The organism is Agromyces agglutinans (assembly GCF_009647605.1).
Classification (GTDB): Bacteria; Actinomycetota; Actinomycetes; order Actinomycetales; family Microbacteriaceae; genus Agromyces; species Agromyces agglutinans.
In genome coordinates this window covers 338284-451003 of sequence record NZ_WJIF01000003.1, presented here as the reverse complement: position 1 = coordinate 451003, position 112720 = coordinate 338284, and the positions used below count along the sequence as shown (strand labels likewise).

At 72.2% G+C, this 112720-nt stretch carries 110 protein-coding genes (2 of these 110 running past the window's edge); 63 read left to right on the top strand and 47 right to left on the bottom strand.

Annotated elements, in window-relative coordinates:
* The 4 genes in view from GE115_RS08325 to GE115_RS08310 are tightly spaced (at most 9 nt apart) and all read left to right on the top strand, a layout consistent with a single transcriptional unit that may run on beyond the window.
* Positions 1-211, top strand: partial view of a hypothetical protein gene (locus GE115_RS08325; RefSeq protein WP_153684282.1) — the 3' portion only. The gene continues 866 nt to the left of window position 1, outside the view; the window shows 211 of its 1077 coding nt (coding positions 867-1077); its start codon lies off the left edge, out of view; the stop codon is at positions 209-211.
* Positions 208-552, top strand: coding sequence for a hypothetical protein (locus GE115_RS08320; RefSeq protein WP_153684281.1), 345 nt, complete (start codon positions 208-210; stop codon positions 550-552). Before GE115_RS08325 ends, GE115_RS08320 begins: the two co-directional genes overlap by 4 nt.
* Entirely contained in the window at positions 545-1003 is a 459-nt protein-coding gene (locus GE115_RS08315) for a hypothetical protein (protein ID WP_153684280.1), read from the top strand. The genes GE115_RS08320 and GE115_RS08315 overlap by 8 nt, the downstream gene beginning before the upstream one ends.
* 9 nt (positions 1004-1012) lie before the next feature.
* Positions 1013-1309: a WXG100 family type VII secretion target gene (locus tag GE115_RS08310; protein ID WP_153684279.1), complete on the top strand. Its 297-nt coding sequence runs from the start codon at positions 1013-1015 to the stop codon at positions 1307-1309.
* A 36-nt stretch (positions 1310-1345) separates the two neighbouring features.
* Here the strand turns inward: GE115_RS08310 and pdxR are convergent, their stop codons facing one another.
* Positions 1346-2896 carry a MocR-like pyridoxine biosynthesis transcription factor PdxR gene (gene pdxR, locus GE115_RS08305; protein WP_153684278.1) on the bottom strand — a complete coding sequence of 517 codons (1551 nt, stop codon included), beginning with the start codon at positions 2894-2896 and terminating at the stop codon, positions 1346-1348.
* Positions 2897-2995: 99 nt separating this feature from the next.
* Here pdxR and GE115_RS08300 point away from each other — a divergent pair, with 99 nt between their 5' ends.
* The 5 genes from GE115_RS08300 to GE115_RS08280 all read left to right on the top strand — a co-directional run bounded on the left by GE115_RS08300 (position 2996) and on the right by GE115_RS08280 (position 8855).
* Positions 2996-3667: a pyridoxamine 5'-phosphate oxidase family protein gene (locus GE115_RS08300; RefSeq protein ID WP_153684396.1), complete on the top strand. Its 672-nt coding sequence runs from the start codon at positions 2996-2998 to the stop codon at positions 3665-3667.
* Between the two features lie 287 nt (positions 3668-3954).
* The gene (locus GE115_RS08295) at positions 3955-4158 is read left to right on the top strand and encodes a hypothetical protein (RefSeq protein ID WP_153684277.1); all 204 of its coding nucleotides are present in this window, start codon (positions 3955-3957) and stop codon (positions 4156-4158) included.
* A gap of 98 nt (positions 4159-4256) precedes the next feature.
* On the top strand, positions 4257-7328 hold the full coding sequence (locus GE115_RS08290; protein ID WP_153684276.1) for a helix-turn-helix transcriptional regulator: 3072 nt from the start codon (positions 4257-4259) through the stop codon (positions 7326-7328).
* 4 nt (positions 7329-7332) lie between these two features.
* Positions 7333-7827, top strand: a complete 495-nt coding sequence (locus GE115_RS08285; RefSeq protein WP_153684275.1) for a glutathione peroxidase — start codon at positions 7333-7335, stop codon at positions 7825-7827.
* Between the two features lie 359 nt (positions 7828-8186).
* Positions 8187-8855: a TetR/AcrR family transcriptional regulator gene (locus tag GE115_RS08280; RefSeq protein WP_153684274.1), complete on the top strand. Its 669-nt coding sequence runs from the start codon at positions 8187-8189 to the stop codon at positions 8853-8855.
* A 164-nt stretch (positions 8856-9019) separates the two neighbouring features.
* Here GE115_RS08280 and pepT read toward each other — a convergent pair whose 3' ends face one another.
* Together pepT and GE115_RS08270 are read right to left on the bottom strand one after the other, a co-directional pair.
* Complete coding sequence (pepT, locus tag GE115_RS08275; protein ID WP_153684273.1) at positions 9020-10324, bottom strand: peptidase T; 1305 nt, start codon at positions 10322-10324, stop codon at positions 9020-9022.
* Between the two features lie 128 nt (positions 10325-10452).
* Positions 10453-13320, bottom strand: a complete 2868-nt coding sequence (locus GE115_RS08270) for an immune inhibitor A domain-containing protein (RefSeq protein WP_312855023.1) — start codon at positions 13318-13320, stop codon at positions 10453-10455.
* Positions 13321-13602: 282 nt separating this feature from the next.
* Between GE115_RS08270 and GE115_RS08265 the strand changes: the two genes are divergently transcribed.
* Entirely contained in the window at positions 13603-14043 is a 441-nt protein-coding gene (locus GE115_RS08265; protein WP_153684271.1) for a hypothetical protein, read from the top strand.
* A gap of 69 nt (positions 14044-14112) precedes the next feature.
* On the opposite strand, the gene GE115_RS08260 is transcribed toward GE115_RS08265, so the two are convergent.
* From GE115_RS08260 to GE115_RS08240, 5 genes are all read right to left on the bottom strand, one after another.
* Entirely contained in the window at positions 14113-14802 is a 690-nt protein-coding gene (locus GE115_RS08260; protein WP_312855022.1) for an HAD hydrolase-like protein, read from the bottom strand.
* A 73-nt stretch (positions 14803-14875) separates the two neighbouring features.
* Positions 14876-15544: an MT-A70 family methyltransferase gene (locus GE115_RS08255; protein WP_153684270.1), complete on the bottom strand. Its 669-nt coding sequence runs from the start codon at positions 15542-15544 to the stop codon at positions 14876-14878.
* A gap of 29 nt (positions 15545-15573) precedes the next feature.
* A complete protein-coding gene (locus GE115_RS08250; RefSeq protein WP_153684269.1) occupies positions 15574-16383 on the bottom strand; it encodes a BglII/BstYI family type II restriction endonuclease in 810 nt (269 codons plus the stop codon).
* Positions 16383-17078, bottom strand: coding sequence for an endonuclease NucS (gene nucS, locus GE115_RS08245; RefSeq protein ID WP_312855021.1), 696 nt, complete (start codon positions 17076-17078; stop codon positions 16383-16385). The genes GE115_RS08250 and nucS overlap by 1 nt, the downstream gene beginning before the upstream one ends.
* A 20-nt stretch (positions 17079-17098) precedes the next feature.
* Entirely contained in the window at positions 17099-18352 is a 1254-nt protein-coding gene (locus GE115_RS08240; protein ID WP_312855020.1) for an MFS transporter, read from the bottom strand.
* A 233-nt stretch (positions 18353-18585) separates the two neighbouring features.
* On the opposite strand from GE115_RS08240, the gene GE115_RS08235 reads away from it, so the two are divergent.
* The 8 genes from GE115_RS08235 to GE115_RS08200 all read left to right on the top strand — a co-directional run bounded on the left by GE115_RS08235 (position 18586) and on the right by GE115_RS08200 (position 27991).
* Positions 18586-19986, top strand: coding sequence for a sulfatase family protein (locus GE115_RS08235; protein WP_153684267.1), 1401 nt, complete (start codon positions 18586-18588; stop codon positions 19984-19986).
* A gap of 106 nt (positions 19987-20092) precedes the next feature.
* Positions 20093-21370, top strand: coding sequence for an ABC transporter substrate-binding protein (locus GE115_RS08230; protein WP_246190625.1), 1278 nt, complete (start codon positions 20093-20095; stop codon positions 21368-21370).
* A 4-nt stretch (positions 21371-21374) separates the two neighbouring features.
* Complete coding sequence (locus GE115_RS08225) at positions 21375-22352, top strand: carbohydrate ABC transporter permease (protein WP_153684266.1); 978 nt, start codon at positions 21375-21377, stop codon at positions 22350-22352.
* A complete protein-coding gene (locus tag GE115_RS08220; RefSeq protein WP_153684265.1) occupies positions 22345-23277 on the top strand; it encodes a carbohydrate ABC transporter permease in 933 nt (310 codons plus the stop codon). Before GE115_RS08225 ends, GE115_RS08220 begins: the two co-directional genes overlap by 8 nt.
* A gap of 3 nt (positions 23278-23280) precedes the next feature.
* The gene (locus GE115_RS08215) at positions 23281-24381 is read left to right on the top strand and encodes a LacI family DNA-binding transcriptional regulator (protein ID WP_153684264.1); all 1101 of its coding nucleotides are present in this window, start codon (positions 23281-23283) and stop codon (positions 24379-24381) included.
* Positions 24382-24393: 12 nt separating this feature from the next.
* Positions 24394-25578, top strand: a complete 1185-nt coding sequence (locus GE115_RS08210; RefSeq protein WP_312855019.1) for a Gfo/Idh/MocA family protein — start codon at positions 24394-24396, stop codon at positions 25576-25578.
* 161 nt (positions 25579-25739) lie between these two features.
* Positions 25740-26783: an L-threonine 3-dehydrogenase gene (tdh, locus tag GE115_RS08205; protein ID WP_153684263.1), complete on the top strand. Its 1044-nt coding sequence runs from the start codon at positions 25740-25742 to the stop codon at positions 26781-26783.
* A 2-nt stretch (positions 26784-26785) separates the two neighbouring features.
* Positions 26786-27991 carry a glycine C-acetyltransferase gene (locus GE115_RS08200; protein WP_153684262.1) on the top strand — a complete coding sequence of 402 codons (1206 nt, stop codon included), beginning with the start codon at positions 26786-26788 and terminating at the stop codon, positions 27989-27991.
* Positions 27992-28073: 82 nt separating this feature from the next.
* Here GE115_RS08200 and GE115_RS08195 read toward each other — a convergent pair whose 3' ends face one another.
* On the bottom strand, positions 28074-28838 hold the full coding sequence (locus GE115_RS08195) for an SDR family NAD(P)-dependent oxidoreductase (protein WP_153684261.1): 765 nt from the start codon (positions 28836-28838) through the stop codon (positions 28074-28076).
* A gap of 164 nt (positions 28839-29002) precedes the next feature.
* Between GE115_RS08195 and GE115_RS08190 the strand changes: the two genes are divergently transcribed.
* On the top strand, positions 29003-30064 hold the full coding sequence (locus tag GE115_RS08190; protein ID WP_153684260.1) for a LacI family DNA-binding transcriptional regulator: 1062 nt from the start codon (positions 29003-29005) through the stop codon (positions 30062-30064).
* A 37-nt stretch (positions 30065-30101) separates the two neighbouring features.
* Here GE115_RS08190 and GE115_RS08185 read toward each other — a convergent pair whose 3' ends face one another.
* Positions 30102-31394, bottom strand: coding sequence for an MATE family efflux transporter (locus GE115_RS08185; protein ID WP_312855018.1), 1293 nt, complete (start codon positions 31392-31394; stop codon positions 30102-30104).
* A 160-nt stretch (positions 31395-31554) separates the two neighbouring features.
* On the opposite strand from GE115_RS08185, the gene GE115_RS08180 reads away from it, so the two are divergent.
* The 3 genes from GE115_RS08180 to GE115_RS08170 all read left to right on the top strand — a co-directional run bounded on the left by GE115_RS08180 (position 31555) and on the right by GE115_RS08170 (position 35684).
* Complete coding sequence (locus GE115_RS08180) at positions 31555-33534, top strand: M13 family metallopeptidase (protein WP_153684258.1); 1980 nt, start codon at positions 31555-31557, stop codon at positions 33532-33534.
* Between the two features lie 92 nt (positions 33535-33626).
* Entirely contained in the window at positions 33627-34535 is a 909-nt protein-coding gene (locus tag GE115_RS08175; protein ID WP_312855017.1) for a serine hydrolase, read from the top strand.
* 246 nt (positions 34536-34781) lie between these two features.
* The gene (locus GE115_RS08170; protein ID WP_153684257.1) at positions 34782-35684 is read left to right on the top strand and encodes a hypothetical protein; all 903 of its coding nucleotides are present in this window, start codon (positions 34782-34784) and stop codon (positions 35682-35684) included.
* 18 nt (positions 35685-35702) lie between these two features.
* Here the strand turns inward: GE115_RS08170 and GE115_RS08165 are convergent, their stop codons facing one another.
* Together GE115_RS08165 and GE115_RS08160 are read right to left on the bottom strand one after the other, a co-directional pair.
* Positions 35703-37322 carry an alpha/beta hydrolase gene (locus GE115_RS08165; RefSeq protein WP_153684256.1) on the bottom strand — a complete coding sequence of 540 codons (1620 nt, stop codon included), beginning with the start codon at positions 37320-37322 and terminating at the stop codon, positions 35703-35705.
* Positions 37323-37401: 79 nt separating this feature from the next.
* Positions 37402-37809, bottom strand: a complete 408-nt coding sequence (locus GE115_RS08160; RefSeq protein ID WP_153684255.1) for an NUDIX hydrolase — start codon at positions 37807-37809, stop codon at positions 37402-37404.
* Between the two features lie 112 nt (positions 37810-37921).
* On the opposite strand from GE115_RS08160, the gene GE115_RS08155 reads away from it, so the two are divergent.
* Positions 37922-39307, top strand: a complete 1386-nt coding sequence (locus tag GE115_RS08155) for a glycine--tRNA ligase (RefSeq protein ID WP_312855016.1) — start codon at positions 37922-37924, stop codon at positions 39305-39307.
* A 12-nt stretch (positions 39308-39319) separates the two neighbouring features.
* On the opposite strand, the gene GE115_RS08150 is transcribed toward GE115_RS08155, so the two are convergent.
* The 3 genes from GE115_RS08150 to GE115_RS08140 all read right to left on the bottom strand — a co-directional run bounded on the left by GE115_RS08150 (position 39320) and on the right by GE115_RS08140 (position 42110).
* Complete coding sequence (locus GE115_RS08150) at positions 39320-39964, bottom strand: GNAT family N-acetyltransferase (protein WP_172979778.1); 645 nt, start codon at positions 39962-39964, stop codon at positions 39320-39322.
* Positions 39954-41357 carry a glutamyl-tRNA reductase gene (locus GE115_RS08145; protein WP_312855015.1) on the bottom strand — a complete coding sequence of 468 codons (1404 nt, stop codon included), beginning with the start codon at positions 41355-41357 and terminating at the stop codon, positions 39954-39956. The genes GE115_RS08150 and GE115_RS08145 overlap by 11 nt, the downstream gene beginning before the upstream one ends.
* 81 nt (positions 41358-41438) lie before the next feature.
* Positions 41439-42110, bottom strand: coding sequence for a hypothetical protein (locus tag GE115_RS08140; RefSeq protein WP_153684253.1), 672 nt, complete (start codon positions 42108-42110; stop codon positions 41439-41441).
* Positions 42111-42419: 309 nt separating this feature from the next.
* Between GE115_RS08140 and GE115_RS08135 the strand changes: the two genes are divergently transcribed.
* Genes GE115_RS08135 through GE115_RS08125 form a run of 3 tightly spaced genes read left to right on the top strand, consistent with a single transcriptional unit; the run spans position 42420 to position 45810 of the window.
* Positions 42420-42986, top strand: coding sequence for a hypothetical protein (locus tag GE115_RS08135; RefSeq protein WP_153684252.1), 567 nt, complete (start codon positions 42420-42422; stop codon positions 42984-42986).
* 20 nt (positions 42987-43006) lie between these two features.
* Positions 43007-45028 carry an ATP-binding cassette domain-containing protein gene (locus GE115_RS08130; RefSeq protein ID WP_153684251.1) on the top strand — a complete coding sequence of 674 codons (2022 nt, stop codon included), beginning with the start codon at positions 43007-43009 and terminating at the stop codon, positions 45026-45028.
* Positions 45025-45810, top strand: coding sequence for an ECF transporter S component (locus tag GE115_RS08125; RefSeq protein ID WP_153684250.1), 786 nt, complete (start codon positions 45025-45027; stop codon positions 45808-45810). Before GE115_RS08130 ends, GE115_RS08125 begins: the two co-directional genes overlap by 4 nt.
* Before the next feature lie 63 nt (positions 45811-45873).
* Here the strand turns inward: GE115_RS08125 and metH are convergent, their stop codons facing one another.
* The 4 genes from metH to GE115_RS08105 all read right to left on the bottom strand — a co-directional run bounded on the left by metH (position 45874) and on the right by GE115_RS08105 (position 52001).
* Entirely contained in the window at positions 45874-49416 is a 3543-nt protein-coding gene (gene metH / locus GE115_RS08120; protein ID WP_376765702.1) for a methionine synthase, read from the bottom strand.
* Positions 49417-49578: 162 nt separating this feature from the next.
* Positions 49579-49971: a TA system VapC family ribonuclease toxin gene (locus GE115_RS08115; protein WP_216648790.1), complete on the bottom strand. Its 393-nt coding sequence runs from the start codon at positions 49969-49971 to the stop codon at positions 49579-49581.
* Positions 49968-50198 (bottom strand): hypothetical protein, encoded by a 231-nt coding sequence (locus tag GE115_RS08110; RefSeq protein WP_153684249.1) that lies wholly within the window; start codon positions 50196-50198, stop codon positions 49968-49970. Before GE115_RS08110 ends, GE115_RS08115 begins: the two co-directional genes overlap by 4 nt.
* A gap of 117 nt (positions 50199-50315) precedes the next feature.
* Complete coding sequence (locus tag GE115_RS08105; protein ID WP_153684248.1) at positions 50316-52001, bottom strand: Ig-like domain-containing protein; 1686 nt, start codon at positions 51999-52001, stop codon at positions 50316-50318.
* Between the two features lie 282 nt (positions 52002-52283).
* Between GE115_RS08105 and hemE the strand changes: the two genes are divergently transcribed.
* From hemE to GE115_RS08080, 5 genes are all read left to right on the top strand, one after another.
* The gene (hemE, locus tag GE115_RS08100; protein ID WP_153684247.1) at positions 52284-53432 is read left to right on the top strand and encodes a uroporphyrinogen decarboxylase; all 1149 of its coding nucleotides are present in this window, start codon (positions 52284-52286) and stop codon (positions 53430-53432) included.
* The gene (locus GE115_RS08095) at positions 53429-55033 is read left to right on the top strand and encodes a protoporphyrinogen/coproporphyrinogen oxidase (protein ID WP_312855013.1); all 1605 of its coding nucleotides are present in this window, start codon (positions 53429-53431) and stop codon (positions 55031-55033) included. The genes hemE and GE115_RS08095 overlap by 4 nt, the downstream gene beginning before the upstream one ends.
* Positions 55034-55175: 142 nt before the next feature.
* Positions 55176-55619 (top strand): YtxH domain-containing protein, encoded by a 444-nt coding sequence (locus tag GE115_RS18540; protein ID WP_216648789.1) that lies wholly within the window; start codon positions 55176-55178, stop codon positions 55617-55619.
* 21 nt (positions 55620-55640) lie between these two features.
* Positions 55641-56045 (top strand): phage holin family protein, encoded by a 405-nt coding sequence (locus GE115_RS08085; RefSeq protein WP_153684246.1) that lies wholly within the window; start codon positions 55641-55643, stop codon positions 56043-56045.
* Positions 56032-56364, top strand: coding sequence for a hypothetical protein (locus tag GE115_RS08080; protein ID WP_153684245.1), 333 nt, complete (start codon positions 56032-56034; stop codon positions 56362-56364). Before GE115_RS08085 ends, GE115_RS08080 begins: the two co-directional genes overlap by 14 nt.
* Positions 56365-56602: 238 nt before the next feature.
* Here the strand turns inward: GE115_RS08080 and GE115_RS08075 are convergent, their stop codons facing one another.
* Genes GE115_RS08075 through idi form a run of 7 tightly spaced genes read right to left on the bottom strand, consistent with a single transcriptional unit; the run spans position 56603 to position 62488 of the window.
* Positions 56603-57508 carry a prenyltransferase gene (locus GE115_RS08075; protein WP_312855012.1) on the bottom strand — a complete coding sequence of 302 codons (906 nt, stop codon included), beginning with the start codon at positions 57506-57508 and terminating at the stop codon, positions 56603-56605.
* Complete coding sequence (locus tag GE115_RS08070; RefSeq protein WP_153684244.1) at positions 57505-57897, bottom strand: lycopene cyclase domain-containing protein; 393 nt, start codon at positions 57895-57897, stop codon at positions 57505-57507. The genes GE115_RS08075 and GE115_RS08070 overlap by 4 nt, the downstream gene beginning before the upstream one ends.
* Positions 57897-58289: a lycopene cyclase domain-containing protein gene (locus tag GE115_RS08065; protein WP_312855011.1), complete on the bottom strand. Its 393-nt coding sequence runs from the start codon at positions 58287-58289 to the stop codon at positions 57897-57899. The genes GE115_RS08070 and GE115_RS08065 overlap by 1 nt, the downstream gene beginning before the upstream one ends.
* Positions 58286-59872 carry a phytoene desaturase family protein gene (gene crtI / locus GE115_RS08060; RefSeq protein ID WP_153684243.1) on the bottom strand — a complete coding sequence of 529 codons (1587 nt, stop codon included), beginning with the start codon at positions 59870-59872 and terminating at the stop codon, positions 58286-58288. The genes GE115_RS08065 and crtI overlap by 4 nt, the downstream gene beginning before the upstream one ends.
* Positions 59869-60786 carry a phytoene/squalene synthase family protein gene (locus GE115_RS08055; protein WP_153684242.1) on the bottom strand — a complete coding sequence of 306 codons (918 nt, stop codon included), beginning with the start codon at positions 60784-60786 and terminating at the stop codon, positions 59869-59871. Before GE115_RS08055 ends, crtI begins: the two co-directional genes overlap by 4 nt.
* The gene (locus GE115_RS08050; RefSeq protein WP_153684241.1) at positions 60783-61880 is read right to left on the bottom strand and encodes a polyprenyl synthetase family protein; all 1098 of its coding nucleotides are present in this window, start codon (positions 61878-61880) and stop codon (positions 60783-60785) included. The genes GE115_RS08055 and GE115_RS08050 overlap by 4 nt, the downstream gene beginning before the upstream one ends.
* Positions 61877-62488 carry an isopentenyl-diphosphate Delta-isomerase gene (idi, locus tag GE115_RS08045; protein ID WP_153684240.1) on the bottom strand — a complete coding sequence of 204 codons (612 nt, stop codon included), beginning with the start codon at positions 62486-62488 and terminating at the stop codon, positions 61877-61879. The genes GE115_RS08050 and idi overlap by 4 nt, the downstream gene beginning before the upstream one ends.
* Positions 62489-62649: 161 nt before the next feature.
* Between idi and GE115_RS08040 the strand changes: the two genes are divergently transcribed.
* A complete protein-coding gene (locus GE115_RS08040) occupies positions 62650-63156 on the top strand; it encodes a MarR family winged helix-turn-helix transcriptional regulator (protein WP_312855010.1) in 507 nt (168 codons plus the stop codon).
* Positions 63157-63165: 9 nt separating this feature from the next.
* On the opposite strand, the gene GE115_RS08035 is transcribed toward GE115_RS08040, so the two are convergent.
* Positions 63166-63612, bottom strand: a complete 447-nt coding sequence (locus GE115_RS08035) for a pyrimidine dimer DNA glycosylase/endonuclease V (protein ID WP_312855009.1) — start codon at positions 63610-63612, stop codon at positions 63166-63168.
* An 83-nt stretch (positions 63613-63695) separates the two neighbouring features.
* Here GE115_RS08035 and hemQ point away from each other — a divergent pair, with 83 nt between their 5' ends.
* The 7 genes from hemQ (at position 63696) to GE115_RS08000 (ending at position 70314) form a co-directional block, all read left to right on the top strand.
* Positions 63696-64433 carry a hydrogen peroxide-dependent heme synthase gene (gene hemQ / locus GE115_RS08030; RefSeq protein ID WP_153684237.1) on the top strand — a complete coding sequence of 246 codons (738 nt, stop codon included), beginning with the start codon at positions 63696-63698 and terminating at the stop codon, positions 64431-64433.
* Positions 64433-65710: a ferrochelatase gene (locus tag GE115_RS08025; RefSeq protein WP_153684236.1), complete on the top strand. Its 1278-nt coding sequence runs from the start codon at positions 64433-64435 to the stop codon at positions 65708-65710. Before hemQ ends, GE115_RS08025 begins: the two co-directional genes overlap by 1 nt.
* Positions 65707-66669: a hydroxymethylbilane synthase gene (gene hemC / locus GE115_RS08020; RefSeq protein ID WP_312855008.1), complete on the top strand. Its 963-nt coding sequence runs from the start codon at positions 65707-65709 to the stop codon at positions 66667-66669. The genes GE115_RS08025 and hemC overlap by 4 nt, the downstream gene beginning before the upstream one ends.
* A gap of 14 nt (positions 66670-66683) precedes the next feature.
* Complete coding sequence (locus tag GE115_RS08015; protein ID WP_153684386.1) at positions 66684-67481, top strand: uroporphyrinogen-III synthase; 798 nt, start codon at positions 66684-66686, stop codon at positions 67479-67481.
* A 58-nt stretch (positions 67482-67539) separates the two neighbouring features.
* A complete protein-coding gene (gene hemB, locus GE115_RS08010) occupies positions 67540-68538 on the top strand; it encodes a porphobilinogen synthase (protein WP_312855007.1) in 999 nt (332 codons plus the stop codon).
* Positions 68535-69857 carry a glutamate-1-semialdehyde 2,1-aminomutase gene (gene hemL / locus GE115_RS08005; protein WP_153684235.1) on the top strand — a complete coding sequence of 441 codons (1323 nt, stop codon included), beginning with the start codon at positions 68535-68537 and terminating at the stop codon, positions 69855-69857. Before hemB ends, hemL begins: the two co-directional genes overlap by 4 nt.
* Positions 69858-69933: 76 nt before the next feature.
* The gene (locus GE115_RS08000; protein WP_153684234.1) at positions 69934-70314 is read left to right on the top strand and encodes a hypothetical protein; all 381 of its coding nucleotides are present in this window, start codon (positions 69934-69936) and stop codon (positions 70312-70314) included.
* A gap of 41 nt (positions 70315-70355) precedes the next feature.
* Here the strand turns inward: GE115_RS08000 and GE115_RS07995 are convergent, their stop codons facing one another.
* The 6 genes from GE115_RS07995 to GE115_RS07970 all read right to left on the bottom strand — a co-directional run bounded on the left by GE115_RS07995 (position 70356) and on the right by GE115_RS07970 (position 76880).
* Positions 70356-71510: a winged helix DNA-binding domain-containing protein gene (locus tag GE115_RS07995; RefSeq protein WP_153684233.1), complete on the bottom strand. Its 1155-nt coding sequence runs from the start codon at positions 71508-71510 to the stop codon at positions 70356-70358.
* A gap of 102 nt (positions 71511-71612) precedes the next feature.
* Positions 71613-72437, bottom strand: coding sequence for an ABC transporter permease (locus tag GE115_RS07990; protein ID WP_153684232.1), 825 nt, complete (start codon positions 72435-72437; stop codon positions 71613-71615).
* Complete coding sequence (locus tag GE115_RS07985; protein WP_153684231.1) at positions 72434-73459, bottom strand: ATP-binding cassette domain-containing protein; 1026 nt, start codon at positions 73457-73459, stop codon at positions 72434-72436. Before GE115_RS07985 ends, GE115_RS07990 begins: the two co-directional genes overlap by 4 nt.
* Positions 73460-73556: 97 nt before the next feature.
* Positions 73557-74414 (bottom strand): isocitrate lyase/PEP mutase family protein, encoded by an 858-nt coding sequence (locus tag GE115_RS07980; RefSeq protein WP_153684230.1) that lies wholly within the window; start codon positions 74412-74414, stop codon positions 73557-73559.
* Complete coding sequence (locus GE115_RS07975; RefSeq protein ID WP_153684229.1) at positions 74411-75619, bottom strand: cysteine desulfurase-like protein; 1209 nt, start codon at positions 75617-75619, stop codon at positions 74411-74413. The genes GE115_RS07980 and GE115_RS07975 overlap by 4 nt, the downstream gene beginning before the upstream one ends.
* Positions 75620-75629: 10 nt before the next feature.
* A complete protein-coding gene (locus tag GE115_RS07970) occupies positions 75630-76880 on the bottom strand; it encodes an FAD-dependent monooxygenase (RefSeq protein ID WP_153684228.1) in 1251 nt (416 codons plus the stop codon).
* A 124-nt stretch (positions 76881-77004) separates the two neighbouring features.
* Between GE115_RS07970 and GE115_RS07965 the strand changes: the two genes are divergently transcribed.
* Genes GE115_RS07965 through GE115_RS07955 form a run of 3 tightly spaced genes read left to right on the top strand, consistent with a single transcriptional unit; the run spans position 77005 to position 79032 of the window.
* The gene (locus tag GE115_RS07965) at positions 77005-77589 is read left to right on the top strand and encodes a TetR/AcrR family transcriptional regulator (protein ID WP_153684227.1); all 585 of its coding nucleotides are present in this window, start codon (positions 77005-77007) and stop codon (positions 77587-77589) included.
* Positions 77590-77626: 37 nt separating this feature from the next.
* The gene (locus GE115_RS07960) at positions 77627-78484 is read left to right on the top strand and encodes an LssY C-terminal domain-containing protein (RefSeq protein WP_246190624.1); all 858 of its coding nucleotides are present in this window, start codon (positions 77627-77629) and stop codon (positions 78482-78484) included.
* Entirely contained in the window at positions 78481-79032 is a 552-nt protein-coding gene (locus GE115_RS07955) for a hypothetical protein (RefSeq protein WP_153684226.1), read from the top strand. The genes GE115_RS07960 and GE115_RS07955 overlap by 4 nt, the downstream gene beginning before the upstream one ends.
* A 3-nt stretch (positions 79033-79035) precedes the next feature.
* Here the strand turns inward: GE115_RS07955 and trhO are convergent, their stop codons facing one another.
* On the bottom strand, positions 79036-79932 hold the full coding sequence (gene trhO, locus GE115_RS07950; RefSeq protein ID WP_312855006.1) for an oxygen-dependent tRNA uridine(34) hydroxylase TrhO: 897 nt from the start codon (positions 79930-79932) through the stop codon (positions 79036-79038).
* A gap of 179 nt (positions 79933-80111) precedes the next feature.
* Here trhO and GE115_RS07945 point away from each other — a divergent pair, with 179 nt between their 5' ends.
* The 6 genes from GE115_RS07945 (at position 80112) to GE115_RS07920 (ending at position 83631) form a co-directional block, all read left to right on the top strand.
* Positions 80112-80405 (top strand): WXG100 family type VII secretion target, encoded by a 294-nt coding sequence (locus GE115_RS07945; protein WP_153684225.1) that lies wholly within the window; start codon positions 80112-80114, stop codon positions 80403-80405.
* Positions 80405-81061 (top strand): hypothetical protein, encoded by a 657-nt coding sequence (locus GE115_RS07940; protein ID WP_153684224.1) that lies wholly within the window; start codon positions 80405-80407, stop codon positions 81059-81061. The genes GE115_RS07945 and GE115_RS07940 overlap by 1 nt, the downstream gene beginning before the upstream one ends.
* A 41-nt stretch (positions 81062-81102) precedes the next feature.
* Positions 81103-81414 (top strand): hypothetical protein, encoded by a 312-nt coding sequence (locus GE115_RS07935; protein WP_153684223.1) that lies wholly within the window; start codon positions 81103-81105, stop codon positions 81412-81414.
* A gap of 45 nt (positions 81415-81459) precedes the next feature.
* Entirely contained in the window at positions 81460-82233 is a 774-nt protein-coding gene (locus GE115_RS07930; RefSeq protein WP_153684222.1) for a hypothetical protein, read from the top strand.
* Between the two features lie 53 nt (positions 82234-82286).
* The gene (locus tag GE115_RS07925; RefSeq protein WP_153684221.1) at positions 82287-82991 is read left to right on the top strand and encodes a hypothetical protein; all 705 of its coding nucleotides are present in this window, start codon (positions 82287-82289) and stop codon (positions 82989-82991) included.
* 103 nt (positions 82992-83094) lie between these two features.
* On the top strand, positions 83095-83631 hold the full coding sequence (locus GE115_RS07920) for a YbhB/YbcL family Raf kinase inhibitor-like protein (RefSeq protein WP_153684220.1): 537 nt from the start codon (positions 83095-83097) through the stop codon (positions 83629-83631).
* A 31-nt stretch (positions 83632-83662) separates the two neighbouring features.
* Here GE115_RS07920 and GE115_RS07915 read toward each other — a convergent pair whose 3' ends face one another.
* Both GE115_RS07915 and GE115_RS07910 read right to left on the bottom strand, forming a co-directional pair.
* The gene (locus tag GE115_RS07915; RefSeq protein ID WP_153684219.1) at positions 83663-84301 is read right to left on the bottom strand and encodes a LysE family translocator; all 639 of its coding nucleotides are present in this window, start codon (positions 84299-84301) and stop codon (positions 83663-83665) included.
* Positions 84302-84364: 63 nt separating this feature from the next.
* The gene (locus GE115_RS07910; protein WP_172979776.1) at positions 84365-84742 is read right to left on the bottom strand and encodes a VOC family protein; all 378 of its coding nucleotides are present in this window, start codon (positions 84740-84742) and stop codon (positions 84365-84367) included.
* A gap of 48 nt (positions 84743-84790) precedes the next feature.
* Between GE115_RS07910 and GE115_RS07905 the strand changes: the two genes are divergently transcribed.
* Genes GE115_RS07905 through prpB form a run of 3 tightly spaced genes read left to right on the top strand, consistent with a single transcriptional unit; the run spans position 84791 to position 88297 of the window.
* Positions 84791-85849 carry an enoyl-CoA hydratase/isomerase family protein gene (locus tag GE115_RS07905; RefSeq protein ID WP_312855005.1) on the top strand — a complete coding sequence of 353 codons (1059 nt, stop codon included), beginning with the start codon at positions 84791-84793 and terminating at the stop codon, positions 85847-85849.
* Positions 85846-87384: an MmgE/PrpD family protein gene (locus GE115_RS07900; RefSeq protein WP_312855004.1), complete on the top strand. Its 1539-nt coding sequence runs from the start codon at positions 85846-85848 to the stop codon at positions 87382-87384. The genes GE115_RS07905 and GE115_RS07900 overlap by 4 nt, the downstream gene beginning before the upstream one ends.
* A gap of 13 nt (positions 87385-87397) precedes the next feature.
* Positions 87398-88297: a methylisocitrate lyase gene (prpB, locus tag GE115_RS07895; protein WP_153684216.1), complete on the top strand. Its 900-nt coding sequence runs from the start codon at positions 87398-87400 to the stop codon at positions 88295-88297.
* Positions 88298-88360: 63 nt separating this feature from the next.
* Here prpB and GE115_RS07890 read toward each other — a convergent pair whose 3' ends face one another.
* Positions 88361-88654: a DUF3467 domain-containing protein gene (locus tag GE115_RS07890; protein WP_153684215.1), complete on the bottom strand. Its 294-nt coding sequence runs from the start codon at positions 88652-88654 to the stop codon at positions 88361-88363.
* A 97-nt stretch (positions 88655-88751) separates the two neighbouring features.
* Here GE115_RS07890 and GE115_RS07885 point away from each other — a divergent pair, with 97 nt between their 5' ends.
* Positions 88752-89891: a bifunctional 2-methylcitrate synthase/citrate synthase gene (locus GE115_RS07885; RefSeq protein ID WP_153684214.1), complete on the top strand. Its 1140-nt coding sequence runs from the start codon at positions 88752-88754 to the stop codon at positions 89889-89891.
* Between the two features lie 100 nt (positions 89892-89991).
* Entirely contained in the window at positions 89992-90555 is a 564-nt protein-coding gene (locus tag GE115_RS07880; protein ID WP_153684213.1) for an acyl-CoA thioesterase, read from the top strand.
* Between the two features lie 65 nt (positions 90556-90620).
* On the opposite strand, the gene GE115_RS07875 is transcribed toward GE115_RS07880, so the two are convergent.
* The gene (locus GE115_RS07875) at positions 90621-91214 is read right to left on the bottom strand and encodes a TetR/AcrR family transcriptional regulator (RefSeq protein WP_153684212.1); all 594 of its coding nucleotides are present in this window, start codon (positions 91212-91214) and stop codon (positions 90621-90623) included.
* A gap of 103 nt (positions 91215-91317) precedes the next feature.
* Here GE115_RS07875 and GE115_RS07870 point away from each other — a divergent pair, with 103 nt between their 5' ends.
* Positions 91318-92796, top strand: coding sequence for a DHA2 family efflux MFS transporter permease subunit (locus GE115_RS07870; RefSeq protein WP_153684211.1), 1479 nt, complete (start codon positions 91318-91320; stop codon positions 92794-92796).
* 37 nt (positions 92797-92833) lie between these two features.
* Here the strand turns inward: GE115_RS07870 and GE115_RS07865 are convergent, their stop codons facing one another.
* Together GE115_RS07865 and GE115_RS07860 are read right to left on the bottom strand one after the other, a co-directional pair.
* A complete protein-coding gene (locus tag GE115_RS07865) occupies positions 92834-93943 on the bottom strand; it encodes an AI-2E family transporter (RefSeq protein ID WP_172979774.1) in 1110 nt (369 codons plus the stop codon).
* 55 nt (positions 93944-93998) lie between these two features.
* A complete protein-coding gene (locus GE115_RS07860; RefSeq protein ID WP_153684209.1) occupies positions 93999-94511 on the bottom strand; it encodes an SRPBCC domain-containing protein in 513 nt (170 codons plus the stop codon).
* A gap of 67 nt (positions 94512-94578) precedes the next feature.
* Here GE115_RS07860 and GE115_RS07855 point away from each other — a divergent pair, with 67 nt between their 5' ends.
* The gene (locus tag GE115_RS07855) at positions 94579-94947 is read left to right on the top strand and encodes a hypothetical protein (protein ID WP_153684208.1); all 369 of its coding nucleotides are present in this window, start codon (positions 94579-94581) and stop codon (positions 94945-94947) included.
* A 23-nt stretch (positions 94948-94970) separates the two neighbouring features.
* Here the strand turns inward: GE115_RS07855 and GE115_RS07850 are convergent, their stop codons facing one another.
* Positions 94971-95381 (bottom strand): winged helix-turn-helix transcriptional regulator, encoded by a 411-nt coding sequence (locus GE115_RS07850; RefSeq protein ID WP_153684207.1) that lies wholly within the window; start codon positions 95379-95381, stop codon positions 94971-94973.
* A gap of 121 nt (positions 95382-95502) precedes the next feature.
* Here GE115_RS07850 and GE115_RS07845 point away from each other — a divergent pair, with 121 nt between their 5' ends.
* Entirely contained in the window at positions 95503-95862 is a 360-nt protein-coding gene (locus GE115_RS07845; RefSeq protein ID WP_153684206.1) for a DoxX family protein, read from the top strand.
* Positions 95863-95896: 34 nt separating this feature from the next.
* Here GE115_RS07845 and GE115_RS07840 read toward each other — a convergent pair whose 3' ends face one another.
* Entirely contained in the window at positions 95897-97651 is a 1755-nt protein-coding gene (locus GE115_RS07840) for a phytoene desaturase family protein (RefSeq protein WP_312855003.1), read from the bottom strand.
* Between the two features lie 203 nt (positions 97652-97854).
* Here GE115_RS07840 and GE115_RS07835 point away from each other — a divergent pair, with 203 nt between their 5' ends.
* Positions 97855-100347: a pectate lyase-like domain-containing protein gene (locus tag GE115_RS07835; RefSeq protein WP_216648788.1), complete on the top strand. Its 2493-nt coding sequence runs from the start codon at positions 97855-97857 to the stop codon at positions 100345-100347.
* A gap of 88 nt (positions 100348-100435) precedes the next feature.
* Here GE115_RS07835 and GE115_RS07830 read toward each other — a convergent pair whose 3' ends face one another.
* From GE115_RS07830 to GE115_RS07820, 3 genes are all read right to left on the bottom strand, one after another.
* Positions 100436-101395: a hypothetical protein gene (locus GE115_RS07830; protein ID WP_153684204.1), complete on the bottom strand. Its 960-nt coding sequence runs from the start codon at positions 101393-101395 to the stop codon at positions 100436-100438.
* Positions 101396-101591: 196 nt separating this feature from the next.
* Positions 101592-102416: an ABC transporter permease gene (locus tag GE115_RS07825; RefSeq protein ID WP_153684203.1), complete on the bottom strand. Its 825-nt coding sequence runs from the start codon at positions 102414-102416 to the stop codon at positions 101592-101594.
* Between the two features lie 38 nt (positions 102417-102454).
* The gene (locus tag GE115_RS07820; protein ID WP_153684202.1) at positions 102455-103543 is read right to left on the bottom strand and encodes an ATP-binding cassette domain-containing protein; all 1089 of its coding nucleotides are present in this window, start codon (positions 103541-103543) and stop codon (positions 102455-102457) included.
* 60 nt (positions 103544-103603) lie between these two features.
* Between GE115_RS07820 and GE115_RS07815 the strand changes: the two genes are divergently transcribed.
* The 4 genes from GE115_RS07815 (at position 103604) to GE115_RS07800 (ending at position 106487) form a co-directional block, all read left to right on the top strand.
* Positions 103604-104596 carry a helix-turn-helix transcriptional regulator gene (locus tag GE115_RS07815; RefSeq protein WP_153684201.1) on the top strand — a complete coding sequence of 331 codons (993 nt, stop codon included), beginning with the start codon at positions 103604-103606 and terminating at the stop codon, positions 104594-104596.
* A gap of 126 nt (positions 104597-104722) precedes the next feature.
* The gene (locus tag GE115_RS19220) at positions 104723-105598 is read left to right on the top strand and encodes a CPBP family intramembrane glutamic endopeptidase (protein WP_312855002.1); all 876 of its coding nucleotides are present in this window, start codon (positions 104723-104725) and stop codon (positions 105596-105598) included.
* Positions 105599-105651: 53 nt separating this feature from the next.
* Positions 105652-106107, top strand: a complete 456-nt coding sequence (locus GE115_RS07805; RefSeq protein ID WP_153684200.1) for a MarR family winged helix-turn-helix transcriptional regulator — start codon at positions 105652-105654, stop codon at positions 106105-106107.
* Positions 106104-106487: a hypothetical protein gene (locus GE115_RS07800; protein ID WP_312855001.1), complete on the top strand. Its 384-nt coding sequence runs from the start codon at positions 106104-106106 to the stop codon at positions 106485-106487. The genes GE115_RS07805 and GE115_RS07800 overlap by 4 nt, the downstream gene beginning before the upstream one ends.
* Before the next feature lie 59 nt (positions 106488-106546).
* Here GE115_RS07800 and GE115_RS07795 read toward each other — a convergent pair whose 3' ends face one another.
* Both GE115_RS07795 and GE115_RS07790 read right to left on the bottom strand, forming a co-directional pair.
* Positions 106547-107017 carry an META domain-containing protein gene (locus GE115_RS07795; RefSeq protein WP_153684199.1) on the bottom strand — a complete coding sequence of 157 codons (471 nt, stop codon included), beginning with the start codon at positions 107015-107017 and terminating at the stop codon, positions 106547-106549.
* 115 nt (positions 107018-107132) lie between these two features.
* On the bottom strand, positions 107133-108083 hold the full coding sequence (locus GE115_RS07790) for a LysR family transcriptional regulator (protein ID WP_153684380.1): 951 nt from the start codon (positions 108081-108083) through the stop codon (positions 107133-107135).
* 156 nt (positions 108084-108239) lie between these two features.
* Here GE115_RS07790 and GE115_RS07785 point away from each other — a divergent pair, with 156 nt between their 5' ends.
* Both GE115_RS07785 and GE115_RS07780 read left to right on the top strand, forming a co-directional pair.
* Positions 108240-111908: a proline dehydrogenase family protein gene (locus GE115_RS07785; protein WP_216648787.1), complete on the top strand. Its 3669-nt coding sequence runs from the start codon at positions 108240-108242 to the stop codon at positions 111906-111908.
* 288 nt (positions 111909-112196) lie between these two features.
* Positions 112197-112720, top strand: partial view of a glycoside hydrolase family 3 N-terminal domain-containing protein gene (locus tag GE115_RS07780; RefSeq protein WP_153684197.1) — the beginning only. 2251 nt of this gene lie beyond the right edge of the window; the window shows 524 of its 2775 coding nt (coding positions 1-524); its start codon is at positions 112197-112199; its stop codon lies beyond the right edge, outside the window.

Sequence of the window (112720 nt, the reverse complement as noted above, 5' to 3'; positions counted from 1 at the left end):
CGTGGTCGGCACCGTGATCGGCTACCTGGCAGGCACCGGCACGCTGGCATACCTGCTCTGGCTCGTGTCACAGGCGTATGAGGCGGTCCAGTCGGTGCTGCTCTTCTTCGACGCGCTCGGGGCTGCGGTCGGCGTGCTCTCGCAGTTCCTCGCCGGCGGTGCCGAGCTCCCGCTGCCGACTCCGTACGACAACCCGATGGTGGAAGCATGACGCAGACCCCGTTCGACCCGACGCGTCGCCCCGACGACGCACCTCCGGCGGAGGAGCCCCGCCTCCTCCCCACCATCGATGCGGCGAGCCCGGTCGGGCGGGCGCTCCGCGAATCGTTCGAGCGGCTGCGGTTCGCTCCGAACGTCGACCCGGCGATCCGCGAGGCGGCGCAGTCGGTGCTCGACGGTCGCAGCTCTCCTCGCGAGCTGCTGCGGCTGCCCCAGATGCAGCCGCTCATCGAGCGCGCGGCGTCGGCGATGCGTGCCGATGTCGAGGCGATGACGCCCGAGGAACGTGCGGCCCTGTTCACGCCGCCGGGCCGAGCGGGGCGCGATGCGTAGCACGGCCGCGAAGGCCGCCGCGGCGATGATCGCCGCGCCGATCGCCCTCTGCGGCTGCGCGTCGGAGCCTTCGTCGCAGAACATCGTCACCGTCGGATACTCCGAAGCCGGTGCGACGACGTCGGCCGTCCTCGAGGTCGACGGCATCCGTTGCGCGATGGTCGGCGACCAGGCGCTGCTCGGTTCGACCGAGCCGCACGAGGGAACGCAGGCGCAATTCACGGCGTCGTCTCGACCGGGCCCCGGAACGTTCACCACGGGAGCTTCCCTGGGTGAGGATCTCTGGTTCCTGAGCGATGCGCCCTTCGACCTGGTCGACGACGGCGCGGTCTTCGACGATATCCCCGGGACCGTCGCGCGTGGCGACTCCATCACCTCGGCGACCGAGGTCGTCGACGCCGCGGCGACCCTCTCCGCGGACATCCGGTGCACGACCGGGGAACTGGAATGAGGCGATCCGATGCGTGAGCGGCTGATATCGGTCGACGCTGCCGCGATGCAGGCGATCTGCACCGCGATCGAGGCGCAGGTCGCGGCCATCGAACGGGAACTGGACCTCCTCGAACGCCGGGGCGCGGCCCTCCGCGACGAGTGGAACGGTGAGGCCGCCCGGGCATTCGACGAGGCGCACCGTCGATGGGACCGCTCCGCGCGGGAGCTGCACGCGATCGCGACCGCGATCAGCAGCACCGCTCGCCGCGGGTTGCGGCGGCAGGTCGCCCAGGACGACGCCGCGGCGAACGTCTGGCGCCGCTGACGACGATCGAGCAGATCGCGGGGCCCGGCGCCGGCGTCAGGGTTCCCGGCACAGTCGCTCGACCCCCGCGCGGATCCGCGTGAGCGCCGCGGCGAGGGCCGTGTCGGCGGCGCCGGCGTAGCCGATCACGATGCCCGAGGGCCCGATACCGCCCTCGACCACGTAGGCCGACAGCGGAGCCACCACGATGCCCTCGCCGGCCAGCCGGGCGACGACGGCGTCGGCGATGGCGGCATCCGGCAGTTGCAGCACGGCGTGCAGGCCGCCGTCGAGGGCCGTGAGCCGAACGCCCCGCCCCGCGTCGTCGAGTGGCGCACCGTCGTCGAGCGGGCCGAGCACGTCGAGCACCAGCCGGCGCCGGTGCGCGTACTCGCGACGCGTGGCGGCGATGTGGCGACGCAGCGCGCCAGAGGCGAGCAGGTGCGCCATCGCCAGCTGCGCGATGCCCGGCACGGGCGAGTGCTCGTCGTCGCGGATCGCCGTGATCCGTTCGCGGAGCGCTCGCCCCGCCGGGCCCGACGGAAGCACGAGGTAGCCGAGCCGCAGCCATGGCGTGAGCACCTTCGAGAAGCTGCCGACGAGCACGACCCGGCCGTCGCGGTCGAGCGAGGCCAGGGCGGGCAGCGGCGCGCCCGTGTGCCGGAACTCGCTGTCGTAGTCGTCCTCGATGACCAGCGCATCGCGGGCCGCGGCCTGCTCCAGCAGGCCCAGTCGATCGGCCACGGGAAGCCGCCCGCCGAGGGGGTACTGGTGGCTCGGTGTGACCATCACGGCGTCGATGCCGCCGCTGACCCGCGCGAGGGCGTCGACGTCGATCCCGTCGGGCCCGACGGCGACCGGCGTGGTGTCGGCGCCGTGCCGCCGCAGCGTGCGCCGGGCCGATGGGTACCCCGGATCCTCGACCGCGACGCGGGGCCGGCGGCCGCCGTGACCGCCGTCACCGCCGTCGCCGAGGGCGACCGCGATGAGCGCGAGCGCCTCGCTGGTGCCCGCCGTGACGACGATGTCGTCGGCCGAGCACGCGACGCCGCGCGCGAACCGCAGATGGTCGGCGACCTGTTCGCGCAGTTCGCGAACGCCGAGCGGAGGCGGCGAGATCGCCGGCACGATGGATGCCGCGGCGGCCCGCCAGGCCGCTCGCCAGGCCCGCTCGTCGAGGCGGCCCATCGACGGGATGCCCGGCGTGAGGTCGATGGCCGGGGCGCCCGGGGCGCCTGGGAAGCCCGGTGAGTCGGGCAGCGGCACCGCGCGGGACGCGGCGGCACCGCCTCCGACGGCACGCCGAGACACTGCGAGAGGCCGGGGGGCCGGGGCATCCGTCACCGGTTCGATACCGCGCTCGAGCTCGGCGACCCGCGTCGGCGCGCCCTGCCGCGTCTCGAGGTAGCCCTCGCCGGCGAGTTGCTCGTAGGCCTGCACGACCGAGCTGCGGGCGACGCCGAGCTCCGCTGCCAGCGAGCGCGTCGACGGCATCGGGTCGCCGGCGCGCAGCCGGCCGGTGAGGATGCCACGGCGGAGCCCGTCGACGAGCTGCGCGCCGATCGGGGCCGTGTCGTGCCGGTCGATGACGAGGATGGGTCCGTCCATCGCGCCTCCTCGGCGGTCCGTCGAACTGGTCTGGTGGAATCGCTTGCGACTGGACTCCAAACCATACCAGTCTCGTTCCAGACTGGTCACGTGACCAAGATGAGCCCCGCACCCACCGTCGCCGAACCGCCCGCCCGCCGCATCCGCCGGATGCCCGAGCGCCAGGTCGTCGACCGCGACGCGCTCCACCGGCTGCTCGACGGCGAGCTCGTCGGGCACCTCGCCGTCGTGCACCACGGCGCGCCGATCGTGGTGCCGATGGCGTTCGCGCGCGTCGGCGACGAGCTGCTGCTGCACGGGTCGACCGGCGGCGGCTTCGTGCTGCGGGCCGCGGCCGAGCGCGAGACGGTCGCGTTCTCGGTGACCGCACTCGACGGCCTCATCGTCGCCCGATCGCTGTTCGACCACTCGATGAACTACCGCAGCGCGATCGCCTACGGCGTGCTCGAGCAGGTCGCCGACGAGGCATCCGCCCTCGACGCGCTGAGCGAGAAGCTGCTGCCGGGACGCGTCGCCGAGCTGCGCGGCAACACCCGCAAGGAGCTCGCGGCGACGCGCGTGCTGCGGCTGCGACTCGACGACGTCGTGATGAAGGCCCGCGCCGGCGGCCCCTCGGAGGCGGTCGACGACGGCGAGGACCACTCGACCTGGGCCGGCGTCGTGCCGCTCGCGCCGCGGTGGGGTGCACCCGTCGCCTCGGCGCTGACCCCCGGGCAGGCACCGGTGCCCGACTCGGTGGTCGCGCTGACGACGCGCGGCCCGGCGACCTGAAGCCTCGGAGAGAAGGGAGGTGCATCATGCTCGCGCTCATGTTCGTGATCGGCGCGGTCGCCGTGTCGGCGATCGCCGCCACGGCGGTCCAGCTCGGCCGCGACGGCTATCGCCGTACTCCCACCCGGACCGCCTGAGGTCCGGTCGGGCTCCGGTTCCGGGCCTCGGCCTGAGGCCTTCCCGCGTCCGAAATAGGGAGATCGCCCGATGGGGCCGGCCCGCCTTAGGGAGCACGCTGGAGACATCCAGGAGGGGTCGCATCGATCCAGGGAGAAGAGGGAATCGCCATGTACTCGTCTGAATTCGCGATGCACCAGTACGACGCCGACGTGCTGCACGCCGAGCGCGAGCTCGAGGTGCTGCGCAGCGTCGAGGACGCGATGGAGGGCGAGCCGGGCGCCACCGCCGCGCCCGGCCGCGCGCACCACGCCGGCCGGCGACACCGCGCAGGGCGCCCGGGCACCGCGCACGCTCGGCTCGCCCTCCGGTGACCGCCCCGGCGGCGGCGCCGGCCGCGGCCCCGTCCGCGGCCGCGTCCGCGGCCGCTCGCGCGGGCCGGGATGTCGGTGGATCGTGGCACGATGAGTGGGTGACGACGTCGATGTCGAGCCCCGCGATGGTGGGCCGACAGGCCGACCTCGCCTGGCTCGAGGGTCTGCTCGAAGAGGCGCGCAACGGCGCCCCTCGCACGGTCGTGCTCGGCGGCGAGGCGGGCATCGGCAAGACGCGCCTGCTGCGCGAGTTCACGGCCGGCCTCGGTGCCGACGTGCGCGTGCTCGCCGGGCAGAGTGTCGACCTCGGCGAGGTCGCCGCGCCATACGCGCCCGTCAAGGCCGCGTTGCGTTCGCTGGTCGCCGAGATCGGGCCCGAGTCGATGCTCGAGGCCGTCGGCCCCGGCCGCGCGGCCGTGGTCGCGCTGCTACCCGAGCTCGCGGCATCCGAGGCCGGCGGCACCCCGCCCCAGCCGAGCGGCGCCGCGGCGGCCGGCCAGTTGCACGAGGCGATCGCCGTGCTCCTCGAGAACGTCTCGCGCGACCGCCCGACCGTGTTCGCCATCGAAGACCTGCACTGGATCGACGTGGCCTCCCTCGCGCTGCTGCGGTTCCTCATGCGCGCGCTCACGTCGAGCCGGGTGCTGATCCTGCTCACCTATCGCACCGAGGACATCGGCAGGGGGCATCCGGTTCGCGGGTTCCTGAGCGAGATCGAGCGCGACCGGTGGGTCGAGCGGCGCGAATTGTCGCGGCTGACGCGCGCCCAGGTGCGCAAGCTGGCGAGACTGCTGGTCGCCGGCGCGCCCGCCGACCGTGCGGTCGAGGTGCCGACCGACCAGATCGTCGACTCGATCTACCGCCGCAGCGAGGGCGTGCCGTTCTTCATCGAAGAGCTCATCGGCATCGACGGATGCCGCGAGGCCGGCATGCCCGACACGTTGCGCGACCTCCTCCTCGCCAGATACGAGCGGCTCTCCGAGGGGGCGCAGCACCTGCTCCGCGTCATCTCGACCGGTGGGGTGCGCATCTCGCACGGCCTGCTCGAGGCCGTGTATCCCGGTTCGTCCGACGAACTCGACGCCGCCGCGCGCGAGGCCGTGATCGCCGGCGTGCTCACCGTCGACGGCGACGACTACGCGTTCCGGCACGCACTCGTGCGCGAGGCGATCCTCGCCGACCTCCTGCCGGGCGAGCGCGGCCGCTTCCACGCGAGGTACGCCGAAGCGTACGAAGCCCTCTCCGCGACCGGCACCCGCCGGCTCGCGGCCGAGATCTCGTTCCACTGGCTCGGCGCGCACGACGCCGAGCGAGCGTTCCCCGCGACGATCCAGGCCATGCGCGAGGCGCGCGCGTCGGCGGCCTATGCCACCGCGGCCCAGCTGGGTGAGCGGGCGCTCGGGCTGTGGGAGGTCGTGCACGAGCCCGAGCGGGCCGCCGGCATGGACAAGATCGAGCTCATGGGCCGCACCTCCTGGTACCTGCGCAACGCGGGAGAGGCCGAACGAGCGCTCGCCCTCCTCAAGGCGGCGCTGGTCGAGTGCCCCGACGGCGACCTACAGGTGCCGAGGCTGCTGCGCGACCAGGCGCTGACGCTGTCGAGTCTCGCGAGGCACGGGTCCGTCGAGCTGCTCGAGCAGGCGCTCGAACGCCTCGACGGCCGCGACGACCCGGTCGCGCGCGAGTTGCGCGCGGCGGTGCTCGTCTCGCTCGCGGGGCGGCTGATGCTCACGGGCGAGCGACGCCTCGCGATCGAGGTCTCGCGCCGGGCGTTCGACCTCGCCGTGCAGCCCGACGTCGACGCGATCAGGTCGGCGTCGATCGCGAAGAACATCGAGTCGGTCAGCCGCTCGGTCGACGGCGAGATCGACGAGGCGATCGCCGGCCTCGAGCAGGCGCGCGAGCTCTCCGAGGGCGACGGTGCGGCGATGCTGCGCTACTGGGTCAATGCCAGCGACCTGCACTACCTCGCGGGTTCCCACGAGCACGCCGTGCGACTCGCCGAAGAGGGCCTCGCCCGTGCGCGGGCGCAGGGCCTCGAGCGCAGCACCGGCGTGCTGCTCGCCTCGAACGCCGTCGACCCGTTGATCGCGCTCGGCCAGTGGGAGCGTGCCGACGAGCTCATCGAACGCGGGCTCGCGCTCGACCCCGCGGCTCCCTTCACGGTCTATCTGCTGCGAGCCCGCCTCCGGTCGCAGCTCTGGCGCGGTCGGGTCGAGGAGGCGCTCGCCGGATTCCGGGTCGCGCGGCCGATCATGACGCCCGTCGCCGAGTACGAGCGGCAGGCGCGGTTCAGCGTCGGCCGGGTCGCCGCCGAGCTCGCGCTCGAGGCGGGCGACCTCGCCGGGGCCTGGGCCGAGTGCGCACCCCTGTTCGACGAGCCGCCGCTCGAACCGGGGCATGCGCTGCCGTTCGCGTGGGTCGCCGCCCGCGTACTGTCGACGACCGCCCGGGCGCAGCGGTCGTCGCCCGACCCGATCGAGGGCGACGGCGAGGGCGACGGCGTCGTCGACCGCGCCCGGCGGCTGCTCGAGGCGTTCGAGGCGGTGGCGCACTGGCCGACGACGCGCCTGTGGCGTGCGTTCCTCGACGCCGAGCTGGCCGACGTGTGGGCGGCGGCAGGGCAGGCGGCATCGGGTACGGCGGCGGCCGCCGCCGAGGCATCGGCCTCGCGGGTCGCCCTATGGCGCGCGGCGCGCGCCGAGGCCGACGACTCGCGCGCACCGATCTTCCTCGCCCCGTACGCCGCGTTCCGCCTCGGCGAGGCCGAGCTCGCGGCGGGCGACCGCCTCGCCGCGCGTGCCGGTCTCCAAGCGGCGTTCGACCTCGCAGAGACGACCGGGGTCGGCCTCGTCCGCCTGCACGCCGAACGGGTCGCCCGTGCGGCCGGCCTCGCGGTCGGTGCGGCCGGCGACCGCAGCGACGGTGGTGTCGCGGCGGTGCGCGACGACGCCGGCGCTGAGGCATCCGCCGACCCTGCCCTCGACGAGCTGACCGCCCGCGAACGCCAGGTGCTCGACCTGATCGCCGAGGGGCTCAGCAACCGCCAGATCGGCGACCGCCTCTTCATCAGCGGCAAGACCGCGAGCGTGCACGTGTCGGCGATCCTGCGAAAGCTCGGGGCATCCACCCGCACCGAGGCCGCCGTGCGCGCGGGAGCGTTACGGTGACGGTATGACGGTCATCGACGACATCCCCATCACCACCATGAGCGGCGGCACCACCTCGCTCGCCGACTACGCCGGCAAGGCCGTGCTCGTCGTCAACGTCGCGTCGCGGTGCGGCCTCGCGCCGCAGTACGCGAAGCTCGAAGAGCTGCAGAAGCAGTACGGCGACCGCGGCTTCACGGTGATCGGCTTCCCGAGCAACCAGTTCCTCCAAGAGCTCTCGACCAACGAGGCGATCTCGGAGTACTGCTCGACCACGTGGGGCATCACGTTCCCGATCGTCGACCGGGTACGGGTCAACGGCAAGAAGGAGCATCCGCTCTACACCGAGCTCAAGCGGACTCCGGATGCCTCCGGCAAGGCCGGCAAGGTGATCTGGAACTTCGAGAAGTTCCTCATCGCGCCCGACCGCACCGTCACGCGGTTCCGGCCGAAGGTCGAGCCCGACGACCCCGCGGTCATCGCCGCGATCGAGCGGGCGCTCGCCGAAGCCGCGGCCTGACGCGGCGCCGCGGTCGGCGGGCTGATCCGGGCCCGGCCCGCGGGTGCCGCGGGTGCCGCGGGTGCCGCGGGTGCCGCGGTGCTGCAGACCCTGTGGACGCTGCGGGCGCCGTGGGCGCGGCATCGCGATGGCGGTGCGTCACAGCACCGGTCGGTCGCTGCGGTCCCGACCTTGGGAGCGCGCCCGAGTGTGCAGGACACGACGCGTCATACCCCTCTCACGGGACGTATGGCGCGGCTCGTCCTGCGAATTCGCGCTACTGCGCCGCCGCCGATCGTTCGTGCCACCCGAAACGTCGCCCGAAACTCCGGCCCGACGCCGCCGGGTACGGTGGGGAGGACCCCGAGGAGCCCCACCGCATGAAGCCCGGCCCGCGCCGCAGCATCGCGCAGAGCGACATCATCGCCGCTGCGTTCGAGATCCTCGAACAGAAGGGGTTCGCCGCCGTCTCGGTGCGGGGCGTCGCGGCCGCGCTCGGCCTCACGCCGACGGCGATGTACACCTACTTCGACTCCAAGCGCGCGCTGCTCGGTGCGATGGTCGAGCAGCTGCTGGCCGGCGTCGAGGCATCCGCCGAACCGGCCGACGGCGCGCCCGCCGCCCCCGCCGCCCGGGCCCTCCTCATCGAGTCCGCGGTCGCGCTGCGCGCGCGCCTGCGCGAACACCCCGGAGCGATCGCGCTCGTCACGAGCGGCCCGCTCGACGGATCCAGGGCGCTCACGCTCGCCGAACGGCTCGGCGCCGCCTTCGCCGAAGCGGGCCTGGCGACCGACGACGCCGCACGAGCCGCGCACGCGCTCTTCGCCCAGGTGCTCGGGCACGTCGCCATCGAGACGGCGTGGGCCGAGGCATCCGTCGACGGCGAGGCGGCCACGCTCTGGAGTGACGCGCCCGCCCGCCCGATCACCGATGCGGGCGTCGCGCTCGGCCTGCGCACGGGCGATGACGCCGAGTTCCGTCGAGCGGTCGAGCACGCCGTCGACGGATGGCTCGCCGCGGGCGCTGCGCGCGCCGCGCCGACCGCCTGACCCTTGACCTCCCGCCGCCGCGAACGGACGCCATCTACGCTCAGCGGATGGTCGGACCCGCCGTTGGCGTCCGCTCGCGGGCGGGCGTGGGCGGGCGTGGGCGGGCGTGGGCGGGCGGGCGTGGGCGGCCGGCCGAACGAGCGTGAGATCCGCTTCCGGCAAGCTCAGCCCGCGGAGCCCCCGCGGAACTCGGGGGTCGTCCACACCTCGGCGAGGCGCACGACCGTCGCAGCGGCCGCCGCCATCTCCTGCACCGATGCCCACTCGCGCACCGAGTGGAACTCGTAGCCGCCCGTGAACAGGTTCGGCGTCGGCAGGCCCATCGCGCTCAGCTGCGAGCCGTCGGTGCCGCCGCGCACGGCGGTGCGCACGGGCTCGAGCCCCTCCGCGCGGATCGCCTGCTCGGCCGCGGCGGTGACCTGCGGGAACGCCTCGACGTACGTGCGCATGTTCGGGTACTGCTGCCGGATGTCGACGGTCGCGCGGGCGCGCGGCTCGCGGGCCACGACGTCGGCGACCGTCTGGCGAAGGACCTCGCCGTGGCGGGCGAGCAGCTCGTCGTCGAAGTCGCGCAGGATCGTGCGCACGACCGCGCGGGCCGCGCCGCCCGAGACCTCGTACACGTGGATGAATCCCTCGCGCTCGGCTGTGCGTTCGGGGGTGAGCTCGCGCGGCAGCGCGGCGACGATCTCGGCGGCCAGGCGTGCGGCGTTCACGAGCTTGCCGGTCGCGAAGCCGGGGTGCACCTCGTGGCCCTCGATCGTGACGATGCCCTCCGCGCCGGCGAAGGTCTCGTCCTGCAGCTCGCCGATCTCCGAGCCGTCGACGGTGTACGCGCAGGCGGCACCGAAGCGGTCGACGTCGAACCGGTGCGCGCCGCGGCCGATCTCCTCGTCGGGCGTGAACGCGAGCCGCAGCGTCGGCCTCGGCAGCTCGGGGTGCGCGATCAGGTGCGCGACCGCGGTGAGGATGGCGGCGACGCCGGCCTTGTCGTCGGCGCCGAGCAGCGTATCGCCCGACGACGTGACGAGGTCGTGCCCGATGCGGTCGGTCAGCTGCGGCATCAGCTCGGGGTCGAGCGTCGTGCCGCCCCGCGGCAGTTCGATGACGCCACCGGCGTAGGCCTCATGCACGATCGGCTCGACCCCGGCACCGGATGCATCGGGGCTCGTGTCGACGTGCGCGATCAGCCCGATCACGGGCACCGGCCCGTCGGCGGGGTCGATCGTGGCCGGCAGGGTCGCATACACGTACCCGTGCTCGTCGAGCTCGGCGTCGTCGAGTCCCAGGGCGACGAGCTCGTCGACCAGCACGCGCGAGAGGTCGAGCTGGCGCGCCGAGCTCGGCTGCGTGCCGCTGTCGCGGTCGGACTGCGTGTCGATGCGCACGTAGCGGTCGAATCGCGCGAGCAGCTCGGGCGCGAGCGCTTCGGCGAGCGGGGAGGTGAAGGGGGCACGCGGGGCGGTCATCGTTCCAGCGTGCCACAGGCCGCGGCGGCGACGCCCGGCGGGCGGATGCCACCGCGGTGGCCGCGCCGCGCACGACGGAGGGCCGGAGCCCGAAGGCTCCGGCCCTCCGCCGGTTCAGGTCGTCAGCGTCAGCCCGCCGTGGGCGGGACGATGCTGATCAGCGCCGAGGTGTTGCCCTTCATGGCCTTCTTGACCGAGACGACGGTGCCGTAGCCCACGCCCGAGTCCGCCGGGTTGCCCGAGCCGAACGGCCCGAGTCCGATGTCCTCGCCGTCGTACGCCGGCAGGCGGTTGCCCTGCAGGTCGTACAGCGGGGTCGTGTACTGGGCGTTGCCGACCGACGGCACGACCGTCGAGGCATCCCGGTCGCGGTAGAACAGCTGGCCGGTGGCCTCGTTCAGCGCGAAGCCGGGGACCCAGCCCTGGTCGTCGGTGAAGGTGCTCACCGGGTCGAGCTGGCCGATCTCGGTGCAGTACTCGGTGAGCGCCGCGTCGACGATGCACTCCGTGAAGGGGTACGTCTTCGTGAGGCCGAACGCCGCGTTCGAGGACTGCGCCCGCGACGGCATCACGTTGAGCGTCGACGGGTCGACGTCGGCGGCCGCGCCCGTGCGCTGCAGCGGGTTGAAGTGGCTGTCGACGATCAACAGGCCGCCCTTCGCGCCGTAGCTGGGCAGGGCCGTCTCATTCGCGGTGATCTGGTTCGAGTTGCCGTAGGTGGTGTCGCGGTACCAGACGAGCATGCCCGGCGCGTTGTACGCCAGCTTCTCGACCTTCCACGCACCCTCCTGGTACACGCTGTTGTACGCGTGCTTCAGGCCTTCGTCGAACCCGTCGAAGTTGCGCCACTCGACCAGGTAGTACTGCGCGTTGGTCGACGTGCCGGTGTCCTGACGCCAGCCGGGGCCGGTCGTCGTGGTGAACGAGGTGACCTCGGTCGTCCAGCCGTTGTCGCCCTGCTCGACGTCGTCGCTCCAGACGGTCGTGCCGCCGCCGGTCACGGCGAGGTCGTCGACGAACCAGCCGCGGTCCTGGTAGGCCGCGTCGGTCGCGAGGCGCAGGCGGATGTCGACCGTCTGACCCGCGTACGCGGACACGTCGATGTAGTCGTGGCGCCAGCCGTGCGAGCTCGCGGTGAGCCCGTACTGCTTCGGAGCACCCTCGGCCGTGCCGAACGTGGCCATGTTGCCGTTGGGGTCGGCGTAGCCGTCATCGGTCGAGACGAGCGTGCCGGCCTCGTCGTAGACCTTGTGCTCGGTCCACGTCGCGCCGCCGTCGGTCGAGACCTCGACGAAGCCGAAGTCCCAGTCCTCCTCGATGACGTAGTCGTTCCACATCCAGAACTTGGCGTCGGCGGCGTTCGGCACGTCGATCGTGCGGCTGAGGCGGATGTCGCCCCAGTCCTGGTCGGCGCCGGTGTACCACATGTTCTCGCCGCTGTGCGGCTCGGCCAGGGTGACGACCTTGTCGGGCAGGTTGATCTTCACGCCGTCCTCGGTGCCCTTGAGCGGCCGCGAGTTCTGGCCCACCTTCACGGTCAGCTCGTCATCGCCCGGGTTCACTTCGAGCGGGTCGGCCCAGCCGAGCACCCACTTGTCCCAGAGGCCCATGTGAGTCGGCATCGACTGGAAGATCGGGCCCGAGTGCGAACCCGAGCTCATGAGATCCCAGAAGTCGACGTCGGAGTCGCCCGCGCCGGAGGTGTCGTACAGGTCGGGCAGGCCGAGGTCGTGGCCGTACTCGTGCGCGAACACGCCGACGCCCGAGTCCTCGGGCTGCACGATGTAGTTCGACAGCTTGAGGTCGGTGCCGGGGATCGAGGCACCGCCGGCGACCGCCGACGAGTGCGCCCAGAGCGCGTACGTGGTCTCCGCGCCGCCGCCTCCCGACTTGTCCTCACCGGCGTGCACGAGCACGACGTGGTCGATCACGCCGTCGGGCTCGAGCACGTTGCCGTCCTCGTCACGGTCGCCCTGGTCCTCGATGTCGTAGTCGGCCCACGGGAAGTCGGGCTGCGCCTCCGCGAGCGCCGCGACCGCGTCGATGGGCAGCTGGCCCGGGCCGAGCGGGTTGTCGGGGTGGCCCTGCATGTCCTGCATGGGGCCGGCCTCGTAGACGCCCTCGTCGTTGAGGTGGCAGACCGTCGCGCCGTAGTAGGCCTCGGAGTGCGGCACCTTGATCCACGGGGTGGCCTCACCGGTCACCGTGTAGGCGCCGTGCGACATCTCCTCGTACATGTTCTTCATCGTGTAGCCGGAGATGTCGAACCCGGGCTTGCCGTCGGGACCCGTGAGGTCGGTGCGAACGCGCTCGGTGATGCCCTCTTCGGTGAACAGCATCGTGTTGTAGTGCTCCGACGAGAAGTCGGGCACCCACATCGAGTTGTTGTCCTCGAGCTCGTAGTCGGCCGGGTTCGGGATGTTGTTGTGCAGCGGACCGTTCTGCACCGAGCCGGGCATGCACGTCGTCGCGCCCCACTCGGTCGGCACGTACAGGTCGCTGAAGTCGTCGTTCGCGTTCTCCTCGAACTCGACCAGGATGGTCAGGAGCTTGGCCTCCTGCGTCTCGTCGGCCTGCTTGTAGTTGGGCTTCTTCGGCTTCTTGCCGTGGCCCTTGCCGTGGTCGTGACCGCGCTCCTTGCGGAGTTCCTTCGGGCTCTTGCCGCTGCGGATCGACTCGCTCTCGAGCATCGCCAGGCCTTCGGCGGCCTGCGGGTTGCCCTGGGCGAACTTCTCGTCGATCGCCTCTGCGGCCTCGAGCGCCGCGCCGACGTCGGGCGCGCCATCACCCGTGAGCTTGTTGCCGTGGATGTCGAACAGGGCCTCCTCGTCGGTGCCGAAGGCGGCTTCGGCGCGGGGGGCGACGTAGTTCATGTAGTACTCGTCGTCGGCGATGACCGGCGCGGAGTACGGTGCGGGCGCCGCCGTCGCCGCGCTCGCGCTGAAGGCCGTGAGGCCTCCGGCCGCGAGGGCGATCAACGGGATCGACGCCAGCACGCGCCTCCGCGCGCGCGGGGTCCGATGTGACATATTTCTCCCTCCAAGTGCCGCACGGGGTTGCCGTGGGCATGAACGACGTCCGGCGAGTGGACGGACGTAGTGGGCATCCTGCCCGCGTGCCCCGTTCGGGGGAAGAGGTTCCTTTGGATCGGCTGAGAATCCGCGCAGTCGCTGCGTCGCTCACAAAGAATCGGCGCGTGAATCCCGGATTGCTCGTATTTCCTGCGCCGAAGCCGTTACGGTGGAGTCGATGCGGGGCATCCGGTCGGAGGGGGCGACATGGTCGACGATTCGCAGCGTGTGGCGGCCGCTCGGGTGGCATCCGTTCGGCGCGCGGTCGCGGCATCCATGGCTCTGGCGGCGCTGGCGATGCTCGCCGCTTGCTCATCTGCGGCGACCGACGATCCGTCGTCGGCGGAGCCGGGGGCATCCATGGTTGCGCCCGTCGTCGTCGACCTCGCCGAGGTCGACGGCACGACGATCGAGGTCGACGCCGGCAACGTGATCGACCTGACGGGTGACGACGAGACGTACACCGCCTGGACGGCGGACATCGCCGACGAGTCGATCGCGACGTTCATCCCCGGCCGCGACGACGGCAGCGCGCAGTTCGACCCGGGCATCGAGGCGCTCGCCCCGGGCGAGACCGAGGTCGTGCTCGAGAACGGCGAGACCGGCGACGTCGTCGAGTTCACCGTCGAGGTCACCGAGGCGTCGTAGACGGGCGGATGCCTCGGCGGACACCGCCGGCCGGCTTCGCGCGCCCGCCGGCCGGCGGGCGCGCTGCGATCAACCGAGCAGCAGGGTGCGCAGCTGGTCGGCCGAGTGCACGACCGCGAGGGCGTCGGATGCCTCGGCGGGGGAGCCGTAGCCCCACTCGACGAGGATGGTCGGCACGCCGTTGGCCGCGGCGCCGAGCGTGTCGTAACCGCGGTCGCCGACCATGACGGCGTGGCTCGTGTCGATGCCGAGCGCCTGCAGGCCGCCGAGCGCGTGGGCGACGACGTCGGCCTTGGTGCTGCGCTCCTCGTCGTCGCTCGCACCCGCGATCACCGTGAAGTACGACGCGAGCCCGGCGTGATCGAGCACGCGTCGGGCCATCGACTCGGGCTTCGAGGTCGCGAGCGCGACGGGCACGCCGGCGGCGTGCAGCCGCTCGAGCACCCCAGCGACGCCCGGGAAGACCGGGGAGGCGAGCAGGTGGTCGGCGTAGTGGTCGCGGTAGACGTTCAGCGCCTCCCAGGCGTCGGCGTCGGTGAAGCCGGCCGTCATGCGGAGGCTGTCGAGCAGCGGCGGGCCGACGAACGCGCGCAGCGCCTCGTCGTCGGGCACCGGCAGGCCCATGGAGCTGAACGTGTGGGCGAGGGAGTTCGTGATCTCGGTCTCGGAGTCGACGATGGTGCCGTCGAGGTCGAAGAGCACGGCCGACCAGGTGCGCGTGGGCGCGGGGGCCGGCTGGGTGGAGAGGGTCGAAGTCACCGTGACATCCTAGGCCCCCAATTCCTGAATGATGCTCGGGAATCGGAGGGCGTCGGCGCGGATCGCCTCGCGGCTAGGCGTACTCGACGGCGGCCGGAGCCTCGATCGGACCGCCCTCGTAGCCCCGGTGCACCTTGCCGCGCACCTCTTCGACGTCGGACTCGTTCCCCCACACCTGCCACCCGGGCTGCGCGTGCCGAGCGAACAACTCGAGGTACGGTCCGGGCGAGCACGACTCGATGAAGGCGTACTGCTCGTCGGGCTTGCGCGAGTGCTCGCGCTTGCGCGTCTCGATCATGTTGACCTGGCTGCGGGCGTGCGGCAGCGTGCGCATGCGGCCCTTGACGCCGAACAGGATCAGCTCGGTGACGTTGCGGAAGTAGAAGCCGACCCCGCGGCCGTCGGGACCGCCGTCTTTGCGGCGCTTGGCCCACACGACGTTCGAGACGTACCGGTAGCCCCACGCCTGCATGACCTCGATGCCCTCGGGCAGCAGCGCGTTGGGCACCCACAGGTAGAGGTGCGAGTCGGTCGCGGTGTGCTCGTCGAGCGGCAGCGCCTTGATCTCGTCGAGGCTCATCGTGTCGTACCGGTCGAGGCGGCGGTGCTCGGGGGCGACCTTGCCCGTGCGGTTCGCGAACCGCCACGGCGGATCTGCGAGCACCGTCTTGAACCCCCCGTCGACCCACGGCAGCGGGGTGAACGGCGTGGGCTCGACGTCGGCGCGGAGTGGGGAGGTCATCGATCCGAGTGTAGGCGAGGCCGCCGACGTCACCCGGCCGACCCGTCGCCGGTCGCGAGCTCGTCGTCGAAACCGGCCAATGGGGTGTCGCCGGCCGGGTCGGTCTCGGGCGCGAGTGTGAAGTCCGAGCCGTCCCACGCCTCGCGGCCGACGCCGATCACGAGCAGTGGGCAGGTGCCCGCCCCACCGCGTCGGATGCGCTCGGTCGCCTTGTCGAACGACGTGGTCGTCGTCGAGGTGAGGTCGACGGGAAGCTTGGCGGAGCGCTCGGCGACCGGCACCGTCGCCTGGTGGCGGGTCCAGACCTCGCGGGCGAGGTCGAGCAGGGGCTTGCGGTCCTTCGTGATGATCACGGCGCCGTCGATCAGCCCGAACTCGTACCACGAGCGGTACGCCGCCATGTCGCGGTCGAGGTTGCCGTCCTTCGCGTTCCACTCGATGTCGACGATCATGCGGCCCTTGTGGTTGTCGACGCGGTAGCCCTCGAGGTACAGCGACTCGCCCTCGGCGCGCGACCGCGCGACGCGGTCGGTGCCCTTCTTCGCGAAGTCGGTGAACAGGTAGCCCTGCACGGCGACGTCGATGCGCGTCTCGAGCCAGCCGAGGCGCCGGAAGCGCGCGTCGAGGTCGGCGGCGATGTCGCCCTTGTTGCCGCCGGCGACGAGCCACCGGTTCGGCGCCAGCGCGAAGCCGTCGAGCACGCTCAGCAGGTCGGCCCACTCGTGCGGAGCGAGCGCCTTCAGGATCGCGGCGGCGCTGCCCGTCTCGATCCATTCGTACCGATCGCGGATGCCCGCGGGCACGACGTCGTCGTCGCCGTAGGAGGTGGTGACGAACATCAGAACAGCGTCGGCACGCCGCTGTCGACGCCGCGCATCGCGTCGTAGTCGAGCACGACGCAGCGGATGCCCCGGTCTTCGGCGAGCACGCGAGCCTGCGGCTTGATCTCCTGCGCCGCGAACACTCCGGTGACCGGCGCCAGCCGCGGGTCGCGGTTCATCAGCTCGAGGTAGCGGGTCAGCTGCTCGACGCCGTCGATGTCGCCGCGTCGCTTGAGCTCGACGGCGACGCTCGCGCCCGAGGCATCCGTCGCGAGGATGTCGACCGGACCGATCGCGGTCATGTACTCGCGCCGCACGAGCCGGTGCCCGTCGCCGAGCAGTTCGATCTGCTCGGCGAGCAGCTGCTGCAGGTGCGCCTCGACGCCGTCCTTCACGAGCCCGGGGTCGACGCCGAGATCGTGGTTGGTGTCGTGCAGGATCTCGTGGATCGACACGATGAGCCGGTCGGCGGTCTTCTTGTGCGTGACGGTCCAGATCTCGGCGATGCCGGCCGCCTGCTGCTCGTCGTCGGGCTCGACGACCTCGAGCACGCAGGGCGGGCTCATCCAGTTCAGGGGCTTGTAGCTGCCGCCGTCGGAGTGCACGAGCAGGCTCCCATCGCCCTTGACCATGAGCAGGCGCGTGGCGAGCGGCAGGTGCGCGGAGAGACGGCCGGCGTAGTCGACGGAGCAGCGGGCGATGACGAGGCGCACCGTTCGAGTCTAGGCGCGGCTCACGCCGCGGGGCGGCGGGACTTCTCGCGTGCGGCCGGCGCGAGCAGGCCCGCGACGACCATCAGGCCCATGAGCACGAGCAGGGCGTTCAGCAGGCCGAAGTGCTCGCCGAGGAAGCCGAGCAGCGGCGGGCCGGCGAGGAACGCGCAGTACCCGATGATGGCGACGGCCGAGACCCGGGCCGCGGACTTGTGCGGGTCGTCGGCCGCGGCCGACATGCCGACCGGGAATCCGAGGGAGCAGCCGACCGCCCAGAGCGCGGTGCCGACGACGATCATCCACGGCTCGGTGCCGAAGATGAACAGGCCGAGCCCGACCACGCCGGTCGCCGACAGCACGCGCAGCACGGCGACGCGGCCGAATCGGTCGAGCACCGGGCCGCCGAGCACGCGCGCGACCGTCATCGAGATGGTGAACACCGTGAACACGAGGGCGCCCGTGGTCTGGTCGTAGCCGTGGCCGTCGACGGCGGCGAGGGCGATCCAGTCGTTCGCGCTGCCCTCGGCGAACGACATGCTGAGCATGATCGCGCCGATCAGCAGCAGGCCCGAATCGGCCCAGACCGACAGGCTCTCTCGCAGGCGCTCGCGCCACGGGCGGCGCGGGGCCGAGGCATCCGCCTGCTTCGCGTCGGACGACGACGAGTCGCGGGGGACGAAGCGCACCGCGACCACGATCGCGATCGCGATGAGCACGGCCACGGCGCCGAAGTGCCAGATGACCGCGAGGTCGATCGCCGACGCGACGACCGCGAGCCCGGCGCCGGCGACGGTGCCGAAGCTGAAGAACGCGTGCATGAGCGGCATCAGCGTCTTGCCGATCTCCTTCTCGGCCATCGCTCCGTCGACGTTCATGATGACGTCGACCGCGCCGTTGCCGAAGCCGAAGAGCGCGAGGCCCGTGACGACGAGCGCGACCGACGGGGTGACCGATCCGCCGAGGCCGATGAGCAGCAGGCCGACCGAGACGATGCCGAGGGTGAGCATCTCGCCGACGCGCGTGCCCCAGCGGGCGAGCAGGAGCGGCGCCACGACGAGCCCGAGGATCGAGCCGATCGACATGCCGAGGATGACGAGGCCCACGCCCTGCGTCGACAGCCCGGTGAAGTCGCGGATCGCGGGGATGCGCGCGACCCAGGTCGCCATGCTCAGCCCGCTGAGGAAGAACACCGCGAAGACCGCGTTGCGCCAGGCGCGCGACCCGTGGGGCGCGCGCGAGTGCCGATCGCTGCGCTGCGCTGGTCGGTCGCTCACGGCGTCAACGCTATCGACGGATGCCTCGTGCGCCATTCGGCCTGCTCCTCGCTGAGGTGTGGGATCGGGGTGACCGCTCGAATCGATTCGACTCGAATCGATTCGAATGGTATCCGGCGATGGCGTGCACGGCAAGCCGATGGTCTGCGGCCGCGATGCCGCCTGAACCCAGGGCCTTGTGGAGGTCGAGGTCGCCGGGTACCGTGCGTTAATCGTTTAACATCGGAGGCACCTTGGCGATCGACCGAGCGCCCAACATCGTCCTGATCGTGTCCGACGACCACGGCTACGCCGACCGTTCCGCGCTCGGCGTGCGCGACGACGTCGTCACGCCATCGCTCGACCGGCTCGCCGCAGAAGGCGTCAGCTGCGCCGAGGCGTACGTCACAGCTCCGGTCTGCTCCCCCTCGCGAGCGGGCCTCATCTCGGGGGCGTACCAGCAGCGATGGGGGGCCCACTGGTTCGACGACTGCTCGATCGCCGGCCCGGAGCATCCGACCGTCGCCGAACGCCTCGCCGAGGCGGGCTACCGCACGGGCTACTACGGCAAGGTGCACTACGGGCGCGAGCGCGCGGGCGACCGCGGCACGCCGCCCGAGCACGGGTTCCAGGACTCGTTCTACGGGCTCGCCGGGCAGTCGATGGGGCGGCTGAACTACCTCCGGCACTCGAGCGAAGCGGTCGAGCAGTACGGCGATGCGGCTCGGGCGATGGCGGTCCAGCCGATGTACTCCGGCCGCGAGGAGGTCGACGCCGAGGGGTTTCTCACCGAGCTCATCGCCGATCGCGCGCTCGACTTCATGGCGACCGACGACGAGCGTCCGTTCCTCGCGATGGTCGCGTTCAACGCGGTGCACAACTTCTGCTGGCAGCTGCCGCCCGATGAGCTCGCGCGTCGAGGCCTCCCGGCGTTCGACGACTGGTATCCCGGCGCTGCGGACTACCTCGATTGGTACGACGGCGCGATCAGCCCGAACCTGCCCGACGGCCGCGCCTACTACCTCGCCCAGTTGGAGCTGATGGACGCGCAGGTCGGCCGCATCCTCGACGCGGTCGACGCGAGGGGCGACGGTCGCGACACGATCGTGGTGTACACCACGGACAACGGCGGCTCCTCGTGCAACTACGGCGTCAACGACCCGCTGCGCGGGTCGAAGTACACGCTGTACGAGGGCGGCATCCGCGTGCCCTTCATCGTGCGCTGGCCCTCGCGGCTGCCGGCCGGCCTGACTCGGCAGGGCCTCGTCAGCACGATGGACCTCCTCGCGACGGCGGTCGCGGCGGCGACCGGCGCGGCGCCCGCCGACATCGACGGACGCGACCTGACGGGATTCCTCGCGGGTGAGGCCCCCGCGGTCCGGGATGAGCTGCACTGGGACACCGGCTGGCAGTGGGCGGTCCGCCGAGGCCCCTGGAAGCTCGCGCACGTCGACGAGGGCGCGCCGCACGCCAGGGAGATCCGCCGCGTCGAGCACACCGATCCCGGTGCGGGCCTCCGCCTGACCGACCTCGCGTCGGATCCGACGGAGACGCAGGACCTCTCGGCCGCCCGCCCGGACGTCGTCGCGGAACTCCTGGCGGCGCGGCACGAGTGGCGTGCGCAGATGGATGCCGCCGCTTCGATCACGATCTGATCGCTGCTCTTGTCATCGCGAGGTCTGTTCACTACATTGACGCGTTAAACGATTAACGTGTCTCAAACGATCACCGAACCGTCACTGAATCGAGGAGTACCAGTCAATGAAGATGAAGAGCACCACGAAGCGGATCACCACCGGCGCGGCCGCCATGCTCGCCGCCGTCCTGGGCTTCAGCGGTTGCGCCGCCGCAGGCGGCGACGACTCCGGTGAGGGCGGCGACGTCACCATCACGTACGGCATGTGGGACCAGAAGCAGGAGGAGGCGATGAAGGAGATCGCCGCGGCGTTCACCGAGGAGCACCCCAACGTCACCGTCAAGCTGCAGACCACGCCCTACAAGGAGTACTTCACCAAGCTGCAGACGTCGGTGTCGGGCGGCTCCGCGCCCGACGTCTTCTGGATGAACGGCCCCAACTTCCAGCTCTACGCCTCGAACGGCGTGCTCGCGCCGCTCGACGGCGACGGCATCGACCCCGCCGACTACCCCGAGGCGCTCATCGATCTCTACACCTACGACGGCGAGCTCTACGGCGCACCGAAGGACTTCGACACGGTCGCGCTCTGGTACAACAAGGAGCTCTTCGACGCCGCGGGCGTGGCCTATCCCGAGGCCGGCTGGACCTGGGACGACCTGGAGTCGACCGCGGCCGCGCTCACGAACCCGGCGACGGGACAGTTCGGCATCGCCGCGAGCCAGTACGGCCAGGAGAACTACTACAACTCCATCGCCCAGGCGGGCGGCGAGGTCGTCTCGGCCGACGGCACGACGACCGGCTACGACACCCCCGAGGCGCTCGCGGGCATCGAGCTGTGGACCGATCTCATCGCCGCCGGGTCGTCGCCGACCGCCCAGCAGATGACCGACACGAACCCCGAGGACCTCTTCATCTCGGGCAAGGTCGCGATGTTCCAGAACGGCTCGTGGGCCGCGGGCGCCTATGCCGACAACCCCGACATCGCCGGCAAGGTCGACGTCGCGCCCCTCGCCGCTGGTGCCGAGGGCAACCAGAGCGTCATCCACGGCCTCGCGAACGTCGCCAATGCGAAGAGTGCGCACCTCGACGTCGCGAAGGAGTTCGCAGAGTTCGCGAGCTCGCAGGCGGCGGCCGAGATCATGGCCGCGACCGGCACCGTGATCCCCGCGTTCGACGGCACGCAGTCCACCTGGGTCGAGTCCCTGCCGCAGTACAACCTCCAGGCGTACATCGACGCCCTCGACACCGCCGTGCCGTACCCGGTCTCGAAGAACACCGCGGCGTGGAACTCGATCGAGGGCGAGATCCTCTCGCAGGTGTGGGCCGGCAGCCTCACGCCCGAAGACGGACTCGCGCAGCTCGCCGAGCAGATGCAGGCGGCGCTGGACGCCGAATCGGAGTGAGTTCATGACCGACCTGATCGCGCAGCGCACCGCGGCGCCGATCTCCGAGCTGGACCGGGGGCGGCCGCAGGCCGCTCCCGGCCGGCCCGGCCGGCCGCGCCGCCGCAGCCCCGGGCAGTCCGCGTGGTGGGCGCTGCTGTTCATCGGCCCGACCGCACTCGGCCTGCTCGCGTTCTACCTCTGGCCGACCGTTCGGACGCTCATCATGTCGTTCACGAAGTCGGGCCCGTTCGGCGGCTCGGAGTTCGTCGGCCTCGAGAACTACACCCGCCTCCTGCAGGACCCGGAACTCCTCGGCGCCCTGCGCAACAGCGCGGTGTACACGGTCATCGCGCTCGTCGGCATCCCGATCGCCGTGGCGATCGCCGCCCTGCTGAACACGGCGGGCCTGCGCGGTCGCAGCGTCTACCGCACCCTCTACTTCATCCCCGTCGTGACGATGCCCGCGGCCATCGCGCTCGTCTGGCGCATGATCTACAACGGCGACTACGGCGTGCTCAACGAGATGCTCGCGGTGTTCGGCATCGACGGCCGGTCGTGGCTGACCGACCCTTCCACCGCCCTCGTCGCGATCGCGGTCGTCGGCATCTGGGCGGGACTCGGCACGAACATCGTGATCTTCCTCGCGGGCCTCCAGGGCATCCCCGACACGATCATGGAGGCGGCCGACCTCGACGGCGCCGGTCCGATCCGCAAGTTCTTCTCCATCACGATCCCGCTGCTCTCGCCGAGCATCTTCTTCGTCAGCGTGATCAGCGTGATCGGCGCGCTGCAGGTGTTCGACCTCGTCTACATGATGCTCGGCGCGAACAACCCCGCGATGCCGAACACCCGCACGATCGTCTACCTCTTCTACGAGGCGGGCTTCATCGACAACGAGCGCGGGTACGCGGCGGCGATCGCCTTCCTGCTGCTGCTGATCATCCTCGCGCTCACGGTCATCCAGTTCCGGCTCCAGAAGAAGTGGGTGCACTATGAGTGACGTCTCGCTCGACACACGCGCGATGACCGGTGCGCCGACCGGGCCGGGCGACGGCGCCCGGCGCGGGTCCGCCGGGCGCGGGGCATCCGCTCGCCGGCCCGGGCGCCGCATCGGCCGCGGCCATTGGCTCGTCCACCTGCTGCTCGCCACCGGCGCGATCGTGATGGTGTTCCCCTTCATCTGGCAGACCCTCACCGCGTTCAAGACGTTCCAGGACTCGGTGCAGGTGCCGCCGGTCGTGATCCCCGACCCATGGGTGTTCACGAACTTCGCCGAGGTCTTCGACTCGATGCCGTTCGGCCAGATGTTCCTGAACTCGGTGCTGCTGACCGTCGGCCGCACGGTCGGCCAGGTCGTGCTCTGCACGATGGCGGGCTACGCGTTCGCGCGCATCCCGTTCCCCGGCCGCAACGTCGTGTTCGTGCTGTTCCTGTCCGTGCTGATGGTGCCCTCGCAGCTCTACCTGCTGCCGCAGTACGAGATCATCCAGGCACTGGGCTGGCTCAACACCCTGCAGGCGCTCATCGTGCCGGGCATCTTCAGCGCCTTCGGCACCTTCCTCATGCGCCAGTTCTTCATGTCGATGCCAGCCGAGCTCGAGGAGGCCGCTCGCATCGACGGCGCCAACCCGTGGCAGACCTTCTGGCGCATCATGGTGCCGCTCGCGAAGCCCGGCATCGTCGCCCTCACCGTGTTCACCGTGCTGTGGTCGTGGAACGACCTGCTCTGGCCCCTCGTCGTCACGACCGACCCCGAGAAGATGCCGCTCTCGGTCGGCCTGTCGCAGCTCGTCGGCCTGCACGGCACTGACTACCCTGTGCTGATGGCGGGCGCCCTGCTGGCCACGCTGCCGATGCTCGTGACCTTCATGATCCTGCAGCGCCAGTTCATCCAGGGCATCGCCTTCTCCGGGACGAAGGGGTGACGGATGCCACGCACCAGTGACACCGGCGGCGCTGCGCCCGCGCGGCGGCGGCCGACGCTGCGGATGGTCGCGGAACTCGCGGGCGTGTCGACGGCCACGGTGTCCTACGTGTTCTCCGGCCGCAACGGCAGTGACGGCTCCGGCGTCGCCGAGGAGACCGCCCGACGGGTCGCAGAAGCGGCCGAGCAGCTGAACTACCGTCCGAACCGCGCCGCCCGTGCCATCCGCACCGGCCGCAGCGGCATGGTGCAGCTCTCGCTGCACATGCTGAGCGACCCGTGGTCGCTCGCCGTCGCCGCGGCGGTCAACGACGAGGCGAACCGGTACGGACTCACGACGCTGATCCTCGCCGACGGCGACTGGCACACGGCCCTCGACCGGGTCGAGTCGGATGTCGCGTACCTCGACGGTGCCGGCGACGACGAGGCGGCGCAGCGCAAGCTCGCGGACCTCGTGGACCGCGGACAGCGGCTCGTCGTCTTCTCGGAGACGCTCGATCCGGCGGGGTTCGACGTGATCCGCTCGCGCGCGTATCCGGGTTGCGAGCTCGCGATGGAGCACCTGCTCGAGCGCCACGTCGCGATCGGATGCCTCTCCTCCCGCGGTGCGGTGGCCGCCGCGGAACGCGGTGAGGCCAGTCGCTACACCGCCTATCTCGAGCGCCTGCGCGCCCACGGCATCGAGCCGGACGTCGAGTGGACGGCGACCTTCGACGAGACGTCGGCGAGTGCGTTCGAGGCGGCCGTCGAACTGCTGTCGCTCGATCGGCCGCCGACGGCGATCTACGCGACGACGGATTTCGCGGGGATCGCGGCCATCAACGCCGCGCACATGCTCGGGCTCAGGGTGCCGCACGACGTCGCCATCGTCGGCGTCGGCAATACGCCCGCGGCCCGCACCGTGACGCCGAGCCTCACCACGGTCGGCCCGTCCGACGACTTCTACCGGCGCCAGGCCGAGATCATCGTGGGTCGGGCGACCGACGACGGCTCGGCGCTCGGCGTGGTCCACGAGTTCCCGTGGACGCTGGTTCCGGGGACCTCCACCGATCTCGACTCGCCACCGCAGCGCCACCACCTCTCATCACCGCACCACCACCGTTAAGGAGCACCACCAGTGGACCTCAAGATCGGCATCGTCGGCTTCGGCGCACGCGCGGGCCTGCGACACGAGGCGCACCGCCCCGGCGAGGGATCGCGCGTCGCCGCCGTGTGCGACCTCGACGAGCACGCCCGCGCCGCCGCGAGCGCCGAGTACCCCGACGCGCTCGTGACGGACTCGCTCGACGAACTGCTCGCGTCGGGCCTCGACGCCGTCATGGTGCTCACGCCCGACGACACGCACGCCCGCATCGCGATCGCCGCCCTCCAGGCCGGGGTCGCGGTGTTCTGCGAGAAGCCGCTCGCCATCGACCTCGCCGACGCCGACGCGATGCTCGAGACGGCGCGCCGAACCGGCACCCGCCTCTACGTCGGCCACAACATGCGGCACATGCCGGTTGTGGCGCTCATGCGCCGGCTCATCCTCGATGGGCGCATCGGCGAGGTGAAGGCGGTCTGGTGCCGCCACTTCGTCGGCAACGGCGGCGACTACTACTTCAAGGACTGGCACGCCGACCGGCGGCGCACCACGGGCCTGCTGCTGCAGAAGGGCGCGCACGACCTCGACGTCATCCACTGGCTGGCCGGCGCCTACGCCGACCGGGTCTCGGCGATGGGTTCGCTGAGCGTCTACGGCGACATCGACGACCGCCGCGACCGCAGCGGCGAGCGCATGCCCGACTGGTTCAGCCTCGACAACTGGCCGCCCGCCTCGCTCACCGGCCTGCACCCCGTCATCGACGTCGAGGATGTCTCGATGGTGAACCTGCACCTCTCGAACGGCGTGCTCGCCTCGTACCAGCAGTGCCACTTCTCGCCCGACTACTGGCGCAACTACACGGTCATCGGCACCGAGGGCCGCATCGAGAACCTGGGCGACACGGCCGGCAGCGAGGTGCGGCTGTGGAACCGCCGCCACCAGGGCGCCGCGCCGGCCGACGAGACCTTCATCGTGCCCGAGGTCGCCGACGCCGGCCACGAGGGGGCCGACGCGCTGCTCATCGCCGAGTTCCTGCGCTTCGTGCGCGACGGGGGGCTCACCGAGACCTCGCCGGTCGCGGCGCGCGAGGCGGTCGCGGCGGGCATCCTCGCCACCGAGTCGCTGCGCGGCGACGGTTCCGCGCTCGCCGTGCCGCCGCTCGACGCCGAGCTCGTCGAGTACTTCGAACGGGGCCAGGTCGCGGCATCCGTCGACGCCTGACCCCCGCCCTCGACGCCTGACCCGCGCGCTCGACGCCTGACCGGCGCCCGCCACGATCCATCCGCGCCCGGATACGATGGCTGGGTCATCCGGCGCACCCACCGGACCATCCGCATGAGCCGCCGCACCCAGCGGCTCGTGCACCGAACGACGAGGTATCGATGAAGGCCCTCTTCAAGCCTGCGCCCGGCGCGGGATTCGAGTTCACCGACCGACCGGAGCCCGAGCCCGGCCCCGCCGACGTGAAGATCCGGGTGCTGCGCACCGGCATCTGCGGCACCGACCTGCACATCCGCCGGTGGGACGACTGGGCCGCGTCGAACATCCGCGCCCCGCTCGTCGCCGGGCACGAATTCGCGGGCGAGGTGGTCGAGGTCGGCCCGCTCGTGCACGACATCGAGGTCGGCGACCTGGTCTCGGGCGAGGGCCACATCGTGTGCGGTATGTGCCGCAACTGCCGTGCCGGCCGCCGCCAGATGTGCATCCGCACCCTCGGCCTCGGCCTGCACCGCGACGGCGCGTTCGCCGAGTACGTCGTGCTCCCCGGCGAGAACGTCTGGGTGCACCACGCGCCGGTCGACCCCGAGGTCGCCGCGATCTTCGACCCGTTCGGCAACGCCGTGCACACGGCGCTCTCGTTCTCGGTGGTCGGCGAAGACGTGCTGGTCACCGGCTGCGGGCCTATCGGCCTGATGTCGATCGCCGTTGCGCGGCACGTCGGCGCCAGGTTCGTCGTCGCGACGGATGTCTCGCCCACGCGCCTCGCGCTCGCCGAGCGCATGGGTGCCGACGCCGCGGTCGACGTGCGCGCCGAAGACCTGCACGAGGTGCAGCGCCGCCTCGGCATGCGCGAGGGCTTCGATGTCGGCTTCGAGATGTCGGGCGCCCCGGCCGCGCTGCCGCAGATGATCGACAACATGAACCACGGCGGGCGCATCGCGCTGCTCGGCCTGCCGAGCGAGCCGTTCGCGATCGACTGGGGCAAGGTCGTCACCCACATGCTGACGCTCAAGGGTGTCTACGGCCGCGAGATGTTCGAGACGTGGAACTCGATGTCGGCGATGCTGCAGACCGGCGACGTGCTGCGCGAGCGGGTCGCGTCGATCATCTCCGACCGCTTCCCGGCGCGCGAATGGCGCGCCGGCTTCGACGCCGCCGAATCGGGCGGGGTCGGCAAGGTCATCCTCGACTGGACGGAGGTCTAGCCATGTACGGAACCGTGAAGCAGCAGCTGCGCGCCGAGCTCGACGAGATCGAGGCGGCGGGGCTGACCAAGCGCGAGCGCGGCATCGCCGGCCCGCAGTCCTCGGAGGTCGAGGTCGCGGGCGCCGATGGCGAGACGCAGCGCGTGCTGAACTTCTGCGCCAACAACTACCTGGGGCTCGCCGACGACCCGCGCATCGTCGCCGCGGCGCATCGCGGGCTCGACGAGTGGGGCTACGGCCTCGCGAGCGTGCGCTTCATCTGCGGCACGCAGACCCAGCACCTCGAGCTCGAGCGCCGGGTCGCCGACTTCCTCGGCTACGACGATTCGATCCTGTTCTCATCGTGCTTCGATGCGAACGGCGGCGTCTTCGAGGTGTTGTTCGGCGCGGATGACGCGATCATCTCCGACGAGCTGAACCACGCGTCGATCATCGACGGCATCCGGCTCTCGAAGGCGCGCCGGTATCGGTACCGCAACCGCGACCTGGCCGACCTCGAGGCGAAGCTCGCCGAGGCATCCGATGCCCGTCGCCGCGTGATCGTGACCGACGGCGTGTTCTCGATGGACGGCTACCTCGCGCCGCTGCGCGAGATCTGCGACCTCGCCGACCGCTACGACGCCCTCGTGTTCGTCGACGACTCGCACGCCGTCGGCTTCGTCGGCGCGAACGGCCGGGGCACGCCCGAGCACTGCGGCGTCGAGGGGCGGGTCGACATCACGACCGGCACCTTCGGCAAGGCGCTCGGCGGGGCCTCGGGCGGATACGTCGCCGCGCGCCAGGAGATCGTCGACCTGCTGCGCCAGCGCGCCCGGCCCTACCTGTTCTCGAACACGCTCGCGCCGTCGATCGTCGCGGGCACGCTGCAGGCGCTCTCGCTCGTCGCCGAGTCGGGCGAGCTGCGCGAACGCCTGACGGCGAACGCGGCGCTGTTCCGCGGGTTGATGGATGCCGCGGGATTCGAGCTGCTGCCCGGCGAGCACGCGATCGTGCCGGTCATGTTCGGCGACGCCGCGCTCACCGCGCGCATCGCCGACGCGTTGCAGCGTCGCGGCGTGTACGTGACGGCGTTCTCGTACCCGGTGGTGCCGAAGGGGCTCGCGCGGATCCGCGTGCAGCTCTCGGCCGCGCACTCCGAGGACGAGATCCGCCGATGCGTCGCCGCGTTCACCGACGCCCGCGCCGAGGTCGCCCCGTCGGTCGAGTAGCGCCGCCCGGGAGCGTTGATGTCGCGCAAAATGCGGCCATTCACTCGTGTTCACCGCACTTCGCGCGACATCACGGTCGGGGTCAGCGCCCGCGCTGCCCCATGCGCGCCGCGACCGACGGCGGCGCGAGACGGGTGAGGGCCATGAGCACCCGGTAGCGCAGCGACGGCACCGACACCGCCTTGCCGCGCGCCGCATCGCGCAGGCCCTCGGCGACGACGGTGCGCGCGTCGAGCCACATCCACGGCGCGATGCCCTCCTCGCCGCGCGCGAGCCCCATGCGCGCGTGGAAGTCGGTGTGCGTGAAGCCCGGGCAGATCGCGGTCGTCGTCACGCCGCGCGGCCCGTACTCGCCGTTCGCCCAGCGGCTGAACGAGATGAGCCATCCCTTGCAGGCGCCGTAGGTCGATCGCGGGATGAATCCCGCCACCGATGCCACGTTGACGATGCGCCCGCGCCCGCGCGGCAGCATCTGCCCGAGCGCCGCGTGGCTGAGCCGCATCGGCACCTCGACGTGCAGCGCCAGGTGCCGTGCCTCGTCCTCGATGTCGTTGCGCGCGAAGTCGAGCGGGAGCCCGAACCCGGCGTTGTTCACGAGCAGGTCGATGGGCTGCTCGCGGTCGCCGACGCGGTCGACGACCCGGGCGAGGTGGCGCCGCTTCAACAGGTCGGCGGGCAGCACCTCGACCTGCACCTCGTAGCGACGGCGGAGGTCGGCGGCCACCTGCTCGAGCGCGGCCCGGTCGCGCGCCACGAGCACGAGGTCGGCTCCGGTGGCGGCGAGGTGGCGGGCGAACTCGACGCCGAGTCCGGAGCTTGCGCCGGTGATCAGTGCGGTCCTGGGCATGTCGCTCAGCCTATTGAGTGCGCGGTCGTCCGGCGGTCGTCGGCGGGCGCCGGCAGGCCGCGCCACCGGGTCGCCCGCGGCCTCTCGAATCGATTCGAGGTCGATGGCCTATGATCGGGCCTGTCGGCGCACGCCGACGGTTCCCGTCCCAGGAGCGCGAGTACATGCCCAACGACCCTGCGCCGAGGCATCCGACCCTCGCCGACGTCGCCGCGAAGGCCGGCGTCTCCGCGTCGACGGCCTCGCTCGCCTTCAGCGGCTCGGGCCCCGTCTCGGATGCCACGAAGGAGCGCGTGCTCGCCGCGGCGGCCGAACTCGGCTACGCCGGCCCCGATCCGCGCGCCCGATCGCTGCGCCGGGGCCGCTCGGGCATCGTCGGCGTCGTGCTCGAGGAGCGCGTGCGCGCGGCCTTCCTCGATCCCGTGAAGATCCGCACGCTCGACGGCATCGCCGACGGCATCGCGCCGCTCGGTGCGGGCCTGCTGCTGCTGCCCGACCTCGGTGAGGGCGAGTCGACGCTGACGATCGAGTCGGCGCCCGTCGACGCGGTCGTGCTGCTCTGGTGCGGCCTGCGCAGCAGCCGTTCGATCGAGGCGCTCCAGGCGCGGGGCATCCCGATCGTGGGCATCGAGTGCGAGGTCGGCGAGGGCCTGCCGCGCATCACGATCGACAACCACGAGGCGACCCGGCGCGGCGCCGAGTACCTGCGCGAGCTCGGCCACCGCGACGTCGCCGTCGTGGCACTGCCGTTCGACACGGTGCGACGGCGCGGCGCGGTGAGCGACGAGCAGGTGGCCGCCGCGACCAACGTCGTCACGCTCGAGCGGTTGGCGGGCGCGCGCGAGATCTATCCGGATGCCCCCGCGGTCGAGACCGCGGCCAGCTCCATCGAGGAGGGCCGCATCGCGGGCTTCACGCTGCTCGACGTCGATCCGGCCGACCGGCCGACGGCGATCATCGCGCAGTCCGACCTGCTCGCGGCCGGCGTCATCGGCGCCGCCGAGGAGCTCGGGATCGACGTCCCCGGCGAGCTCAGCGTCATCGGGTTCGACGGCATCCGCGTCGACGGCCTGCAGCACGACCTGACCACGCTCGACCAGCCGTCGGCGGCGAAGGGCCGCGCCGCAGGTGAGGCCGTCGTGCGCCTCCTCGCCGGCGAGCAGCCCGAATCGGTGGCGTTCACGAGCACCCTGCACATCGGCGACACGACCGCCCGACTGGGCTGAACTGCCCGACCCGGGCTGAGGCCGCGCCGCCGCCGGGTCACACCGTGCCGGTCACCATCCACGTCGATCCGCGGGCGCGGAGCGAGAGGGTGACCGCACGCGCCGCGAGGTACGCGATGACGAAGGCGGCGGTCACGAGCGCGAGCGAGACGGATGCCTCGGGGCCTGCGCTCGCCGACCACCAGACGACCCCGACCGCGATCGGCGCGTAGACGGCGACGTTCGCGATTCCCGTCCACGCGAGGTATCGCACGTCGCCCGCGCCGATGAGCACGCCGTCGAGCACGAAGACGAGTCCGCCGAGCGGCGCCGAGAGCCCGAGCACGACGAGCGACGCGGGCAGCAGCGCGGCCACCTCGGGCGACGAGGTGAACACGGCCGGCAGCACCCACGCTGTCGCGATCACGAGGGCGCCGAGCACCGCGCCCGAGACGACGCCCCACTGCAGGCACCGCCGCAGCACGGCCCGCACGGTCGCGACGTCGCCGGCGCCGAGGGCACGGCCGATGAGCGCCTGCGCGGCGATCGCGAGCGCGTCGAGCGCGAAGCCGAGCGTGAAGTAGAGCGAGACGACCACCTGGTACGCCGCGAGTTCGTCTGGGCCGAGCGCGGTCGCCGACCACGTCGCGAGCAGCAGCGCCGCGCGCAGGCTCGCGGTGCGCAGGAACAGCCAGCCGCCGGATGCCGCGCCGCGGGCCAGCCCCGAACGGTGCGGCCGCCAGCCGGCGCCGGCTCGGGCCGCGTGCCGCCGGATCACGAGGAGGTAGACGAGCACCATCGCCCACTGCGCGACGACCGTGCCGAGCGCGGAGCCGGCGAGCCCGAGGCCGAGGCCGTAGATGAAGACGGCGTTCAGCGCGATGTTCGCGGCGAAGCCGATGCCGGCGACCCAGAGCGGCGTGCGCGTGTCCTGAAGCCCGCGCAGCAACCCGGTCGCCGCGAAGACGATCAGCATCGCGGGCAGTCCGGCCATCGAGATCGACAGGTAGACGGATGCCTCGGCCGCGACCGCGGCGGGCGCCCCGAAGACGCCGACGAGCACCGGTGCGGCGAGCCAACCGGCGACGGCGAGCACGGCACCGAGAACGAGCGCGAGCCACAGGCCGTCGATGCCGGCCGACACGGCGCCGCGCTCGTCGCCCGCGCCGAGGCGCCGCGCGACCGCGGGCGTCGTCGCGTACGCGAGGAACACCATCAGCCCGATGATCGTCTGGAGGATCGCGCTGGCGAGCCCGAGCCCCGCGAGCGGCGTCGACCCGAGGTGGCCGACCATCGCGGTGTCGGCGAGCAGGAACAGCGGCTCGGCGATGAGCGCGCCGAGCGCGGGCACGGCGAGCCGCAGGATGTCGCGGTCGACGGCGCGCCCGGCCGGGGGAGGGGAGGTCGTGTCGATGCTCCGAGCCTAGGCGGAGCATCCGATGCCGTCAGGTTGCTGTGAACCTCGCGCCGGGGCCGTCTCAGGGGGCCGCGGTGCGTCATAGGCTGGAGCGATGACCGACGTCTCGCTCACCTCCGGCATCGCGCTCGACGAACTGGATCCGGAGGTGCGTCCGCAGGACGACCTCTACCGGCACGTCAACGGCAAGTGGATCGACCGGACCGAGATCCCGGCCGACAAGGCGCGCTACGGATCCTTCATCCTGCTGCACGAAGAGGCCGAGCGGGCCGTGCGCGACATCATCGTCGAGTCGCAGCAGGCGGAGCCCGGCACCGAGGCGCGGAAGGTCGGCGACCTGTACGCGAGCTTCATGGACGAGGAGCGCGCCGAGATGCTCGGCGCCACCCCGATCGCCCCACAGCTGCTCGAGGCCTCGCTCGTGCGCTCGGTGCCGCAGCTGCTCGAGACGATCGGCCGCCTCGAGCGACAGAACGTCGCGGGCTTCGTGCAGCTGTTCGTGGACAACGACCCCGGCGACCCCGAGCGCTACCTCGTCTTCGTCGAGCAGGGTGGCATCGGCCTGCCCGACGAGAGCTACTTCCGCGAGGAGCGGTTCGCCGCGATCCGCGACGCCTACCTCGCGCACCTCGAGCGGATGTTCGGGCTGGCCGGCCTCGACCAGCCGGCCGAGCGCGCCGCCCGCGTGTTCGAGCTCGAGACCCGCATCGCGGCCGCGCACTGGACCAACGTCGAGTCGCGCGACAGCGAGAAGACGTACAACCTCACCGATTGGGCCGAGGTCGTCGCCGCGGCATCCCGTGCCGATGCCGACCTCGGCCTCTGGCGCGACGCGCTCGGGATCCCGGCCGGCGCGTTCGACGAGGTCGTCGTGCGGCAGCCCTCGTTCGTCGAGGGCCTCGGCGAGCTGTTCGTCGACGATCGACTGCCCGCGTGGCGCGACTGGCTCGCCTGGCAGGTGATCCGCTCGAACGCGGCGTACCTGTCGAACGACTTCGTCGAGGCCAACTTCGACTTCTACGGGCGCACGCTCACCGGCACCCCGCAGATGCGCGAGCGGTGGAAGCGCGGCGTCTCGCTCGTCGAGGGTGCGCTCGGCGAGGCGGTCGGGCGCATCTACGTCGAGCGGCACTTCCCGCCGGCCGCGAAGGTCGCGATGGACGATCTCGTCGCGAACCTCGTCGAGGCGTACCGGCAGTCGATCTCGACGCTCGACTGGATGGGCGAGGCCACCCGCGAGCGCGCCCTCGAGAAGCTCGCGAAGTTCACCCCGAAGATCGGCTACCCGGTGAAGTGGCGCGACTACTCGTCGCTCGAGGTCGACGCCGCCGACCTGGTCGGCAACGTCCGGGCGACCGCCGAGTTCGAGTTCAACCGCGAGCTCGGCAAGATCGGCAAGCCGCTCGACCGCGACGAGTGGTTCATGACGCCGCAGACCATCAACGCGTACTACAACCCCGGGTTCAACGAGATCGTGTTCCCCGCGGCGATCCTGCAGTTCCCCTTCTTCGACGAGTCGCGCGACGCCGCCGCGAACTACGGGGCGATCGGCGCCGTCATCGGGCACGAGATCGGCCACGGCTTCGACGACCAGGGCTCGAAGTACGACGGCGACGGCCGCCTCACGGACTGGTGGACCGAGGCCGACCGCGCCGCGTTCGAGGAGCGCACGAAGGCCCTCATCGACCAGTACGACTCGCTCGTGCCCGCCCAACTCGACGGCGACGGCGAACACCACGTGAACGGCGCCCTCACGATCGGCGAGAACATCGGCGACCTCGGCGGCCTCGCCATCGCCTGGAAGGGCTACCTGATCTCCCTCGGCGGTGAGGAGCCGCCGGTGATCGACGGGATGACGGGAGCCGAGCGCTTCTTCCTCTCGTGGGCGCAGGCGTGGCAGCAGAAGGGCCGCGACGAAGAGGTCGTGCGCCTGCTCGCGATCGACCCGCACTCGCCGAACGAGTTCCGCTGCAACCAGATCGTCCGCAACATCGACGAGTTCTACACTGGCTTCGGAGTGACTGCCGACGACGCGCTCTGGCTCGACCCGGCCGAGCGGGTGACGATCTGGTAGTCGTGTCGATTCAGCAGGCCAATCCACCGATCTCGAGCGCGCCGCAGTCCGCGGTGGGGGAGCGCCGACCGACAGAGAAGGAACTCGCCACCGTGGTCACCTCGTCGCAGGGCTCCGAGCGTCGCTCGCGGCACGCGGCGATCCGGCGGGGCAAGCACACCACCGAGGGGCCGAACGAGGACTTCAGCCGCGGCTTCGCGGCGCTCGGCGAACTGGCCCTCGCCGGCGTGCAGGTGTCGGCCCGGGCGACCGACCTGGCCACCGGCCGGGTGCTGTTCTCGGTCGACGACCACGTGGTCATGCCGACCGCGTCGATCGGCAAGGTGCTGCTGCTGGTCGAGGTCGCGTCGCGCCTCACGGGCGCGAGCGCCGAGGCCTTCACCGTGCTCGACCGCGCTCCGCGCGACGCCGTCGGCGACTCCGGCATCTGGCAGCACCTCCAGTCGCCCAGCCTGCCGATCGCGGACCTCGCCGCCCTCATCGGCGCGAACAGCGACAACCTCGCGACGAACGTGCTCATCCGGTACGTCGGCCTCGAGGCGGTGCGCGCGCGCACCGAGGCGCTCGGCCTGACCCGCACCGCGCTGCTCGACCTGGTGCGCGACCACCGCGGCCCCGACGACGCACCCCAGCTCTCGATCGGCTCGGCGAAGGAGCTCACGTGGCTCTTCGCCGCGCTCGCGCGCGGCGAGGTCGTGAGCCCCGAGGTCTCGCAACGCGTCGTCGGATGGCTCTCGCTGAACTCCGACCTGTCGATGGTGGCATCCGCATTCGGGCTCGACCCGCTCGCGCACCGCATGCCCGACCACAACGTGCTGCTCATGAACAAGACCGGCACCGACGGCGGCGTGCGCAGCGAGGTCGGCGTGCTGCGCGGCCCGCGCGCGAGCGTGTCGTACGCGGTGTCGACCTACTTCGCCGACACCCAGCTCTCGAGCCGCCTCTCGGTGCTCGAGGGCATGCGCCAGGTCGGCCTCGACCTGCTCGAGTACGTGCACTGAGCCGGCTCGGACGTCCGACTACCGCCGGCCGCCGGCCCTGCCGCCTGTTCGCCGTTCAGGAAGATCCCGCCCGACGCGCCGTGCCGGGCGGGGTCTACCGGGGTGTCGCGCAGATTCTTCCTGAATGGGACGGCCGTTTCCCTAGGGGAGTGCTCCCCATTGGGTCAACGAGGCAGGGCGGATAGGTTCGACGGGGTGCCCGATACGGGTGCTCTCATCCGTATCCCCGAACCGAAGGACCCACCTGTGGCCACTTCCACGTACCGCCTCCGCGTCGGCGCCCTCGCCGCTGCCGCGGCCATCGCCCTGACCGGCCTCGCGGCCGCCTCGCCCGCTGCGGCTGGCGAGACTCCCGCGCCGGTCATCCAACTCGATCGCACGGAATTCCCAGCCGGCGACTGGGGCACGGGCTTCCACGTCACTGGCACCGGCTTCGACGCCGCCCTCGGGGCTGTGACGATCTCGGTCGGTGCGGCATACGGTCCGTCGTCGGGCGAGGGCCTCTACGAGACCACGGTGGCGCCGACGGCCGATGGCAGCATCGACGTGCAGGTGCTCCCCGTGAGAGATGCCGCTGCTCCCGATGAGTCGGGCTACCCGCGGACGGCCGTGTCGGCCCACCAGGTCGTGAGCCCCACCCAGAACCTCCGCTCGAACAGTGTTCCGCTGACCATCACGCCGTCGTCGGCGGCGCCCCCGGCGGTGACCATCGCCCAGGTGGTCTCTCCCGAGCAGCTCGCGGCGGGCCTGACCGTGAACTTCTCCGGCTTCGGCGCCGGTGAGCCGATCTACTACAGCGTGGGCGTGCTCCGTGCCGGCGCACCCATCACCGAGCCCGGAGGCTCGCAGGAGGCGGCCGCCGACGCCTCGGGTGCCGGCAGCTTCGTCGCGACGGTTCCGGGCGCTCAGGTCGGTGACGTCCTCGAGTACTTCGTCACGGGTGGCAACACGGGCCGCAACGTCAACGCCCAGGTTCCTGTGGTCGCGGCGCCCCCTGCCCCGGCCGCCCCCGCCGCCACCCCGGACGGCCCCGCGCTCGCCGAGACCGGCGTCGAGCCGACCGTCATCGGCATCGCCGCGCTCGCGCTGGTCGCGCTCGGCGCGCTGACCGTCGTCGTGCGTCGCCGCGCGGTCGTCGCGGGTCGCTGATCCGACTCGTCGGCTGATTCAGCCGAGCGGGGGCGGGGTGCCGATGGGCGCCCCGCCCCCGCTCGCGTCTGCCGGTACGCCGCCGTTCGCGAGCAGCTCGAGCCCCTCGATGACCGCCTCGGCCGTTTCGGGCGCTCCGAGGATGCGGAAGTGGCCCGGGGTCGGCACCACGACGTTCGTCGCCCCGTCCACGAGCGACCCGTCGGGGATGTGCGGGTCGAACGGCCCCGCGATCGAGACGACGCGCGCGTTGACCGACGACGACCGGCCGAGCGACACGATCACCGGGTCGTCGGGCAGGAACGCCCGCACGCTCGGATCGGCGAGGTACCGCGCGAGTCGCGTACCCGAGAAGGGCGTGGCGATCGCGACCACGCCGAGGAGGCCGAGGTGGGCGACCTGGACTCGATGCGCTCCTTCGTCGCTGCTCGACCGACGGTCGCCGGTCGCGGCTTCGGCGGTGACGAGCACCTGCTTGCCGATGAGCCCGCCCTTGCTGTGTCCGACGATGACCCGGCCGGCCGGCGGCGCCGGGCGTCGCGCGAGCGCGCGGGCGAGCCGGTCGGCGGTCGGCAGGATCGGCCGGCGGTTGACGCCCATCCCGTGCACGGTGCGCACGCGGTAGCCGGCGCGGTTGAGGCGGTCGCCGAGCGGGCGCAGGAAGGTCCAGTGCTCGTAGACGCCGGGCACGAGCACCACGTCGGGCAGAGCGTCCTCCCCGCGGAGCCACCGGCGCGGGGGCCGCCAGGCGGTGAGCACGGCCAGCTGCCGCCATCCGGCGTACGCGTAGTCGGCGCACCAGATGAGCGCCCGGCGCCACCACGCGAGCGCCGGCTGGTCATCCGAATGCGACGTGCGATGCGCCGGAAGGGCGGATGCCTCGCCCACGACCTCGCCCACCGGCTCGCCGGCCGCGTGACGGGCGATGAGGTCGGCGACCTGCGGACCCGCGGTCACCATCGTCTCGTGGCCCCGACCGGGGACCTCCGCGTAGCGCCCGCGCGCGAGCCGGGCGAGTTCCCGGCCCCAGTCGCGGGCGACGATGCGGTCGTGCTCGGCGCGCACCACGAGCACCGGCGCCTCGATGCGCGGCGCCGTGCGTTCCATGCGGTGCTCGATCATCGGTCGCAGGTTGCGGAAGTACCAGACGATGCCGCCCTCGAGGTACGAGCGGAGGCCGATCGCGACGACCTTCGGGTTGCCGATGGCGACGTCCTGCAGGAACCGGGCGGCCTGCTTGGGCACCGTGCGCTCGCGCGGATCGACCGTCGGGCCGATGAGCACGACGGGCCCGACCAGGTCGGGGCGCTGGGCGGCGGTCTCGGCGACGACCTGCGCGCCGGTCGAGTGCCCCACGAGCACCGGCCGGTCGAGCCGCTCGGCCTCGATGAGCTCGGCGAGCAGGGCACCCGACTCGGGCATCGAGAGCGGTTCGTCGGGATCGGGTGCGTCGCCGAACCCGGGCAGGTCGACTGCGAGCACCCGGCCGCCGGGCTCGAGCGCGTCGGCCAGGCCGTCCCAGTACTCGTGCGCCATGCCGAGCCCGTGCACGAGCACGAAGACCGGCCCGTCGCGCCGGCCCGACTCCACGATCACGACGACGCGGTCGCCGCTGCGGAATCGCCGCGTCATCCCCATCCCGGAAGTCTAGGCAGCCTCACGGCGGCGTTCACGATGCGGCGCTGGCGCGCCTGCTCGACCGCCGGGTGTCGGCGGCTCAGTCGATGAGGTCGGATGCCGCGAGCCGGGCCAGCACCTCGCGACCGGCGGGCGGGCAGCGGTCGAGGTCGGCGGTGGTAACCCAGTGCAGGGCGCCCACCTCGGCCGACGCCGCGGGCGTGGCATCCGTCGTCGTGCGGAACACGCGCATGCGCACCCGGCGGCCGTCGGGTTCGCCGTGCGCCTGGGTCACGACCTCGAACAGCTCGGTGAGCTCGGCCGGGTCGATGCGCAGCGCCACCTCCTCGAACGCCTCGCGCGCCGCCGCCTCCGCGGCGGTCTCGCCGGGATCGATCTTGCCGCCCGGCATGTAGTACACGTCGCGTCCCCGCGCCGTGACCATGAGCACGCGGCGGTCGCGCACGAGGGCGATCGCCGACACGAGCAGGTCGGGCAGGAGGGGCATCCGTTCAGCGTACGCGGGCTTCGGGCATCGCCTTGCCGGGTCGCGCCCGTAGGATGGTGAGGTCTGCGCGCGTCGCCGACCATCCCTCACCGCATGCACCATTGGAGCCACCGTGGCCGCACCCAGTCGTCTCGATTCCGTCATCACCCTCGCCCAGCACCGGGGCTTCGTCTTCCAGGCGGGTGAGATCTACGGCGGATCCCGGTCGGCGTGGGACTACGGGCCCCTCGGCGTGGAGCTGAAGGAGAACATCAAGCGCCAGTGGTGGCGCTACATGGTGCAGAGCCGCGACGACATCGTCGGGCTCGACTCGAGCGTCATCCTGCCGAAGGCCGTGTGGGAGGCTTCCGGGCACGTCGAGGTCTTCTCCGACCCGCTCGTCGAGTGCCTGCACTGCCACAAGCGCTTCCGCGAAGACCACCTCATCGAGGCCTTCGAGCAGAAGAAGGGCCGTGCGCCCGAGGGCGGGCTCGCCGAGATCGTCTGCACCAACTGCGGCACGCGCGGCCAGTGGACCGAGCCGCGCGCCTTCTCCGGCCTGCTGAAGACCTACCTCGGCGTCGTCGACGACGAGTCGGGCCTGCACTACCTGCGCCCCGAGACCGCGCAGGGCATCTTCGTGAACTTCGCGAACGTGCTGCAGACGGCGCGCATGAAGCCCCCGTTCGGCATCGGCCAGATCGGCAAGTCGTTCCGCAACGAGATCACGCCGGGCAACTTCATCTTCCGCACGCGCGAGTTCGAGCAGATGGAGATGGAGTACTTCGTCGAGCCGGGCACCGACGAGGAGTGGTTCGAGTACTGGATCCAGCACTGCTGGGACTGGTTCGTCGACCTCGGCCTCGACGAGGAGAACATCCGCTTCTTCGAGCACCCGAAGGAGAAGCTCAGCCACTACTCGAAGCGCACGATCGACATCGAGTACCGCTTCGGCTTCACGGGTGGCGAGTGGGGCGAGCTCATGGGCGTCGCGAACCGCACCGACTTCGACCTCTCGACGCACTCGAAGCACTCCGGAAAGGACCTGTCGTACTTCGACCAGGCCAAGAACGAGCGCTGGGTGCCCTACGTCATCGAGCCCGCGTTCGGCCTGACCCGTGCGCTCATGGCGTTCCTCGTCGACGCGTACCACGTCGAGGAGGTGCCCAACGCGAAGGGCGGCACCGACACCCGCACGGTGCTGCGTCTCGACCCGCGCCTCGCGCCCGTGAAGGCCGCCGTGCTGCCGCTCAGCCGCAACGAGAAGCTCTCGCCGCTGGCGCGCGAGGTCGCCGCGAAGCTGCGCCGCAGCTGGAACGTCGACTTCGACGACGCCGGCGCGATCGGCCGCCGCTACCGTCGCCAGGACGAGATCGGCACGCCGTTCTGCATCACGGTCGACTTCGACTCGCTCGAGGACGACGCGGTGACCGTGCGCGATCGCGACACCATGCAGCAGGAGCGCGTGCCCCTGGCCGAGCTCGAAGGCTACCTCGCGTCGAGGCTCGTCGGGGCGTAGGCGCGGCGGTCGCTACCGAGTCGACGCGGCGGCGCGCTCCGCCCACTCGCGGGCGAGGATGCCGTAGATCGCGGTGTCCTCCCACTCGCCGTCGTGGAACTGCTCCTCGAGGATGGTCGCCTCACGGCGCATGCCGAGCCGCTCGCACAGCCGCGCGGAGGCCTCGTTGCGGGTGTCGAGGTTCGCCTGCACGCGGTGCGCGCGAATCCGCCCGAAGGCGAGGTCGAGCACCGCGCGAGCGGCCTCTGCGGCGAGGCCGCGGCCCTGGAAGTCGGGGTGCACGACCCAGCCGACCTCGAACTGCGCGTGCTCGGTGCTGGCGACGCGCAGCATCAGGTCGCCGACGATCCGGTCGGTGGGGGAGTCGGGCGACACGGATGCCTCGCCCACGAGTTCCATCGCGAGGATCAGGGCGTCGCCGGCGGCGACGAGCCGGCGCATGCCCGAACGGGTGCGAGTGTGCTCGTACCCCTCCTCCTCCGTGCGCTCGATCCACGGGATGTAGCGCAGCACCTCGGGCAGGCGCTGGTACTCCCAGACGTCAGGGGCGTCGGATGCCTCGAGCGGACGCAGCCGAAGGCGCTCGGTCTGCAGCGGCCGCTTCGCGAGCGGGGCGGCGTCGAACGGCAGCTCGACCCGCGGACGGTCAGACGGCACGTGAGTCGGAGACGCTGGACGTGCCGGATGCGCTGGAGGAGTCGGGTGCACTGGAGGACCCGGCAGCGCTGGAGGACCCGGAGACGCTGGACGAGGCATCCGTCGCGGTGACGCCGAACAGCGCCTCGACCGCGTCGATGAACGCGCGCTGCTCGCCGGCCCGCGCGTGCTCGCGCGAGCGCACCATGGGGGTGTGCAGCAGGACGCCGGCCATGTGCCGCAGGGCGGACTCGATGCGGCCGTCGTCGTCGTGCGCCCGCGAGCGCTCGATCTCGGCGTCGAGCACGTCGAACACGTGCTTGCGGAGCGCCACGACGGTGGGCGCGAGATCCAGCTCCTCCGCGACGTCGCCGAAGTTGCGGGCCGCGCGCTGGACGAGGTCGCGCGCGGCGTCGGTGGCGGCGAACTCCTCCATCGGCGCGTGGATCTTGATGGTCTCGAGGTCGAGGAGCTCGACGCCCGTCACCTCGACGACGCCGGGGTCGACGTTGCGCGGCAGGCCGAGGTCGATGATGAGCTGGCGGCGATCGGCCACGGGAACGATCGCGCCGTCGAGCGTGCGAACCGGGGCGCGGTCGAGCGCGAGCTGCTCGCGGCCCGCGGCGATGAGCGCGCGGTCGACGACGAAGACCTCGGCGAGCGTGCACGCCACGATGACGTCGGCCTCGGCGACGGCACGGGCGAAGCTCTCACCGGGTACGGCGGGCAGCTCGTGCGACGCGGCGAACTTCGCGCCCCGGCCCGACGGCGAGTGCACCGACACGTCGACGACGCCGCGATCGCGCAGGGCGGCGAGGGATGCTCCGGCGTAGCGGCCGGTGCCCACCAGCAGCACCTTCGTCTGGGCCCAGTCGGTGATGCGGCTCTCGGCGAGCTCGAGCGAGAGTCGCACGAGCGAGCGGCCCTCGGCGCCGATGCCCGTGCGGTTCTTGACCTTGCGCGACGTCTGCGAGGCGCGCTGGAACAACCGCTCGAGCTCGGGCGTCGTGGTGCCCTCGGAGCGGGCGCGTTCGAGCGACCGGCGCACCTGGCCGGCGATCTCGCCCTCGCCGACGACGACCGACTCGAGGCCCGACGCGACGGCGAACAGGTGCGCGGCGACCGCGTTGCCGTGGGCGAACCCGAACGTCGTGCGCAGTTCGTCGGCTTCGAGGCCCGAGACCTCGCCGACCGAGCGGATCGCGCCGTGTACGGCGTCGACCGGCGAATCGCCCTCCGGCGCGTCGAGGTCGAGGTAGGCCTCGAAGCGGTTGCAGGTCGCCACGACGACGGCGCCCTGGACGGCCTCGTGCCCCGCGACCATGCGCCGGCCCGCGTCGTCGGCGGTCGCCGAAAGCCGCTCGAGCAGGTCGAACCCGGCGTTCTTGTGACTCGCGGTGAGGCAGATGAGCACCCGTCGATTCTAGCCGGGGCGGAAGGGTGCTCCGATCAGGGTCTGCGCTGAGATTCGAGGTCGGGATCCGGGCGGGGGAGGTCAGCGGCCCGCAGCCGCCAGTTGCGCGCTCGTGATGACCGGGATCGGTGCCGTCAGCGGCGGCAACTCGAGGCCCTCGGCCGCCAGCGCCGCACGGTGCCTCGCCTTCCACGACCGCACGGTCGCGAAGAACGGCGCGTCGACCAGCACGAACGACGTCGCCCGCTCGCCCGCGAGCAGCAGCGGCAGGTCGAGGCTGGATCCGCCGCGGCGGATGCGCAGCACCGCGACCGGGATGCTGCCCGACCCGACGATCACGCGGTCGCTGCGGATGGACCGCACCTCTCGCCAGAGGATCTCGTGCACGCGTCGCGGCCTCCGGCCGCCCGACCAGAAGCTGAGGCCCCGCTCGTCGGCGACGATCGAGAACCGGCCCGGCAGGCGCACGCGCGTGCCGAGCTCGGCGAGCGACGAGATCAGGGCGCGGTGGCGGATGCCGCGAGAGACCTCGGCGCTGGGCATCGCCTCCTCGAGGGCGGCTCGGCGCGTGCGGCACCGGCTCGCCGACGAGAGGCGGCGGAGGCCGGCGACCAGGAGGCCCACGGCGCACAGCGCGGCGAACGCGACGCCGGCCCGCGTGCCGGGAACGGGTGGGAGGAGCGCGACCACGTGGTCGACCTTGGTGGCCATCGCGGCGAGCACGCCGACGACGAGGGCCGCTGCTGCGGCCACGGACAGGATGAGCGCGACTCGTTGCCGCGATGAGGAGAGGGGCACGTCGGACTCCGGTGGGTGATCGGAGGCGCGCCGACGATGGCGCGTCGTCGTGAGGGGGGCACGACCTCGCCGATGGTAGCGCGATCCGGGTTGCGCCGACAGGTTCATCCCGATTCCGACGCGGACTAGCGCTGGGCGCGCAGCTACGCCTGCCGAGTCGCGCCCGAGCCCGGCGGGGTGGAGGCGGCGGTCATCCGGATCGGCGGTGCGACCGTCCTCGATCGAGTGTCGTCACGAGGCGCCGGCGCGCCCTACCCTCGAAGGATGACCGCTCTCCGGCCCGCCGCGCTCCTCGCCCTGCCGCTGCTCGTCCTCGCGCTCGCCGCATGCTCGCCCGGCGAGGCATCCGGCAGCCCCGACGCGACCCCGCTGGCGACCACCGCCGCTCCCGATGACGCCGCAGCCGGCGCCGGCGCGGCGGACGACTGCGCGGGCGTCGCCGTCATCGTCGACACCGGCGACCTCGACGCCGCGTCGGCGGCCGAGGTCGAGGCCTGCATCGAGGCCGACGGCCCGGTCATCGCGGCCGACGTGCTTGCCGAGGCGGGCGTCGAGACCGAGGGCACCGTCGAATGGGGCGACCAGGTGGTGTGCCGGGTCAACGGCGAGCCCGCCGAATCGACCACGATCGTCGCGGCAGACGGCACCGAATACCACGAGACGTGCGAGTCGATGCCGGCCGCGTTCGCGTACTGGGCGCTCTGGCACCGGCCGGTCGGCGGCGAGTGGGGCTACGCGCAGGAGGGGCTCGCGACCCTCGAGCTCCAGCCCGGCGACGCGATCGAACTGCTCTTCACCCTCAACGACGCGCCGGCCTCGCCCGACGCCTGACGCACGCCGATGGCGCCCTGATGCTCCGGTTCCGGCCCGCTCCGCTTCGACTCGCGGTCGCCCTCGCGGTCGGGTTCGTGGCAACGAGGGTCGTGTACCGGGTGCTGTTCGCGGGCGCAGGGGGTTCGGGCGCGGTGCTCATCGACGCGCCGGTCGTGCGGCTTCCGTCGCCGTTCGAGCACGTCGCGATGTTCGGCCCGATCACGACGGGCGGACTCACGGCGGCGGCGCTCAGCGCCCTGCCGATCGCCCTCGTCATCGTCGCGGTCGGCGTCGTCAACGCCCTGGTCGACGTGTCGCGCCTGTTCGCGCTGGGAGCCCGCGGCGGACCCCTCGCCGGTTCGGCGCGGGCGCTCGTGATCGCCTGGGCGACCTTTCCCGCGCTCGCCGAGGCGGTGCGTCGAGTGCGCCTCGCCCGCAGCCTGCGTGGAGAACGCGGTGCGGGCGCCCTGATCGTGCCGATCCTCGAGCACACCATCGAGCGTTCGATCGCGATCGCCGCCTCGATGGAGGTGCGCGGCTTCGGCGCGCGCGGGCGTGCGGAGGGCGACTGCGAGCGGCCCGCCGAGGTGCGTGACGCCGAGATCGGCCACGGCGGCGAGTGGTCGCTGGCGATGCCGTCGCTGCACCTCGGACCCGGCTCGCTGACGGTGCTGCGCGGGCCGACGGGCAGCGGCAAGTCGACCGTGCTCGATGCGCTCAGCGGTCGGCTCACGCACATCGACGAGGGAGACGCGGCGGGCCTCCTCGAGGTCGGCGGGCTCGATCGGCTCGCGGTGCCGCCCCGCGAGACGGCGGGCTTCGTCGGCGTCGTCGCGCAGCAGCCGCGGCTCGCGTTCGCCGCAGAGACCGTCGACGACGAGATCGGGTTCTCGCTCGCGGTGCGCGGCGTCGCCCCGGTGATCGTGCGCGCCCGGGTGGCCGAGGTCGTCGAGCGACTCGGCATCGAACGCCTGCTGGGACGCGACGTGCGCACGCTCTCGGCCGGGGAGGCGACGCTCGTCGCGATCGCGGCGGCCATCGTCGAGCACCCGATCCTGCTGCTCGTCGACGAGCCGCTCGCCGACCTCGACCCGCCCGCGCGGGCGGCGACGATCGGGTTGCTCGGCCGCATCGCGCACGAGGCCGGCGTGGCCGTGCTCGTCGCCGAGCACCGCACCGCGGGGTTCGTCGGCGTCGCCGACGGGTGGCTCGAGATCGTCGACGGGCGGGTGCTGCCGGCGGAGCCGCCCGCCGGCGCGCTGCCCGCGGAAGCGCCGGCGGTCGCGGCGGCGGTCTCCGAGGCCTGCCCCGTCGCGGTCCCCGCCGCCCTCGAGCAGCACCCACCGCTCGCGACCGTCGACGGCCTCACCGTGCGCCACGGCGGGACCGTCGCCGTCGATCGCGCCTCATTCGAGCTGCACCGCGGCGAGATCCTCGTCGTCGACGGTCCGAACGGCGCGGGCAAGTCGAGCCTGCTCACCGCGATCGCGCTCGGCGCCGACGAGGGCGAGGTGCGATTCGCGGCGATGGATGCCACGACGAACGGCCGCCGCGCGCGACGGGCCCGCCGCCGTCTCGTGGCGCTCGTGCCCGATCGCTCCGACGACCTGCTCTTCGCCGACACGGTCGCGGCCGAGTGCCGGCGCGCCGACCGTACCGCCGGCCGCCCGCGCGGCACCACGTGGACGCGGTTCCTCGAACTCCTCGGCGCCGGCGTGCCGCTGACCGCCGACGCGTCGCGACCGACCACGGCCACGGATGCCTCGGCCCTCGCCACGCGGCATCCGCGCGATCTCTCGACCGGGCAGCGGCGGCTGCTCGTGCTCGCGATCCAGGCGGGCGCCGGGGCATCCGTGCTGCTCGTCGACGAACCGACCCGCGGGCTCGACCCGTCCGCCCGCGCGATGCTCGCCGCTGCGCTCCGCGGGCACGCCGAGCGCGGCGGGGCCGTCGTCGTGGCGACGCACGACCGGGACTTCGCGGCATCCGTCGCCGACCGCCGCCTCACGATGACCGATGGCGTGCTGGGAGCGCCGCGAGGGGTCGGAGCGCCCTCGTGAGGCCGGGGTCGAGGTGGTCGACGGCACTGCTCGTCGCGGGCAGCGTGGTCGCGGCCGGTGCTTTCGCATGGCCGCTGCTCGCGCCCGCCCTGCCGGCCGACGCGCAGGCGGCGGCACCGTGGGCGGCCCTCGCCCTCGCACCGCTCACCGCGTTGGTGGCCGTGCTCGCGGTCGACGGCGCGTTCCGCTCGGCGAAGACCCTCGCCCTGCTCGGCACGCTCACCGCGGTCGCCGCTGCGGTGCGGGTGGCGGGCACGGGCGTCGGCGGCGTCGAGGTCGTGTTCGTGCTGCTGATCCTGGCGGGGCGGGCGTTCGGCGCGCGGTTCGGGTTCCTGCTCGGCGTGCTCGCGATCGGGCTCTCGTCGACGATCACGGGCGGCTTCGGGCCGTGGACGCCGTTCCAGATGTTCGCCTGCGGCTGGGTCGGCGCGGGCGCCGGCCTGCTGCCGAGACGAGTGCGTTCGGGCGTCGCCGAGATCGCGATGCTCGCCGCGTACGGCGTCGTCGCGTCCTACGCGTTCGGCCTCGTGATGAACCTCTGGTTCTGGCCGTTCGCGATCGGCTCGGGCACCGGCATCTCGTACGAGCCGGGCGCTCCGCTCGGGCGGAACCTCGCCTCGTTCGCGCTGTACTCGCTCACGACCTCGACGATCACGTGGGACACCCTGCGCGCCGTGACGACCGTGGCCGGCCTGGCGGTGTTCGGCCGGGCGGCGCTGGCCGCGCTGCGGCGGGTGCGCCTCCCGCACGCCCGCCGAGTGATGGCGAAACGCGCCGAGTGATGTCGATTCGGCCGCGACGTTCGACCGTTTCGACATCACTCGGCGTCGTATCGCCGAGAGGCTTCAGACCGAGAAGTACTTCGCCTCGGGGTGGTGGAAGACGAATGCGTCGGTCGACTGCTCGGGATGCAGCTGCAGCTCCTCGCTGAGCTCGACGCCCATGCGCTCGGGCCGCAGCAGCGCGACGACCTTGCGGCGGTCCTCCATGTCGGGGCAGGCCGGGTAGCCGAGCGAGAACCGGGCGCCGCGGTACTCGAGCTTGAACAGGCCCGCCGTGTCGGCCGGGTCCTCGTCGGCGAAGCCGAGTTCGGAGCGGATGCGCGCGTGCCAGAACTCGGCGAGCGCCTCGGTGAGCTGCATGACGAGGCCGTTGAGCTCGTAGTAGTCGCGGTAGCGGTCTTCCGCGAACAGCTTCGCGGTGACGGTGTCGATGTGCGCGCCGGCCGTGACCAGCTGCACCGGCAGCACGTCGACGGCGCCCGACTCCCGGGAACGCACGAAGTCGGCCAGGCACAGGTGCCGGTCGCGGCGCTGGCGGGGGAAGTGGAAGCGCAGGCGCTCCTCGCCGACCACGCCGCCCGAACCGCCGTCGGGCGCGAGGAGCCCTGCCCGCCCGAGGACGCCGGAGGGGTCGTCGCCGTGGTGCAGCACGATCAGGTCGTCGCCCTCGGAGACCACCGGGAAGTAGCCGTAGGCGACCGACGCATCGAGCATGCCCTCGGCCAGGATGCGGTCGAGCCAGTAGCGCAGGCGCGGCCGGCCCTCGCGCCCGACGAGCTCCTCGTACGAGGCGCCGCCCTCGCCGCGGCCCGGCTTCAGCCCCCACTGGCCGAGGAAGGTCGCGCGCTCGTCGAGGAACGCGGCGTAGTCGGCGAGCGCGAGGCCGCGCACGATGCGCGTGCCCCAGAAGGGCGGCGCCGGCACGGGGTTGTCGCTCGCGACATCCGATCTGCCCGGCATCGCATCCGGCTCGGTGAGCGTGAGTTTGGAACCCGACGTGTGGATGCGCTTCTTCAGCGGAGGCAGCCCCACGGCGGCGGGGTCGGCGCCGCGGGCGATCGCGACGAGCGGCTCCATGAGCGCCAGCCCCTCGAAGGCGTCGCGCGCGTAGCGCACCTCGCCGTCGAAGCGGCTCGCGAGGTCGTCTTCGACGTAGGTGCGCGTGAGCGCCGCGCCGCCGAGGATCACGGGCCACCGCTTCGCGAGTCCGCGCGCGTTCAGCTCCTCGAGGTTCTCCTTCATCACGACGGTCGACTTCACGAGCAGCCCCGACATGCCGATCACGTCGGCGTCGTGCTCTTCGGCGGCCTTGATGATGTCGGCGATCGGCTGCTTGATGCCGAGGTTGATCACCCGGTACCCGTTGTTGGTCAGGATGATGTCGACGAGGTTCTTGCCGATGTCGTGCACATCGCCGCGCACCGTCGCGATGACCATCGTGCCCTTGGTCGCGGTGCCCTCGGACTTCTCCATGTGCGGCTCGAGGAGGGCGACCGCGGTCTTCATGACCTCGGCCGACTGGAGCACGAACGGCAGCTGCATCTCGCCGGCTCCGAAGCGCTCGCCGACGACCTTCATGCCCTCGAGGAGGTGGTCGTTGATGATGCCGAGTGCCGTCATGCCGTCGGCCAGTGCGAGTTCGAGGTCGGCCTCGAGCCCCTTGCCCTCGCCGTCGATGATGCGACGTGCGAGCCGTTCGCCGACGGGGAGCTCCGCGAGTTCCGCGGCGCGGGCGTCGCGCAGTGCCGCCGAGTCGACGCCCGTGAAGAGGTCGAGCATGCGCGCCAGGGGGTCGTACGTCGTGTTGCCGTCGGCGTCGAACTCGCGACGGTCCCAGACGAGGTCGAGCGCGACCTGCCGCTGCTCGTCGGGCACTGACGCGAGCGGCACGATCTTCGCCGCGTCGATGATGCCCGAGGTGAGCCCCGCCTCGGCCGCCTCGTGCAGGAACACCGAGTTGAGCACGCTGCGCGCCGCGGGGTTGAGGCCGAACGACACGTTCGAGACGCCGAGGGTCGTGTTGATGCCCGGGTACGCGGTCGTGATGCGCCGGATCGCGTCGATCGTCTCGATCGCGTCGCGCCGGGTCTCCTCCTGCCCGGTCGCGATCGGGAAGGTGAGGGCGTCGACGATGATGTCCTCGACGCGCATGCCCCACGTGCCGACGAGCTCGTCGATGAGCCGCGACGCGATCGCGAACTTGCCGTCAGCCGTGCGCGCCTGGCCCTGCTCGTCGATCGTCAGTGCGACGACGGCCGTGCCGTGCTCCTTCACGAGCGGCATGATGCGGCCGAACCGGCTCGACGGGCCGTCGCCGTCCTCGTAGTTGACCGAGTTCACGACCGGGCGCCCGCCGATGAGCTCGAGGCCCGCGGCGATCACGTCGGGCTCGGTCGAGTCGATCACGAGCGGAAGGGTCGACGCACTCGCGAACCGCGATACGACCTCGCGGATATCGGCGACGCCGTCGCGCCCGACGTAGTCGACGCAGACGTCGAGGAGGTGCGCCCCGACCCGGGTCTGCGACTTCGCGATCTCGACGCAGTCGTCCCACCGGCCCTCGAGCATCGCCTCGCGGAACGCCTTCGACCCGTTCGCGTTGGTGCGCTCGCCGATGGCGAGGTACGAGGCGTCCTGTCGGAACGGCACGTGCTGGTAGAGGCTCGCGACGCCCGGTTCGGCGGTCGGATGCCGCGGCGTCCGGTCCGGGGCATCCGGTTCGTGTTCGCCCGACCGATGAGGGGCGAGCCGCTCAACGACCGCGCGGAGGTGGTCGGGCGTGGTGCCGCAGCATCCGCCGACCAGCGCCAACCCGAACTCGGCGACGAACTGCTCGTGGGCCGTGGCGAGCTCGGCCGGCGTCAGCGGGTAGTGGGCGCCGTTCGCGCCCAACACGGGCAGGCCCGCGTTCGGCATGCACGCCACGGGCACGCGCGAGTACTTCGAGAGGTGGCGCAGGTGCTCGCTCATCTCGGCGGGCCCGGTCGCGCAGTTCAGGCCGATCGCGTCGACGCCGAGCGGCTCGAGCGCGGTCAGCGCGGCCCCGATCTCGGAACCCATGAGCATGGTGCCGGTGGTCTCGACGGTCACCTCGACGAAGATCGGCAGGCGGATGCCACGGGCGACGATCGCCTGCTTGCAGCCGTTGACGGCCGCCTTCGTCTGCAGCAGGTCCTGCGACGTCTCGATCAGGAACGCGTCGGCGCCGCCGTCGATCAGGCCCTCGGCCTGCACGGCGAACGTCTGCTTGAGGTGCGCGTAGGTCGTGTGCCCGAGGCTGGGCAGCTTCGTGCCGGGACCCATCGAGCCCAGCACCCAGCGCTGCCGCCCGTCGGCCGCCTCGGCGGCCTCGACCCGCTCGCGCGCGATCCGCGCCCCGGCCTCGGCGAGTTCGGCGATGCGATCGTCGATGCCGTAGTCGGAGAGGTTGGACCAGTTCGCGCCGAACGTGTTCGTCTCGACCGCGTCGATGCCGACGGCGAGGTACGCGTCGTGGATGCCTCCGATGACGTCGGGGCGCGTCGCGTTGAGGATCTCGTTGCAGCCCTCGTGGCCCTCGAAGTCGTCGTCGAGCGAGAGGTCGTGCTGCTGGAGCATCGTGCCCATGGCGCCGTCGGCGATGACGACCCGGGTCGCGAGCGCCTCGAGCAGCGCCTCGGCGCGAGGCGGCCTCGGCACCGGGTCGATGTCGAGCGCGAAGCGGGGCGTGCCTGAGGAGGCGGCTGCTGCGGTCACATCGCGAGTGTAGTCAGCGCCCGGCGCGCTCGTTCAGGGGATCAGGACGGCGCAGGAGGGCCTCGAGGCCACCAGCGCACGATCGAACGTCGCGAGGGCGGCACCGCGAGCGGCGGCGAGCGAGGCGAGGTACGCGTCGGTGACCTGGCGGTGCCCGATCACGCCGGCGAGGTCGGCGTCGAGGTACGAGACGGAGTCCTCCCAGAACTCGACGCGAGGATGCCGGTGGAGGGCCGCGAGGACCGCGACGCAGGTGTCGGCCGACTCGCCCAGGCGCACGAGGAAGCGCACCAGCGCACCCTCGACGATCGGGCAGACGGCGATCGGCCCGGCTTCGGCAGCCCATCGGGTCATGCGCTCGTGGAACTCATGCTCCTCGACCACGAGCGCGATGAGCGCGTTCGCGTCGAGCAGGGTGGGGCTCACTCGTCGTCCAGCGCGTCCGCGACGTCGGCTGAGGTGACCCGCCTGCCGATGCTGAGGACCGGGAAGCCGCCCGCCGAGTCGGCGTGGATCGAGACCGGTTCGCCGATCGAAGCGAGTCCTCGGGTGGTGAGCTCTGCGATGACGGATGACAGCGATTGGTGGCGTCGCCTCGCGAGTTCGGTCGCTCGGCGGTGCACCGCTGGAGGAAGGTCGACGGTGGTACGCATGTCTGCATCATAACTGCATCCAACATGATGCAACTGGATCCCGACTCATGCGCACCCGACGCACGCGAAGGGCCCGCCACCGTGAGGTGACGGGCCGTTCGCGATCGACTCCGTCGATCAGTCGCGCACGTCCGCGACGCGACGACGCAGGGCCGTGATCGCCAGCACGCCGGCGCCCAGCAGCACGACGAGGGCGCCGATGCCGAGGCCGATGCCCTCGAAGCCGGTGTCGGCGAGGCCGGCGGCCGAACCCGTGCCGGCCGAGGCGGCCGTGCTGGAGGCGCCGGCGGTGGGCGTTGCATCCGCTGCGGTCACGGTGATCGGCACACGCAGTTCGCCGTTCTCACCGAAGAACGCGACGATCTCGTGGTCACCGGTAGGGATCGAGGCCGGCACGACCGCGTCGAACGCGATCGAGCCGTCTTCACCGGCGACGGCGGTGCCCAGCACGACCGGGTCGGAGTGCAGCTCGAGCGTGATCGACGTGCCGGCGGCGAAGTTGGCGCCCGCGATCTTCAGCGCGGACCCGACCTTCACCTGCGTCGTGTCCACCGAGAGCGAAGGGGCGGCGGCGGGCTCTTCGGTCTCGCCCTCGCCGTCGCCCTCGCCGAGCGACGAGTCGATGACGATCGAGCTGCTGATCGTGCGGTTGTTCCCGGCCAGGTCGGTCGTGCCGATCTTGAGCGTGTAGGTGCCGTCGGCGAGTCCCGTCGGCAGGTTCCACGATCCCGTCCAGCCCACGGCGCCCGCGGTCGACTGCTTGCCGAGCGACTTCAGGAGCTTGCCGTCGCGGTAGACGTTGACGACGACGTCGGTGAGCTTGCCCGCGTCGGCTGCACGCACATCGAGCTTCACGCCGGCGCTCGCTGCGAACGACGCGCCGTTCGCGGGGCTCACGAGCTCGAGCGTCGGGCGCGTGTTGTCGATCGTGAACGGCACGACGCGGTTCGCCGAGAGGCCCGACGTGTCGACGGCGTTGATCTTGAGCTGGTAGGCGCCGTCGGGGTAGGCGCCGAGGTCGACGACGAGCTTCGGGTGCAGGCCGTGGTTCGTGGAACCGGCCGACTTCGTGTTGTCGGTGAGCCACTTGCCGCCGCGGTTCAGCTCGATGTACGTGTAGCTGATGTCGTCGTCGGCGAGGTCGACCGTGAAGGTGGCCTTGCCGCCGACCACTGCGCCGTCGGCGAGCACGTTCGTGATGACGGGAGCGACGCGGGCCGCGTCGAACGTGTAGCGCTGGTCGCCCGCGAGCACCGCACGCACGACGCCCTCGCCCTTGACGCCCGAGCCGAGGCTGAAGCCGACGCTCACGATCTTCGCGCCGGGCGCCGCCGCGGCCCATTGCGCGAGCGTGCCGAACCACTCCGAGCCGTTGCCGCCGTTCTCGGCGCCCGACGGGTCGAGGGCCTTGAAGGCCGCGCTCGAGCCGCCGGTCAGCCACCAGTTCTGGCCGTAGACCGACTCGCCGACGAGGATGCCGTCGCCCGTGCCGTTGCCGTCGATGTCGACGACGAACTGGGCGCCCGGGACGCCGCCGCCGGCAGCCGTGTAGTCGAGTCCGCCCGACAGGGTGCTCGCGAGCGGCAGGTCGACCTTCAGGTAGCCGGCGACCTTGTCACTCGAAGCGGTGCCCTCGGTCCAGATGTGCAGGCCTTCGGCGGTGCGCTCGTAGTGGCCGGTCGCGCGGGTCTCGCGGAAGTCCCACTGGTCGAGGGGTGCGGCCTGGGCGGGAACGGCGACGGCGGCGCCGGCGAGCGCGAGGATCGCGACTCCGCCGGCCGCGATCGTCTTCTTGGGGGACATGCTTCTCCTTGTCGGAGGGCTGCTCGTCGCAGGGGGTACGACCGTCCGCATCGACGGTTCGTACTCCGAGCGACCGCGCGCGGGCGCGCGGTCGAGCCGGCCTTCGGGTGGCCTCGGCATGGGGCATGCCGAATTCGGGTTCGCCTGCCGCGGGGGGTGCATGGGGTGGTGCGGGTCGACAGGTCGATGCAAACGTAACAAGCCGATGCGGCGGCGGAATGCGGATTCCCACCCCCAGTTCGGGGGCGGCCTTCGAGGGTCCGTTCAGGCCGATACGGGATGATGTCGGGCGTGATCCTCTCTCCGCAGCATCCGCTCGCCGCCGGTCTCACGTCGGAATCGCGCCTCGTCCGCGCCTACCGGGGCGAACGCTCCGACACGACCCCGGTCTGGTTCATGCGCCAGGCGGGCCGGTCGCTGCCCGAGTACCGCGACCTGCGCGTCGGCACGCGCATGCTCGACGCCTGCCTCGACCCGGCGATGGCGTCCGAGATCACCCTGCAGCCGGTTCGCAGGCACCGCGTCGACGCGGGCATCTTCTTCAGCGACATCGTCGTGCCGCTCAAGCTGGTCGGCGTCGACGTCGAGATCCAACCGGGCCGCGGTCCGGTCTTCGGGCGCGCGTACGCGGATGCCTCGGCCATCGCCGAGCTCACCGCGATCGACCCTGCGTCGCTCGATGCCGCCGCGACGCCGATCACCGAGGCCGTGCAGCGCACGGTCGCCGAGCTGGCGACGATCGCCCCGGCCGGGCGCACCGAGGGCGCGACGCCGCTCATCGGCTTCGCGGGTGCGCCGTTCACGCTCGCGGCCTACCTCGCCGAGGGCGGCCCCTCGAAGGACCACCTCGCCGCCCGCACGCTGATGCACGCCGACCCGGGCGCGTGGAGCGCCCTCATGCACTGGACCGCCGAGCTCACGGGCCGGTTCCTGCGCACCCAGGTGCTCGCGGGCGCCTCGGCCGCGCAGCTCTTCGACTCGTGGGCGGGCGCGCTGTCGCTCGCCGACTACGAGCGACACGTCGCGCCGGCATCGGCGCGTGCGCTCAGCTTCGTGCGCGACCTGGCGTACGAGCGCACGGATGACCCGGCCGCGACCCGCTCCGTGCCCGTCGTGCACTTCGGCGTCGGCACCGGCGAGCTGCTCGGCGCGATGCGGGGCGTCGGCGCCGATGCGGTCGGCGTCGACTACCGCGTGCCGCTCGACGTGGCGGCGCAGCGCGTCGGCGACGGGGTGCCGCTCCAGGGCAACCTCGACCCGGCCCTGCTCGCGGCGCCGCAGCCCGTGCTCGACGAGGCCGTGCGCGACGTCCTGCGCCGCGGCCGGTCGGCGCCCGGGCACGTGTTCAACCTCGGACACGGCGTGCCGCCGGCGACCGACCCGGCCGCGTTGACGCGCGTCGTCGAGCTCGTGCACGAGGCGGGCGCGTGAGCAGCGGGGCATCCGGCACCGCCGGCGACACGACCGGCACCCCCGGCGACGCGACCAGTACCCCCGGCGACGCGACCGAGCGCCGCTCCGCCGACGTCGTCGTGATCGGCGGCGGCGTAGCGGGCCTCGTCGCCGCGCTCGAGTGCGCACGGATCGGCCTCTCGGTGGTCGTGCTCGAACGTCGCGCGACGCCCGGCGGCTGCGTCGGCCGGATCGAGCTCGGCGGACTCGTGCTCGATTCGGGAGCCGAGTCGTTCGCGACCCGCGGCGGCGCGGTCGCCGCCCTGCTCGCCGAGCTCGGCCTCGACGGCGACGTCGTGAGCCCGAACCCGGCGGGTGCCTGGCTCGCGATGCCGGGTGACGGCGGTAGCGGAGGCGCCGACCGCGGCGTGCGGGCCGCGCCGCTGCCGAAGACCGGGATGCTCGGCATCCCCGCCAACCCGCTCGGAGAGGACGTCCGCGCGATCATCGGCTGGGGTGGGGCGATCCGTGCCTACCTCGATCGCCTGCGACCCATCCTGAAGATCGGGCGAGCGCACAGCCTCGGCGAGCTCGTGCGCTCGCGCATGGGGCAGCAGGTGCTCGACCGGCTCGTCACGCCGATCTCCTCGGGCGTGTACTCCGCCGACCCCATGGACCTCGACCTCGACGTCGTCGCGCCCGGGCTCAACGAGGCGATGACCCGCGCCGGCTCCCTCTCGGGGGGTGTCGGCGAGCTCGTCGAGACCCGCCGAGCGGGCAGCGCGGTGCTGGGCATCCGTGGCGGCATGCACCGGCTCGTCGACGCGCTCATCGCCGAGCTCGCGCGCTTCGGGGCGACGATCGTCACCTCGGCCGACGTCGCGGCCCTCGAGCCGCTCCCGTCGACCGACGACGCAACGGATGCCTCGGCCGAGGCCGCACCGGCGTGGCGGGCCACGGCGCGGATCGCGAGCGACGCTGAAGCCGAGGCTGCCGACATCGACCTCGTCGTCGACGCGCGCTTCGCGATCGTCGCGACGCCGGCCGCGGCATCCCGGCCCCTGCTCGCCTCGGCGGTCGACGGCTGGGCGGATGTCTCGGCCTGGCCCGACGCGGCATCCGTCGAACTGGTGACCCTCGTGCTCGACGCGCCGGCCCTCGCAGCCGCGCCGCGCGGAACCGGCGTGCTCGTGGCCGCCGATACACCCGGGGTCGCGGCGAAGGCGCTCACGCACTCGAGCGCGAAGTGGGAGTGGGTCGCCGAGGCGACCGCACCGCACCAGGTCGTGCGCCTCTCGTACGGCCGCGCCGGAGCCGCGAACCCGCTCGACGGGCTCGACGACGGCCGCGTCGCCGACCTCGCACTCGCCGACGCCGCCGCCCTGACCGGCGTGCCGCTCGACCGCTCGATGCTCGTCGCGGCCGGGCGCACCGCGTGGCGCGACGCGCTTTCGCACGCCGCACTCGGGCAGCGCGACCGCGTGCGTGCGGTGGAGGCCGCGATCGAGGCGGTTCCGGGTCTCGAGGCCACGGGCGCGTGGCTCGCGGGCACCGGACTCGCGTCGGTGGTGCCGCACGCCCGCGAGGCGGCCGCCCGCATCCGCCACCAGGCCGTGCCGGTCGGAGGCGGCGCCGGCTGAGCGACGGTTCAACCCCCGCTCGCGGCGACCCCGACGCATATCCGCAACGGCATATTGCGAGCGCAACCCCCTTGCGAGCCTGCGACCGGGGTCTACGCTGGAAACACGTCGCTTCGCCACGGGCGGCCGGAATGGGGTGGACATGAAGGGCAAGATCCTCTTCGTCGTCGGACTCGGCGTCGGGTACGTGCTCGGCACGCGCGCGGGCCGCGAACGCTACGAGCAGATCAAGCGGGGCGCCGAGCGCCTCTGGAACCAGCCCGCCGTGCAGCAGGGCGTCGAAACGGTCACCGACTTCGCCAAGACGCGGGTCGGCGACGTCGGCGAGGTCGTGCTCGACAAGGCCAAGGAGCTCATCGGCAGCGCGACTCGCGGCTCGGGCGCGACGAAGAGCGACGTCTCCAAGGCCGCCGCCTCGGCCAGACAGGGCGTCTCCAAGAGCGCGAAGGCGGCGAAGTCGGCGGTCGATGCCGCGGCCGACGCCCTCGACGACGTGATCGAGGAGACCGCCGACACCGCGAGCCGCGCTGCGAAGCCCGCGCCCAAGCGCGCGGCCCCCGCCAGCAAGCCGGCGACCGGCTCCTAGGCCGGCCGAGGAGACGAAACCATGCCGCTTCCGACGAACGACGAACGCTCGCTGTTCACGCTCATCGGCGAACTGCCCGACCGGGTGCAGGCGCTGGTGCGCGCCGAGATCGACCAGATCAAGGCCGAACTCAGCTACAAGGCCAAGCACTTCGGCATCGGGGCCGGCCTCCTCGCCGGTGCCGCGTTCGTGGCGCTGTTCCTCCTGGGCACCCTCATCACGACCGCCATCCTCGCGCTCGCGCTGGTCATGCCGGCGTGGGCGGCGGCGCTCACGGTCTCGGGCATCCTGATCCTGATCATCGCGCTGCTGGTCTTCATCGCCGTGCGGAACTTCAAGCGCGGCAGCGAACCGCTCGAATCGATCGAGAGCCTGCGCAAGGACATCGACGCCCTGAAGGGAGCGGGCGACTATGACCGCTATTGATCGCACCACTCCCAGCGCGGCGGCTCAGGTCGTGTCGAGCTCGAAGCGCGAGCAGAAGGCTCGCGACCGCAATCTCACGCGCGTGCAGGCCCGGGCCAACGTCGAGATGGCGCGAGCCGACTTCGTCGACGTGCTGAACGGGCTCGAAGACAAGCTCAACGTGCCGAAGCAGGTCTCTCGCGCGTCGGCGCGCACCAAGGCGAAGCTGCGCCGGTTCGCCGAGGAGCAGCCCGGCGCCGCGGTCGCCGCGACGGTCGGCGTCGCGCTCGCGGTCGGCGGCGTCGTGTGGCTCGTCGTGCGCAACGTCACGAAGTCCTGAGCGACGGTTCGGCGCAGCGGCGCTCGGCCGTCACGCGCTTCCTCGTCGCCATACCTGGCAGCCGGCTGCTCGGAGAATGCCCTGCGACTCGCAGCGACTCAGGAAGAATCCGCGCCGGCGCGGCGCGTCGGCCGACCCACCCGGCGTGTCGCCGAGAACTTCCTGAACTACGGACGGCGGGCCCCCGGCCCGGGCCGCGGGCGAAGGGCGTCCCGAGCTGACGCGGTAGCGCGCGTACTCAGGCGCCGAGCGCCGCGTACCAGATCAGCAGCATCGTCACGACGAAGCCGCACGCGTAGTTGATCCAGAGGAACTTCCGCCAGCCCGCGTTCGCGCGCCCCGAGTCGACGTCGGAGATCCGGCGGAACGGCCAGGCCGCGACGACGTAGGGCACGGCCAGGGCCGCGGCGAGCGGGCCGGGCCACGCGGTCGTGAGCATCAGTGCGCCGGCGACGGTCCACATCGCGATCGCGAACCGCACGGTGCGGCGGGCGCCGAGCACCGTCGCGATCGACGCGATGCCGCCCTCGCGGTCGGGCACCACGTCTTGGACGGCGCCGAACGCGTGGCTCGCGATGCCCCAGGCGAAGAACGCGACGAGCAGGGCGACCAGTTGCGGCGTGACGGATGCCCCGGCCAGCGCGAGCCCGTACACCGCGGGCGACACGAAGTGCACGCTCGAGGTGACCGAGTCGAGGAACGGCACCTCCTTGAACCGCAGCCCGGGCACGGAGTACGCCGCGACGGCGAACAGGCTCACCGCGAGAACCACCCAGGATGCCGGCCCACCCGCGAGCACGAGCCAGACCACGAAGGGCACGCATGCGACGACCGCGGCGATCAGCGTCGCGCGATGCCTCGCCGGGCCGAGCAGCGCACCCTCTGCGCCGCCCTTGCGCGGGTTGCGCGCGTCGGAGGCGTAGTCGAACACGTCGTTGATGCCGTACATGGCGAGGTTGTAGGGCACGAGGAAGAATAGGGTCCCGATCACCAGCGTCGCGTCGACCTCGCGAGTGGTGAGCAGGTACGCGGCGGCGAACGGGAACGCCGTGTTGATCCAGCTGACCGGACGAGAGGCGATCAGGAGGTCCCGCAGCAACCCGCCACGGGCGCGGTCGCGGGGGCGCGTCGCCGAGCCGGTCACGCGTCACCGCCGCTCGCTGCGTCGGAAGCCGCCGGCGTGGTCGCGCGGGCGGCGACCGACTCGCCGCGGCGCAGCCGCCTGCTGCGCTCGCCGTCGCCGTCACCGCCGAGGGCGTTCCACACCGCGGAGCACACGAGCAGGGCTGCGACGGGATAGGCGAAGTCCTCGAGGGGCGCGAGCCAGATCCGAAGGCCCGAGATGAGCCCATCGGCGTAGTCGAACAGGCCCGTGGCGATCATCACCGAGTCGAACACCGCGGTGAGCACGACGAGCACCACCCCGGCGCCGACGAGCGCGACGACATGACCGCGCGGCGCCGATCGGCGGAACGCCACGGCGACGATCACGGCGATCGCGAGGAAGATCGCGCACAGCGCCGGGTAGCTCATCACCGCGCTGCCTCCGTCCGCCGAGCCGTGCGCCCCCGAGCCGCCCGCCCCGGAGCCGCGCGTGCCCCAGCCCCGCGCCCCCGGGCAGAGCGCAGCCGCAGCGCGCCCGTGTACGCGACCATCGCGAGGTAGCAGAGGAACGCCAGGAAGACGATCTCCTCGACCGGCAGATGCGGTGCGAGCATGAGGCCCGTCGAGATCGCGTTGGGGGTGTGCAGGAAGATACCCGACGCGATGCCCGCGACATCCCACACCAGCAGGAAGACGACGCCCGCGACGAGCGCGACCGTCGCGCGCACCGGTGCCGCCCAGAAGTACAGGCGGAATCGCCGGTCGATGAGCGCCATGCAGCCGATCGAGACGAGCAGGGAGGCGAGGTACACGAAGCTCACGCGGACACCGCCTCGGCGGACTGCGGTTCGCCCATCGGCCCGGTCGAACGGTCGCCCCGCAGCGCCTTGGCGACGAGCTCGGCACTGATCAGGCACATCGGCAGGCCGATGCCGGGGATGGTCGTCGCGCCCGCGAAGTAGAGCCCGTCGACCTCACGGGACGAGGTGCGCCCGCGCAGGAACGCGCTCTGGCGCAGCGTGTGCGCGGGGCCCAGCGCGCCGCCGCGCCACGCGTGAAACCAGGACTCGAAGTCGGCAGGGCCGATCGTGCGGCGGACGACGATGCGGTCGGCGAGGTCGGGGATGCCCGCCCACGTCGAGAGCTGCCCGATCGCCGCGTCGGCGACCCGTTCGACGAGGACGTCGCCGTCTCCGTCGACGCCGCCGGCGCCGATCGACGTGTCGGCGGGCACGGGCACGAGCAGGAACAGGTTCTCGCACCCGGGCGGCGCGACCGAGGGATCGGTGGCGCTCGGCATGCACGCGTACAGCGAGGCGGGGTCGGGGATCGCGGGCTTCGCGCCGAAGATCCGCCGGAAGTTCTCGTCCCAGTCGCTCGTGAAGAGCAGGTTGTGGTGCGTGAGTTCTGGCAGGCGTCCGCGCACCCCCAGCAGCACGAGCACGGCGCCGGGGCCGGGATTGCGCCGGTCCCACGCCGCCTCGGAGCGGCCGCGCAGCCGAGGCGGCAGCAGATCCTGCTCGGTGTGATGCAGGTCGGCCGCCGAGACCACGACATCAGCCCGCAGGTCGTGTTCGGACCCCTGCGCCGACCGGTACCGCACGCCCGTCGCTCGCCGCCCCTCGGTCGTGATCGCGGTGACCTCCGCGCCGGTCACGATCTCGACGCCGGCCCGCCGCGCGAGCTGCGCGACGCGCTCGATGAGCACGCCGAAGCCGCCCATGGGGTACGAGACCGCGTCGGCGAGGTCGAATCGGCTCATCAGGTGGTACATGCTCGGCGCCGCGTTCGGCGAGCTGCCGAGGAACACGGCGGGGTAGCCGAGGATCTGGCGCAGCCGCCGGTCGCGGAACGACCGGGCGACGAAGCGGTCGAGCGGCTCGCCGAGCAGCCGGGCGAGGCGGCCCAGCCGGCGCAGCACGGGCGCGACGAGCAATGATCGCGGCGACGCGAAGTCGGTGTACAGGAAGTGCGACATCGCCAGCCGGTACGTCTCGTCGGCGGAGTCGAGGTGGCGCTCGAGCGCCGCACCCGCCCCCGGCTCCAGCGATTCGAAGAGGGCGACGGATGCCTCGCGTTCCGACCGCACGTCGACGGAGGCCTCCTCGCCCTCGAAGAACACCCGGTAGGCGGGCTCCAGCCGCACGAGGTCGAGCTCCTGCGCGGCCGAGCTGCCCATGAGCCGGAAGAAGTGGTCGAACACCTCGGGCATCAGGTACCACGACGGGCCGGTGTCGAAGCGGAAGCCCGCGTGCTCCCACCGGCCGGCGCGCCCGCCGAGCTCGTCGCGCGCCTCGAGCAGCGTCACCCGGTGTCCGTCTCGGGCGGCGAGCCCGGCCGCGGCGAGACCCGCGATGCCGCCGCCGATCACGACGAGGCGACGGCCGCTCCGATCGGTCGTCATACGGCGGCTCCGTGGCGGGCGACCGGCGCGGGCCGGCGCGGCCGGGCGGTCGACGCCCCGGCGACCGCCCGGGCGAGCAACAGCAGCTTGCGGCCGGTCGGCACGCTGACGCGCGTGCGCAGCAGTTCGTCGGCGGGGGTCCGCCGCAGTCGGAGGGCGAGTTCGCCGAAGAGGGCGTGCGCGGCGGCGACCGCGCGCCGGCAGCCGAGCGGCAGCTCGGGGATGACGGCACCGGCGATGGCCAGGTCGGCGTCGATGTCATCGAGGATCCGGTCGCGCGAGGCATCCGTGAAGTGCGCCGGATCGACGCCGGGGAAGTAGCTGCGCCCGCGCTCGCCGAAGTCCTCCGCGAGGTCGCGCAGGAAGTTCACCTTCTGGAACGCCGCGCCGAGGTGGCGGGCGCCTCGCTGCCAGCGGGCGTCGCGGTCGGCGTCGGGCTCGAGCCCGAGCGAGAAGGCGCGCAGGCACATGAGGCCGACCACCTCGGCCGAGCCGTGCACGTACTCGGCGAACGCCGCCTCGTCGAGGTCGACCGGCTCGAGGTCGCGGCGCATCGACGCGAAGAACGGTCGCGTGAGCTCGGGGCCGATGCCCGTCGCGCGCGCCGTGCGCGCGAAGGCGTGCACCACGAGGTTCGGGCTGTAGCCGCGGCGCATCGCGCGCTCGGTCTCGGCCTCGAGCGCGTCGAGTTCCGCGCGGCGTTCGCCGGCGTCGAGGCCGGCTTCCTCAGCCGGGCCGTCGACGAGTTCGTCGGCGACGCGGACGAGGGCGTAGATGTCGGCCACGTGCTCGCGCACGGCGGGGGAGCAGAGCCGGCTCGCGAGTCCGAACGATGTCGAGTACGCGGAGATCACGCGCTGCGAGCCGCGGTGCGCGACGTCGTCGTAGAGCGCGAGCCCGGTCGCCGCGGTCATCGGTCGCGCTCCCCGCAGGCGCGGGCGGTCGCGGCGAGCTCGTCGGCCAGCCCGGCCGGCAGGCCCGACGCGCTCGCCAGCTCGACGGCGGCCCGGCAGCGCGCGGCGATGAGGCGCTCGACCCGCTCGAGCGCCCCGCTCGCGACGATGACCGAGCGGATCGCCGCGGCCCGCGCCTCGTCGAGATCGGCGCGCCCGAAGTCGCCGGCGACGACCGACCACGAGGCATCCGTGCTCGCGTGCGCGACGAGCAGCGTCTGCTTGCCCTCGCGCAGGTCGCCGATCGCCGTCTTGCCCGTGAGGGCCTCCTCGCCGAAGACGCCGAGCACGTCGTCGCGCAACTGGAACGCGACGCCGAGGTCGCGGCCGATGTCGCCGAGCCGGCCGACCGCGACGCCGCCCGCGCCCGCGAGCAGGGCGCCCGCCTGCAGCGGCGCGCTGAACGAGTACGAGGCCGTCTTGTGCTCGACCATCGCGAGGATCTCGCCGGCGGCCGGCGTGCCCTCGAGCGCGAATCGCACGTCGGCGTGCTCGCCCGCCGCGGCGAGGAACACGCACTCGTCGACGAGGTCGAGCAGGGCGGCGCGCCGCGCCTCGGGCACGTCGAGGCCGGCCACGAGGCGGTGCGCGGCGCTGATCAGCAGGTCGCCGGCGAGGATCGCGGATGCTTCGCCGAAGTCGCGTGCGGATCGCGCGTTCGCGCCGCCCGCGCGGGCGATGGCCGCGAACCGGCCCGTCACGTTCGGTCGCCCGCGGCGCACCTCGTCGTGGTCGATGACGTCGTCGTGCATCAGGAACGCGGTGTGCAGGAGCTCGAAGGCCGCCGCGGCCGCGACGGCCGCGTGGTCGGGGTCGGGGCCGCTCGTGCCCGCGTACGCGCGATGCGCCGCGAGCAGGAGCCGCGGGCGGATGCGCTTGCCGCCCGATGCGGCGTCGCGCGCGGCCGACCACAGCTGCCGGTACGACGGGCCGTGGGTGCCCGCCCGCCCGACCTGCTCGTCGAAGAAGCGCGCGAGGAAGCCCTCGACCGCGGCGAGGTCGTCGGGAGCGCCGGTCGCGAGGGCGACCGGTGCGGTGATCGTGGCCTGGCTCATGACGCGATCGCCGGTCGGATGCTGCGCAGGTCGCCGGATGCCTCGGTGCGGCGCCCGCGGGCCAGTTCGCCCGAGCCGCCGAGGAAGGGCAGCAGCTGGGCCTGGAGCACGAGCCACGGGCTGAACGCCCACGGCGCGTGCCGGATGCCCTCGGCCAGCGCCTCCGGGTCGACCCACTCGTATTCGGCGACCTCGCCGGGATGCGGCACCGGCGTCGAGGCCGTGCGGGCCGTGTAGACGGGGCACAGCTCGTTCTCGACCACGCCTGAGGCGTCGACGGCTCGGTAGTGGAAGAAGGGCAGCACCGGCTCGATGTCGGTGAGCTCGAGGCCGAGCTCGAACTCGCCGCGGCGGCGGATCGCGTGGGGGAGGGTCTCCGCCGGCGCGGGATGGCCGCAGAACGAGTTCGACCAGACGCCCGGCCAGGCCTGCTTCACGAGCGCGCGCCGGGTGACCAGTAGGCGCCCGGCGTCGTCGAAGACGTGGCAGGAGAAGGCGAGGTGCCTGGCGGTGTCGGCACCGTGCACGCTCGCCTTGGGAGCCGTGCCGATCGGTCGGTCTTCGGAGTCGAGGAGGACGACCTCCTCGACGGATTCCGGTGCGATCATCGCCTCTCCCTTCGAGTGAATCACTTCTGGTGAAAAGCTATCCTAGTAAGAAATACACCTCAAGGGCTACGATCGAACCTATGGTGGATCGGGCTGGGCGGCACGGGGTTGACGACTCGACGCGAGCCGTACCCGTCGAGGACCGCATGCACGATCCGCGCGTGATCGACCGCGACGGCGACCTCGTCCCGCGCGAGGGCATGACCGATGAGGAGATCGACCAGGTCGTCCGGGTCATGGAGTCGCTCCGCCGGTGGCACGACGCCGCGGCTCGCATGAGCGAGGCATCCGAGCGGTACATGAAGCTCAACCGCACCGACATGCGGGCCATCCGGTTCCTCATCGCCGCGCACAACCAGGCGCTCACCGTCACCCCCGGCGCGCTCAGCGAGTACCTGCGCATCTCGAGCGCCGCGACCACGAAGATGCTCGACCGGCTCGAGCGCGGCGGGCACATCGTGCGCTCCCCGCATCCCTCCGATCGCCGCGCGCTCGCCATCACCGTCACCGACCACACGCGCCACGACGCGCGAGAGACCGTCGGCCGCCAGCACGCGCGCCGGTTCGCGGTCGCGGCCGCGCTCACTCCCGACGAGCGCGAGGTCGTCGCGCGCTTCCTCGACGCCCTGGCCGCGACCGGCGAGCTCGACGGCGACCTCGTCGACTGAGATCGCGCGCTACTCGACCGGCGAGGTCGCGCGCTCCCACGGCTCGACGCCGCCGACGACCGGCACGAACAGCGGATGCGGGTCGGGCTCGCCGACCTCGGCCCACGCGGCGGCCGTCTCGGGACTCCGGGCCGCGAGCTTGGCCGCGAGGTGGCGCCACTCGAGCGCGAGCTGGCCGGTCGTGACCGGGATCGGCGCGACGCCCGCCCCCGTCTCGCGAATGCGCGTGCGATCGAACCGATATCCGCGATCGGATGCCTCGTCGGCGACCCCGACGAGGTACGCGGCCACCGCCGCGAGCGGGTCCGGCGCCGCTCGGAAGCGGTCGAGCTGCGGATGCCGCGTGTACCCGCGCGTCGTGCCGGCGAGCACGGCCTGCGCGAGCAGCGCCTCGCGCCAGCAGGCCGTGAGCCCCTGCCGGTCGAGGTAGCGCGGATGCAGCGACCAGATCCTCACGACGTCGAGCATAGGCATGCTCGCGAAGCCGCCCGGATCGCAACCCTTTTTGCCGATCCGACCGAAAGGAGGAGACTGGAGGCATGTCTTCCCCCGCTGCCGAGGCGGCAGCCGACGCGTTCCGTTCCGAATCCGAACCCGAGCAGTCGCACGAGGGCTTCACGCTCTTCGCCGTGCTCCGCCGCGACCCCGCGCGACCCGACGACCTCGACGGGCACGACGTCCCGCGCTTCGTGCGGGAACTCGACGACCTCATCTCGCTCGTCGAGAACGAGGGCGTCGTGCTGCGCGGCCTCTACGACGTCTCGGGCCTGCGCGCCGACGCCGACGTCATGATCTGGCTGCACGGCGACACGGCCGAGGGCCTGCAGTGGGCGCTGCGCGAACTGCGCCGGGCACGCCTGCTGAAGTCGCTCCTGCCGACCTGGAACGCCATGGGCGTGCACCGCGACGCCGAGTTCAACAAGGCGCACGTGCCCGGATTCCTGCGCGGCGTCGAGCCGAAGGGCTGGCTCACGGTCTACCCGTTCAACCGGTCGTACGACTGGTACCTGCTCGACCCGGCCGAGCGCAGCCGCATGCTCGCCGAGCACGGCCGCAAGGGCGCCGCCTTCCGCGGGGTCATCGCGAACACGGTCGCGGCGTTCGCCCTCGGCGACTACGAGTGGCTGCTGCCGCTCGAGGCCGACGAGCTCACCGACCTGGTCGACCTCATGCGCGACCTCAGGGCCACCGACGCGCGGCTCCACGTGCGCGAGGAGATCCCCTTCTACACCGGCCGGCGCATCTCGACGGCCGAGCTCGTGGAGGTGCTGCAGTAATGGTCGCCGCGAACCTCGGCTCCACCGGTTCCGACACCCCCGAACGCGCGGCGGCCGCGCGGGGCCGCAAGCCGGCGCCCGCGGCATCCGCCCCCTGTGCACCCGGCGCGATCGTGCCCGGCGCGACGCCGGCGGCCCAGTCGGGCGCCGAGCACGTGGTCGAGCCCGTCGCGTACGACGCGATCCTGCTCGCGGGCTTCGGCGGTCCAGAGGGCCAAGACGACGTCATCCCGTTCCTGCGCAACGTCACGAGCGGTCGCGGCATCCCCGACGAGCGGCTCGAGGAGGTCGCCCACCACTACCGCCACTTCGGCGGCACGAGCCCGATCAACGCGCAGAACCGCGCGCTGAAGGCGGCCCTCGAGGCCGAGCTGGCCGGCCGCGGCATCGACCTGCCGGTGCTCTGGGGCAACCGCAACTGGGATCCGTACCTCAATGACGCGCTCGCCGAGGCGAAGCAGCGCGGCTTCACGAAGCTCATCGCGATCGCCACGAGCGCCTACTCGTCGTACTCGAGCTGCCGGCAGTACCGCGAGGACTTCGCCGACGCCCTGGCCGACACCGGAACGGGCGAGGGCGACGGCGCCATCCAGATCGACAAGGTCCGGCAGTTCTTCGACCACCCGGGGTTCGTCCAGCCGTTCATCGAGGGCGTGCGCGACGGCATCGCGCAGCTCGAGGCATCCGTGCCCGGCCTCGATCGCACGACCGAGGTCGAGGTGCTGTTCGCCACCCACTCGATCCCGTCGACCGACGCCGCGAAGTCGGGCCCCGCCGAGCGGGGCTTCGGCGAGGGCGGCGCCTATGCGGCGCAGCACCGTGCCGTCGCCGAGGTCGTCATGCGCGATGCCGGGGCATCCGACGTTCCCTGGCAGCTCGTGTACCAGTCGCGCAGCGGCCCCCCGTCGATGCCGTGGCTGGAGCCCGACATCAACGACGCGATCGAGGAGCTCCCCGCGGCCGGCCGCAAGGCCGTGGTCATCGTGCCGCTCGGCTTCGTGAGCGACCACATGGAGGTGCTCTGGGACCTCGACAACGAGGCGCTCGAGACCGCCGGCGAGCACGGTCTCGCGGCCGTGCGCGTGCCGACGCCGGGCACCCACCCGGCGTACGTGGCGGGCCTCGTCGACCTCGTGCTCGAGCGCGTGCAGGGCACGCCGACCGCAGATCGGCCCGCGATGACCGACCTCGGTCCCTGGTACGACGTGTGCCGTCCGGGTTGCTGCGAGAACGTGCGCCTCGGGTTCCGCCCGGCGCTCGCGGGGATCGCGCCGTGAGCGGCGTCATCCGGGTCGGCACGCGGGGCAGCGCGCTCGCGGTCGCGCAGACCTCGTGGATCTCCGAGCGGATCGCGAAGGCCGCGGGCGGCGCCGAGATCGAACTCGTCCAGGTGACCACGCACGGCGACACCTCGCGCGCCTCGCTGAGCGAGATCGGCGGCGAGGGCGTGTTCGCCGCGGCGCTGCGCGAATCCCTGCTGGCCGGCGACTGCGACCTCGTCGTCCACTCCTTGAAAGACCTGCCGACGTCCGAGCACGACGGGCTGCGGCTCGGGGCGGTGCCCAAGCGCGCCGACGCGCGCGACGCCCTGTGCGCCCGCGACGGCCTCACCCTCGACGAGCTGCCAGAGGGCGCCCGGGTCGGCACCGGCTCGCCCCGCCGCATCGCGCAGCTGAAGGCAGCGCGCCCCGACCTCGAGGTCGTCGACATCCGCGGCAACGTCGACACCCGCCTCGGCCGGGTGCTCGGTGCCGATGCGGACCTCGACGCCGTGCTGCTGGCCGCCGCCGGCCTCGGCCGGCTCGGCCGCTCCGAGGCCGTGACCGAACTGCTCGAGCTCGACGTCTGGCCGACCGCGCCCGGCCAGGGCGCGCTGGCGATCGAGGTGCGTCGCGAGCGCGGCGACCGGCTGCTCGAGCAGGCGCTCGAGTCGGTCGACCACCGCTCGACGCGTGCGTCGGTCCTCGCCGAGCGGCTCGTGCTCGCCGGTCTCGAGGCGGGGTGCGCTGCGCCGGTCGCGGCCACCTCGTTCCTCGAGGACGAACTTCTGTTCCTGACGGCGACCGTGTACAGTGCCGACGGAACGCGGCGGCTGACCAGCTCGCACGCCGCCACCCCCGAAAGCCGCTCCGCCGCCGACCTGGCGGACGCGGCGAGCGACGTCGCAGCCCGCGTCGTCGCAGAACTCCTCGGCAACGGCGCCGCTGAACTCGCACCACCCGAGGAGACGCGGTGACCGACTACGAACCCATGACGGGCGCGATCCGGCTGCCCTCCGCCGGTGAGGGCAAGGCGCTGCAGGGCTGGCGTGTGCTCGTGCCGCGCGGCGGCCCCTGGGGCGACGGCGTCGCCGCGGCGCTGCGCGCCCGCGGGGCGTCCCCGGTCATCGCGCCGATGATCAACTTCGCGCCGACCGACGACCAGCCCGCCCTCGAGGCGGCGCTGCGCCGGCTGGCCGAGGGCGCGTTCGACTGGGTGACGATCACGAGCGCGACCACGGTCGACGTGCTCTCGTCCTACGACGCGGTGATCCCGCCGACCACGAAGGTCGCGGCCGTCGGGGAGACGACCGCCGCCGCCCTCGTGGCCGCCGGGTACCGCGCCGACATCGTGCCGAGCGAGGAGAACTCCGCCAGGGGCCTGCTCGAGGAGTGGGAGGCCGCGACCGAGGGCCAGAAGGGCCTGCGCGTGCTCGCCCTGCGCTCGGCCATCGCGAAGCAGGTGCTTTCGGTCGGACTCGCCCGCATCGGCCACCACGTCGAGGCCGTCGTCGCCTACCGCACGGTCGGCGTGCCGGTCGCGCAGAAGGTCGTCGACGACGTGCGCGCGGGCAAGGTGCACGCGGTGCTCGTCACCTCGGGCAGCGTGGCTGAGCAGGTGCAGCAGCAGCTCGGCCCGATCCCCGAGACGACGCTGGTCGCCGCCATCGGCCCGCAGACGCAGTTGGATGCCGCGAAGCTCGGCCTGCGCGTCGACGTCGTCGCCGAGGAACGCAGCGCCGAGTCGCTCATCGACGCCGTCGTGAACGCGGCGCTCGCGAGCGCCTGACGGAGCCCGGGCGTGCCCGCGCGGCATCCGTTCAGCCGGGCGGACGTAGGCTGGTGCGGTGAGATCGACGCCCCGCCCCGTCATCCGTCCTCGTCGCCTGCGCGAGACCCCCGCGCTGCGCCGGCTCGTCTCCGAGACCCGGCTGCATCCGGCCGATCTGGTGCTGCCGCTGTTCGTGCGCGAGGGCGTGACCGAGGCGCTCCCGATCGCATCGATGCCGGGCGTGGTGCAGCACTCGCTCGACAGCCTGCCCCGCGCGATCGCCGAGGCCGCCGAGGCCGGCGTCGGCGGCGTGATGCTCTTCGGCGTCCCCGAGACGCGTGATGCGCGCGGCTCCGGCGCGACCGACCCGAACGGCATCCTCAACGTCGCGACGCGGGTCGCGCGCGAGGCGGCCGACGGTGCGCTCGTCGTGCAGACCGACCTGTGCCTCGACGAGTTCACCGACCACGGCCACTGCGGCGTGCTCGACGCCGAGGGCCGCGTCGACAACGACGCCACGCTCGAGCGGTACGTCGCCATGGCGCTCGAGCAGGCGCGCTCGGGGTCCGAGCTCCTCGGCCTGTCGGGCATGATGGACGGCCAGGTCGCCGCCGTGCGCGAAGCGCTCGACGCCGACGGGTTCACGGGCACCGCGATCCTCGCCTACTCCGCCAAGTACGCCAGCGCGTTCTACGGCCCCTTCCGCGACGCGGTCGAGTCGACCCTCGAGGGCGACCGCCGCACCTACCAGCTCGACCCCGGCAACCGCCGCGAGGGCCTGCGCGAGGCCGTGCTCGACATCGAGGAGGGCGCCGACGTCGTCATGGTCAAGCCCGCGGGCAGCTACCTCGACGTGCTCGCCGACGTGGCCGCGGCATCCGAGGTGCCGGTCTGGGCGTACCAGGTCTCGGGGGAGTACGCGATGATCGAGGCCGCCGCCGCGCACGGCTGGATCGACCGCAAGCGCGCGGTCGTCGAGTCGGTGCGGGGCATCCGCCGCGCCGGCGCCGACGCCGTGCTCACCTACTGGGCGACCGAGCTCGCCGGCTGGATCCGGAACGGAGAGACGGAATGACCCCGACCAACGACGAGCTCTTCGCCCGCGCGCAGGCCGCCATCCCCGGCGGCGTGAACTCGCCGGTGCGGGCGTTCCGCTCGGTCGGCGGCACGCCGCGGTTCCTCGTGTCGGCGCGCGGTCCCTACGTCACCGACGCCGAGGGTCGCGAATACGTCGACCTCGTCGCCGGGTGGGGCCCGGCGATCCTGGGTCACGCCGATCCGCGCGTGATCGGCGCGGTGACGGATGCCGCGGCCCGCGGCCTCTCGTTCGGTTCGTCGACGCCCGCCGAGACCGAGCTCGCCGAGCTCGTCGAGCAGCGCATCGGCCCGGTCGAGCGTCTCCGGCTCGTGAGCACGGGCACCGAGGCGACGATGAGCGCGATCCGCCTCGCGCGCGGGTTCACCGGGCGCGACGTGCTCGTGAAGTTCGCCGGGCATTACCACGGCCACTCCGACGGGCTGCTCGCCGAGGCTGGGTCGGGGCTCGCGACCTTCGCGCTGCCGGGCTCCGCCGGGGTGCCGGCCGACATCGCCGCGCTCACGCTCGTGCTGCCCTACAACGACCTCGACGCGGTGCGCGCGGCCTTCGCCGAGCACGGCGACCGCATCGCCGCCGTCATCGTCGAGGCCGCGGCGGCCAACATGGGCGTCGTGCCGCCGCTGCCCGGCTTCAACCGCGAGCTCATCGAACTGGCGCACGCGAACGGCTCGCTCGTCATCTCCGACGAGGTGCTCACGGGCTTCCGCGTCTCGGCAGCCGGCTGGTGGGGCCTCGAGTCGACCACCGAGTATGCGTACACGCCCGACCTGATGACCTTCGGCAAGGTCATCGGCGGCGGCATGCCCGTCGCCGCCCTCGGCGGCCGCGCCGACGTCATGGAGCAGCTCGCACCGCTCGGCCCGGTCTACCAGGCGGGCACCCTGTCGGGGAACCCGGTCGCGGTCGCGGCCGGCATCGCGACGCTTCGGGCGGCGGATGCCTCCGTCTACGACGCCCTCGACCGCACCGCCGCGACCGTGTCCGATGCCGTGTCGGCTGCGCTCTCGGCCGAGGGCGTCGCCCACGCCGTGCAGCGCGCGGGCAGCCTGTTCAGCTTCGTGTTCGGCGACGACGTGGCGTCCGGCGTCACCGACTACGCGGGCGTGCAGCGGCAGGAGGCGTTCCGCTACGCGCCGTTCTTCCACGCCATGCTCGACGCGGGCGTCTCGCTGCCGCCGTCGGTCTTCGAGGCTTGGTTCGTCACGGCCGCGCACGACGACACCGCGATCGGCCGCATCGTCGACGCCCTGCCCGCTGCCGCGCGCGCCGCGGCATCCGCCCGCCCCGCCGTGTAGCCGCCGTCGGCCGAGGAGCGGCGGCCCGTCGCGCTCCTCGACCGGCGGGCGGCTCGGATGAGGCAGGATGGGGACTATGGCCAAGCTGCGGGTCCACGCCGACCGGATCGAGGTGCAACTCACCCCGACCGAGAAATCCCTCGCGTTCCGGGGCGACGACCTCGTCATCCAACGTGAAGACATCCGCTCGGCCACGATCACCGACGATCCGTGGATCTGGATCCGCGGCATCCGCCGACGTGGCAGCGAGATCCCGCTCGTCGTCGCCGTCGGCGTGTGGAAGTACCACGGCGGCAGCGACTTCGTGATCGTGAAGGGCAAGCGCCAGGCCGTCGTGCTCGAACTCGCGGGCGGCGAGTTCGCGCGACTCATCATCTCGACGAACCACGCGTCCGAGCTCATCGACCGGCTGAAGGTCGAGCCGGCCGCGGCCGACCCCTCCGACCCGGTCGAGTAGCTCGGGAGCCCGCCGGAGCCCGCCGGAGCCCTCGACGCCGCTCAGGGCGCGGCGACCCCGTCGACCTCGACCGTCACCGGCACGCCGAGGAACCGCTCGACCTCGGCGATGCGCGCGTCGCGCGAGCGCACCTCGGCGCGGGACATCCGCCGCCAGGGAACGATGCGCACGACCGCACGCCGGCCCTGCCCGGTCCAGGTCCACCGCCCGACCATCGTGCCGCTCGCGAACATCGCGTGCAGCGGGTACTCGGGCACGATCGGCGCCTCGATTCCCGCGGGCTGCAGGTAGGCGCGCGGCATCGCGTAGCCCATCACGTACTCGTCGTAGCCCTGCAGCAGGTCGACCTGTGCGGGGTCGTCGTCGGCCGCGACGCGCGCCGGGTCGCGTGCGGTCCACGCGGCGGCGACGGATGCGTCGTGCCACAGCTCGCCCTCGTCGGGATCGTCGAGGCGCTCGATTCGGCCGCCACTGCGGTCGGCGGCATCCGCGAGGGCCGTTCGGATGTCCCGCAGCGTGAAGCCCGACCACGTGGCCAGGTCGCGCGCCGTCGCCGGCCCGCGGGTGAGCAGGAACCGTTCGGCGATCTCGGCGAGCGCATCCTCGCGGCTGCGCTCGGGCGACGGCGGCACGCGCTCGTCGAAGGCCGCGTACGTGCGCTGCCTGCCGGCATTGGCGCCGGAGACGAGCACCCGCTCGAGCTCGGCCCGCAGCAGCAGGAACAGCATCGCCGAGCTCGGCCAGCCCTGGTCGGCGACCGCCTCGAACAGCTCGCCACGCGTGCGGTGCCGCCCGCCGGCGACCGCGGCCGCCATCGCGTCGAGCGCGCGGGTCGCGGCCTCGCCCTCGATGCCGAGCCGGCGTTCGTACGTCGCCTGGATGCGCGCCACGCGCGGCGCCGAGACCTCGAGCAGCCATCGGGCGTCGGCCGGGTCGACGAAGTGCCACGTCGGGCGCAGCACATGGGTGCGCAGGATGTCGCCGCGATCGATCGCCGCCGCCACGGATGCCGCGTCCGGCCGGTCATCCGGCGGCAGGCGCTGCGCGAGTCCCCACTGCGCGGGCTGGTACTCCTGCGACTGCACCGCGAGGGCGCGTCGCACGAGGCCGGCGGGCGTCGTGGCATCCGTCGTCGAGACCTCGCCCCGAAGCCCCTGCGCGAACAGCCGTCGCGAGCGGAGCTCGGCGACATCCATCTACGACCCGTTGCGCCGCGGGAGCGGCGCAGGTCCGGTTGGGACATCCATCTACGACCCGCTTCGCCGCGGGAGCGGCGCCGGTTCGGTTGGGGCAACCATCTACGAGATGTCCCTCCGCCAGGTGGTCGCGCCGCCGATCACCGCGAGCACGACGGCGAGCCCGAACAGCACCAGCCCGCCCTGCCACCACTCCAGCAGCTCCACGCCGCCGAAGGAAGCGATGCTGTAGAAGGACGCGCCCACGAGCGCATCGCTGGCCGCGCCGGGCAGGAAGCGCCCGATGTTCGCGGTGACCTCGTTCAGCGACGCGGCGAAGCGCAGGATCGGCTCGAGGAACTGGGTGAACGCGATCACGATCACCACCGCCGCCACCTGGTTCGGGATGAGCACGCCGAGGCCGACGCCGATGCCGCCCCAGAGCGCCATCGCGAGGACGCCGCGCCCGATGACCGCCCAGGTGTCGCTCGAGTCCAGGCTGGTCTCGAGGCCGAAGCCGGCGAGTGCGGCGGCGCCCGAGCCGACCGAGACCGCGTAGGCGATGACGCCGAGCAGCGCCCCGACGATGAGGCCCGATACGAACTTCGCCGCCAGCACGAGCGAACGGTTCGGCTCAGCGAGGAAGGTCGGCGTCAGCGTCTTGTGGCGGAACTCGCCGGTCACCGCGAGGGCGCCGAGCAACAGCGGGAACACGTATCCGATCGTCGACGCGAAGCTGTAGAGCAGCGGCGCGAGATCCATGCTCGGCAGCGGGGCACCACCGGATTCGGCGGCGTCCTGCGGGTTCGCGGCCAGCCAGGTGAACAGTGCGCCGAGCCCGCCCGCCATGAACGCGACGTACACCGCGAGCAGGATGGCGAGCAGCCACCACATGCGCGTCGTGAGGACCTTCTGGAACTCGGCCCCGAGGGCCCGCCAGGCCTTCATCGGGCGCCTCCCTCGTCGGGAGTGTTCCCGACGGGCGGCGCACTGTCGGGCGGCGTGCTGTCGGGCGGTGGCGCACCCTCTGGCGTGGCACTGTGGACGGGCGGCGCGCTGTCGGGCGGCGTGCCCGCGTCGTCCTGCTCGCCGACGAGCGTGAGGAACGATTCCTCGAGACCGGACTTCAGCCGGTGCAGGCTGCTGAGCTCGACGTTGCCGCTGAACGCCGCGTGACCGACCCGGCCGGGGTCGGGCTCGTCGACGATGAAGCCGTTGCGGCCCTCGGTGAAGTCCAGACCCGCGGTCGCGAGCACGGCGCGCAACGCCTCACGGTCGGGCGAGTCGACGATCGTGCGCGGTGCCGCGTCGAGTTCGAGGCTCGAGAGGGTGCCCGTCTTCACGAGTCGCCCCTTGGCGATGATCACGACGTCGTCGACCGACTGCTGCACCTCGCTCAGGAGATGCGAGCTCACGAGCACGGTGCGGCCCTCGGCGGCGAGGTTCCGCAGGAACACCCGGATCCACTTGATGCCCTCGGGGTCGAGCCCGTTGATCGGCTCGTCGAGCACGAACACCGCGGGATCGCCCAGCAGCGTGTACGCGAGCGCGAGCCGCTGGCGCATGCCGAGCGAGAATCCGCCGACGCGACGCCCGCCGAACTCGGCGAGGCCGACCTGCTCGAGCACGGCGTCGACGCGCGGCTTGGGAATGCCCGATGCGGTGGCGTACACCGCGAGGTGGTTCCGCGCCGTACGTCCGGGGTGGAAGTCGGCCTCGAGCGCCGCGCCCACCGTCTGGAGCGGGTGCTCGAGCGCTCCGTACCTGGTGCCGCCGAACGTCGCGGTGCCCTCGGTCGGCCGCTCGAGCCCGAGCAGCACCCGCAGGGTGGTCGTCTTGCCCGCGCCGTTGGGCCCGAGGAATCCCGTGACCCGACCGGGCTGGACGGCGAAGCTCAATTGTTCGACAGCAGTCACCGGCCCGAACCGCTTCGTCAGGCCCGACACCTCGATGGGGATACCGCTCGCCATGCTCGCTCCTCATCCGGGGGCGAACCGGTGCCGCATCGGGCCGCGCCCCCGCACGGCCCCGGCGGCCCAGCCGCCACGAGCCACCCTAGCGCGCGCGTCAGTTCAAGGGGCGGATGCCACTCGGCAGCACGCCGCCGCGGCTGAGATACGTCGTGAGGTCCTCGAGTGCCCCGAGCGCGACCCGCTGCGTGAACGGTCCGTACGAGACGCGCGCGACGCCGAGCTGCTCGAGTCGAGCCGGCGGGGGCACGTCGGGCAGCCCGATGAGGCTGACGCGCAGCTCGCCGATGCCCGCGACGAGTTCGGTCACGACGTCTTCGCCGAAGTTGCCGGGCACGAAGACGCAGGTCGCGCCCGCGTCGAGGAACGCGCGGCCGCGTTCGATCGCGTCGGCGACCGTCTCGGCGACCGGGCGGTCGCCGGCCCGGAGGAACGCGTCGGTGCGCGCGTTGAGGGCGAAGGGAACGCCCTCGGCCTCGGCGGCGGCGACCGCGGCCCGCACCGCGGCGACCGCCTCGTCGAGCGGGCGCATCTGGTCTTCGAGGTTGGCGCCGACGACGCCGACGCCCACCGCCCGGCGGATCGTCTCGCCGGCGTCGCCGTACCCGGCCTCGAGGTCGGCCGAGACGGGCAGGTCGACCCCGGCGACGATGCGTCCGACCAGGTCGAGCGTGAGGTCGAGCGGGATCCGCTCGCCGTCGGGGTAGCCGAACGTCGCCGCGATCGAGTGGCTCGCGGTCGCGAGGGCGGTCGTGCCGGGTACGCCGGCCACGACCTTCGCGCTCGCGACGTCCCAGACGTTGACGACCTGCAGCAGTTCGGGGGCGTGGTGCAGGCGGCGCAGTTCGGCCCCGCGCGCCTCGCGCGCGTCGGCCCCGCGCGCCTCGCGTGCGTCGGCCGCGTCGACCGCGCCCGCCTCCGCGGGGGTGGCCTCGTTCGGGTTCGCTTCGGTCATGCCAGGGCCTCCTTCAGGCCGTCGAGCAGTCGCTCGACGTCTCGGTCGTCGGTGTACGGGGCCAGTCCCACGCGCAGGCCGCCGGCGTCGCCGAGGCCGAGATGCCGGGATGCCTCGAGCGCGTAGAAGTTGCCGCTCGGGGCGAGCACCCTGCGGGCGGCGAGGTCGCGGGTGACGTCCGCGGGTTCGCGGCCCTTGAACGTCATGAGCGTCGTCGGCGTGCGCCGCTGCGCGCGCGAGTGCACGACCAAGCCCGGCAGGTCGGCGAGGCCGGCCTCGAGGCGTTCGCGCAGCCGTTGTTCGTGCGCGTGCAGCCCGCGGAACCCCGCGACGAGGCGATCGCGGCGCGAGCCCGAGGCATCCGTCGCCGGATCGAGACCGGCGAGCACGTCGACCGCCGCGGTGACGCCGGCGAGCAGTTCGTAGGGGAGCGTGCCGAACTCGAACCGCTCGGGCACCGCATCGGTCGACGGCGCGAGCTTGTCGGGACGGATCCGCTCGAGCAGGGCCGGGTCGGCCGCGAGCACGCCGCAGTGCGGGCCGAGGAACTTGTACGGCGAGCACGCGAAGAAGTCGGCCCCGAGCGCTTCGACGTCGGGCAGCTCGTGCGCGGCGTAATGCACGCCGTCGACGTAGAGCAGCGCGCCGGCGCCGTGCACGGCGTCGGCGATCGCCCGGACGTCGGGCATCGTGCCGATGAGGTTGGACGCCGCGGTCACGGCGACGAGCCGCGTGCGCTCCGAGAGCAGCGCGGCCACGGCGGATGCCGGCAGCTCACCCGTCGCGGGGTCGAACTCCGCCCAGCGCACGGCCGCGCCGGCGCGCTCGGCCGCCTGCACCCACGGGCGCACGTTCGCGTCGTGGTCGAGCCGGGTCACGACGATCTCGTCGCCCGGCCCCCAGTCGCGCGACAGGTGCCGCGCGAAGTCGTACGCGAGTGCCGTGGCGCTGCGGCCGTGCACGATCCCGCGTGGATGCCCGTTCACGAGGTCGGCCATCGCGAGTCGGAACCCGTGCACGGCGCGCTCGGCGTTCTCCTCGGACTCGCCGATCGTGCCCCGGTTCGAGAGCGGGCCGGTGAGCACGTTCGCGACCGCCTCGCCGACGGCGCGGGGCGTCTGCGTGCCGCCCGGTCCGTCGAAGTGGGCCCAGCCGGATTCGAGCGAGGGGAACCCGGCGCGGAGCCGGTCGACGTCGTAGGCCATGCCGACGAGCCTATGACGCGGTCGTGTTCGCGAGCGCTCGGATCTCGGGCAGCGCGAGCGTCGCGGACTCCTCGTTGAACATCCGCTTGATCAGCGGGCGGAACGGCCGCGACAGCATCACGCGCATCGTCGCCTGCGAGAGGAGGGCGACGGCGCGTGACGCGGGGACCATGAACCCGATTCCCCCGCCCGGCAGCACCTTGCCGGCCTCGGCGAACGGTGCCAGCGCACTGGCGTACCGCTGCAGCGCGCCGGACGGGTCGGCCGGCGTCGCAGCGATCTCGCCCGCGAGCAGGTAGGCGCCGATCAGCGCGGTCGCGGTGCCCATGCCCGACAACGGCGAGCCGCACGAGGCGGCGTCGCCCAGGAGCGCGATGCGGCCGGAGACCGGTTCCGGCACGTCGATCCGGTCGAGTTCGTCGAAGTAGAAGTCCTCGGCCGAGCCCATGGCCTCGAGGATCGCTTCCTCGTGCCAGCCCGAGCCGCGCACAGCCCGGCGGATGAGCGCCTCCTGCGCCGCCCGGTCGCCGCGCAGGGACGGGTCGCGGTCGACCCGGAGCGTCAGGATCGCCATCGAGGTGGCCGGGTCGGCGCCGGGCCGGATGCCGATCGCCGCGCCCGGAACGGCACGCAGGGCGAACCAGCCGGGCTGCGCGTCGGCCGGCGTCGGCATGGAGAAGAACGCCGTGTACCCGCCGAGGTAGGTCGCGAAGTCCTCCTCGGGGCCGAATGCGAGTCGCCGCGTCTTCGAGTGCACGCCGTCGGCGCCCACCACGAGGTCGAAACGCTCGACGCGCCCGGATGCGAACGTGGCGTCGACGCCCTCGGCGTCCTGTTCGAGCGCGGTGAGGTGCTCGCCGTAGCGGAGGTCGACGAGACCGGGGGCGGCGACGCTCGCAGCGTCGAGTTCGTCGAGCAGCACCTGGTTCAGGTCGCCGCGCGCGATCTCGATCTCGGCGACGGCTCCCTTGCCGTCGAAGTCCTCCATCGACATGCGGCCGTAGACACGACCGCGGCCGTTCACGTAGGCGATGCCGCGTTCGTCGAGCTGCCGGCGGCGGATACCGGGCATGAGCCCCATGCGCTCGGCGACCTCGCGGCTCGCGCCGCGCAGGTCGACCGATTGGCCGCCGGGTCGGGGCGCCGGCGCGCGCTCGGCGACGGTGACGCGGATGCCGCTGCGGACGAGCTGGAGCGCGAGGGCGTTGCCGGCGATGCCGCCGCCGGAGACGAGCACGTGGGGAGGGGTGGAGGTCGACATGGAGTTCCCTTCTGGGACGGCAGCGATCACAGCCGTTCTTGGACGTTTGTCTGAGACAGGTTTACCGCACGAATGAGACGTTTGTCTAGTACAAATGTCTAAGACGGTGCGCTACCATCGACGCATGGGAAATCGAGAGGACCTTCTCGCCGGGGCGCGACAGGTGATCCTCGAGCGCGGGGTCGCGAAGGCGACGGCGCGCGACATCGCGACGGCCGCCGGCGTGAGCCTCGCCGCCATCGGCTATCACTTCGGCTCGAAGGACCGGTTGATCACCGAGGCGCTCATGCTCTCGCTCGGTTCCGGGCTCGGCGACGACCTGGAAGCCCTCATGCTCGAGCAGCGGGGCGGCTCCATGCTCGACGACTTCGCCGCGGTCTGGAACCGCATGCCCGAGATCTTCGCCATCCATCGCGAGGCGCTGCTCGCCAGCCTCGAGAACGCCGTGCGCGTGCTTCGCGATCCCGAGTCCAGCCGGCACCTGCACGCGGCCACGGCCGACGGGCACCACGACATGGCGGTCAACCTGCGGGTCGCGCGTCCCGAGCTCGACGAGCACCAGGCCGAGGCCGTCGCGCGCCTGTACTACGTGCTCGTGCAGAGCCTCGGCATCCTGTGGCTGCTCGACCCCGACGGCAACCTGCCGACCGGCGACGAACTCGCTGAGGCGATCGCGACGATCGCCGGCGCCGGCCGCGGCGCCGAGTGAGCGCCGTTCGTCCCCGCGCTCAGGCTAGGGTGGCGGCATGTCCGAGCAGGGGATGGCCGGGCGTTCGCGATCGCGCCGCTTCTCGCTGAACGCGGTCCTCGACCAGTTCTTCTTCGTCTACGCCGGGCTCGCGGCGATCTGGCTGGCGTATCTCCTCGCGAGCGAGACGTTCGCGTTCGGCTGGTGGGGCATCCTCGTGTTCGTCGCCTTCTGGGCGCTGCTCGCGTACCTCGTGCTGCCGCGCGTGCACCGCGTGCTCACGACGATCTACGTGCCCGACTACTTCATGGGCCGCACGCGCACGAGCGACGGCCTGTTCGGCGACCCGGTCAACCTCGCGGTGGTCGGCGGCGAGGCGCAGCTGCTCGCCGCGATGGATGCCGCGGGGTGGACCCGAGCCGACGACGTCACGCTCGCCTCGAGCCGGCGGATCATCACGTCGACGCTGACTCGCCGCAGCTACGACGAGGCGCCCGTGAGCCCGTTGTTCCTGTTCGGCCGCAAGCAGGACTTCGCGTTCCAGCAGGAGGTCGCCGGCAACCCGGCGAAGCGGCATCACGTGCGGTTCTGGCGCTGCCCCGACGACTGGCTGCTGCCGGGCGGCGCGCGCGTCGACTGGCTCGCGGCGGGCACGTTCGATCGAGCGGTCGGGCTGTCGCTGTTCACGCTGCAGGTCACGCACAAGATCGACGCCGACACCGACGTCGAGCGCGATCACATCGTGCGGACGCTGCGCGATTCGGATGCCGCGATCGAGGTCGACGTGCTGAAGGACTTCTCGACGGGCTACCACTCGCGCAACGGCGGCGGCGACACGATCCGCACCGACGGCGACCTGCCGGTCATCGACGTGCGCGCGGTGGCCACGACGGCGGGGTCGGTGGTGGCGCCGTGACGCGCCCCGCGACCGAGCCTGCCGCGCGACTCGTCGAGCGCGATCGCGACGCCGCCGCCGTGGGCGCGGGGGTACGGATGCCCCGTCCGGCGGCGACCGCGATGGGCGCGCTGCTCGTGCTGCTGCGGGTGCTCGCCGGGGTGGCCTGGCTCGCCGCTCTGGCCGCGACCTGGCGGCAGGCGCTCGAGGACGAACTGGGCGAGTTCGCACCCGAGATCGACGCCGCCACCGCGGATGCCGTGCTCTGGTTCGTGCTCGGCGCGGGCGCGATCATCCTGCTCGTCGAGGCCGTCCTCGCGGTCCTCATCTTCCTCGGCGCGAACTGGCCGCGCATCCTCGTGATGGTGTTCGCGACGCTCAGCATCAGCGGCACCTTCGCGGCCTGGTGGGCCGGCGACCAGGAGCTCACGCTCGACCTGACGCTCGTCACGCTCGCGCTGGACATCCTCGTGATGCTCGCGCTGTCGAGCCGGCCGGCCCGCGCCTATGCGCGCAGGCCGCGCGAGCCGCGGCGCCGCGGGCGGCGACCGCCCGGGCCGGGGCGCTGACGCTCAGGCCGCGGTCGCGTGTTCGCGGCAGGCCACGGTCTCGCACGACTCGCACACGACGAACTGCCGCCGGCACGAGGCATCCGGACAGTTCGCGGTGCGCTTGGTGGCGTCGCCGCACCCCTCGCACCGGCCGATGACGGCCGCGTGGTCGGAGAAGTCGACCGAGCCGCGCCCATCGAAGACGTAGAGCGAGCCGTTCCACAGGCCGTCGTCGCCGAAGCGCTCGCCGTAGCGCACGATGCCGCCCTCGAGCTGGTACACCTCGCCGAAGCCGCGCGACGCCATGAGGCTCGAGAGCACCTCGCAGCGGATGCCGCCCGTGCAGTACGTCACGACCGGGCGGCCCTTGAGGTGGTCGTAGGCACCGGCGTCGAGGAGCCCCACGAAATCGCGGGTCGTGTCGGTCGGCGGCACGATCGCGTCGCGGAACCGGCCGATGGATGCCTCGAGTGCGTTGCGGCCGTCGAAGAAGACCACCTCGTCGCCGCGCTCGGCGACGAGGTCGTGGAGAGCGTCGGGCGTCAGGCGGGCTCCGCCGCCGACCACGCCGCCCTCGTCGACGACGAGCTCGCCGGGTGCACCGAAGCTGACGATCTCGTCGCGAACCTTGACGACGAGCTTCGGGAAGTCGGCGCTGCGCCCGCCTTCGTCGAGTCCCGTGCCGTCGCTCCACTTGAAGTCCACGCCCTTGAATGGGGCGTAGTCGCGGGTCTTGCGCACATACCGCTTCAGTGCCGACATCTCGCCGCCCAGCGTGCCGTTCAGGCCGTCCTTCGAGATCAGGATCCGCCCGCGCAGGCCGAGCGACTCCGCCAGGTCGCGCTGCCAGAGCCGGACCGCGGCGGGGTCGGCGAGGGGCGTGAAGGCGTAGAACAGGAGGATCTTGGCGAGCGGCACCGAGGAATCCTACGCGGGCGCCCTGAGAGCCCATCGCCGGACGCAGGATGCGCGGCCGCGATGGGGAGTGGTCCCCATCGACGCAGCCTCGGACTCGGAGGAGAGTGGCTTCCGGTTTAGGGTGGCAGTCGTGACTTCTCAGCGTGACGGACGACGTGAGCGGATCGGGGGACGATGACATGACCGGAGAGATCAAGGTCAGCGGTGCGCGCATCGATCAGCTCGTGGGTGAAATGGTTCGCATCCACGGCGAGATGGGGCAGGCGCTCGACGAGCTGAAGGCCTCGCTCGACCTGCTCTCGAGCCGGTGGAACGGTGAGGCGCAGCGCGCCTACGCCCTCGCGCAGGAGGAGTGGAACCGGTCGATGCAGGAGCTGCACGACGAGCTCGACCGCGCCCGCCGCAACACCCAGGCCTCCAACGAGGTCTTCGCGAACACCGCACGCGCGACCAAGCGCCTCTGGAGCGAGTGATGGCGGAGCACCTCTCCCTCGACGAGCGCCTCGCCGAGGTGCGGCGCGACGAGCCCGGGATCTGGCTGGTCGCCGACGAAACCGACACGGTGCAGGTCTCGGTCGGCCTCGACGGCAAGCTCGAGACGCTGCGACTCGCGCCGTCGTGGTGGCGCCGGGTGGAGCCCGAAGAGCTCGGCCAGGTCGTGCAGCGGCTCCGCCAGGCCAGTGCCGCCTCGCGGGCCCACACCATCTCCGAGCTCGAGTCGGCAGGGGCCGATCGCGAACCGGGCACCGAGGCGCTCTTCCGCCCTGCCGCGTCGAGCGACGCCGGCTCGGGCGGCATCACGCAGCTGCGCACCCGCATGGGCGGCCTCCTCGAGGCGTTCGCGGATCTCGATCGGTACCGCAGCATGGTCGCGGCCGCGACGACCGAGCCGGCCGTGCTCGAGAGCCCGTCGGGCAACGCGAAGCTCGAGATCGTCGGCGGGGCGCCGCGGCGCCTCGTGATCGACCGCCTCAACCTGCAGTTCACCTCGGAGCAGGCGCTCGCCGCGGAGATCCTCGACCTGTACGAGCGGGCGAGCCGCTGGCTGGCGGAGCGGCGGGGGTCGATGCTCGAGGAACTGCCGACGCTCGCCGGCCTCGTGCGTTCCGTCCGCGAACGCGCCTACTGACCATCACCCGGTGATCCGAGACGACAACCCAGGAGGATGCGATGAGCTACCAGGACTACCAGGCCGCGCTCGGTGACCTGAAGAAGGACGCCGATGCGTGGAGCGCGCTCGCCGAGACCTTCACGTCCGTCCAGACGATCGTCGAGGGCTGTGCCATGGCCCGTTACGAGATGGACGGCGTCGGGCACATGGTCGGCGCCGAAGAGAACTACATCGACGCGCACAGCACGTTCCTCACGCTGACCGGGGAGGCGTCGACCGTGCTCGACCAGATCGCCCAGAAGCTGCTGACGACGAAGCGGTACTACGAAGAGGCCGACGGCTACTCGGCGTGGCTGCTCGATCAGAGCTGAGCATGCCGCCCGCCCGCCCGATGAACGAGGACTGAAGGAGAAACCATGGGAGCATTCGTCGCGCCGACCGATGAGTCGTCGTTCACCAGCCTCATCACGCAGATCACCGACAACATCGGGGACGCGAAGGACCAGCTCGACCGGTGCTCCGACGAGTACAACGCGCGCAAGGACGACATCAACTGGTGGGACACCTTCCTGGACTGGTTCAAGAAGAACATGGAGGAGGTCCGCGAGAAGCTCAAGGAAGCGATCGAGCAGTTCGACGCGTTCTTCGAGACGATCGCCGATTATCTCAGCCCGGGGAACCCGTTCGCCATGTACGCGAAGCGCGATGACTGGGAGACGGTCAAGATCAAGATCACGGGCGCGAAGTCGACCGTCACCGGCGACTACCTCTTCGCCGACGACACGTGGAAGGGCGCCGAGGGAGACCGCTACGGGGAACTCGCCGGGCGACAGGTCATGGCGATGGAAACGCTCGAGGGGTACGTCGACTCCCTGATGAACTTCCTCTCGGACTACGCGCAGAAGATTCTCAACGCCTGGATCGATTTCGGCGAGACCTTGATCCTCTACCTGCTGGATCAGATCGATGCCGCGAGCGCATTCATCACGGCCGACCCCCTGGAGTGGCTCGACATCGTTCCGAAGATCGTCACGCTCTGCACCAACCTGGCCAAGACCGCCACCTCGCTCGCGGCGCAGCTGGGCAAGAACTTCACCGCGTCGAAGGACCTGGCCGATCAGCTCAGTCAGGACATGGCCAATCGCTCCGGCTTCCCGACCGGCTCGTGGCCGGCCGCGACGATCGGTTGACCGGGATGCGTGACCGGAAGCCCCGCCCGGTGCGGGCCCTCCTGGCTGCTTCGGTGGCCTTCGGCCTCGCACTCGCGCTGGGCGCGTGCAGCACCCCGTCGGAACCCGAGCCGACGCCGACGTCCGATGACCTGTTTTCGGCGAAAGCGGGCGTCACCTCGTCGATCAACTCCTTCTTCGGGTTCCTCGCCCTCGGTGCGTCTGAGGCCGCGGCAGCGGAGAAGACCGATCTCGACGTCGACCTGGAGTCTCCCCTCGCCCTCCTGCTGAGCGATGGCATCTACATGTACAACGACGATCGCGCCAAGCTTCTCGCGATCGACGAGGTCTCCGTGGCATCCGACGAGGAGCACGCTGAAGCGACCGTGACCTACGAGCTCGCCGGTTCCGAGCTCACGGAGCGGATCGAGCTCGTGCGCATCGCCGAGCACGACGACCAACCCGACGACTACGCGGTCATGCTCCCGAAGGACGCCGTGGGCTTCGATCCCACGGGCGCGGAGTTGCTGCCGCCCGACACGGTGTATCGCATCGGCGAGGCCGACGTCAGTGCGGCATTCCGCGAGGCGATCGGATGGGCGGGCACCGACGGCACCCTGCCGCGCCTGCCCGCGTTCGGCGGGACGTACCCCGTGGAGATCACGGTCCCGGGCGACGGCGGCTTCACCGACACCCTGGTGTGGCAGACGTCGACCTTCTACGGCGGCCACGAGTCCGACGGAGCGCTAGCGGAATTCGCCCACGCACACGGCTTCTGAGCCGCGCTTCGGCCGTGCGCGCGACTCGCCCGCACGCAGCGTGCGCCACGGGGGCCGCGTCGTAGGCTGGCCGCGACTCCAACCCAGCCGAGGAAGGATCGCCATGCTCGACGTCGACCCGTACGGAGCCCTCCAGCGTGCCCGGCCCGTCGAATCGTTCCGGGTGACGAGCACCGACGTCGCCGAAGGCGAGCCGCTCGCGCGGGCGCAGTGGAGCACCGCGGCCGGGGGCGTCGACCGTTCGCCGCAGCTGAGCTGGTCGGGCTTCCCCGAGCGCACGCGCGGCTTCGCGGTCACGTGCTTCGATCCGGATGCCCCGAGCGGTTCGGGATGGTGGCACTGGGCGGTCGCGAACCTGCCCGTCTCGGTCACGAGCCTCGAGGCAGGGGCCGGCTCGCCGAACGGCCAGGAACTGCCCGCCGACGCGGTCGTGCTGCGCAACGAGGAGGGCGGTCGCGGCTTCATCGGCGCTGCGCCGCCGCGGGGGACGGGCGTGCACCGCTACCAGTTCGTCGTGCACGCGCTCGACGTGCCGAGCCTCGACCTCGACCCCGACACATCACCCGCCGGATTGGGCGCCCGCTGCTACTTCCATGCGCTCGCGCGGGGCATCCTGACGGCGACGGCGTCGCGCGACTGAACTCGAGGGCGCACCGCGCGACCGGCGTGCATCAGTGCTTGTTCCCGCTGAGGGCGAGGACGCCGCCGAGGCCGATCATCATGAAGCCCCCGGTCGCCGCGAGGTGCGAGGCGCGCTTCGGCGACTTGGCGAACCACGCGCGCGCGGCGCTGGCCGCGATCGCCCAGATCGAGTCGCAGACGAGGGCGAGCGCGACGAACACGACGCCGAGTTCGAAGAGCTGCAACGGGATCGCGCCCGCATGGAAGTCGACGAACTGGGGGAGGACCGCGACGAAGAACGCGATGGTCTTCGGGTTCGTGAGGCCGACGACGAACCCCTCGGCGAGCTGGCGCGCGTGCGAGGTGCGAGGTGCGTCGCCGTCGACGGCGGTCGCGGCATCCGCCCGATGGCGGATCGCCTGGATGCCGAGGTAGATGAGGTACGCCGCGCCCGCGAACTTGAGGACCGTGAAGAGCACCACCGACTGCGCGACGATCGCTCCGACGCCCAGCGCCACCGCCAGCAGCAGCGGGATCATGCCGAGCGCGTTGCCGAGCACGCTCAGGAGGCCGCCGATGCGTCCGAGCGCGAGCGCACGCCCGATGACGAACAACACGCTCGGGCCGGGGATCACGATCAGCACGACCGACGCGACCACGAACGCCCACAGGTTCTCGATGGGGACCATCCGAGCATGCTAGCCCTGCCCCGCTGCGCCTGGCCCGCGGGCACGCCTGTCGCGACCTCGCCGCTAGGCCGACTCGGCGGCCGCGCTGGGTGCGCCGAGGCGCACGCGCGTGCCGAACGGGTCGGTCACGAGCGCGGTGCGTTCGCCCCAGGGTTGGTCGACCGGCTGCTCGACGACGGCGGCACCGGCCGCCTCGAGTTCCGCCGTGACGCGGTCGACGTCGTCGACGTAGAACCACAGCTGCATGTTGCCGGGTGGCAGCGGCGACTCCTCGAGTCCGATGCCGAGCGATGACCGGCCGACGGCCAGGGCGATGTAGACGGGTTCGCCGCCTTCGGGAGGGAACGAATAGGTGATGCGGCCCCCGAGCGCGTCGCGGTAGAACGCGAGTGCGCGCTCCACGTCGGGAACCTCGAGGATCGGGAACGCTGACTCGATCATGGACGCGACGGTACGCCTCGCCACCGGGTTCTCGCTACGGTGGCAGACGTGAGCGACCATATCTCCGCAACGGTGGCCGACGGAGTCGGCCACGTCACGCTCGACCGCCCCCAGGCGCTCAACGCGCTCAGCTACGAGATGGTCCGCGCCCTCACCGCCGTGTTCGACGCCTGGCGCGACGACTCCGAGGTCGGCCTCGTCGTGCTCGACGGCGCGGGTGACCGCGGCTTCTGCGCCGGCGGCGACGTGCGTGAGCTCTACGGGTACGCGACCCGCGGCGAGCACGAAACCGCGCACGACTTCTTCCGAACGGAGTACCGGCTCGACGCGGCCATCGCGCGCTACCCGAAGCCGGTCGTCGCGATCATGGACGGCATCACGATGGGCGGCGGCATCGGGCTCACCGGCCACGCGTCCGTCCGCATCGTGACCGAGCGCTCGCGCCTCGCGATGCCCGAGACGCGCATCGGCTTCACGCCCGACGTCGGCGGCACCTGGCTGCTCGCGAGCGCGCCAGGCGAACTCGGCGTCCACCTCGCGCTCAACTCGCGGACGATGGATGCCGCCGACGCGATCCATGCCGGATTCGCCGACCTCTACGTGCCGAGCGAGCGCCTGCCGCACCTGTACCAAGCCCTCGCCGAGCGCGCCGACCCGGGAACGCCGTCCGAGATCGCGCTGCTCTTCGACGAGACGCCCGGACCCTCGGCGCTCGCACTCACGCGCGACTGGGTCGACGCCTGCTACTCGGCCCCCACCGTCGCCGAGATCGTCGACCGGTTGCGCGCGACCGAGGTCGACGAGGCGCACTCCGCCGCCGACGAACTCGAGCAGCTCTCGCCGACCGCGCTCGCCGTGACGCTCGAGGCCGTGCGACGTGCACGCACGTTGCCGCGCCTCGAGGACGCCTTCGAGCAGGAGTTCCGCGCCGTGACGTGGTTCATCGAGCAGCACGACCTGCGCGAGGGCATCCGCGCCCAGGTCATCGACAAGGACCGGCAGCCGCGATGGGACCCGTCCCGACTCGCCGACGTGCCCGCCCACCTTCCCGCGCAGGTGCTCGGCGAGCAGCGCTACGCGCCCGTGTGGCCTACGTTGGAAGGGTGAAGACCCACCACCTGCGCACGCATCGGAGCGACGAGAACCTGACCCGCGAGGGCCAGCTCGCCTGGCAGCTGGCGGCGGTGGCGACCGATCCCGTCGAGCTCGACGACGACGTGGTCGACATGGTCGTCAACCGCGTCATCGACAACGCGGCCGTCGCCGCGGCATCCGTCACCCGCGGGCCGGTGGTCTCGGCGCGCAGCCAGGCGCTGGCGCATCCCGTCTCGATCGGCGGCGACGGCGCGACCGTCTTCGGCGTCGACCCGGGGCGGCGCACATCGCCCGAGTGGGCGGCGTGGGCCAACGGGGTCGCGGTGCGCGAGCTCGACTTCCACGACACCTTCCTCGCCGAGGAGTACTCGCACCCCGGCGACAACATCCCGCCGATCGTCGCCGTCGCCCAGCACGTCGCCGCGGCGCGCGGGCTCACGGGCCGCGACCTCGTGCGGGGCATCGCGACCGGCTACGAGATCCAGATCGACCTCGCGAAGGCCATCTCGCTGCACCGGCACAAGATCGACCACGTCGCGCACCTCGGCCCCTCGGCGGCCGCGGGCATCGGCACGTTGCTCGGCCTCGACCAGGAGACGATCTTCCAGGCCGTCGGCCAGGCGCTGCACACGACGACCGCGACCCGCCAGTCGCGCAAGGGTGAGATCTCGACCTGGAAGGCGCACGCCCCGGCGTTCGCCGGCAAGATGGCCGTCGAAGCGGTCGACCGCGCGATGCGCGGCCAGACCAGCCCGGTGCCCATCTACGAGGGCGAAGACGGCGTGATCGCATGGCTGCTCGGCGGGCCGGATGCCTCGTACGAGGTGCCGCTGCCCGAACTGGGCGAGGCGAAGCGGGCCATCCTCGACTCGTACACGAAGGAGCACTCCGCCGAGTACCAGGCGCAGGCCTGGATCGACCTCGCCCGGAAGCTGCACGACGAGTACCCGATCATCCTCGACGACCCCGACCGCCTCGAGTCGATCGTGCTGCACACCTCGCACCACACGCACTACGTCATCGGCTCGGGTGCGAACGACCCGCAGAAGTACGACCCCGACGCCTCGCGCGAGACGCTCGACCACTCGATCCCGTACATCTTCACCGTCGCCCTCCAAGACGGCGCGTGGGACCACGAGACCTCGTACTCGCCCGAGCGCGCCCACCGCCCCGAGACCGTCGCACTGTGGCGCAAGGTCACCACGGTCGAGGACGCCGAGTGGACCCGCCGCTACCACTCGCTCGACATGGGCGAGAAGGCGTTCGGCGGCCGCGTCGTCATCCGGTTCGCCGACGGCGCCGAGATCGTCGAGGAGATCGCCGTCGCCGACGCCCATCCGCTCGGGGCACGGCCGTTCGGCCGCGAGCAGTACGTCGCGAAGTTCCGCACGCTCGCGGCGCCGGTGCTCGAGGCCGACGAGATCGAGCGGTTCCTCGATGTCGCGCAGCGCCTGCCCGAGCTCGGTCCCGACGAGCTCGCCGCCCTCACCTTCACCGCCGCGCCCGGCGCGCTGGTCGGCCTCGACGTGCCGACCGGACTCTTCTGATCGGACTCCGCTGATGCTCTACGCCCAGACCACTCCTGCCGACAAGCGTCGGCTCTTCCGCGAGCGGCTCGCGACCGGCGAGCTGCTGCGCTTCCCGGGCGCGTTCAACCCGCTGTCGGCACGGCTGATCGAGCAGAAGGGCTTCGAGGGCGTCTACATCTCGGGCGCCGTGCTGTCGGCCGACCTCGGCCTGCCCGACATCGGCTTGACCACCCTGACCGAGGTCGCCGGTCGCGCCAAGCAGATCGCGCGCATGACCGAGCTGCCCGCGATCGTCGACGCCGACACGGGCTTCGGCGAGCCGATGAACGTCGCGCGCACCGTGCAGGAGATGGAGGACGCCGGCCTCGCCGGGCTCCACATCGAGGATCAGGTGAACCCCAAGCGCTGCGGCCACCTCGACGGCAAGCAGGTCGTCGACGAGCAGACCGCGCTGCAGCGCATCCGGGCCGCGGTCGACGCGCGTCGCGACGCGAACTTCCTGGTCATGGCGCGCACGGACATCGCCGCCGTCGACGGGCTCGACGCCGCGGTGGACCGCGCGAAGGCGCTCGTCGACGCCGGTGCCGACGCGATCTTCCCCGAGGCGATGCGCTCGCTCGCCGAGTTCGAGGCCGTGCGCAAGGCCGTCGACGTGCCGTTGCTCGCCAACATGACCGAGTTCGGCAAGTCCGACCTGTTCAGCGTCGACCAGCTCCGCGACGTCGGCATGAACCTCGTCATCTGGCCCGTATCCCTGCTCCGGCTCGCGATGGGCGCGGCCGTTCGCGGACTCGACGAGCTCGAGGCATCCGGAACCCTGACCGGCAAGCTCGACGAGATGCAGCACCGTGCCGACCTCTACGAGCTGATCGACTACGAGGGCTACAACCGCTTCGACACGGGCATCTTCAACTTCACCGTCGCGCGCTGAGCGCGGCGCGCCCGAGCGCGACGCGCGGGGGCGCCCGGCGGGCGACGCCGCCCGCCGGGCGCCCTACCGATTGCCGGTCTCGCGTTCCCAGGCCTCGAGCTGGCGCGTCAGCGCCTTCGCGAGCTCGAAGACCTGCTGCGGCGGGATCCGGATGCGGCTGACGACCTGCGCCGGCGTGACGACCCGGTCGGGGCCGCCGTCCTCGTCGGCGACCGCCGTCGGCGGGCGCGTCACCGTCATGAAGTCGATGACGAACGACGTCGACGTGTGCCAGACCGAGGCGAAGTCCGCGAACGACCCCTCGACCTTGTCGGGCGGGATCTCGAACGTGAACTGGCGCGGACGCTCATCGGCCATCAGCGGGCCTCCTTCTGCCTGAGTGGCAAGGCTACCGCGGGGCCCTAGGCTGAGGTGGGCGTCGCATGGCGGCGGCGCACGAGCGACGAGGAGCAGCATGAGCGACGCACCCAAGCCCGAGATCTTCAAGGGCCTCGCCGGAGTCCCGGTCGACTACACCGCGATCTCGAAGGTCAACGCCGAGACGAACTCCCTGCTGTACCGCGGGTACCCCGTGCAGCAGCTCGCCGCATCGGCGACGTTCGAGGAGGTCGCCTACCTGCTCTGGCACGGCGAGCTGCCCGACGAGCGCCAGCTCGCCGAGTTCGAGCAGTTCGAGCGGGCCAACCGCCACCTCGACCCGGTCGTCAAGCACGTCGTCGACGCGCTGCCGACCAACGCGCACCCGATGGATGTCGTGCGCACCGCGGTCAGCGTCATGGGCGCCCGCGACGGGCTCACGGCCGACGACTCTCCCGAGGCCGAGCTCGACAAGTCGAAGCGCCTGTTCGCCGCGATCCCCGCGGTCGTCGCGTACGACCAGCGGCGCCGCAGGGGCCTCGAGCTCGTCGAGCCCCGCGACGACCTCGGCTACTCCGCGAACTTCCTGTTCATGGCCTTCGACGAGGTGCCGGAGCTCCCGGTCGTCGACGCGTTCGACGTGTCGATGATCCTCTACGCCGAGCACTCGTTCAATGCCTCGACCTTCACCGCGCGCGTCGTGACGTCGACGCTCTCCGACCTGCACTCGGCGGTCGTCGCGGCGATCGGCGCCCTCAAGGGGCCGCTGCACGGCGGCGCGAACGAGGCCGTCATGCACACGTTCGACGAGATCGGCGAGGCCGAGCGGGCGAGCGCCTGGCTCGACGAGGCGCTCGCTGCGAAGCGCAAGGTCATGGGCTTCGGGCACCGCGTCTACAAGAACGGCGACTCGCGCGTGCCGACGATGAAGGCCGCGCTCGACTCGCTCGTCGAGCACTACGACCGGCCCGACCTGCTCGCGCTGTACGAGGCGCTGGCGAACGAGTTCACCGAGCGCAAGGGCATCCACCCGAACCTCGACTACCCGTCGGGTCCCGCGTACCACCTGATGGGCTGGGACACCGAGCAGTTCACGCCGCTGTTCGTGGCGTCGCGCGTGACCGGGTGGACGGCGCACATCATGGAGCAGCGCGCGTCCAACGCGCTCATCCGCCCGCTCTCGGTCTACGACGGCGTCGACCAGCGCGACGTGCCGCAGCGCGAGCCGGTCGAGTAGGCCGGATCCCACAAGCCGGGCGCGCGGCATCCGATCGGCGGATGTCGCGACCGGCCAACCGACCCGCGCCCGGGCGCGGCGGCGGCATACGCTCGGATCCATGCACATGTTGTTCCGCACGCTGCTGCACATCCTCTTCCTGTCGCGTCGCAAGCCCGACCTCGGCATCTACGACGTCGCGCGCACGCGGTTCATCACCCTGCCGACCGATCTCGACATCAACCGCCACATGAACAACGGCGTGTACTTCTCGATCATGGATGTCGCGCGGTTCGACGCGCTCGTGCGGTCGGGCATCTTCGCGACGATGCGCGCGCGGGACTGGTATCCGGTGGTCGCGAGCGAGACGATCACGTTCCGCAAGTCGCTGAGCCTCTGGCAGCGCTTCACGATCGAGTCGCGTGTGCTGGGCTTCGACGACAAGGCGGTCTACATGGAGCAGCGCTTCGTGCGCCCGGGCACCGACGGGCGGCCCGAGATCTACGCGCAGGGGTTCATCCGCGCGCGGTTCCTGCGCAAGGCGGGCGGTACGGTGCCGATGGCCGAGGTCGCCGAGGCGTTCGGCGCGGTGCCCTCCGACGACGTCCTGCCCGACTGGATCGAGCGATGGGGGCAGGATGTCGCGCTGCCGCCGACGCGTGCCGAGGCGCCGTCGGTCTGGTGACCGGGGTGTCGATGCGCGGGCTCCTTCGTCCCGCGTGACTCGATCGCCGGGTGTGACCGGGCCGGTCAGCGGTCGGCGGCCATGCCGTCGAGCACGAGCCCGAGCTTGTCGCCGAAGGCGCACGCGAGGAGCTCGTGGACGTTCTGCCCCTGCTGGAACTCGGCCATGAGTCCCGATGCGATGAGGGTGTTGATGAGCATGCCCTGCGCGATGAAGCGCATGGCCTCTTCGGGTTCCATGACGGTGCGCAGCCGGTCGTAGATGCGCATGAAACCGCGACGGGCGACCGGCCCGATATGCGGGTCGTGGCCGAGGATGAACCCCTGCATGAGCGAGAGCAGCACGCCGCGGTCGGTCTGGACGAGCTCGACGTACGCGGCGCCGACCCGCGCCTGCACGGTCGCGGCGTCGTCGGAGGCCTCAATGGCCTCGTCGAAAGCCCGGAGCACGCGTTCGCCCGTGCGCTCGAGCACCTCGACGAACAGTTGGTCCTTCGTGCCGAACAGGCGCACGACGTAGGGCTGGCTGATGCCGGCAGCCCGCGCGACCTTGTCGGTCGTGGCGCCGGCGTAGCCGAGCTCGCCGAACACGCGCGCGGCGGCCTCGAGGATCTGCTCGCGCCGCGCCGGTGCGGAGATGCGATCGGGTTTCTGCTCCATGGTTGACAGGTTATCAGTCGATTACTACAGTGGCCTGCGTCAAGTAATCAGTCGATTACCACATACGCCGTATGCCCACCCCCGACTCCGAAGGAGCAGCACCATGACCACCTCCCAGCGCCGGATCCCGGTGTGGCTGGCCGTTGTCGCGGCCTCGTTGCCGATGTTCATGGCGACGCTCGACAACCTCGTCATCACGAACGCGCTGCCGGCCATGCGGGCCGACCTCGGGGCATCCATCGAGGAGTTGCAGTGGTACGTCAACGCGTTCACGCTCGCGTTCGCGACGTTCATCCTGGCCGCGGCGGCGCTCGGCGACCGCATCGGCCGCCGCACGGTGTTCCTCGCCGGCATCCTCGTCTTCACCGCCGCGAGCGCGCTCGTCGCGCTGAGCACCGAGTCGTGGATGGTCATCGCGAGCCGCGCGGTGCAGGGTGTCGGGGCCGCCGGCATCATGCCGCTCTCGCTGACGCTGCTCGCCGGGGCTGTGCCGCCGCGCCTGCGGCCCGCCGCGATCGGCATCTGGGGCGGCGTCGCAGGCCTCGGCGTCGCGCTCGGCCCGCTGATCGGCGGCGCGGTCGTCGAGGGCTGGAACTGGCAGGCGATCTTCTGGCTGAACGTGCCGATCGGCATCGTCGCGATCCCGCTCGCCGTCCTCGCGTTGCCGAACACGCTCGGCGCGCGCCTGCGCATCGACCTGCCCGGCGTCGCGCTCGCAGGCCTCGGCGTGCTCGGCATCGTCTTCGGCATCGTGCGGGGCAACGACGCGGGCTGGGACAGCCTCGAGGTCGTCGGCTCGCTCGCGGTCGGCACGGCGCTGCTGGCCGCGTTCCTGCTGTGGGAGCGCCGGGCGAGCGCGCCGCTGCTGCCGCTGCGCCTGTTCCGCGACCGGAGCTTCTCAGCGGCGAACGTTGTCGGCTTCGCGTTCAGCTTCGGCATGTTCGGCGCGGTGTTCCTGCTCATCCAGTTCCTCCAGGTCGTGCAGGGCGCCTCGGCGCTCGAGGCGGGCGTGCAGACGATGCCGTGGACCCTCGCGCCCATGGTCGTCGCACCGCTCGCCGGGTTCGTCGCCCCGCGGGTCGGCACCCGCACCCTGATCGTCGCGGGCCTGGCGCTGCAGACGGTCGCGCTGGTCTGGATCGCCGCCACGATGAGCCCGGAGGTCGCGTACTCGGTGCTCGTCGCCCCGTTCCTGCTCGCGGGCGTCGGCATGGGCCTCGTGTTCGCGCCCATGTCGACGGCGGTGCTCGCGAACATGGGCGAGGACGACCACGCGAAGGCGTCGGCCACGAACTCCACGCTGCGCGAGGTCGGCGTGGCGCTCGGCATCGCCGCGCTGACCGCGGTGTTCACCGGTGCCGGCGGGGAACTGACGCCCACGGGCTACGTCGACGCGGCCGTGCCGGCCGTGCTCGCCGGCGCCGCGGCGCTCGCGGTCGCGCTGGTCGGCGCGCTGTTCCTGCCCGCGGGGCGGGCGACGGCCGCGACGTCGCCGGCTGCGGATGCCACGGCGTCGGCGGGCGGGGCAGGCGGCGAGGCATCCGGTCGCCCCGTCGATCGCGAGCCGACGCCCGTCGCATGACCGGCGCACCCGCGGCGGCGGCGCCCGGCGGAACCCGTCAGAGGCGCTGCTGCCGCGGGATGACGATCTCGCGGATGATCAGCAGGATGCCCGCCGAGATCGGGATCGCGACGAGCGCCCCGAGTAGGCCGAGCAGCGTGCCGCCGGCGAGCGCCGAGATGAGCACGATCGTGCCGGGCACCTGCACGGCCTTGCCCATGACCTTCGGCGTCAGGATGTACGCCTCGACCTGCATGTAGACCAGCATCAGCACGAGCACGATCAGCGCCTGGGTCGGCCCGACGAAGAGGGTCACGATCGTCATGAGGATGGTCGTGAGCACGGTTCCGATGAGCGGGATGAGCGTCACGAAGAGCGCGACGACACCGAGCACGAGGGCGAACGGCACGCCCACGGCCGCGAGCAGGATGGTCGAGTAGACCGCGTTCATGAACGCCAGCACCACCATGCCCGAGAGGTACTTGCCGACGGATTCCATGATCCGCTCGGCGTAGCCCTGCACCCGCACGCGGTGCGACGCCTTCACGAGCGAGTAGCACGCGCGCTTGGTCGCATCGAGCGTCGCGATGAAGTAGATCGAGAGCACCACGACGAAGAATCCCGTCGAGACGGCGCTGATGACGGATGCCCCGAACGCGAGCGCCCCGCCGCCGACGGTCGCCCACAGGTTCGGGTCGGTGAGGAGGTCCTCGAGGCCGGTGACGAGGTTGCCGAGCAGTCCGTTCGTCGCCAGGTTCGCGTCGTCGAACCAGCCGGAGTCCTGGACCCGGTCCACCATGTTCGGGATGGATCGCACGAGTGCGGTGGCCTGCGCGATCACGGGCGGGAGGACGATCCAGATGATGCCGACGACCACGGCGACGAACAGGAGGATCACGACGACGATCGCAAGTCCCCGCGACATCCCGCGCCGCTGGAACCACCGGATCAGCGGATCGAGCCCCAGGGCCACGAACGCGGCGATGAACACCGACAGCACCACCGACTGCAGGTTCACGAGGGCGACGGCCAGCAGCAGCGCGAGCAGCACGCCGAGCGTCACGATGAAGCCCCAGCGGAACGGTCGGCTCGCGAAGAGCGAGCCCGACGCGGCGGGGTCGGCTTCTTCGGCGCGCGAGCGGCGGCGCAGGCGATCGGCGGTGTTCACGCGCGTCAGTCTAGGGTCGCGGTCGGATGCCTCCGCGAGGCGCTCCGCCCGCGCGTCACGCGCGTGCGGCGTCGGGGATGATCAGCTCGCGGTAGTGGCGGGAGAACGCCGGGTGGTAGTCGTCCCACGCGGGCATCGCCATGCCGCTGCGCGCGGCGGCGAGCCGGTCGAGGTAGTAGTCCCACCCGGGCCCGATGTCGGCGGCGCTCGCGGGGTCGCCGATCCGCTGCGCGAACGTGAGCGTGGTCAGGCCGCTGCCCTCCCGGAGGTGCGCGTGCAGGCGCCACGCTTCGGGCTCCTTGCCGACGTCGAGTCGGAACCCGTGCGGGGGCTCGCACTCGAGCACCGAGACGTTCTCCCACGGGGCATCCTCGCCCTCCGCGGTCATGCGGAACCGGATGCCGCCCGTCGCGGGGCGACCGGTGTACGTGCCGATCCAGGATTCCAGCGCCGTCGGGTTCGTGATGCTGAACCAGACGTCTTCGATCGGCGCATGGAACAGACGATCGAACTGGAGGTAGAGGCCGTCGGCCTTGCGCTCGAAGTGCCCGGTCGGTTTCGCGTTCATCGTCGACCCCCCTGTCGCTCTGGATCTCAGGCTAATCCGAGCCCGGACGAACGGCTAGAGTCGTGCCATGACTTCCAAGGGTGGGTACGGAACGCAGCGCGAGGAGGCCCTCGACATCAGCGAGGGCAAGTCGGGACTCTGGGGAGCGCTGGCCGGCGTGATCGTCGCCGCGCTCATCGCGGTGCCGCTGTCGGCGGCGTTCGCGTTCGCGACGCACCCGCACTCGCAGCAGCTGTTCGCCGGCCGGCTCGAGGAGGTCGGTTCGGGCGGCTACCAGTTCTTCTGGTGGCTCGTGACGCTGCTGCTCGCGGCGCTGCCGTTCCTCGTCGGGTTCGGTGTCGCGAAGCTCTCGGCGAAGGCGCTGATCACGGTCGGCGCGATCGTCGCGCTGTTCGTGATCGCGATCGTGGTGCTCGGCCAGCTCTTCGTCTTCTAGCTACTCGACCGCCGGTGCGTGCGCTACTCGGCCGCCGGGCGGTGGTCGAATTCGTCGCGCGCGGCCGCGATCCGGTCGCCGTGCGCGCCGGCCCACTGCACGAGCGCGAGCACCGGCTCGGAGAGGGAGCGGCCGAGCTCGGTCGCGGCGTACTCGACTCGCGGTGGGATCTCGGCGTATGCGGTGCGCGAGACGAGGCCGTCGCGCTCGAGGCCGCGCAGGGTCTGGGTGAGCATGCGGTGCGAGATGCCGTCGATGCGCTTCTGCAGTTCGGTGAACCGGAGCGGCCCATCGTGCAGCGCGCCGATGATCAGCAGGCTCCACTTGTCGCCGACGCGCGCGAGCACCTCGCGGATGACCCTGCTGTCGGGGTTCGCGGTCGTGCACACACCGCCGGGCAGGTCGGCGAACGTGGTGGGCGTGGCGATGGTCATCCGGTCCTCCGTTACGCACCTCGAGGTGCGTGACGCACGGTGAAGTGCGGGGTGGTCGTCGTCTACGATCGACGACCGTGCGTCACGCACTGATCGTAACCTACGTACTTGGAGTACCCGAATGCTCATCGCCCTCTGGATCCTGACCGGCCTGCTCGCGCTCGTGTTCCTCGCCGCCGGCGTCGTGAAGTCGACGACCCCTCGCGAGAAGCTCGTGCCGAAGATGGGGTACATGGAGGACCTCTCCGACGGGCAGGCCCGCACCGTCGGCATCCTCGAGGGTCTCGGCGCCCTCGGCCTGATCCTCCCGGCCGCGACGGGCATCCTGCCCTGGCTCACCCCGGTCGCCGCCTTCGCGCTCGCCCTCACCATGGCCGTCGGCACCGCGCTGCACGTCAAGCGCAAGGAGACCGCCGCGCCCTCGATCGTCCTCGGCGTGCTCGCCCTCGTGGTCGGCATCGGCTGGGTCGTCTTCGGCTGACGCCTGACGGCGCACCCCGACGCCCCCGGCCGGCTTACTCGCCGAGCGCCTCGAGCACGGCCATCGCGGCGTTGTGCCCGCCGATGCCGCTGACGGCGCCGCCGCGCACGGCGCCCGACCCGCACAGCAGCACGCCAGGATGCCGCGTCGCCACACCCCACCGCTCGGCCGGGGTCGCCAGCGCCGCACCCGGCTCCGCCCAGGGCCACGACAGCGGCCCGTGGAAGATGTTGCCGCCCGGCATGCGCAGGGCCTCCTCGAGGTCGAGCGTCGTCTTCACCTCGATGCACGGTCGCCCGGACGCATCGGTCGCGATGACGTCGTGGATGGGCTCGCCGAGCACCGAGTCGAGCGAGGCGAGCACGGCCCGCTCGAGCTCGTCGCGCAGGTCGTCGTTGCGGAACCGCTCGAGCAGTCGATGCGGCACGTGCAGGCCGAACACGGTGAGGGTCTGCGCGCTCGTCTCGCGCAGCTCGGGGCCGAGGATCGACCGGTCGCTCAGCGTGTGGCAGTAGATCTCGCATGGCAGCGGGTCGGGCACGCGACCGGCTGATGCCGCGGCGTGCGCCTGCTCGAGCTGCGTCGCGAGCTCGTTGATGTGGAACGTCCCGGCGAACGCGTGCTCGGGCGCGACCTCTGGGTCGCGCAGCCGCGGCAGCCGGGTGAGCAGCAGATTCACCTTGACCTGCGCGCCCTCGGGTGCGGCGAGCCGGCGAAGCCGCTCGCGCACGACGGGCGGGATGCCCGCGACCCGATCGTCGGAGAACGGGCGCTGGTCGCGCGGCGCGACGGATGCCGCGACGCCGGCACTGGGGCCGACGCCGACGCCGACGCCGACGCCGACGCCGACGCCGGGACCGGCTTCGGCGTTCGCGAGCCGGCTGCCCGCCTCGACGAGCTCCTCGAGCACGGCCGGCGCGACGTTCGCGAGCACGACGCGGGCGCGGGACATCCGCTCGCCGTCGACCGATGACCAGCGCACCTCGCCGCGCCCGCCCGCCGGGCCGATCGCGGTGACCTCGGCGCCCGTGACGAGCGTCGCGCCCGCCTCGCGGGCCGCGCGCGCGAGCTCGCCGCTGACGGCGCCCATGCCGCCGACCGGGATGTCCCAATCGCCCGTACCGCCGCCGATGACGTGGTACAGGAAGCAGCGGTTCGCGTCGAGCGAGGCGTCGCCGAGGCTCGTGAACGTGCCGATCAGGGCGTCGGTCGCGACGACGCCGCGCACGAGGTCGCTCGAGAACCGCGCGTCGATGACCTCGCCGAGCGGCTGCTCGACGAACTCGCGCCACACGCGGTCGTCGGCGACGAGCGCGCGCGCCTCTTCGCGGGTCGGCAGCGGCTCGGTCAGGGTCGGGAAGAGCGCTTCGGCCAGCCGGGCGGTGTCGGCGTACAGCGCGTCGAACGCGTCGGCGTCGATCGCGGCCCCCACGCGGTCGAACGCGGCGACGGATGCCTCGCCACCCGCCTCGCGGTCGATCAGCAGGCCACGCGACGGGTCGGCCGGGTCGGGCGTGTACGACGAGAAGCGGCGCCGCACGAGCTCCAGCTCGAGTCCGAGGTCGTCGATGATGCGCCGGGGGAGCAGGCTCACGAGGTACGAGTAGCGGCTGAGCCGCGCGTCGACGCCCTCGAACGCCTCGGCCGACACCGCCGCGCCGCCGAGATGGTCGCTGCGCTCGAGCACCAGCACGTCGAGGCCCGCGCGGGCCAGGTAGGCGGCGGCGGTGAGTCCGTTGTGGCCCCCGCCGACGATCACGACGTCGTGCTCGATGTCTTGGCGCATCACTCGAGCGTAGCGATCGGCCGGCTGCGCACGTGGCCGCGGGCAAGCAACGCTCGGTCCCGGGAAATGTGTTACTGACAAGTAAGTAAGTATCCGCTAGGCTGGCGCCGCGACCACGCCGAAGGCGGCGTCGGGCGTGCACCACTCGCAACGATCGGCCAGTCCGCGGCGGGGAGCATCCGCCCGGCACGTTCAAAGGAGAACCCGTGACGCAACGCACCATGGCGGAGCATCCGCCCCGCCGCTCTCGCCACCGGCACCGCCTCGGCGCCGGAGCCGCGGCCATCGCCGCCCTCGCCATCGGAGGCACCGCCATCATCGCGACGCCCGCCCTCGCCGCCGGCGAGCCGGACTTCGGCCCCAACGTCACGATCTTCGACGAGTCGTGGTCGGTCGACGACATCAACGCCGCGCTCATGGGGGCCTCGCAGGAGGCCGAGTTCAGCCAGAACCGGCACCAGTTCTTCTTCGCGCCGGGCACCTACGGCAGCGCCGCCGGCGAAGACGACCCGCTGAACGCGACGGGCATCGTCAACTCCGAACTCGGCTACTACCAGGCCGTCGCGGGCCTCGGCGCCTCGCCCGAGGACGTGCGCATCAACGGTGCGATCCACGTCGAGCCGGTGCGCCAGTGCGAGCCCAACCCGTGGGACTGCCAGCAGCCCGGCTCGCTCACGCGCTTCTGGCGTTCGCTCTCGAACGTGTCGATCAACCCCATCCAGCGCCCGGTCGGCATCGACGCCGACCGACCGTTCCCGAGCGGCGTCACCGAGCCGCACATGATGCGGTTCGCGGTCTCCCAGGCAGCGCCGCTGCGCCGGGTGGACATCGAGGGCGACCTGACCCTGTTCGGCCGCGTCGGCGAGTACGCGTCGGGCGGCTACCTCGCCAACTCGAACGTCGACGGCCGCATCATCACCGGCTCGCAGCAGCAGTGGTTCACGCGCAACTCGACCGTCGGCACCTGGGACGGCGGCGTGTGGAACATGGTGTTCTCGGGCGTCGACGGCGCCCCCGCGCACGACTTCGGGCCCAAGCCCGACGGCACCACCGGCAACAAGACGGTGATCGCGCAGACGCCGATCAACCGCGAGTCGCCCTTCCTCTACCTCGACGGCGACGAGTACCGCGTCTTCGTGCCCAAGGCCAAGGCCGACACGAGCGGCCACGACTGGTCGACGGATGCCTCGGCCGGCGACTCGATCGCGATCGGCGACTTCTTCATCGCCAAGGAGGGCGACACGGCCGCCGAACTCAACGCCGCGCTCGCGGGCGGCAAGCACCTGCTCGTCACGCCCGGCGTCTACCACCTCGACGAGCCGCTGGCCGTCGATCGTGCGGGAACCGTCGTGCTCGGCCTCGGCTACGCGTCGCTCGTGCCCGACGCCGGCACCGCGGCCATCGAGGTCGGCGACGTCTCGGGCGTCAAGATCGCGGGGCTCACCGTCGACGCGGGCCTCGAGAACTCGGACGTGCTCGTGCGGGTCGGGCCCGACGGGGCATCCGTCGCCGACGCGGCCGACCCGACCACCCTCACCGACGTGTTCATCCGAGTGGGCGGACCGTGGGCCGGCAAGGCGACCACGTCGATCGAGGTCAACAGCCCGCATGTGCTGCTCGACCACATCTGGGCCTGGCGCGCCGACCACGGCGCGGGCGTAGCGTGGGACTCGAACACGGGCGACCACGGCGTGATCGTGAACGGCGACGACGTCACCGCGCTCGGCCTGTTCGTCGAGCACTACCAGGAGAACCAGGTCATCTGGAACGGCGAGCGCGGACGCACGATCTTCTACCAGAGCGAGATCCCGTACGACCCGCCGACCCAGGCCGCCTACATGGACGGCGACCGGCTCGGGTTCGCGTCGTACCGGGTCGGTGACCAGGTCGCCTCGCACCTCGCGCAGGGCCTCGGCGTCTATTCGTTCTTCGACCAGACGATCAACGGCGGCCAGGACATCCGCGTCGAGAGCGGCATCCAGGCGCCGAAGTCGGCAGGCGTCCGGTTCGAGTCGATGACGAGCGTGTTCCTCAACGGCACGGGCGGCATCAACAGGATCATCAACGACGCCGGCGCGCCCGCTGTGGGCTCGTTCGCGTCGCCGCAGCTCGTGAGCTACCCGCCGGCCGACACCACGGCGCCGACGGTCGCGATCGCGTCGAACCCGGCCGCACCCGGTGCCGACGGCACGTACGCGGGCGCGGTCACGCTCACGATCACCGGCGCCGACGACTTCACGCCGCCGCCGACGCTCGAGGCGAACGTCGACGGCGCCGGCTGGCAGGCCGTCACCGCGCCCATCGAGCTCGGCGACGGCACGCACACCGTGCTCGTCCGGGCCACGGATGCCGCGGGCAACGTCTCGGCCGAGGCATCCTGGACCGGAACGATCGCGATCGTCGTCGTGCCCGACGTGCCGCTCGACGCCGCCGCCCACACGCAGTGCCTCGACGGCAGGGCGTACGTGGTCGTCTCGGCGACGAACCGGGCGGCGCTCGCCGCCGACATCCGGCTCACGAGCAGCGAGGGCACCGTGAAGTTCACGAAGGTCGCGCCCGGCGAGACCGTGACCTACCTCTGGAAGGCCGGCAAGCGGGTCGACGCCGGCACCGCCACCGTGGCGGGCTACACCTGGAGTGACGGGCAGGGCAAGTACTCCACGTACCGCCCGGCGTACGACGCCCGCAGCTGCAAGTAAGCAGGGAACACGAAGGGCGGGCGGATGTCGCATCCGCCCGCCCTCTCGTCGCGTTCGTGCCGCGTGCGCGCTGCGCGCGGCCGCCGCGTCAGCCCAGCTCGCCCTGCAGGAGCATCTGCGACCAGACGTTCGCGGCGGCGGTCGGTCGGGCGTCGACGACCACGACGTCGCCCGAGACGGTCACCTCGTCGACCGACACGAGGTCGGCGAACGGGGTTCCGCGGAAGGTCGTCCCGGACTCGAACAGCTCGCGCATGGCGTCGGCGAGCGCCTCGGCGTCACCCTGGGCGACGGCGACGAAGTGCACGCTCACGCCGTCGTCCCCGTGGGAGACGCCACCGCCCACGTAGGTCGCTCCGGGCAGCACCTCGTTGCGCGGCTCGAAGAGCATCGCCGAGAGGACACCGCGCCCGTCGAGTGCCGCAGCGGCCGCCACGGCGCGCTCGTCGTTCGCCGCGGACTCCCCGTCGCGGATCTGCCCGATCGTCTCGCTCCGGCCGGCGATCACCAGGCGCCCGTCGATCTCGGCGATCCGCTGCGAGTAGATCGCGGCTCGTCCGCCCTCGGCGGAGAGGTCCACGCCGCCGTCGACCTCACCGTGCTCCCAGAGGCCGTCGACCGGGTCGCCGAGTGCCTTCGTCAGCCGTGCAGCGGCATCATCGGGTGCGTCGAAGGCGAGGATGTCGGCTCCCTCGGCATCGCGCGACTCCACGAACCGCCCGACATCCAGCACGGAGACGCCGATGGCGCCCTCCACGTCCTCGGCGAGATCGATCTCCCACCAGTCGAAGGACTGCGGTGCGATGACACCGAGTTCCTCGTCGAGTTCGGTGAGCACCTCGACCGCGGGCGCGTCGCTCTCGAGGCCCAGCGCGGCGCGAGCCCCCTCGAGATCGCTGTAGAGGATCTGGTCGCCAGCCGGCACGAACGCGAGCTCACCCGCCAACCCCGTCGATCCCGAGGCGCCCGAGCCGGTGCTCGCGCATCCGGCGAGCAGGGCGACGGCGAGGAAGGGCGCGATGACGGCGCCCGCGCGGAAGAAGGTCATGTCGGTCCGTTCGGTCTTGGGGGAGGGGGAGGGGGCGCGGTGCAGCGGCCGAGCCCGAACCCGCCGGCACGGCGACCAAGTATGGCAGCCCGAAGCGGACCGTGGCACGCCATGTCGCGCGAACCGTCTCCATTCGAGGTCCGAAGGAGCGGTTCGCGCGACATCACGGGCGTCAGGGGCGCGGGGTGCCCCCGGCTCAGCTCGCGCGGCGCATCGCGCGAACGCCGGCGAACACGCCCACCGCGCAGGTCGCGACGGCCGCGAGGATCCCGCCGAGCACGGCCGGAGCACCGAAGTCGCCCGCCAGCAGCGCGCGCTCGGCGCCGACGAGGTAGCTCAGCGGGTTGATCGCCGCGGCGACCTGCATCCAGCCCGGGCCGTCCTCGAGCGGCAGCAGCATGCCCGAGAGGATCATCAGCGGGAACAGCAGCGTCTGGTGCACCATCCAGAACATCCAGTCGCGGTTGCGGCAGGCGAGCGCGAGCGTGTAGCTGAGGGCGCCGAACCCGATGCCGAACACCGCGAGCACGAGCAGGCCTGCGACGAGCCCGGCCACGTCGAGCCGGAACCCGAACGGCACGGCGACGAGCACGACGATCGTGCCCTGGATCACGAGCGGCACGACCTCCTTCAGCGCGCGGCCGATGAGCAGGGCGCTCCGCGACAGCGGCGCCACGAGCGTGCGCTCGTGCGAGCCGGTCTGCATCTCGTAGAGCAGGTTCGAGCCGGTCGACGCGGTGCCGAACAGCGCGACCATCACGAGGATGCCGGGCACGAACCACTGGAGCGTTCCGGCGACGTCGCCGCCGGCCGCGCCGACCAGCAGTGGCCCGAACAGCCCGAGGAAGACGAGCGGCTGCACGAGCGAGAAGACCACGCTGAACGGGTCGCGGACGAGCGGACGCGACTCGCGCGCGAAGACGGTGAGCGTGTCGTGCACGAATCCGGTCGGGCGGGCGGATGCCACGGGCCGGTCGATCGCAGCGGCCGGGGCGGCCGTGGCGGGGCTGATGGTGTTCATGGGTGTGCTCCTCGTGGTTCGGTTCGGTTCGGGGTTGGTCACGCTGCGGCCGCGGCGGCGGCCTCTTCGCGCAGGCTCCGGCCGGTGAGCGCCAGGAAGACGTCGTCGAGGGTCGGCTGCCGGTGGGTGGCCGCGACCACCTCGATGCCGGCGTCGCCGAGGTCGCGCACGAGGCGGGGGAGGAGGCGGTCGCCGCCGGTCGCCGTGACGATCACCTCGGCCCCGGCGATGTCGACGCCGATCACCTCGCCGAATGCCGGGCCCGTGATGCGGGCGGCCGCGGCCGAGGCATCCGTCGCCGTGCGGAACGCGAGCGTCACGCGGTCGCCCGCGTGCGCCGCCTTGAGCGCGCTCGCCGCATCGTCGGCGATGACCTGTCCGTGGTCCATGACCATCACGCGCTCGGCGAGCTGGTCGGCCTCGTCGAGGTAGTGCGTCGTGAGGAAGATCGTCGTGCCGGTCTCGGCGCGCAGGCGCACGATGTGCTCCCACAGGTTCGCGCGCGAGTGCGGGTCGAGCCCGGTCGACGGCTCGTCGAGGAAGAGCAGCTCGGGACGGTGGATCAGCCCGAGCGCGATGTCGAGGCGACGCTTCTGGCCGNGCCCGGTCGACGGCTCGTCGAGGAAGAGCAGCTCGGGACGGTGGATCAGCCCGAGCGCGATGTCGAGGCGACGCTTCTGGCCGCCGGAGAGCGACTGCACCTGACGGTTCGCGACGCTCGCGAGCTCGAGCGTCTCCACGAGCTCGCCGGCCCGCTCGCGGGTCTCGCGCCGGCCGAGGCCGTAGAAGGCGCCCTGCGCGTGCAGCTCGTCGCGCACGCGCTGGGTGTGCCCGCCCGAGCTGCCCTGCCCGACGTAGCCGATGCGGCGGCGCACGCCCGCGGGGTCGCGCCGGATGTCGGAACCCGCGACGGATGCCTCGCCCGACGTCGGCGGCAGCAGGGTCGTCAGCATGCGCAGCGTCGTCGACTTGCCCGCCCCGTTGGGGCCGAGGAATGCCACGAGCTCGCCGCGGCCGACCGAGAGGTCGACGCCGCGGACGGCCTCGACGTCGTGGCCCTTCGCGCGGAAGGTCTTGGTCAGGCCGGTGGCGTGGATGATGCGTTCGGAGTTCGTCTGACTGGTCATGCACACAGTTTCCCGAGGCATCCGGTCACTTTCCGGCCGGAATAGGAGCAGGATGGACGCATGGCCGCCACCACCTCGCGAACGCTCGACCTGCTGTCGCTCCTGCAGAGCCATCGCCATTGGACCGCGCGCGAGCTCACCGACCGCCTCGACGTCTCGGAGCGCACGCTGCGCCGCGACATCGAGCGCCTGCGCGAGCTCGGGTACGGCATCGAGTCGACCCGCGGCGTCGCGGGCGGCTACCGACTCGAGGCGGGCACGGGCCTGCCGCCGCTGCTGCTCACCGACGACGAGGGGGTCGCGATCGCCGTCGGCCTGCGCTCGCAGGCGACGAGCGGGCTCCGCGGCGCCGAGCACACGACGCTCAGCGCGCTCGCGAAGGTCGAGCAGGTGCTGCCGGCCGCGCTGCGCCGGCGCATCGAGGCGTTGCAGTCGCACGCGACGCCCGCGGGCTTCCGGCCCGGCGCCGCGGCGTCGGCGGCGGTCGAGGCCGACCTGCTCGGCCTGCTCGCGCTGTGCTGCCGCGACAGCGAGCGCATCCGCTTCCACTACACGGATGCCTCGGGCACCGCCTCGGCCCGCATCGTCGAGCCGTATCGGCTCGTGCCGATCCATGTGCGCTGGTACCTGCTCGCCTGGGACCGCGAGCGCGAGGACTGGCGCACGTTCCGGGTCGACCGCATCGCGGAGGTGTTCCAGACCCGCGTGCGGTTCGAGCCGCTGCCGTTGACCGAGGCCGACGCCGTCGCTCGGGTCGAGGCATCCGTGCGCCGGCGCGACCGGCTGCTGCGCGCCGTCGTGCTCGTCGACCTGCCCTACGAGGAGTTCCGCGCGCAGTTCGGGTCGTACGGTCGCACGGCGGAACCGCTCGACGGCGGCCGACGGTCGGCCTGGCGCATCGAGGGCGAGTCGGTCGAGCACCTCGCGGTGCACCTGCTCTGGATCCCGGCGGACGCGACGTGGCGGGTCGACGGCCCGCCCGAGCTCGTCGCGTACCTCGATCGCCTGGCCGGGACGCTGGCGACGGCGACCTCCGCGGGCTCCATGTCGTGAGCGCGGCGGCCTCGTGACCGCCTCCGGATCGTGACCGCGGCGGCATCGTCACGCCCGCCGCTTCCGCGTACTCTTGCGTCGGAGGCCCCCGCCTCCGTCTCGTCGCCAGTCCCCCCGGAGGTCGCAGTGCCCCATCACGCAGTGCCCGTGCCCGAACAGTCGTCGTCATCATCGTCGTGGAGCCGCTTCTGGGAGCGAGGGGGCGCATGGCGGGCGCTGCTGCTGGCGGCCGCGTACTACGCGCTCTACCAGCTCATGAGCTGGCTCGTCGGGTCGGTGTTCGGGCCCGCCGGGAGCGGCATCCGCGGTGAGGAGGGCGAGGCGATGGATGTGCTCATCGGCACGGCGCTGCCGATCGTGCTCGGCAGCGTGATCCTCGTGGTCTTCGCCGCGTCGGTCGGATGGCTGAAGGAGCTCTTCGGGCCGCAGCCGGTCCGCGGGCGCGGGTGGATGTGGGTCGCCGTCGGCGTCGTGCTGGCGATCAACGTCTCGGCCTTCCTGAGCATCGACTACGCCGATGCCGGCGCGGGGCTCGTCGCGGCGTGGCTGTTCACGGGCCTCTTCGTCGGGTTCGCCGAGGAGGTGCTCACGCGCGGCTTCGTCGTCAACCTCATGCGCAAGGCGGGTCACGGCGAGATCGCGGTCGGGCTCACGTCGGCCGGCATCTTCGCGGCACTGCACCTCGGCAACCTGTTCACCAGCGACCAGGGCCTCGCCACGACGCTCCAGCAGGTCGTCTACACCTTCTTCTTCGGCCTCTGCATGTACCTCGCGTTGCGCGTGACGGGCAACCTGATCTGGCCGATCCTGCTGCACGCGACCACCGATCCGACCCTGTTCCTGCACGGCGGGCACCCGGTGACCAACGTGTTCGGGCTCCTGCCCGCGTTCAGCACGTACCTCATCGTCCTGACCGGGATCGTCCTGCTCATCGTGTTCCTCGTGAGCGAGCGTCGCCGCGCGAAGCGCGATGGGCTCGTCGAGGCGACGGTGCCGGCCTGACCTGCGGCCGACGCTTGACGCGGAGGCATCCATACTGTTAAGTACTTAACAATATGGATGCCTCAACACTACGCTCGCAACGCCTCGCGCTCGCGCTGCACCGCGCCACCGCGATCATCGACCGAGCCGCCGACGACTACCTGCGGCCCGCGCACGACATCGGCATCTCGATCTTCGCCGCGCTCGTCACCATCGACGCCCTCGGACCGGCGAGCCAGCGTGCGATCGCCGACGGCCTCGACGTCTCGCGATCGGCCGTCACGCAGCGCCTCGCCGAACTCGACCGGCGCGGGCTCGTGCGGGTCGTGCCCGACCCGGGCGACCAGCGCGCCAACCTCGTCGAGCTCAGCGACGCCGGCCGAACGCTCCTCGCCGAGGCCTGGCACGGCCTCGCCCGGCACGACGACGGCCTCGAGGAGGGCGTCGACCTCGAGGTGCTGCAAGCCGAGCTCGACCGCTTCATCGCGAACGGCGAACGCCGCCTCGCGGCACGGAAGGCGTCGACGTGACCGCCCTCGTCGTCGCCGCGGCGATCGTGGCGACCGTGCTGCTGGCCGCCGCCGCGGTACTGCAGGTGCTGGTCGCGTCGGGTCGCCCGTACGGGCGACTCGTGTGGGGCGGGCAGCACGCGGTGCTGCCGCGGCGACTGCGCATCGGCAGCGCGGTCTCGGTGCTGCTCTACGCCGGGTTCGCGGTCATCCTGCTCTGGCGCGCGGGGTTCTTCGGGCCGTCGAACCCGTTCATCGATGTCGCCACGTGGGTGCTCTTCGGCTACTTCGCGTTCGGCGTCGTGCTGAACGGCATCTCGCGCAGCCGCCTCGAGCGCCTCGTGATGACGCCGACCTGCGCGGTGGTGGCCGCGTGCCTGCTGGTGATCGCGCTCAGCTGAGGGAGTTCAGTCGAGGGCGATCAGCTGAGACCGATCAGCCGAGGGTGATCAGCCGACCATCACTCCGGGGCATCGCCCGTGCGCTCGAGCGTGCCGATCTCGACGCGGTCGTCGGCGTACACGGTCATCGTGTCGCCCGAGATCGTCGCCGACTCGGCCCCCGAGAGCCAGGTGTCGACCTCCGTGCAGGCCATGCGAGTCGAGGCGAGGTCGTCGAACTCGATTCCCTCGTCGTCGAGCTCCCACCTGCCCGTGAGCCGGTTGCAGCCGTCGGTGCCCGAGAGCATGCCGTCGGCCGTGAGCGTGAGCGACGGCTGCGACGGGTCGTCGGCCTCGCCCCAGGTTCCGACCGCATCGGCCTCGGTGATCGGGTCGCCGGTCGGGGCGGCGGGGAACGACGACGACGTGTCGGGTGGACTCGACGACTCCGACGACGACCCCGTCGGCGAGCCGCTCGCGCAGCCGGCGAGCACGAGCAGGGCGGCGGCGGTCGCGACCGCGCCGCCGACGATGGTCTGGATTCCCCTCATGGCCGAAGGGTATCCGCGCCCGGGTCCGCCCGCCATGTCGCGCAATATGCTCTTCCGGCCTTCGAATGACGACGTTTCGCGCGACATCGCGGGTTCAGCAGGATGGGGCGCGCCCTCACCCCGCGACGAGGGGTGCCGCCGCCGCCCGCGCGAGCGCGTCGCGGGCCGCGACCACGCCCGGCCGGTCAGCGCTCGCGAGCCTCGCGGAGGAGAACACCTCGCGGTGCGGATCGCCGGGCAGGGGCAGCAGCAGGACGCTCGGCTCCTCGCCCGCCCACACGAGGTCGGGCAGCAGCCCGACGGCGTTGCCCGACCGGATCAGCCGGATGTGCGCCATGAGGTCGGCGGTCTCGAATCGAACGTCGGGCTCGAACCCGGCCTCGCGGCAGAGCTGTTCGGCCCACTCGCGCGAGGCCGTGCCGGCGGGTTCGAGCACCCAGGGGTGCTTCGCGGCTTCGGCGAGCGGGGCCGAGGCATCCGCCGCGGAGGCATCCCGTACCGAGGCATCCCGCGCGCGCGTGCCCGACGCGGGATGCGGCGGCAACGCGAGCCGGATCGCGTCGGCCGCGAGCGGCACGCGGTCCAGCTCGGGATGCAGCGGCCGCGTGCGGCCCGGATACTGCTCGGCGAGCACCAGGTCGAAGTCGCGTGCGGCGACGTCGAAGAGGGCGGCCTCGGGCTCGCGCTCGGTCAGCTCGACGCGCAGCGACGGATGCTCCGCCGCGAGCAGGGTGAGCGCCCGTGGCACGACGGCGTGCGCGGCCGACTGGAACGTCGCGATGCGCACCGTGCCGCCGACGTTCGTGAGCGATCGCGCGACGTCGGCCTCGGCCCGCTCGAGCCGGTCGAGCACCGCCTGGGCGTGGGCGACGAGCACCTCGGCCTGCGGCGTCAGCCGCACGCGCCGGCCGACCGGCACGAGCAGGGGAACGCCCACCTCGCGCTCGAGGAGACCGAGCTGCTGCGACACCGAGGACGGGCTGTACGACAGCGCGTCGGCGACCGCGGCGAGGGTGCCGCGACGGCTCAGTTCGACGAGCAGTCGCAGTCGTCGCATGTCGAGCATCGTCCACCTCCGAGGCATCCGAAATTCATTCGGTTCTGATGAAGAGTATCCGTCGGAATCATTCGCTGTACCGAACGAACGCCAGACCGCACACTATTCGCGAGGCACGCGCGATTCTCGGCTGCCACTGAGCGAAGGACAACTACCGTCATGAGCATGACGAACGTCAGCGCGGACCCCGCCGCGCGCACCGACCAGGTCACCGCCCTCGTGCGTCGCTGGCTGGCCGAGAGTGCCGACCACCCCGTCGACCCGGCCGCCGAGCGGCTCGCGGGCGTCCTGAAGGACCCGAACGGCCTCGCCTTCACCGTCGGCTTCGTCGACGGCGTCATGCGCCCCGAGGATCTCGGGGTCGCCGGCCGCAACCTCGCCGAGGTCGCCAGGCTCACGCCGAAGTTCCTGCCCTGGTACCTGCGCGCCGCCGTGCGCACCGGGGCCGCGTTCGCGCCCGCGTTCCCCTGGATCGTCATCCCGATCGCCCGCCGCGTGCTGCGCGGCATGGTCGGCCACCTCGTGCTCGACGCGACGCCCGCCAAGCTCGGCCCGGCGATCGCGAAGCTGCGCGAGTCGGGCAACCGGCTGAACCTCAACCTCCTCGGTGAAGCCGTGCTCGGCGAGCAGGAGGCCGACCGGCGCCTCGCGGGCACCTTCGAGTTCCTCGCCCGCGACGACGTCGACTACGTCTCGATCAAGGTCTCGAGCGTCGTGAGCCAGCTCTCGATGTGGTCGTTCGACGAGGCCGTCGCGAAGGTCGTCGAGAAGCTCACGCCGCTGTACGAGCTCGCCGCGGGCAGCGGCGTGCGAGGACGCCCCAAGTTCATCAACCTCGACATGGAGGAGTACCGCGACCTCGACCTGACGATCGCGGTCTTCCAGAAGCTGCTCGACCAGCCGCAGCTGGGCGGCCTCGAGGCCGGCATCGTGCTGCAGACCTACCTGCCCGACGCGCTCGGCGCGATGCAACGGCTCACGACGTGGGCGCAGGCCCGCCGCGCCGCCGGCGGCGCGCCGATCAAGGTGCGCGTCGTCAAGGGCGCGAACCTCGCGATGGAGCACGTGGATGCCGCCATCCACGACTGGCCTGTCGCGACCTACTCGTCCAAGCAGGACTCCGACACGAACTACAAGCGCCTGCTGCACTGGTCGATGACGCCCGAGCGCACCGATGCCGTGCGCCTCGGCATCGCCGGCCACAACCTCTTCGATGTCGCGCACGCGTGGCTCACGGCCAAGGAGCGCGGCGTCGAGTCCGCCGTCGAGTTCGAGATGCTGCTCGGCATGGCGACCGGGCAGGCCGCGGCCGTGCGCGGTGACGTCGGGCGCCTGCTGCTCTACACGCCGGTCGTGAACCCGGCCGAGTTCGACGTCGCGATCGCGTACCTGATCCGCCGCCTCGAGGAGAACGCGAGCCAGGACAACTTCATGTCGGCCGTGTTCGAGCTCGCGGGCGACCAGCGCCTGTTCGCGCGCGAACAGGAGCGGTACCGCCGCTCGCTCGCGGCGCTCGACGGCGAGACGGATGCCACGCCCGCGCCCGCCCCGAACCGCACGCAGAACCGGCGCACCGAGTGGGAGGACGGCCGGCTCGCCGCCGAGCTGGCCCACCAGGACGCGCCCGCGCCGGGTACCGAGCACGAGGACGAGTCGCTGACGAGCGTCGTGCTCGGGTTCACCCGGGGCTCGGCGGGAGACGGCGACGGCGCCGGCGACGGTTCCGGCGACGGGCTCGTCGCCGGCCACTCGCTCGCGTCGTCCGACGCCCCGACGACGCCCGTCGGCCCCGGCGTCACGCCCGGGTTCCGCAACGAGCCCGACACCGACCCCGCGCTCGCCGCGAACCGGGACTGGGGCCGGCGCATCCTCGCGCGCGTGCCCGGCTCGACGCTCGGCAGCGACACCATCGGCCGGGCGCACGTCACCGATCCGGCCGAGCTGCGCGCGCTGCTCGAGCAGGTGCGCGCCAACGGCGAGGCATGGGGCCGTCGCTCGGGCGCCGAGCGCGCCGCCGTGCTGCACCGCGCCGGCCTCGCGCTCGCCGCGAACCGCGACCGGCTGATCGAGGTCATGGCCGCCGAGACCGGCAAGACCATCGCCGAGGCCGACCCCGAGATCAGCGAGGCGATCGACTTCGCGCACTACTACGCCGAGCGCGCCCGCGAGCTCGACCACGTGCAGGGCGCGACCTTCGTGCCGTCGAAGCTCACCGTGGTCACGCCGCCGTGGAACTTCCCGGTCGCGATCCCGGCCGGCGGCGTGCTCGCCGCGCTCGCCGCGGGCTCTGGCGTCGTCATCAAGCCCGCCGCGCTCGCCGAGCGTTCGGGCGCCGTCATGGTCGAGGCGCTCTGGGAGGCCGGCATCCCGCGCGACCTCCTCGCGCTCGTCAAGGTCGGTGAGCGCGAACTCGGTCGCGAGCTCGTCGCGAGCCCCCTCGTCGACCGGGTCATCCTCACGGGTGCGTACGAGACGGCCGAGCTGTTCCGCTCGTTCCGCGAGGCCCTGCCGCTGCTGGCCGAGACCAGCGGCAAGAACGCGATCATCGTCACGCCCTCCGCCGACCTCGACCTCGCGGCATCCGATGTCGTGAAGAGCGCGTTCGGGCACGCCGGCCAGAAGTGCTCGGCGGCCTCCCTCGTGATCCTCGTCGGCTCGGTGGCGAAGTCCGAGCGCTTCCGCCGCCAGCTCGTCGACGCCGCGACCTCGATGCGCGTCGGCTACCCCGACGACCCCTCGAGCCAGGTCGGCCCGATCATCGAGCCCGCGAACGGCAAGCTGCTGCACGCGCTCACCCAGCTCGGCGCGGACGAGGAGTGGCTCGTCGAGCCGCGTCGGCTCGACGGATCCGGCCGGCTCTGGTCGCCCGGCATCCGCACGGGCGTCAAGGGCGGCTCGTACTTCCACCTGACCGAGTTCTTCGGGCCCGTGCTCGGCGTCATGCACGCGAAGGACCTCGAGGAGGCCATCGCGCTGCAGAATGCGGTCGACTACGGGCTGACCGCCGGCCTGCACTCGCTCGACCCCGAGGAGCTCGCGACCTGGCTCGACCGGGTCGAGGCCGGCAACCTCTACGTCAACCGCGGCATCACGGGTGCGATCGTGCAGCGCCAGCCGTTCGGCGGGTGGAAGAAGTCGGCCGTCGGCGCCGGTGCCAAGGCCGGCGGACCGAACTACCTGTTCGGGCTCGGAGAATGGCTGCCCGACCACTCGAAGCAGTCGGGCTCGCTGCACCTGCGCGGCCTCGACCGCCGCGTCACCGAGGTCATCGAGGCCTCGCAGTCGTCGCTCGAGTACGAGCAGTTCGAGGTGCTGCGCCGGTCGGCGCTGTCCGACGAGGTCGCGTGGACCGAGGAGTACGGCCTCGCCCGCGACCACTCGGGCCTCGGCGTCGAGCGCAACGTCTTCCGGTACCGCGCGCTCCCCGTGACCGTGCGCATCGCCGAGGCGGCCACGCTCGTCGACGGCCTGCGCATCGTCATCGCGGGCCTGCGCGCCGGGTCGGAGTTCCGCGTGTCGACCGCGCACGAGCTGCCCAAGGGCGTCCGGGCCGTGCTCGCCGCCCGCGACATCCCGGTGGTCCGCGAGGGCGACGGGGCGTGGCTGACGGGCATCGCCGCCGGCAGGCTCGCGACGAGCCGCATCCGCCTGGTCGGCGGCGACGCTGCCGCGGTCACGCGCGTGCTGCACGGCCGGCCGGATGTCGCGGTCTGGGCGCACCCCGTGACCCCGTCGGGTCGCGTGGAGCTGCTGCCGTTCCTGCGCGAGCAGGCCGTGTCGATCACGAACCACCGGTTCGGCAACCCGACGACGATCTCCGACGGGGTGATCTAGCCGGGCACTGCGGCGGCTCGCCGCGCGCGATGCAGGAAAACGGGCTCCATCCCCGCTGTGGGGACACCATGGGGCCCGTTTTCCTGCGTTGTGCGGGCGGGCACGCCTGCGCTGTGCGGGCAGCAGCCGGTGCTGGGCCGGCGCGGCGGGGCATCCGAATGCCAAAACAGAATCGAATTTGGTTTTAGCCTCCCCGGAACGTAGAGTGGCCGCGATCCGCGCCTGACCCGGCGCGTCGATCGCCCCTTCACCCCACCCGCATCACCCGGACGAGGACGCCCGAACCCCATGGACCGCAGCGAATACCGCCGCCTGAAGAAGCAGTACCGTGCCGACGCGAAGCAGCGCTGGGCCGACCTGAAAGCCGTCCGGAAGCAGCGCCGACGCGACGGCCTGACCTGGGCCGAGCGCCGCGCCGCTCGCAAGGCCGACCGGCAGGAGATCCGCGCCTGGAAGGCCGAGATCGCCGCGGCCTCGCCCAAGCTCGAACGGAAGGCGCAGCGCAAGGGCTACCGCTGGTTCAAGCGACGCCAGCGCCGCTGGATCGGCTGGATCGCCTTCGGCGTCGTGATCGCCCTCATCGCGTCGCTGTTCGGCTGGTGGTACGCCTCGGCGACGACGCCGCTGACCGACGAGCAGGCCGCGACGCGCGAGGCATCCCTGCCGGTCGCCGAACAGGTGCAGGCCGAGGGATCGGTGCTGCTCGAGAACGAGGGCGGCGTGCTGCCGCTGCGCGACGAGCCCGTCGCGATGTTCGGCATCGGGTCGGTCGAGCCGGTCTACTCGGGCGGCGGCGCAGGCGGCATCTCGGC

Coding starts and splice junctions, on each gene's coding strand:
- GE115_RS08320 (WP_153684281.1), top strand. CDS start 208: ATGACGCAGACCCCGTTCGACCCGACGCGTCGCCCCGACGACGCACCT.
- GE115_RS08315 (WP_153684280.1), top strand. CDS start 545: ATGCGTAGCACGGCCGCGAAGGCCGCCGCGGCGATGATCGCCGCGCCG.
- GE115_RS08310 (WP_153684279.1), top strand. CDS start 1,013: ATGCGTGAGCGGCTGATATCGGTCGACGCTGCCGCGATGCAGGCGATC.
- pdxR (WP_153684278.1), bottom strand. CDS start 2,896: ATGGACGGACCCATCCTCGTCATCGACCGGCACGACACGGCCCCGATC.
- GE115_RS08300 (WP_153684396.1), top strand. CDS start 2,996: ATGAGCCCCGCACCCACCGTCGCCGAACCGCCCGCCCGCCGCATCCGC.
- GE115_RS08295 (WP_153684277.1), top strand. CDS start 3,955: ATGTACTCGTCTGAATTCGCGATGCACCAGTACGACGCCGACGTGCTG.
- GE115_RS08285 (WP_153684275.1), top strand. CDS start 7,333: ATGACGGTCATCGACGACATCCCCATCACCACCATGAGCGGCGGCACC.
- GE115_RS08280 (WP_153684274.1), top strand. CDS start 8,187: ATGAAGCCCGGCCCGCGCCGCAGCATCGCGCAGAGCGACATCATCGCC.
- pepT (WP_153684273.1), bottom strand. CDS start 10,324: ATGACCGCCCCGCGTGCCCCCTTCACCTCCCCGCTCGCCGAAGCGCTC.
- GE115_RS08265 (WP_153684271.1), top strand. CDS start 13,603: ATGGTCGACGATTCGCAGCGTGTGGCGGCCGCTCGGGTGGCATCCGTT.
- GE115_RS08255 (WP_153684270.1), bottom strand. CDS start 15,544: ATGACCTCCCCACTCCGCGCCGACGTCGAGCCCACGCCGTTCACCCCG.
- GE115_RS08250 (WP_153684269.1), bottom strand. CDS start 16,383: ATGTTCGTCACCACCTCCTACGGCGACGACGACGTCGTGCCCGCGGGC.
- GE115_RS08230 (WP_246190625.1), top strand. CDS start 20,093: ATGAAGATGAAGAGCACCACGAAGCGGATCACCACCGGCGCGGCCGCC.
- GE115_RS08225 (WP_153684266.1), top strand. CDS start 21,375: ATGACCGACCTGATCGCGCAGCGCACCGCGGCGCCGATCTCCGAGCTG.
- GE115_RS08220 (WP_153684265.1), top strand. CDS start 22,345: ATGAGTGACGTCTCGCTCGACACACGCGCGATGACCGGTGCGCCGACC.
- GE115_RS08215 (WP_153684264.1), top strand. CDS start 23,281: ATGCCACGCACCAGTGACACCGGCGGCGCTGCGCCCGCGCGGCGGCGG.
- tdh (WP_153684263.1), top strand. CDS start 25,740: ATGAAGGCCCTCTTCAAGCCTGCGCCCGGCGCGGGATTCGAGTTCACC.
- GE115_RS08200 (WP_153684262.1), top strand. CDS start 26,786: ATGTACGGAACCGTGAAGCAGCAGCTGCGCGCCGAGCTCGACGAGATC.
- GE115_RS08195 (WP_153684261.1), bottom strand. CDS start 28,838: ATGCCCAGGACCGCACTGATCACCGGCGCAAGCTCCGGACTCGGCGTC.
- GE115_RS08190 (WP_153684260.1), top strand. CDS start 29,003: ATGCCCAACGACCCTGCGCCGAGGCATCCGACCCTCGCCGACGTCGCC.
- GE115_RS08180 (WP_153684258.1), top strand. CDS start 31,555: ATGACCGACGTCTCGCTCACCTCCGGCATCGCGCTCGACGAACTGGAT.
- GE115_RS08165 (WP_153684256.1), bottom strand. CDS start 37,322: ATGGGGATGACGCGGCGATTCCGCAGCGGCGACCGCGTCGTCGTGATC.
- GE115_RS08160 (WP_153684255.1), bottom strand. CDS start 37,809: ATGCCCCTCCTGCCCGACCTGCTCGTGTCGGCGATCGCCCTCGTGCGC.
- GE115_RS08135 (WP_153684252.1), top strand. CDS start 42,420: ATGACCGCTCTCCGGCCCGCCGCGCTCCTCGCCCTGCCGCTGCTCGTC.
- GE115_RS08130 (WP_153684251.1), top strand. CDS start 43,007: ATGCTCCGGTTCCGGCCCGCTCCGCTTCGACTCGCGGTCGCCCTCGCG.
- metH (WP_376765702.1), bottom strand. CDS start 49,416: ATGGGCACGATGCTCCAGCAGCACGACCTCTCGCTCGACGACGACTTC.
- GE115_RS08110 (WP_153684249.1), bottom strand. CDS start 50,198: ATGCGTACCACCGTCGACCTTCCTCCAGCGGTGCACCGCCGAGCGACC.
- GE115_RS08105 (WP_153684248.1), bottom strand. CDS start 52,001: ATGTCCCCCAAGAAGACGATCGCGGCCGGCGGAGTCGCGATCCTCGCG.
- hemE (WP_153684247.1), top strand. CDS start 52,284: ATGTCGGGCGTGATCCTCTCTCCGCAGCATCCGCTCGCCGCCGGTCTC.
- GE115_RS18540 (WP_216648789.1), top strand. CDS start 55,176: ATGAAGGGCAAGATCCTCTTCGTCGTCGGACTCGGCGTCGGGTACGTG.
- GE115_RS08085 (WP_153684246.1), top strand. CDS start 55,641: ATGCCGCTTCCGACGAACGACGAACGCTCGCTGTTCACGCTCATCGGC.
- GE115_RS08080 (WP_153684245.1), top strand. CDS start 56,032: ATGACCGCTATTGATCGCACCACTCCCAGCGCGGCGGCTCAGGTCGTG.
- GE115_RS08070 (WP_153684244.1), bottom strand. CDS start 57,897: ATGAGCTACCCGGCGCTGTGCGCGATCTTCCTCGCGATCGCCGTGATC.
- crtI (WP_153684243.1), bottom strand. CDS start 59,872: ATGACGACCGATCGGAGCGGCCGTCGCCTCGTCGTGATCGGCGGCGGC.
- GE115_RS08055 (WP_153684242.1), bottom strand. CDS start 60,786: ATGACCGCGGCGACCGGGCTCGCGCTCTACGACGACGTCGCGCACCGC.
- GE115_RS08050 (WP_153684241.1), bottom strand. CDS start 61,880: ATGAGCCAGGCCACGATCACCGCACCGGTCGCCCTCGCGACCGGCGCT.
- idi (WP_153684240.1), bottom strand. CDS start 62,488: ATGATCGCACCGGAATCCGTCGAGGAGGTCGTCCTCCTCGACTCCGAA.
- hemQ (WP_153684237.1), top strand. CDS start 63,696: ATGTCTTCCCCCGCTGCCGAGGCGGCAGCCGACGCGTTCCGTTCCGAA.
- GE115_RS08025 (WP_153684236.1), top strand. CDS start 64,433: ATGGTCGCCGCGAACCTCGGCTCCACCGGTTCCGACACCCCCGAACGC.
- GE115_RS08015 (WP_153684386.1), top strand. CDS start 66,684: ATGACGGGCGCGATCCGGCTGCCCTCCGCCGGTGAGGGCAAGGCGCTG.
- hemL (WP_153684235.1), top strand. CDS start 68,535: ATGACCCCGACCAACGACGAGCTCTTCGCCCGCGCGCAGGCCGCCATC.
- GE115_RS08000 (WP_153684234.1), top strand. CDS start 69,934: ATGGCCAAGCTGCGGGTCCACGCCGACCGGATCGAGGTGCAACTCACC.
- GE115_RS07995 (WP_153684233.1), bottom strand. CDS start 71,510: ATGGATGTCGCCGAGCTCCGCTCGCGACGGCTGTTCGCGCAGGGGCTT.
- GE115_RS07990 (WP_153684232.1), bottom strand. CDS start 72,437: ATGAAGGCCTGGCGGGCCCTCGGGGCCGAGTTCCAGAAGGTCCTCACG.
- GE115_RS07985 (WP_153684231.1), bottom strand. CDS start 73,459: ATGGCGAGCGGTATCCCCATCGAGGTGTCGGGCCTGACGAAGCGGTTC.
- GE115_RS07980 (WP_153684230.1), bottom strand. CDS start 74,414: ATGACCGAAGCGAACCCGAACGAGGCCACCCCCGCGGAGGCGGGCGCG.
- GE115_RS07975 (WP_153684229.1), bottom strand. CDS start 75,619: ATGGCCTACGACGTCGACCGGCTCCGCGCCGGGTTCCCCTCGCTCGAA.
- GE115_RS07970 (WP_153684228.1), bottom strand. CDS start 76,880: ATGTCGACCTCCACCCCTCCCCACGTGCTCGTCTCCGGCGGCGGCATC.
- GE115_RS07965 (WP_153684227.1), top strand. CDS start 77,005: ATGGGAAATCGAGAGGACCTTCTCGCCGGGGCGCGACAGGTGATCCTC.
- GE115_RS07960 (WP_246190624.1), top strand. CDS start 77,627: ATGTCCGAGCAGGGGATGGCCGGGCGTTCGCGATCGCGCCGCTTCTCG.
- GE115_RS07945 (WP_153684225.1), top strand. CDS start 80,112: ATGACCGGAGAGATCAAGGTCAGCGGTGCGCGCATCGATCAGCTCGTG.
- GE115_RS07940 (WP_153684224.1), top strand. CDS start 80,405: ATGGCGGAGCACCTCTCCCTCGACGAGCGCCTCGCCGAGGTGCGGCGC.
- GE115_RS07935 (WP_153684223.1), top strand. CDS start 81,103: ATGAGCTACCAGGACTACCAGGCCGCGCTCGGTGACCTGAAGAAGGAC.
- GE115_RS07930 (WP_153684222.1), top strand. CDS start 81,460: ATGGGAGCATTCGTCGCGCCGACCGATGAGTCGTCGTTCACCAGCCTC.
- GE115_RS07920 (WP_153684220.1), top strand. CDS start 83,095: ATGCTCGACGTCGACCCGTACGGAGCCCTCCAGCGTGCCCGGCCCGTC.
- GE115_RS07915 (WP_153684219.1), bottom strand. CDS start 84,301: ATGGTCCCCATCGAGAACCTGTGGGCGTTCGTGGTCGCGTCGGTCGTG.
- GE115_RS07910 (WP_172979776.1), bottom strand. CDS start 84,742: ATGATCGAGTCAGCGTTCCCGATCCTCGAGGTTCCCGACGTGGAGCGC.
- prpB (WP_153684216.1), top strand. CDS start 87,398: ATGCTCTACGCCCAGACCACTCCTGCCGACAAGCGTCGGCTCTTCCGC.
- GE115_RS07890 (WP_153684215.1), bottom strand. CDS start 88,654: ATGGCCGATGAGCGTCCGCGCCAGTTCACGTTCGAGATCCCGCCCGAC.
- GE115_RS07885 (WP_153684214.1), top strand. CDS start 88,752: ATGAGCGACGCACCCAAGCCCGAGATCTTCAAGGGCCTCGCCGGAGTC.
- GE115_RS07880 (WP_153684213.1), top strand. CDS start 89,992: ATGCACATGTTGTTCCGCACGCTGCTGCACATCCTCTTCCTGTCGCGT.
- GE115_RS07875 (WP_153684212.1), bottom strand. CDS start 91,214: ATGGAGCAGAAACCCGATCGCATCTCCGCACCGGCGCGGCGCGAGCAG.
- GE115_RS07870 (WP_153684211.1), top strand. CDS start 91,318: ATGACCACCTCCCAGCGCCGGATCCCGGTGTGGCTGGCCGTTGTCGCG.
- GE115_RS07860 (WP_153684209.1), bottom strand. CDS start 94,511: ATGAACGCGAAACCGACCGGGCACTTCGAGCGCAAGGCCGACGGCCTC.
- GE115_RS07855 (WP_153684208.1), top strand. CDS start 94,579: ATGACTTCCAAGGGTGGGTACGGAACGCAGCGCGAGGAGGCCCTCGAC.
- GE115_RS07850 (WP_153684207.1), bottom strand. CDS start 95,381: ATGACCATCGCCACGCCCACCACGTTCGCCGACCTGCCCGGCGGTGTG.
- GE115_RS07845 (WP_153684206.1), top strand. CDS start 95,503: ATGCTCATCGCCCTCTGGATCCTGACCGGCCTGCTCGCGCTCGTGTTC.
- GE115_RS07830 (WP_153684204.1), bottom strand. CDS start 101,395: ATGACCTTCTTCCGCGCGGGCGCCGTCATCGCGCCCTTCCTCGCCGTC.
- GE115_RS07825 (WP_153684203.1), bottom strand. CDS start 102,416: ATGAACACCATCAGCCCCGCCACGGCCGCCCCGGCCGCTGCGATCGAC.
- GE115_RS07815 (WP_153684201.1), top strand. CDS start 103,604: ATGGCCGCCACCACCTCGCGAACGCTCGACCTGCTGTCGCTCCTGCAG.
- GE115_RS07805 (WP_153684200.1), top strand. CDS start 105,652: ATGGATGCCTCAACACTACGCTCGCAACGCCTCGCGCTCGCGCTGCAC.
- GE115_RS07795 (WP_153684199.1), bottom strand. CDS start 107,017: ATGAGGGGAATCCAGACCATCGTCGGCGGCGCGGTCGCGACCGCCGCC.
- GE115_RS07790 (WP_153684380.1), bottom strand. CDS start 108,083: ATGCTCGACATGCGACGACTGCGACTGCTCGTCGAACTGAGCCGTCGC.
- GE115_RS07785 (WP_216648787.1), top strand. CDS start 108,240: ATGACGAACGTCAGCGCGGACCCCGCCGCGCGCACCGACCAGGTCACC.